Below are 115,343 nucleotides of genomic sequence, written 5' to 3' on the forward strand. Positions count from 1 at the left end.
GAGGAGATACAGCGCGTCATCGCTTACTTACTGCCCATACAGATACATTAGGTGCGATGGTGAAAGAGATTAAGAGCGACGGTCGTTTGAAATTAACGATGGTAGGTGGCTTTAACTGGAATGCGGTAGAAGGGGAATATTGCCTCATTCATACGGCAACAGGAAAAGAGGTGCGTGGCACAATTTTAATGCACCAAACAACTGTCCATGTGTACAAAAATGCGGGAACCGCGGAACGTAACGCTGATAATATTGAAATTCGCATTGATGAGAGAGTGACAAATGCTGCTGGTACTCGCGCACTCGGTATTGAGGTGGGGGATTTCGTATCCTTTGACCCTCGTTTTGAAGTGACGGGAAGTGGGTTTATTAAATCTCGTCATTTGGATGATAAAGCGAGTACAGCACTGCTGCTAGAGCTTGTGCGTTCACTACAAGAGCAAGGCACTGTACTGCCACATACAACGCATTTCTATATTTCCAACAATGAAGAGATTGGTTATGGAGGCAACTCCAATATTCCAAAGGAAACGGTCGAGTATATCGCAGTTGATATGGGTGCGATTGGTGATGGACAAGCGTCGGATGAATATACGGTGTCGATTTGTGCCAAGGATTCGAGTGGACCGTATCATTATGCGCTGACGCAGCATTTGACGGGGCTTTGTAAAGTGGGCAATATTCCTTTTAAATTAGATATATATCCATACTACGGCTCGGATGCATCTGCCGCGATTCGGGCAGGCTTTGACGTGAAACATGCATTATTTGGACCTGGTATTGAATCGTCACATGCATTGGAGCGGACACATATTGATTCACTGACAGCGACTGCGCAATTGCTTCACGCATATGTTACTTCAGCGATGATGGACTGAACGGAGGTTTTTGGATGGATACAGCAACATTATTGTCAGTATTGACAGTTAAACAAGTGATGGGAGCAGTTCCATCGACGGTGACAGATATCGCGGTTGATTCGCGTGCAGTAAGTGCCGGAGGGGTTTTCGTTTGCATCGAAGGATTTACAGTCGACGGTCATGATTACGTTGGAAAAGCGATTGACAATGGTGCAAGGGTTATTGTGGCTTCTAAGCCAATCGCTGTCGATTTGGACAAAATCGCGGTTGTCACTGTCGACAATACATCACGAGCGATTGGTTTGTTAGCGGCTCGTTTTTACGGGTATCCCTCCAAGCGGATGACGATGATTGGTGTGACGGGGACAAATGGTAAGACGAGTGTTAGTGGAATTATTCAAGCTATTTTGCAGCTAGCGGATGAGAAGTCAGCTGCATCGGGAACCATCGGCTTTAATGTGGCAGGGATGTTGTATGATACGGAAAACACAACGCCAGATACACTGACGACACAGGGAATGATTGCACAGGCGGTAGCTGAGGGATGTACGACGATGACGATGGAAGTGTCCTCGCATGGGCTTGTGGAAGGGCGTTTAGCTGGCGTTGAATTTGATATTGCCATTTTCACCAACTTGACCCATGACCATCTTGATTTCCATGGAACGATGGAGGAATATGGACATGCCAAAGGATTGTTATTTTCTCAGCTCGGACAGGATTTGGACAAGCGTAAGTTTGCGATTGTTAACGCAGACGATGCGTGGAGTGCGAAGTTAAAGGAAATGACGTCGTATCCTATTTTGTCCTATGGGCTCCACAATGATGCAGTGTTCCGTGGGACAGATATAGTGTTGGCTTCTGATGAAACGTCGTTTACCCTGAATGCACCTGACGGAGAATTTAAAGTCGTCATGCAATTAATTGGTGAATTTAGTGTTTATAACGCATTGGCGGTCATCGCAGCACTATATGCAAAAGGTATGGCAACGGCGGATATCATCGGCTATCTTGCGCAAGTACCTGCTGTGAAAGGTCGTATGGAGCGGGTACAGACTGAGCTGCCGTTAACGATCTATGTCGATTATGCCCATTCACCTGATGCCATTGAAAAAGCCATTGCGGCTGTTCTTCCTTATAAGAAGGCTAGTAGTAAATTAATTTTTGTCATTGGCACGGGCGGCAACCGGGACCGCTTGAAGCGTCCGATCATGGCGGAGAAAGCATCTGTTGCAGATTACGTTATCCTGACAACTGATGACCCGCGTGACGAGCCGTACGAGTCGATTGTCGGAGAATTGGCGGCGGGGATGCAACATGACGCATATGCTTGCATCGGCGATCGTGCAGAGGCGGTACGCCATGCCGTTGCCGTTGCAGAACGCGGTGATATGATTATTTTCGCTGGTAAAGGGCATGAGGATTATCAAATCATCGGTTCAACGAAATACCCGCACTCTGATGCGGAAATTGCGTTGGCAGAGGCAGAGAAGAAATTTGGTACGGGTGTAGTGGAGAAGTAAATGAGGAGGAGTCAGATTAGTGGAGCGTTTTATTTTAAATTTAGCATTTTACTCCATGCCAAAGTCTTTGATATCCGACTCGGGTGAGGATTATATAATTTTCACCAATGAAGAAATCGACAAAACGTTAAGGACGCATAGTGCTTTCCATTTTAATCGTGATGATCTTAACTTTTTTAGTCAACACGGCAATGCAGCGTATTCGTACTGGTGTCAGTCCGTTTCTCTAACGAAAGAAGAAGTAGCATGGTGCAATGATAGTCATGATTTAGCGGTGGGCATTTTGTTCAATAAATTGAGATTAAATTTGCAAGAGGATGGCGTGACGGCAGGTAGAATAAAAAATATTGATCAGCAATTCGATTGTCGGTGTCAAATTGAGCTTTTTTTCCCTGATGATAATCGCGCTATTTTTAAGGTACAAAGGATTGATTTAAATTGGATGGCAGATATGCATCTTGATTTTGAGTTTAGAATGTTAAGTGATTCTTTACTGGAAGAATTGAAAAAACATAGTTTGTCTTGAACTAGAACGCTTATAAATAGGTATTCAACAGAAGGAACCCTCCATCAACCAAGAGTAGGTTGATGGGGTTCCTTTTTGTATGTTGAAAATTCTAATGAAAAATTGTTGAAATCCCCACGCAATGCGTCTATGCTAAGAAAAGCGAAACAGAAGGAGACAATATAAAATGGATAAACCTATACAGGAAGAAATTGCATCACGGCGCACATTTGCGATTATTTCTCACCCGGATGCTGGGAAAACAACGATTACGGAAAAACTGCTTTATTTCGGCGGTGCAATTCGTGATGCAGGTACAGTTAAAGGAAAGAAGACAGGGAAATTTGCTACATCTGACTGGATGGAAATCGAGAAACAACGTGGGATTTCGGTGACATCATCTGTTATGCAATTCGATTATGACGGCAAGCGTGTTAATATTCTCGACACACCTGGACACGAAGATTTCAGTGAAGACACGTACCGTACGTTAATGGCTGTCGATGCGGCCGTCATGATGGTCGACTCAGCCAAAGGGATTGAGCCACAAACGATTAAATTATTCAAAGTTTGTCGAATGCGTGGAATTCCTATCTTTACATTCATTAACAAAATGGACCGTCAAGGGAAAGAGCCACTTGAGCTGATGGAAGAATTAGAAGAAGTATTAGGCATTGAATCATATGCTATGAACTGGCCAATTGGGATGGGGAAAGAATTCCTCGGTATTTACGATCGTTTTAATAATCGGATTGAACAAGTGCGCGTGGAAGATGAAAAACGTTTTCTTACGTTGAATGAAGACGGTGGACTTGCTGAAGACCATCCGATGGCAGAAACATCTTATTATAAACAAGCACTCGAAGACGTTCTTTTACTAAACGAAGCAGGCAATGATTTTGATGAAGAGCGTGTGGCAAAAGGTGAACTAACACCAGTATTTTTCGGTAGTGCGTTGACAAATTTTGGTGTGCAAACATTTTTAGAAACATTTTTACAATTTGCACCAGCACCACAATCGCGTATGACAAAAGATGAAGCAGAAGTAAACCCGTACTCAGAAGAGTTCTCAGGTTTCATCTTCAAAATCCAGGCGAATATGAATCCAATGCACAGAGACCGTATCGCATTTGTGCGTATCGTTTCGGGCGCATTTGAACGTGGGATGACGGTGACAGTGCCGCGTATTTCGAAAACATTCAAACTGACACAGACGACTCAATTCTTGGCGGATGACCGCGAAACAGTGGATGAGGCTGTAGCTGGCGATATAATTGGTTTGCATGATACGGGGAACTATCAAATTGGGGATACAGTCATCGGTGGTAAATCGTCCTTCCAATTCGATGCATTGCCGCAGTTTACACCGGAGCTTTTCGTACGCGTAACGGCGAAAAACGTTATGAAATCGAAGCATTTCCATAAGGGGATTTTACAGCTTGTACAGGAGGGGGCTATTCAGTATTACCGAACGCTTCATACAGAAGAAGTATTGCTCGGAGCTGTTGGTCAACTACAATTTGAAGTGTTCGAGCACCGCATGAAAAACGAGTACAATGTTGAGGTACGTATGGAACACGTCGGCTCGAAAGTAGCGCGCTGGATTGAAAATGAAAGCGACGTTAAGGATTCCATGACGGGGCAGCGTGCAATGCTTGTGAAAGACCGCTACGATAATTTAGTGTTCTTGTTTGAAAATGACTTCGCAATGCGTTGGTTCCACGATAAATACCCGGATATCCGGCTGTATAGTTTGTTATGATGAAAAAAACCTAGTAAGGCGGTCTTATCCGTTTTGCTAGGTTTTTTCACGGGAGCATTTTCGGTCCGCTTTCGGCGAATTATTCATGGTAGTATTACTGGGGTAGTGGGTGTGGCTAGAAATGACTTCGTCATTCCTAGCCACATCCTTTTCGGTCATCTTATTGCGAATAATTGCCTGTCGCGTACCTACAATGTTCAAGTGAAAAATGCGGTTGCTTGGGAAGAAGGGAATAGATGACTTTTTATAGAGCATGTAAGTTCCCGAAGATACAATTTCGGGAACTCTTGCATTTTGTACAATATGTTCCTTTTTTACTTATAACAAAGAAAAAGAACCTAGTGCAGGTCCTTTTGCAGTATTTGTATTGAACTAAAGCACCCGTTGAACAAGAACATATTTACTCTTTAAATGTATCAGCAACTAAATTGCTGAATTCTCTTAAATAATGAAGGTAATTGTTACCCCCGTAGTTATATTGTTTATTGTACATTTTTGAGACAACAAGATTATATTTAGGAATAACTAATAAAGTCGGACCCGTTACACCTAATATTTGATAGGAATCTTTAGGCACTCTTTCTCCAATTTCGCTTCTTAACGATGGTGTATCATTCACATACCAAAACAATCCGTTCTGTGGTAAATCTTTATCTTTATAAGTTGGATTTTGTACTCGGGTAGCTAATTGAATTACTTCTTTTGGAACAACTTGTTTTCCATTTACTACTCCATTATTCAAATGAAGATTTCCCCATAAAGCAAATTCCCGAGCTGAGGTATGGAGGTTTGAGTCAAAGCCATCATTTGAACTACCTAATTTATATGTAGCAATATCGTTTGGATTATCAATTACTTGAACCAATTTTTCATTTGGTCTTGAATGCCAAGCAGTTTCTTTAAAACCTAATGGCAGGAATACCCTCTCTTTGAGTATTTCTGGGAAACTTTTACCGTAAAGTTTATTTATAAGTTCTGTCATCATTAAAATGTTAATTCCTCTGTAAGCCCATCCCTCACCTGGAGCAAATTCCCTAAAAATAATTCCGTCCTTTCTCTGGTTTAATCCGTGAGAGTGAGTAACTAAATGCCTTAAAGTTGTTCCTGCAAGGAGTTCCTTATTGAAACTGTCAAAGTAATCGAGTGCATAGTCATCCAGACTTTTAATTTTACCTTCATATAAAGCATAGGCTATCGCTAAACCTAAGTAACTTTTTCTTGCAGAAGCAACATTAAACTCTGAGGTTTCAGAAATGGGTATAGTATTTGAATTAGAATGAAATCCACTATAATGTTCTAATACAATACTACCGTCCTTTATTATAACTAATGAAGATGCACTGCTATTATTGCGTTCCTTTATATCATCTACATACGAAACTAATTTTTGATGAGCATTTACCATTCACTACATCCCCTTTAAATGCCTGATTAAGTCTATCTATACCGTAAATTCTTCAATCAGACAACGTAATCCTTCTTGAACTAACCTGCTCCTTTAGTTGAAGAAGAAAAAGCGATTTTTATTTATCGGTAATTACTATTTTTTTCGTCTTAAATTTAGAAGAGAAATGAAACATTAATAATATTATAAAGGCGATAATACAAGGATAGCCTATTAGAACAAATGGATTCATATGTTCGACTATGCTAAACTCCCCCCATTCAAGCCATAAACGCCATCCCATTCCTAAAGCACTAAATATCAAGCAGAGTATAAAAACCAATGATAGTCGTTCTTTAAATAACCCTTCAAATATATTCGCAACTACAAAATAGATCAAAAGTGTAGTAAATAAGATGTGCCATTTGAATCCTTTTAACCCAGGGATTACAAAAGTAAATGTGATACCAGTAAAAAATACAATTGCTATAATACTAAAAATCAAAAAGAATAATGGTTTCTTTTGTACCTGTTCATAAAAATTTTCACCTAACATTTACTTTAAGCCTCCTTTGACTTCCATACTCATAATTTTACCATTAATTTTATTCAACTAACCTGTTTCGTTAGTTGAATAAGAAATCACATTTTGGTAGATAAACCTATTCATTATAATCACTTAGGCATTCTTTCATTCTTTTTGCATCAAATGGTAAGTTTCTTTCTAAGAATGTCCATCCAACGAATTGGATTTGCATTGGTAGTTCAACAAGTCCTGTAATTGCATCCCTTGCATATTTCACTAACTAGCTGCCAAAACGCGTTGCTTTCTTTATTTTTCGGTCCAAGCCTATTACAATTTTCATATTGAGGCTTTGAATTCCTTTATTTTTTGTATCAAACCTAATAAATTTTTCAGAGGTAACTAATTATTATGTCGTTTGTTAACTTCAATCGTAATGAACTCCGGCAAATAGCTGGGAGTACATCCTTTTGCGACTATTTCATCTTTGTAAAGGCCCGTTTTCTCACCAATTTTAATACAACGTGCACGATTCTTTTCATCATAAACGCCTATCCAGCCTGCTGTGAAATTCATAGCCCATTGAACTTCCGGTTCTTCCTGCGTAATAGTAGCTTCTATTGCAGATAGCAAGTCTGCGGTGTTATCAGGCGGTGTTTGTCCAGTCCATCTCAATCGTCCTTGATAATACCAGAAAGCTCGCCTTTGAAGAGCAGAAGGACTATTTCCCCATGACTCCATCAATGCAATTTTCTTCTTGTCCTTGGTGAGCTGATTAGCCATTAACCAATCCATTAAGTTATTTCGCTCATCAAAAGTGTGAGTCTGCATATCCTTATCAAGCTTATTTAGCACATCTTCTGAAAGAAGTTTTTTGTCCATAATTAAGATTGCTAATAGTCTGGGCAAAAATTCTTCGGTTGACCAAAGTTCCATAGCAAGTTCGTGATCTTTTTTAATGTCCTTCGCGATTTTTCGTAAGTCGCCTAGCTTTGTTTTACTATTGATCTGAGAAAGAATGTTTTCAGCTGTTGAAGATTGTTTTATTTCCGTATCTTTCTTTTCATCCATTTTAAACAACTCCTTTTATTTATCTCACGGGATTAACTATCGTCCATTAATCTGCAACTAAGTCCTTCTGAAATGGAGGTGGAAATATCCTGTAACGCTTGTTGTTAAAGTCTTTAAACTCCCTAGCTCCGCGGATTCTGTTGCGGGTTTTGTTGCCACAAGCAAGGCAACAATCATCTTTTCTTTTCTACAACATCACCCTTATGACAATGGTATTGTTCGGAACACGAGGTTACTTCTTATCAGATAATAGCTGGATTTTGAAGATATTTGTAATGCCTGTGCGGTCGGTTAAAAGTGTGATTGAAACCAAATCACCTTCTGACAAATCAGAAAGCCCGATAACGGCATCCTCCCGATATATACTCACTTCTCCCCATACATCATATTGAAACTCACCTCGATAATTCTCATCATTGAGGGAAATACCTTCAACCAATATAGAATTCTCGCCAACTTCTTTTACTTCTGCATAGAATGTCTGAATATCAGAATGCGACATCACCCATGCATCTTCTTCGTAATCTTTATAGGCATTAACATATCCCGCAAAATAGCTGATTAATATGCCAATGAGTAAAACTATTATGGTCATAACAATAGCGACTCTATATGGAGAAACCATTGAAGTACGCTTGCCCTCGGTTGCTCCTATAGTCTTATTGATATGCCGTTTATAGACTATAATGGTAGCGACAAATATAATTATAATTGCAAACAGTGCAAGAAAATAAATAGGAAACCCCATGTAATTGCCTCCTTGTCGATTAAACGAATGATGGATTATTGATTTCTAAAATCAAATTTCTCTTTTGTTACATCCAATAAATGCCCATTAATCACTACTGTATCATTATCAGTCCAAGTGATATTGGCAGACTCCTCTCTGTAATTCCAATAAATATTTTTCGTTTTATTATTTCTTTGATTAAAGACCAACTCACCTCGAATAGCATATGACACTGTAGCTCCACCGTTGGTGACATATGCTTTTAGGGTGTACTTTCCATCAGGAGATATCTCCTCCGTGAGATATTCCCCTGTCGGTAACCTATTCATATCATAGAACGCCCAATAAACTCCGTAACCAATCAATGCAAAAAACACCTAACCGACTACTGCCAACATTTTTAAGATATTTTTATAAATTTTCTTTTTTTCGTCTTTAATATTCACTTCTTCTTTAGTTTCCAAAGAAATACTCCCCCTTCTAACATGTAAGTTAGTTGAACAGCAATCCTACTATTTGAAACGTTCTCAATGAGTTATAAGTTCCATTAATTATATTCCTAATAATTTTGTGAAATATCCATTCGTTGTAATCAAATAGAAACAGAGTTATTTAACATAGCCAAAATAAAAATAGAAAAGCCCATATTGAAAGCTTCAGCCCCCAAAATTGTATCTTTGGGGGTTCTTATCCATGTAGGAAGTCTTCTATTCATTCGTCAAAAAAAGCGTTAGTACTACGTGTACCTTTGCCTTTGGAGAGCGACGGATGAAAGACCACCATATTATTACCGAAAAAATGTATAGGGATGCGGCGAAGTCGCATCCCTATACATAAAAAACATCTCGGTAATAATATAGAAGTCGTTCAATCCAAAGCGATCCAAATATAACTGTACACGAAATGTATAGTATTTGATTTAAAAAAGAGGTTGTCGTTTGAAGTTGATCTGTTCTTTCAATATGATTAACGAAATGGATAATTGAAGAAAGGGTCGTGCGTATGAAAATTAGTGATTTCTCTATAAAAAGACCTGTATTTACGATCGTGACCATGTTTCTCGTTATTATTCTTGGAGCTGTGTCATTTTTTCGCATTCCAGTTACGCTCATTCCAGAGCTGAATCCACCAATTGCGGTCGTTGTGTCAAGCTATCCGGGAGCATCACCGGCAGAAGTTAGTGAGAAATTAACGAAGCCGCTTGAAAATAGTTTGTCGACTGCTCCCGGATTGAAGTCGATGCAATCCTCATCGCAGGAAGGCTCGAACTTCATTTTGCTGATGTTCGATTGGTCGACGAATATTGACGATGTGCAGCTTGATATTATGCAGCGCGTGGATCAAGTGCCTGTTCCAGAAGGAGCCAATAAACCACGGTTTATGAAATTTGATCCGTCTCAGTTTCCGGTCATTCAGTTGTCGTTACGGGCTACAACAGATGAAGCTGATATTCGGAAAATTGCTGAGCAGCTGGAAACCGAATTGCGACGAACAGAAGGTGTTGCAAGTGTTACTGTGTCGGGAAAATTAGTAGAAGAAGTACAAATTATTTTAGATCAACAAAAGCTGGAGTCTAATGGGCTAATACAATCGGATATTGTCCAAATGATTCAAGCGAATCATGTGTCAATGCCGGGTGAGCCGATTGAGACGCAAGATGGCAAACAGCTGACGACTCGTATATTGAGTACTTTAACGACACTATCCGATATTGAAAATGTCATTGTGAGTACGAATCCGTTAACGGGGGACAAAATAACGATTGGGGACGTCGCGGATATCGCTCTTGTGGAAGCGGATTCGGCTACCACAACGCGTGCCAATGATCAGCGAGCCGTTCTGATGTCTGTCCTACAAGAATCAGGCTCAAACACAGCGGATGTTTCAACAGCCTTCAAAGAGGCGCTAGACACGCTACTTAAAAAGGATGAGTTTCAAGATGTTGAATCAGATATTTTGTTTGACCAAGGTGATTACGTCAAGCTAGCCATCAACAATATCGGTCAGTCTCTCGTTTTGGGCGGTATTTTCGCCATGCTTATTTTGTTCTTGTTCCTACGGGGCATAAAAAGTCCAATTATTATCGGGATTGCCATTCCTTATTCCGTCATTGTGACATTTGTGTTGATGTATTTTGCAAATTTCTCCCTCAATATTATGACGCTTGGTGCGCTAGCACTTGGTATTGGGATGTTAGTCGATAATGCCATTGTGGTCATTGAAAATATTGAAAGGCATTTAGCGATGGGCAAGGAGCCGAAACAGGCTGCATTTGATGGGACGAAAGAGGTTGGCGGAGCAATCACGGCTTCGACCTTGACGACATTAGCTGTTTTTGTACCGGTCATTTTCATCAGCGGCTTGATTGGTCAAATTTTTACGGAGTTTGCCTTAACGATTTCGTTTAGCTTGTTTGCGTCGCTCGTCGTCGCTTTGACAGTTGTGCCGATGATGGCCGGTCATTTATTGAAGAAGCCAAGAGGCAACATTGAAGCGCGAAGACGTCGCTCGAAAACGTTAGGCACCTTTGAAAGGTCAGTAAGGTGGGCATTGAAATACCGATTCTCAGTGTTGTTTGTGACAGTGGTTCTGCTTGTACTAAGTGGCTTTGGTTTATTCAAAGTAGGAACTGAATTTTTACCGGCAACGGACGAAGGGTTTGTGAGTATATCGGTGAAATTGCCGAATGGTTCCTCGCCAACAGCGACAGATGATGTAGTGAAACGCATTGAAGCGCAACTGAAGGACGAACCGGATGTGGAAGTGTATGTGAGCCTTGTCGGTGGTACGCAGGAAGGTTTGGCACAAGGCTCTTCGAAGGCGAATGTAGCGGAGATCTATGTTAAGCTTGTGCCGTTAGCAAATCGAGAGCGTTCCATTTTTGAATTCGTCGATGCTGTGCAGCCAAAAGTGCAGAAGGTAGTGGGTGAGGACGCGGAAATTGGCTTTGCTATGCAAACAGCGGCAGGATCCAGTCCAAATACCTTGACATTTGCATTGAATGATACGGATGAAGCGCGGTTGAATGAAGCTGTAATAGAGTTAAATGATGCGCTTGTGACACTGGATGCTGTCATGGAAGTAAAAAATAACTTACAAAATACGGTGGATGAAATTCAAATTGAAGTGGACCGTGAAAAGGCTTCTACTAAAGGCTTAACAGCCTATCAAATTGCACAAACAGTGAATAGTGTGACACGGGGGTCATTTGCTACACAGATTATTGGCGAAAATGATGCGGTATTTGGGGTTTATGTGCAATATGATGAGAAATACCGGAATAGCGTGGAGCAGTTGAGAAAATTGAAGCTGCGTACTTCGATGGGGACATTTGTATCGCTTGGGGAAGTGGCGAAAATCCATATTGCAGAAGGACCGGTGTCCATTCAACGCGTCGATCAAGCGCATTCAGTAACCTTTAATGTGAAATATGAGTCGTCGCAGACGCTTGGGGATATGACGAAGAAAGTGAATGAAGTGATTGCAGGGCTTGAGATGCCGGAGGAAATTGAACTGACGTATAGTGGCGACAGAGAATTATTTGATAGTGCCATTGATGACATGCTGATGGCATTAGCGCTTGCGGTAGTGCTCGTTTATATTGTGATGGCGGCACAGTTTGAATCATTCAAGTATCCGTTTGTCATTATGTTTTCTGTTCCTTTAATGGTCATAGGAGTAGCTGCGGGCTTGTATATGACAAGTACGCCCATTAGTGTGACGGCGATTATCGGGATTCTTGTTCTTGTTGGAATTGTCGTTAACAACGGGATTGTTCTTGTGGATTATATTAATCAGCGCAAGGAGGCAGGGCTTAGCTCATATGATGCGATCATTGCTTCAGTAAGGGATCGGGTGCGTCCTATTTTGATGACGGCTTTGACGACGATTCTAGGCTTGCTACCGCTAGCGCTTGGACTAGGGGAAGGAACAGAAATGAATCAGCCGATGGGCATTGCCGTCATAGGTGGCTTATTAAGTTCAACATTGCTGACACTGTATGTAGTGCCGATTATGTATAGCTTGTTTGATCGTGAAACAAGAAGGCGTGCAGTCACGAATAAATGATGAAGGAGCTTCCTGCAATGGGAGGCTCTTTTTGAATCTGAATATTCTTCCAATTACGAAGCGCTATTGTTAAACTAATAAAACAAGGGGGCGATTATGTGCAAACTCATTTTTTTACAGGGTTTCCTGGTTTCATCGCAACGGAATTGATTAAAGAATTGGTGCGTGTTGGTCAAGTTGAGAAGTTATACGCGGTGGTGCAAGCAAGTCAAGAGCAACTAGCGAAGGATAAGGCAGCTTCGATGATGATGGAGATGAATGTTGAGATTCCTTTTGACATCATTGTTGGAGACATTACGCAAGTGAATCTGGGGTTGACCAAACAGACCGTCAAACAGTTGTACGAAGAAACGTTGACGGTGTGGCATTTGGCAGCGATTTACGATTTAGCTGTCAAAGCGGAAATTGCTTGGGACGTCAATGTAGAGGGAACAAGACAAGTCAATGAGTTTATACGTAATCATCCGTCTATCACACGTTATATGTACTTCAGCACAGCTTATGTGGCAGGAAAACGAGAAGGATTGTTGCTTGAAACGGAATTGATTCGTCCGGCTGCTTTTAAAAATCATTACGAGGAAACGAAGTTTGAGGCAGAATTACTTGTGGAGGAATTGAAATCCGATGTAGCTGTAACGATTATCCGGCCGGGAATTGTACGTGGGCATTCGAAAACAGGTAAGACCATTAAGTTTGATGGACCCTATTTTTTTATGAACATGATTGATCGTCTAAAATGGATGCCTGTCATCCCGTATGTAGGAAAGACAACTGCGTGTATAAATGTTGTGCCGATTGACTATATTATTCATGCAACAGTCTTTCTCGCGAGTAAAATAGAGGCAGCAGGACAAACCATCCATTTAACAGATCCATCACCCCACCCAATTGAGGAAATTTATAGGGCAATGGTTGTGGAGCTGACGGGGAAAAAGCCAAAGGGAAGAATGCCGCAAGTGCTAGCTAGAACGGGGCTGTCTTCGATTTGGCTACAGCGCAAACTAGGTGTTGAAGCAGAAACGATTGACTATTTAATGTGGAATGCCACATTTGATACAATGATTGCCCAAAAGCTACTTGAAGGAAGTGGCATCAGTTGTGCTGACTTTCTCCAATCCATTCCATCTATGACAGCATTCTATAAGGAAAATAAAGATAATCCTGATTTTCATATTAAAATCGGATAAGCTATTGTTTTACTTTTAGGATTGAGGTGGTATAATAAAACAAAAGTACCCAACAACTTAATAACTTTTGACATCATGTCAAGGGGGAGTAGCTTTAGGGAAACCTATTTCATAGTCGTCAATACATGGCTGACGCCATCGGTTATGATAGCTAGATTTTTGAAAATCAAAATTCTGACTTAGCGAGACCTTTGCCTTTTATTAGGTGAGGGTCTTTTTTGTTTGAAAAAAGTGTAGGAGGAATGGATTTGGAAGCAATATTATTGGAATACGCATGGGTACTCGTTGTACTGATTGTACTCGAGGGATTATTGGCAGCAGATAATGCGGTAGTTATGGCGGTTATGGTGAAGCATTTACCGCGTGAACAACAAAAGAAAGCCCTATTTTACGGATTATTAGGTGCATTTGTGTTCCGGTTTGCTGCGTTATTTATGATTACATTACTTGTAGATATTTGGCAAATACAGGCATTAGGAGCTGCATATCTGTTATTCATATCCATTAAAAGTCTTCTAGACCAGAGAAAGAATACAGATGAAGATCCTGAAAAAGATGAAAAATCTCGTAAAGGTTCTGGTTTCTGGATGACTGTATTGAAGGTAGAACTTGCAGATATCGCATTTGCATTAGACTCGATGCTAGCTGCGGTTGCGCTGGCAATCACACTTCCAGCGCTAGGTGATTTCGATATAGGTGGCATTAATGGCGGTCAATTTACCGTTATGCTATTGGGTGGTATTATCGGATTGATCATTATGCGTTTCGCAGCTCGTCAGTTCGTTGTCTTGTTAGAGAAATTCCCATCATTAGAAACAGCAGCCTTTTTGATTGTTGGTTGGGTAGGTATCAAATTGGTCGTTCTTACGTTAGCGCATCCAAAATTACAAATCATTGACGTAGGTTTTCCACATTCGACTGGATGGAAATTGACATTTTGGATTGTCCTTGTAGGAATTGTTATTGGTGGTTATTTGTTTGGTGTGAGGAATAGTCGTAAGGAAAATAAAAAATAATATACATGAAGAGGATGCCGTGAATCGTATACGGCATCTTTTTTTCTTTTTTTTTAGTTTCTACTATCATTTTTGCATCGACTTCTCTAAAATGGGTACAACAGCTTTGAATGGTTGAAAGGATAGGCGATACAGTTGAAATTCACACGTGAAAATTTTCGTAGATTCACACCAGCACAAATTATTGTTTTTTATTATTTTCTAGCTATTGCCTTTTCGGTTCTTTTGTTGAATTTACCAGGCGTTTATAAGCCGGGAGTCAAGGTTAGTTTCATTGATAGTCTTTTTACAGCCGTTAGTGCGGTTAGTGTTACGGGGCTAACGACGATTAACATTTGGGATACGTATACGGTTTTCGGGCTCTGTATGATTATAGTTGTACTTCAATTTGGTGGTATTGGCATTATGTCGATTGGCACATTTTTTTGGTTAATTGTTAAAAAGCGAATCGGTCTACGCGAACGTCAGTTGATTATGGTTGACCATAACCAATATAGCTTGGCGGGGGTTGTGCATCTTATAAGGGAAATCGTTAAGATTATCTTTTTGATTGAAATTATAGGTAGCTTAATTTTAACTGCTTATATGCTGCAGTTTTACGATACGTTTGGTGAAGCACTTCTGAATGGTACTTTTTTGGCGGTATCGGCAACTACTAATGCTGGATTTGATATTACGGGTGCATCACTTGTTCCTTATTTTAATGACTATTTTGTTCAATCGGTGACGATGATTTTGATTATGTTAGGTGCTATTGGCTTTCCTGTCTTAATCGAGGTGAAAAGTTATTTTTCGAAAAAGGTACCGAATTTCCGTTTTTCCTTATTTACTAAAATAACGACCGTGACATTTGGCCTCCTGCTAGTTTGGGGGACACTGATGATTTTTATATTGGAATCTTTTCATTCCTTCAAAGGGATGACGTGGCATGAAAAATTCTTTACGTCGTTATTTCACTCGGTGTCATCTAGGTCTGCTGGGTTGACAACGCATGATATCACGCACTTTAGTGAAGCAACGGACATTTTCATTAGTTCATTGATGTTTATCGGTGCATCGCCAAGCTCGGTCGGGGGTGGTATTCGGACGACAACTTTTGCGATAGCTATTCTATTTCTCGTTAACTTTGCACGGGGGCATGAAGTGATTAACGTGTTCAACAGGGAAATTAAGCTAATAGATGTGTTTCGTTCGTATGCGGTTATTATCGTTGCAGTTGTTATGGTCATGACTGCATTGCTAATTTTACTCATTACAGAACCGGGCGTCCCGGCGGTGGCATTATTATTTGAAATCACATCTGCCTTCGGTACATGCGGTATGTCACTCGGCATCACGTCGGATCTTTCGAGTACCGGGAAATTAATAATTATGGCATTAATGTTCATCGGGCGAGTGGGGCTCATCTCATTCCTCTATACACTAGGAGGGAAAACGAAAAAACCACATTATCGCTTCCCGAAAGAGCGTGTGATTATTGGCTGAAAAACAAGGCTGTCCCTTGGATTGGGAACAGCCTTGTTTTGTATTTTATTTATTTGACGAAACAGCTACGACATGATCAAAAAACAGAAACACAGGCTGCTCTCCATGCCTAAACACAGTCACAAGATAGCCAGACGTTTTTTCTACAATCCCGATTTCCGCATCCTTCGGGTTGACAGCGATCGGAGTGATAAATGTCTGTTTACGGATATTGCGGGCGGTTAAGTTGTAGGAAGCAAACGTTTCACCTAGGATATTTGGATTATTGAGCAATGATTGTTCGATTGCTACAAGCTCATCTGCCGGCATATCATCCTGCCACCACACTTTACGTGGTTGGAATTTATGATGCGCCAAGTAATCAAGTTTCATAAGACTCTGTGTGATGGTCATATCAGCTTGGCCATCTTCTTCTAAAAAATCGTTTAAACGGGTAAACAAATCTTCTAGCTGATGTCCGATTCTTGACCAGCCCTGCGTTTCCCAGTACGTCCCGAACTGTTGGAAGAAATCGAATGGTGTTTCAAAGACCTCGGATACGAGATATTCGACAGTGCGCGGTAAGCGATTGTCGTTCCAATACTTTTCGAGGACATCTTCTGTATGCTTGATGCGTATAATATCATCGAATGACAGCACATTGTTGGAGAATATCTCGTAAGGTGCTTCGTCGACAAATGTATAGCCATATTGCTCGGCTTGGATACGCAATCCAGTTCCACGTAGCAATTTTAAGAAGCCGAGCTGTAATTCCTCTGGTCGCATGGCGAAAACCTCATTGAATGTATTACGGAACGAAGCATAATCCTCTTCAGGCAATCCTGCGATTAAGTCTAAATGCTGGTCAATTTTCCCGCCTTCTTTGACCATTGTTACTGTACGGGACAATTTTTCAAAGTTTTGGCGTCGCTGAACAAGCTCATTCGTTAAATCGTTCGTAGACTGCACACCAATCTCAAAGCGGAATAATCCAGCAGGCGCATTTTCATTCAAAAAATGGATGACCTCCGGGCGCATAATATCTCCCGTAATTTCAAACTGGAAAACCGTACCTGGCACATGTTCATCAATTAAAAATTGAAACATTTCCATGGCGTAGCTTCTGCTAATATTGAATGTTCGATCGACAAACTTGATGGTTTTGGCACCATTCGCCATTAAATAGCGGATATCGTCTTTAATGGCATCCCGATTGAAGTAGCGAACGCCGACTTCGATGGAAGACAGACAAAACTGGCAAGAAAATGGACAGCCACGGCTTGTTTCGATATACGTTACGCGTTTGTTGAGTTCTGGTATATCTTCTGCAAAACGAAAAGGGCTAGGTAGCTCACGCAAATCCAGTTTAGGCCCAGGGGCTGTAATTTTTAATTGGTTATCCTTATGATAGGCAATCCCCTGAACAGTCGAAATATCTTCCTTTCCCGCATAGACATCCAACAACTGTTTGAAGGTTCTTTCTCCCTCTCCGATGACAATCACATCGATTTCTGGTACACGCTCTAACCAATAATCGTAGTCATACATGACTTCAGGACCACCTGCAATAATTTTGACATCTGGTTTTACTTTTTTGAGCATACGTATTACTTTAATCGTTTCTTCAATGTTCCAGATATATAGACTGAATCCGACAACGTCAGGTGTTTTTTGATATAAATCTGATACGATATTTATCGTAGGATCCTTAATTGTGTATTCAGCAAGCGTCGAATTATACTCCGGTAATGCATATGATTTCAAATAGCGGATAGCGATATTAGTATGAATGTATTTCGCATTTAACGTCGAAAGTATGATGTTCATTGTTTAAGTCCTCTTTTCTATTATAATCACTACTCTTTGTTCATTTTCTAAGTTGGGTAGAAAGGTCTATATCCAACGCATTAACAATATGGAATAATCAGAATTAGTGGCGTTTTGCATAATTTTGACCTTTCTGCATGAATCATTGCTATTTTTCATACTGTCTTGAAACAGGATCAGGAGGAATACACTTGAAATGTAAAAAGGAAAAAGTAATGAAGCATATACCTTTTTTATTGAATGATATAGAGAGACCCGGTGTAGTTTTTAATCTCGACGGTACATTGTTATTTGTGAATAATAAATTCGGTCAAGAATTTGGTGTTCAAGAATCGGAAAGTATTGAGCAGTTCATTGATAAACAATCTATAAAACAGTGGGATGAAGTTATCGGCTCCTTACATGAATGTGAAGAAAAAATAGTGGATATTAAAATCCAAACTGCATCTGGTAGTATACATGCTACAAAAGCACATCTAATGTATGTGGATGATGCTCATCAGATTGTTGCATTTTTTGACGTTCAGCACTATAACGATAATCTTGCTGGAAAAGCATATGTACATGCCTTTCATAATTCGGACAACTTCATGGTCGTTGTAGATCAGCAGGATATCATCCGTGAAGTCAACGATATGCACACTGCATTTTTTAATATGCCTAAAGATTATTTTGTGGGTAAGCATGCATCTGTACTTACAACATTATTTCAGAGTGACACCGAACTATTTCTTAAATATAAAAAAGACGTACACATATTTGGATATGTAGAAGAAACAAAAAGGTATGAGCAATCCGTTGACGATATAAGATACTATCATATATCTACCTTTTTCGATAGTAAAACAAAAATGTATTTGATACGCATGAATGATCGAACAGAGAAAGTGATTTTAGAGGAGCGCTTAGCACATTCCGGTTCACTGTCAACAGTAGGTGAATTGGCGGCTAGCATAGCCCATGAAATTAGAAACCCGATGACGACACTAAAAGGCTTCGTCCAATTACTAAAGCTATCTGCCGATGGCGATGCGATAAAATACCTTGCAGTTATTGAAGGTGAAGTCACAAGAATGGAATCGATATTGAGTGAGATGCTCATTCTTTCTAAGCCTGGCTTGAATAAAAAGACGTTACTTTCCCTTGAAGTGTTAGTAGCTGATATGGTTCAGATCATGCAGCCAAAAGCGATATTGGAAGGGATTTCCATCGAGCAAAAAGTGACATGCGTTCAAAATACATTGATGAATGCTGATGCTGACAAAATGAAGCAAGTACTACTTAACCTCTTTAAAAATGCTTTTGAAGCAATGTCCCCTGGCGGAATTTTAACGACTACCATCGAGTCGGATAATTCGCAGCAACTCATCCTAAGTATCTCGGACACCGGAAAAGGAATGAATAATAATCAAATCAATCAGGTATTCATGCCTTTCTTTACAAGTAAGCCGGAAGGGACAGGGCTAGGTTTGCCATTTGTTCTTAAAGTAATCGAAGAACATGGTGGGACCATTTCAGTTGAAAGTGAGCTAGGTCAGGGGACGACCTTTATCGTAACATTTCCGCTCGTCATTGCCCATATGAAGAGTCCGGTTCAGGATGATAAAAAGTTATTGTCTTCCTGAGAGAATCGTTTCTAAACTTGTTTCTCTTTTGACAGAAGGGTGTCCTTACCGTTATAATGGTGGCGACTCTTGAGTGGGAAACAAAAGGTGGAACAGAAAAATGAAAACAGATACAGAACGTGCCTTAAAGTTGTTTATTGTCCTTTCGAGGGCAAGTAAAGTAATTTTGGAAGAGGCCAATATAACGAATAACAAACACGGACTGAATCCGACTGAATTTGCAGTCCTTGAACTCCTTTACCATAAGGGGAAACAGCCGATTCAGAAAATCGGTCAGAAAATTTTGCTGCGAAGCGGCTCAATGACGTATGTTGTTGATAAGCTGGAACAGCGTGGATTACTGGAACGCGTATTTTGCAAGGAAGATAAGCGCATCACATATATGTCGATTACCTCTAAAGGAATTGAATTAATGACTGCGATATTTCCCGAACATGCGGAGAATATTGAGTCAATTATGTCTGCGTTGACAGTAGAAGAACAAGAGCAGGCAATTGGTTTAATCCGAAAGTTAGGTTTATCGGTGAAAGATTTATCATGAAGAACGACATCTCACTTCAAAGAGTGTCGTTTTTTATTATGAAAAAGCCGTATGGAGAATTTCTCCATACGGCTTTTCAATTCATTTATTTCGATTCAATCGTTTCACCCATGTGCAGGAAGTTTTGGAAATGCTCTTTATTTGGAGAATCGAAAATAGTTAGTCTCACAATCATGCTTCCACGCTCAAAGACGATACCTGTAACAGATCCGTTAGCAAAAACTGTTGCATTCTCAATCCGGTCCCCAGTAGGAATAGCAGCGCTATCAGTCAATTCAGTTGGCGTGCCTTCTTCATTTGCCGCTTCAAGGATAGCTTTCATGTTTTCAACGAGGTGGTCATATGTGCCTTGCTCATTTACCATCGTTTCGATGCGCATGAATTGCGAACCGTCTGCGTCAAAGAATAGGGAATCCTTGCCAGGTTCTTCGCTTGTCAATGTATAGTCGGGAAGGACAGAAATTGTGTAGTTTTGTTCATCACTAGCAGTTACAATTGCCTCCTCCATTTCGTTATTCGATGCATCAGGTGTTTCGGATGCATCAGGTTCTGCTGGTTCTTGTTCATCCTCAGTAACTTTATCTGTTTCTTCTACTGGATTTGCAGATCCATTTGTTTTGCCATCAGTATTCTCCTTGCCAGTATCTGTACCGCATGCCGTAAGTAGTAAAGCGGTCGCGATTGCTGCGTATAAAAATTTCCATTTGCTCTTCATCGAAAACCCCTCCTATACTAAGTTGGACGTATGTAATCGTCTAATGTTTCATTCCTTAATTTGGCCTTCACCATGAATGATAGTATAACGCTTATGGTTGATGACAGTTTTTTCTTCCAGCTCAAGCTCTTCAAAGTTTTCCATATATGTGAGGTCTACAATGACTGAGTTTTCATTTACTTTTTCTACAATCCCTTGTAGGCCGTCTTTGAATTCAATAATATTGCCAACCGCTGCGATTAACATTATATAACAACTCCTTTGTGACTAGTCTAGTTTTGGCGTCAAAATGGCTGATTATCACTTTGGATTAATCGTTTATAGTGTGCCTTAAAAATAGTGTAACGTAAAGTGTTTTCAATATCTATCGTTTTTGACTGATTGTAAATTTTTTTTTGGAGAGTTGTCAATAAGTTTCGTCGCTTTTTAGATGTGGATTCCTGTATAATAGGGTTGTAGCTATATGTTATTCCATGGATGGAGGGGTTGTCTTGGAGCCTAGCTTGGAAGAAGAGATTGAAATGTTGCGTGAAGCTATGATGGGGGCAGCCGATAAAGAAGGTCTAACTGCTGATGAAACGCTTGAGTTTAGTAGAAAACTCGACAGCCTCATGAACCAGTTTGATAGGAACAAGGACTTTTTTTAACAGGGAAATGCTATCGTTTTTTGATCGTTTGAAAAATAAAAAATAATTATTTATAAAAGATGTTTAATGTGTCGAAAAGTGGGGGAAATTACTAATGAACACAGCAACATTCTCATTTCCCCCTTTTGAGGACGGTCCTTGTATATGGACTGTCCTCCTTTTTTATTTGTACGAGTCATCGTCTCGTATAGATATCATGATGGAAAATAAAATATTCTCTGATAAAATTGAAAGAAGCTAGAAATTTTATGTAGGGGGTATTTTGGTGGGAAATCGTAAAATTGCATTTATTGGTACGGGTGTTATGGGCGCGAGTATTGTCAGACACTTGCTACGTGAGAACTATGAGGTTGTTGTATTTACAAGGACGAAAGCAAAGGCAGAGCCACTGGTGGAGGCAGGTGCAGTTTGGGCGAACACAGTAGGCCAAGCAGTGATTGGGGCTAACGTGGTACTGACAATGGTTGGCTATCCAACAGATGTGGAAGAGGTTTATTTTGGCGAAGGTGGTATTTTCGCCAACGGGAAGGAAGATCAGATTGTCATCGACATGACGACATCTAGTCCAGCGCTTGCTAAACGTATTGCGGAGCAAGCTAACAAGCTGAAAATGGCTTCGATTGATGCGCCAGTATCCGGAGGAGATGTAGGTGCAAAAAATGGAACATTGTCAATCATGTGTGGTGGAGAGAAGCGAGTATTCGATGAGGTTTTGCCGATGCTTTCGATTTTTGGGAAGCAAATTGTCTACCAAGGTGTGGCGGGTGCTGGACAGCATACAAAAATGTGTAACCAAATTGCCATTGCAACGAATATGATTGGTGTTTGTGAGGCAATTGCCTATGGACAGCATGCAGGGCTTGATGCTGAAACCGTGTTAGCTTCTATTTCATCGGGTGCTGCAGGTTCTTGGTCTTTATCGAATTTAGCACCTCGCATGTTACAGGGAGATTTTGAGCCAGGATTTTACGTGAAACACTTTTTAAAGGATATGAATATCGCATTAGCAGAAGCAGAGGCAATGCAATTAAAGCTCCCAGGTCTTCAGCTTGCACGTGAGATGTATGAGCAACTCGTAGAACAGGGGTTTAGTGATAAAGGAACGCAGGCTCTTTACAAAAAATATCAATGATTTTAGATTTGTCGATTATCCTGTTGTGCATCATCTCCTGCCGCAAACCTCCAATGCTGAAGTGGAAAGTGCAGGTACTGAGAAAGAAAAGAAGTGATAACATTGTTAAAGTGTGTAAGTTCCCGCAGATACAATTTCGGGAACTATTGCACATTGAACAAAGCATTTACTTCTTAATTTTGCGTAACTTTTCTAAGAAATTGATAGGATTTAAAATAAGAAAGGGAACCACTCCGGAATTCGGTATGTGGTTCTCTTTTGTCATTTGCCGTCTAAGTAAGAAGAACGGAAGCTGCGACTATTTTGCATCGAATGTATCGATTTCTTTTGTTTTTGTACGACCTTTGGTTGTTTTTCGACCGTAGTTTTCGTCTGAGGGGAATCGACATAGAGGGAGAGAAGTTCGCGTGCTAGTTTTAGACTCATCCGTTCTTGTGGATTACGAGAAGTAGGGTCTTGTTGTCCGAGATGTGGAAGCGTGTTGAAGTCTTCTTTTTCTGGGATTGTATGGAAGAGGAAGTTGTCACAACGGACGAGAACAGTGGAATGCTGCTTACTGAATTTAGGGTTATCAACAAAATGTAATCCGACTTTTTCAGCTTTGCCTAAACGGATCAGTTTGTCGATGGCTTTCTTCTTTAAAGAGTATAATTGTTTATTATCAGGTGCCGTTTTTGCATGGCGATTCACTGTATAAATAGCAATGGCCAATTGTTGGGTAGAAAGATCGTTTGTCAAAAATAAACCTCCTTTGAAAACATAAATGATTACATATGTTCTGATAATAACAAGAATGTGAAGGAATGTACATCTTCCGACAAAATATTTTGTTGGAAATAGTCCATTTTGTTGTAAAAAACAGTATACTAGTATGAGTTGCATCAATATAGTATTAATATTGATACATACTTACCAGTCATAGGTGCAGACTATTAAGTAATGTAACGGGCAATGTATTTATGCATTGCTATCAAGAAATGTTGTTAACATTAGGATATTTGCGCAACAAATGGAGGTACTTATGGGAAATATTATCGTAAAAGATCATTTTGAAGAAATTATTGAGTCCTATATATTTGGGCATTCGTTTAATATGTTTGTACTCGTTGGTAAAACAAATCAGAATGATTTTGATGTAATTTACGCAAATGTATTGGCGATTGAGTACTTTGCGAAGGAAGTCAACCAATCGGCATCTGATTTTTTCGGGGAATTTTGGAAACCCGTTCTACGCACTTTAAAAAAACTCCCTATGGGCTCTGCATATAAAACTGAAATTGAAGTACTAAAAGATAAAGAAAGTATATTATTTGAAGTAGATTTACAGCATTATACAGATGAAAGTGGACAAGAATTTATTTGTATAGGGCTATGCGAACGATCGGACATTGTTGCGGAAAGAGAAAGTTCATTAATATTGGAACAAAAATATACATCTGTCATTGACCATAATCTCGATCCGATTATTACGATTGACAAAAATTTGAAAATCGTGAACGCTAATCGTGCAGTTCATCAATTATTTGGCTATCGCTTCAAAGAGCTTTCTGACCGTTCAATTTTGAATTTAATCGGTGAGGATGAATTGGAAGAATTTGAATTGAATTTCCTACGGGCATTACGTGGGGAGTCTTTTGAAATGGAAGGTTCAACACTATTTCACAAAAATGGTTACTTAATACCGACACATTTGAAAGCAATACCAGTCGTCGTTGAAATGGATGTTAAAGAAATACATCTGATTTTGCGTGATACAACTATTCATCGTGAAAATGATGAAAAACTTCTTTATTTATCGTATCACGATCAGTTAACAGGTTTATGGAATCGCCGGGCGATGAAAGAGCAATTTGTTGAAGAGGCGAATTTTGCATTGAAAAACAGTGAGCATTTGGCTGTAATTCATATCGGATTGGACCGTTTTAAACTGATTAACGAATCTCTTGGTCAAAACGGCGGAGACGAAATTTTGAAAATGGTGGCCGATCGGCTGAAAATGATTTCCCCTCCGTTAGCTAGGTTATATCGAAACAGTAGTGATGAGTTCATCGTTATTATGAAAAATCATTCAGTTGCTATTACAGAAAACTTTTCGCAAAAAATATTAAATGATTTTGGGAAGCCGTTTTATTATGATCATCAGGAATATTTTATCTCAGTATCGATTGGAATCTCAGTATATCCGGAAGATGGTCGAACGCTTGAGAAACTATTAAGAAAGTCGGAGCAGGCATTAAGCTATGTCAAGGAGCGTGGGCGTGCGCATTATCGCTTTTATCGCGTGGAGATGAATTCAGTGTTCCCTGATGAAGTATTAATGGAATCTCATTTGCGACGAGCGATTGAGTTGGATGAACTGACTGTTCATTACCAGCCGCAGGTCGATTTAAAAACAGGTCATATTGGCAGCTTTGAAGCACTTCTTCGATGGAACAACCGTAAATTTGGCTTTGTGTCTCCTGCGCATTTCATCCCAATTGCGGAGGAGTCTGGTCTGATTCATAGTATTGGTGATTGGGTATTGGATCAGGTTTGTAGTCAATTGAAGGAATGGCAGAACAAGCAGTTTAAACCGGTCCGAATTGCTGTCAATATTTCTCCAAAGCAATTTAGGATGGAAGATTTTGTAGGGAAAGTGAAAGAGAAAATCTCGACTTATGGCATTCGGTCTTCGTCACTTGAAGTAGAAATTACGGAAAGTGCATTGGTAAATATAAATGAGACGCTAACCATTTTGAATGAGTTGAAGGAGATTGGCATAGTTATCTCTGTAGATGATTTTGGAACGGGTTATTCTTCTCTTAGTTATTTGAAGCAATATCCGATTGATATTATCAAGATTGATCGGTCATTCATACAGGATATAGAAATTGATGTGAAAAATGAAGCCATTGCGAAAACAATTATCAATCTAGCCCATAATCTTGGGATGGAGGTTATTGCAGAGGGTGTCGAAAAGGATTTGCAGGCAAGCATTTTACTTGGAGCAAACTGTCAGAAAGCACAGGGCTTTTTATATAGTAAAGCGATTCCGGTAGATGAACTCGTGGAAAAATATTTTGCCTATAGCCGATAATTCCTCTTACGGACAGTGAGTACGATTCACTGTCCGTATTTTTGTTCTCGTCATGTGCAAAAGAACATGATACAATTATGAGTGAACACTCATTCATGTTAAGGGGGCATTGGTATGTTTACTGATAAGGTTATCATTGTAACGGGTGGATCGAATGGTATGGGGAAATATATGGCAAAAAGGTTTGCATCAGAAGGTGCAGAGGTCGTCATTACAGGTAGGGATTTGGATCGTCTCAAGGCTGCACAAGAGGAGATTGGCGACAACGCACATCCGTTCCAGATGGATGTACGAAATGTTGAATCGATCGAAGCGCTGATTGCTTTTACGGATGAGAAATTTGGTCGCATTGATGGACTTATTAACAATGCAGCAGGGAATTTTATTGTACGGGCAGAGGAGTTGTCAGCGAATGGCTGGAAATCTGTCATTGATATTGTGTTAAATGGTACGTTTTACTGTTCAAGTGCAGTCGGCAAGTACTGGATTGACAAAGGGCAAAAGGGAGCGATTTTGAATATGCTCGCGACATATGCTTGGGATGCAGGCCCTGGTGTCGTACATTCTGCGGCTGCAAAAGCTGGTGTAATGTCGTTAACCCGCACACTAGCTGTTGAATGGGGTCGAAGTTATGGCATCCGTGTTAACGGGATTGCACCAGGCCCGATTGATCGTACGGGCGGAGCAGAGAAGCTGTGGGAGTCCGAGCAAGCGGCAAAACGTACAATTGCATCGATTCCACTTGGCCGATTAGGTCAGCCGGAAGAAATCGCCGAACTTGCTGCGTTTATCATGTCTGATAAGGCATCGTATATGAATGGTGAAATTGTCACATTAGATGGTGGACAATGGCTGAATCAATATCCATTTTGAATGAATCAATTGAATAGCTTTACTAATTAAGCACATCCTTCTCTTAAAAGGAGTGATGGCTGAATGGACATCTGGGTTGTGCCGATGATAATTGTTGTTTTGATTATTTGTCTAATTGGTTTAATGTCAGCACGCAAAACGAGACAGCCAAATACGGTAGCGAATGGTCAAGATAGCGCTATTCCAGAAGTAATTGAAAATCATCCATTTACATTGAACCCGATTATTTGGGTCATTCTCGTCGCGGCTAGTTTTATATTCATTGTCATATTTTATTATGCAGCCTCTTCTAATTAGAAGGGGTTTTTTCAACCTGAGAACGTCGTGCCCTAAAAGTGCTTTGATTTCTGCTAAGTGCACAGAAATTAAGGCTAATTGAACCCTTTGCTGTTCGATTGTCAATGCAAAATCTAGACGCAATCATGCATTGGTGTAATTGATTATAGGGTCTGCGTAGCTTTTTTATGATATGATAGATATGTAGCTTCTATCATGAACAACAGGGCTACAGAGGGAGCTGATTTACGTGATTTCTGTAAATAACAGGGATTTTCTCTTTACACCGATTGCAGATTACATTATTTCATCTGAGAAGGTAGCACATGTACAACTTGGTAATAATGCAGAGCATGCATTGCTTGTCCTAACGAAAACAGGGTACTCGGCGATGCCGGTCCTTGATGCGAAATATCATCTAAAGGGACTGCTTGGAATAGGGATGATTACGGATTCTATTTTAGGTATGGAGCGTATTGAATATGAACGTTTAGCCGATTTAAAAGTCGATACAATTATGCAGACTGATATTCCTTATATAAAGACGACTGATCGCTTCCAGAAAGGGTTAGATCTTCTGATCAATCACACTTTCCTTTGTGTAGTAGAGGAAGATGGAACGTTTGCAGGGATATTAACACGACGTGTTATTTTAAAGCAGTTTAAAAAATATATCTATTCTGTTGAATAAGTGTACAGAAGGAAATGAAAGGCTCCGTGGATGGAGCCTTTTTCTGATTGAGAGGAGCATAAGGAGCTGTGAGTAAAAGTAAAATAACAAATCGCCCATTGGTACTACTATCCGTTATGTTGGCAATGTTTGTAGGTGCTGTTGAGGCTACAATCGTAACGACAGCCATGCCAGTAATTGCGGCTGATTTAGGTGGTTTTTCAAGATATAGTTGGATATTCTCTGCTTATTTATTAATGAGTACGGTTACAGTCCTAATCTATGGAAAATTGGCGGATTTATTTGGCAGGAAACCGATACTTTTTATTGGTTTAACGATTTTTTTAATAGGTTCCATTCTTTGCGGTTTTGCTGTGTCAATGGAGCAATTAATTGTATTTCGATTGATTCAAGGTTTTGGTGCAGGTGCCGTTATGCCGATTGCCACGACGATTGTTGGTGATATTTATACAACCGAAGAGCGTGCGAAAGTTCAAGGTTATTTATCGAGTGTGTGGGGCATTTCTGCAGTGTCAGGTCCAGTCATTGGCGGGCTGATTGTGCAATATATGAATTGGAAATTCGTTTTCTGGGTCAATGTACCACTTGGTATTTTAGCAATGCTTGGTATTTTACTATTCCTTCATGAGCCGAAACGACAGCAAAAGGTATTTATTGATTATAAGGGGGCTGCACTGCTTACCTTGTCCATATCCGCTATTTTATTTTGGCTGAGTGAAGGGGGGCAGTCGTTTAGCTGGCTCTCCTTAACAAGCACCATCCTCATCATTGGAGGGCTTGTCTTATTCATGGTATTCATTAAGGTGGAAAAGCAGGCAGAAGATCCAATGATTCCATTTGCTATTTGGAAAAATCCTATTATTCTTTATGCAAATTTGGTGTCATTGACATCAGGTGTTATTTTGATAGGGATATCCTCTTACTTGCCAACCTTTGTTACAGGGGTGATGGAGCAGCCGGCGATTATCGCTGGCTTTACATTGACTGCAATGTCCATCGGCTGGCCAATTGCATCTTCTGTTGCAGGCCATTTGTTAATCCGTCATGGGACGTTTACAGTGTCATTTTTTGGCGGACTATCGCTCATCTTAGGTGCGTTGCTGTTTGTATTAATGGATGCTGGATCGGGTCCATGGTGGGCTGCTGGCGCAAGCTTTTTTGTCGGTATTGGCATGGGGTTGACGAGCACTTCATTCATTGTCACGATACAAGGCGCTGTTCCTCATGAACGTCGAGGATCTGCAACTGCTGCTAATATGTTCATGCGCAATTTTGGCAATACGATTGGGGCAGCACTTTTTGGTGCTGTCTTAAATGGTTCGCTGATGATTCGTTTTATGAATGAAAAATCAACTATGGGATTGGAAGATGTCAATCTGTTACTGACAGATGAAAATAGAGCAATGTTGTCAAAAGATCAGCTATTTATATTACAGGATGCATTGGATAATTCTTTACAATGGGTGTATATCGCGGTTGCGGCTTTTGCAGTCGTCAGTTTTCTGCTTATATTACGGATTCCACGTGGGAAGGGGTTATTACATGACAACGACAGAACTTGAAATTATAAAAGCACTTGCCGAGGAAGGCAATATGCGGAAAGCGGCGGAGCGCTTATTTTTATCCCAGCCAGCATTATCCCAACGCTTGCAAACGATTGAAAAAGAGTGGGGAACATTATTATTTATCCGTTCGCAAAAAGGGCTTGAGCCGACGCCAGCAGGAGAGTTAGTCATTGCGCATGCGCGGGAAACAATTTTGAAAAAGGAAGAAACGTTTGCGATGATTGCTTCGATGGCGGATAAGGTGCATGGGACATTGAAAATTGCCTGTGCGTCTATCATCGGACAAACGTGGCTGCCTCAAGTGTTAAAAGAATATGTTGAGATGTATCCTGACGCGAAAATTTCGCTGATGACAGGCTGGAGCTCTGAAATCGTTAAGGCTTTGTACGAAGGGGAAGCCCATGTTGGTATTGTACGTGGGCAAGTGGATTGGAAAAGTCATAAAACTTATTTGTTCCGCGACCATCTTTATCTTGTAGATCGCGAAATTACGTCTATTGACGAGTTAAAGGATACGGATCGACCATTTATCCAATTTAAGAGTGATTCAAATTATTTCATGGAAATCCAGCGCTGGTGGCAGCGCCATTTTCCGAAAAATCCAGGACGTCAAATTACCGTTGACCAAATAGAAACATGTAAGCAATTAGCGCTGAATGGGATTGGTTATGCTATTTTACCGTCTATAACATTGAGAGGCGATGAAGACGTCAATAAGATGCCGTTGCTGAATAGTGAAGAGGAGTTTGAATTGACACGTGATACGTGGCTAATTGGTTATGAGTCTTCATTTGCGTTAAAGCAGGTGGATGCCTTTGCTCAAATAGTTCAAACACATGCGGAAAGATTACGAAAGGATTACAAATAATACGAAAATACGGAACTTTGCTAGGTTTAGTTCGTACTAATAGAGAAGGAAGTAGGAATTGATAAACGGCTTAGATAGGGGGATATGACTATGTGGAAAAAGCTCATGCTGTTTATGTTGTTACTGATGGCAACGTTTTTTTTCATACCAACTGCGACTGCACTTGCGGCACCAGAATTGAAGGTCAGTGTGGCGTTTGGCCTTGATGGCAAAGCGAAGTATGGCAAAGGTGCGCCGGTCACTGTAACCATTGAAAATACAGGAACGGCTTTTAGTGGAGATATGGTGATCGATATGGAATATACTTACTCGATGGGAGCTGGAGAAGCGTTTCCACTGGAAATCGGTGCAGGTGAAACGAAGACGGTATCGTTTGTCAATGGAAAAATGAATGATAACGGTAATCCGTTTAATAGTCAATCAAGCAAAACAATCTTTTTCTATGAAGGTGGCTGGCAAAAAGGAAAAGAAATTAAGCACAAAGGTTCACAGCATATCCCGGCTATATTGCAAAATGCGGATAATACGTTTGCCGTTTTGTTTACCGACAATGTAGATCGGTTAACGGCATTGAAAAAGGTTAGACATGGCGCTTCAACGACATTGGTTTCGGTGGATGCTGCTAAAATTTCGGAGAAAACGAAGTTTCCAGAAGAGGCAGTAGGATGGGAAGCCGCCAATTATATCATCATTGATGAATATCCATTGGCAGATTTATCGTCGAAGCAACAACAGGCGCTGCTTGGATGGGTGCGTACAGGTGGAATTTTAATTATGGGTGGGTCTGATAATAGCCGGGCTGAAGCAGGTTTATTTGCCGAATATTTACCATTAAAGTTCAACGGTCAGAAGGAAATGAATGCTGCAGTTTTAAATAATTGGGCAGCAACAGAAGGTATTGAAGGAATAGTTGCTTCTTATGAAACGGAACTAACTGAGCATGCAAACTCATTGTTGGAGGATGAGGGTAATGTGTTAATTGCCTATAAGAGGCTTGGTGACGGTGTTATTATACAAACCCCATTTTCTGTAGGGGATAGTCCGTTGGCAGAAATGGAAGGGATGACTGCATTTTGGAATACATTATTTGTAGCTGGAGAACGTGTGGCACCTAAAAGTACTTCTTCAACAAACTATTATTCCGACGAGCCAATGGAGGCAATCGTTTATTCAGTTGGTGATGTGAATGAGTTATTTCCATCTTTTAGAGTGTCGGCTCCAGTTATCTTAGGTATTATTATTTTGTATATGGTCCTGATTATTCCTGTTCTTTATTTTATCTTGAGAAGGAAGGATAAGCGAGAGTATACGTGGTGGATAATTCCTGCAATTGCAGTACTTACTTCGATAGCTATTTTTGCTTACGGAGCGAAAGATCGAATTGCTCGGGCACAAATTCAGCATACAGCGATGTTGAATGTGGCGTTGGATGGCAGTATGACAGGGTATTATGCGGAGTCTTTGCTGACGAATAGGTCAGGGAATTTTACATTTACAACCGCAGCAGAAACAACCTTGTTTGCATCGAACCGCGGAGATGACCTATTTGGTTCATCAACTTCAATACCTGTCCATAAACGTACAATGCTTGAAAAGGATACAGAGGGTTCAAGGGTACATCTTCGCAACGCAGGCTATTGGGATGTTGCGACGATTTATGGTCAAACGACAGTGGAGAATGTGGGTACCTTCGGTAATCAGTTGAAGGTTGTCGATAAACAATTGACAGGTACTGTGACGAATGATTTTCCGTTTGCTTTAACAGATGTCGTCATTTGGTCAGGTGTACAGCAAATTGCGCTCGGTGATTTAGGACCGGGAGAAACGGTTCAAGTGAATGAAACGTTGAAAACAAGTACGCTGTTACCTAGGCGTTCAATATTCAATTCGTATTCAACTCCATATATGAATCCTCAGCAAGGGCAGACGAATAATTTAACAAAGATGAGAAGAGATAGCATGTTAGCCTTTTCAGGGGAACATATGAATAAGGTGGGGAAACCAGCGATTATTGGTTATACGGATACGCAGATTGTTCCGATAGAGCTTGTGAACGGTAAGCCAACTGTCTCATCAATGACAATGGTCGCCCAGCCAATTGAAGTAGATGTATTGTTTTCTAGCGCTGTGACGGTCGAGCCAGAAATGATGGAGATGTCGGTTGTGTCTGAAACGACTTTGCATCGAGCGGAACAAGCGGGTTATGCTACCCCCGATTATTATTTCAATGAACCTGCTTACCTACAAACTTGGAAAATACCGGAAAAACTGCTAGCAATGAAGTTGAAATGGACATCACTTGAAGTGTGGAAAGTTCAACAACAATTGTATGAGGTCAGTATTTTAAATAGTAAAACGGGCGAATTTGAGCCACAGGATACGAGTAAATTTACGTTCACTGATAAGCTAGATGATTATATATCTTCCGACGGGACAATTGTTCTTCATTTAGCCGTGAAAAACATACAGCAAGGAAACATGGGACGCGTTCCGGAGCTCAAATTGAATGGCGAGGTGGCAAAATGATTGAAATTAAGGGCCTGACAAAGAAATATGGCAAGTTTTGTGCACTCGATGATTTGAATTTGACGCTATCAGAGGGAACTGTCTTCGGCTTTGTTGGGGCAAATGGAGCAGGAAAATCGACGACATTTCTTATTTTGGCAACTTTGCTACAGCCAACTGTAGGGGATGTATTCATCAATGGCGTCAGCGTGCGGGAAAAACCTGCCGAAGTGCGCAAGATGATTGGCTATATGCCGGACTTTTTCGGTGTGTACGATCAGCTAAAGGCAGATGAGTATCTAGACTTTTACGGAGCTAGTTATGGTATTCCAGAAGCAGAACGAAAGGTTCTTATTCCGCAATTGTTAGAGTTAGTCAATCTGTCACATAAGCGCTATGACTATGTCGATTTACTATCTCGGGGTATGAAGCAAAGGCTATGCCTGGCGCGAAGTCTTATCCATGATCCAAAAGTGCTTATTCTTGATGAACCGGCATCGGGTCTTGATCCACGTGCGCGTGTTGAAATGAGAGATATTTTGAAAACGTTGAAAAAGATGGGCAAAACGATTTTGATTTCTTCTCACATTTTACCTGAACTTGCGGAGATGTGTGATGAGATTGGTGTGATTGATAATGGACGGCTCATTGCACACGGCTCTGTTGCTGAAATTCAAGATAAGTTGCGTGGTGAGCGAGTGATTACGGTTCGTTTGGCGGGTGCGATGGAGCAGGCGATTGCCTTTTTCGAGGAAGACCCATTCATCTCTTCTATACAGACGTTGGATGGAGGGGCTGGTCTAACATTTGTTTATAAAGGAGCAGAACAAGATCAGGCGGGTCTGTTAAAAAGAGCGATTCTCCATGATATTCCACTCCTTTCTTTCATGGAGCATGTCACGAATTTAGAAGATGTGTTCATGGAAATTACGAAAGGAGATGAATAAGGATGAAAATGAGTTTTCATAATCCAGTACTGTTCAAAGAATTGAAGCTACGGTTTCGATCACCGAAAAGTTTTGTAGGCATTTTCTTCTATTTAGCGGCTATGTGTGTGTTTGTCTTCGGCTTTATCTTCACGACGATGAGTTTAACGGGTGTTTCCTATTTTAGACCGACTGAAAGTATGCTGTTGTTTGCTTTCTTGGCATTTATCCAACTCGGCTTGGTGTTATTCATCACGCCGGGCTTGACGGCTGGGGCGATTAGTAGTGAAAGGGAGAAACAGACATTACCCATTTTGTTAACAACTTCTCAAAGTTCGTTTCAAATTATATTGGGTAAACTTCTGTCATCTGTAGCTTTTTTAATGTTGCTAACAGTGGCTGCATTACCAGTTTATAGTTTAGTTTTTTTATTCGGTGGGATTTCGCCGATGGATTTTGTTCGCATATTCTTTTTTCTGTTTGTGACGCTTTTAGCCATTGGTAGTATAGGGATTCTGTTTTCGACACTCATTCGTAGAACGATTGTGTCGATGATTGCGACGTATGGCATGATGCTATTTTTATCAGTCGTCACTGGTTTTTTACTTATTATCGTGTTACAGGTGACAAGGTTAAATTTCACTGGGGTTGGTCCGTTACCAACATCTATTGTCGGGCATGTTCTGGCGTCCATCAATCCAGCGGTGCTTTTTGCTACTATACTATCACCAGCGATGGGAGAAAGTATAGCGGAAATGACACAGGTGAAATTTCCCGTTTGGATTGGTTATCTCATTTTTTACTTATCCATTACCGTTATATCACTTTGGTTAGCAGTGAAAAAATTAAGGGTTAATATGAAGCGCTTCAAATGATAATAAGGGGGTAGGCGAATGGCTGGGAAATCACTACTAACAAAGTATGTCCGTAAAGCGTTGACACGACTTCGTTTTGAAAGGGCTGTCCATACGTTACAAACAGGTTTGTTTATGGCTGTATTGTTCGCCTTACTTGTTGTTGCGGCTTCTAGATTGTTCGTGCTACCTCATTATGGACGATTCGCTTGGATTGTCGCAGTGATTACTGTCGCGGCAACAATTATTTTTATCATTTACAAACGTCTACGAAAAAGTGATGCCGTTCACAGGCTTGATAGTTATATGCCGGACAATCTACTAATTACTGCATTGGATGATAAAATCGGTGAAACGCATCTAGCTTCGGCGCTTATTGTCGCAGCGGAGTCGAAAATCTACCCGGCATTCGAAGGCTTTAAAAAGAGAAATAAGCAGTATTTCAATGTGAAGATGCTTGCGGGTATCGCGGTCGCATCAGGTTGCCTGGCAGTTCTACTTATTTTCCCTTCTGAAGCACAACTAGAGGCGAAAGCCGTTGTTAAAGAAAAAGAAGTGATTGAGGAAGTAAAGAAGGAAATAAAGGAATTGGTCAAAAAAGAGCCACTTCCTGAGGTGAAAAAAGAATTGCAGGACCTTGCGGAAAAATTACTAACTGCAGAACTTACTGAAGATGTATTGAAAGAGCTTGTCAAAAAACAGAAGGAGTTGCGTCTGAAAGAACAACGCCTTGCTGAGAAAAAAGAAGCCGCCGACAAGTCTGATAATCCTGCTGATGCTTTAACCGAGGTGGAAGAGCAAGAACTTAAGGAGCTTGGCAAGTTAGTGGATCAACTAGCCCAAAATCTAGGAAAAGCTCATAGCGCATTGAATCAGGTAGGAAAAGCACCAACATTACCAGCACTAGCAGGTGCAAATGCATCACCGTCAGCGACAGATGGTAAAGCAGGTACTGCAAGTGGTGAAGGTACAGGCGAGGCAACTGGCGGAGGCGAGGGACAAAGTCAAGGTGAAGGACAAGGACAGAGCCAAGGTCAAGGTCAAGGTCAGGGACAAGGTCAAGGACAGGGACAAGGACAGGGACAGGGGCAAGGGCAAGGACAAGGACAAGGACAAGGACAAGGACAAGGACAAGGACAAGGACAAGGACAAGGACAGGGTCAAGGGCAAGGACAAGGCCAAGGGTCAGGAGGGCGCAATTTGTTATCGGTTCCTTACAATCGTATTGGCGAAAAAGGTGACCCTTCGGTTGTAGGTGGCAATCTAGGTGAAGGTGATTTCATCGAAGAGCGTGAAGCGCAAGGACCAGTAGAGAAAGGGACCATTCGTCCTTATCAAGAGGTAGTTGGTGACTATAAAGATTCTTACTTAAAAAGTTCTGAGAAGATGAAGCTACCGCCAGATTTACAGCATATTCTTTCAGATTATTTTTCTTCGATTGAATGAACGTGGGAAAGAATAATATAGAATGGGAGTGCACATATGCCATTTACACCTGAGCAGTTTGAAGAGATGAGCGGGAAACTTGAAACGGTGAAAGAGGAAATTGGAAAGTTTATTGTCGGGCAGAAAGAAGCGGTTGAGTTTTCTCTTTATTCGATACTAGCAGATGGGCATGCATTGTTGGAAGGGCTACCGGGGCTTGGGAAGACGATGCTTATTCGAACAATTTCAGAAGTACTCGACCTATCATTTTCGCGGATCCAATTCACGCCGGATTTAATGCCAGCGGATATTACAGGAACAAGTATTTTGGAGCGGAATGAGCAAGGAATGCAGCGCTTTGCTTTTAAAGAGGGACCGATATTTAGCCAGATGGTTCTAGCGGATGAAATTAACCGTGCGACACCAAAAACGCAAAGTGCTTTACTGGAGGCGATGGGTGAGCAAACGGTGACAGTGCTTGGTGAAACACGAAAAATGGCGAAACCATTTTTTGTTCTTGCTACCCAAAACCCGATTGAAATGGAAGGGACATATCCACTGCCAGAAGCACAAATGGACCGATTTTTGTGTAAGATTTTATTACCCTATCCAGAAAAATCAGAGCTGAAGGAAATCGTTTTACGCACAACAGGACCGACAATGACCGCTATTCAAAAAGTGATGGATGCGGAAACGATTGTGCTGGCGCAGCAGATGGTAAAAGAAATTGTCATTGCAGATGAAATGATTGATTATGCAGTGGATTTGGTTGCAGCGACTCATAAAAATGCTGCTAACTCCATTGAGGCGGCATCTAGCACAACTGGTTCTGCAGATGATTGGTCGAAATACGTTCAATATGGCAGTGGACCGCGGGGGCTGCAGTCGATTATAAGGCTAGCCAAAGCGCGGGCGTTAATGGCTGGGCGTTTTCATGTATCCATCGCAGATATTAAAACAGTTGCTAAACCAGCATTGCGTCACCGTATTCTCATTAATTATGAAGGAGAAGCAGAGGGTGTCGATGTTGATGGACTGATTACGAAATTGCTTGAAGAAGTACGACAAGGGGCTTCTGTGTAATGAGTGGCGAATTGTTTCCTGACAGACTAGCGAAAAGGCTCGGTGCATTATCTATCGTTTCTAGATCTGGACGACTCGGACATCATAAAGGTACACACCGATCACGCAAGACAGGTTCATCACTCGACTTTTCTGATTTCAGAGAATACCACCCGGGCGATGATTTGCGTCATATCGATTGGAATGTTTATGCACGAACGGACAAGCCGTTCATCAAGCAATTTCTTGACGAGCAGGAGATGCGTATCCATGTACTCCTCGATTCCACCAAGTCGATGGGCGTAGATGGCAAATGGGATTATGCCCGTCAACTAGCCATTGCACTCGGACATATTGCGTTGAAAAGTGGCGATACGATGTCATTTTCGACGTGGTCAGATGAACAGGATTATTTTTATAGAAGAAAAGGTTCTATGCATCGGTCTTCGTTGACTAAATTTATAGCTTCAATTGGTAGCCCCAGCTCGACCGACCATTTCACTGATCGTGCATTACGGCATATTCCAAAGGCAGTGACGGTGCTGTTTATTATTACGGATGGGCTGGAAGAAACGACTAAGTGGGAACATTTATTCCGCCGTTTACCGGGGATTTGTGGAGATATCCGTATTTTGACGGTTCATTCACAACCTGAAGAAGCTCCTTCTTATGAAGGTGATGTCCGGTTGATTGACAGTGAGAGTGGTACAGGCGTCGAGGTAACGATGACGAGACGTGCCGTACAGGATTATTTGGCTATTAAGTTAGCACATGAAGCACAGCTAACTGCTCTAGCGGGTAAATTTGGAATACACTTAGTTCGTGCCGAGGTAGCCGATGGGGTTATGGAGACGGTGACGAAAAAAATACGCCATGCAGGTTGGCTGCGATAGGGAGACGACCACATGGGATTGAATCATATTATTAATAGTTGGACGATTATTTTTCCGTTGGTCGTCTTACTGTACTATTTCTTTCGAAAAAAATATGAAGTGACAACAATTTCTTCGACATTATTTTGGCGGCAATCCATGCGGGAAACGAAAGTATCACCGTATTTAAAAAACTTACAGCGTAATGCATTATTTTATCTCCAAATGGCTGCGTTGTTGCTGTTGGTTTTCATTTTACTTGGCCCTTTTTTGCCGAAAGAACAGGAAGTTGGAGGGCATACTATCCTGATCGTGGATACGTCTGCGAGTATGCTGGCAGGTAAGGGGCAAACACCGTTATTTGCACTGCAGCAGGAGGCTATGAAGGAGCTTGTCGCCAGTCGTTCGGGTGAGCCAATAACGATTGTGACGACGGGCAAGGAGCCGGCAATTGTTGTGCGGGAGCAAACGGACGAGGAAGTGCTACTCGTAGCTATCGACAAATTAGCAGTGTCCTATGAGCATGAACATATGGAGCGAGCGTTGGAATTTGCGCGGTCGATTGCTTCGGCGGGTGGAGCGGATATTCATATTTTCACAGATTCGTTGGATCGGGCGGCTTTTGCCGAGGGCGATAGTGACATTGCTTGGACCATTCACGGTTCAGAGGAAGAGCTCGTCAATGTTTCCATCAATAAATTTGGTGCAGTGAAAACGCCGCAAGGAACGGAAGCGATTGTGAAGATAATCAATGCATCTGGGGTCGAGCAAACCGGAGATATACAACTCACGAATCCTCTAACAGGTGAAGTGTTACTCGAAGAGAAATTTACTGTCGAAGCCGAAAAAGAGGCGTTGTTATCGTTTAAAGAACTGCCAGATAGCCAAGCGTTGCAAGCTGAAATTAGTGTGGCTGATGAATATAAGGAGGATAATACAGCGGCAATTTTACTAGGTACTGAAGTATCAGAGGCAGTTGTCGATGCGCAACTACATGAGTTGGTAAAACGAGCCTTTGAAGCAGTCGGTTTAATGGTTTCAACTGGTTCTGCTAAAGAATTAGTAGATGCGCAGGATAGCGCTATAAGTGTAACGAATGATGTTTCTTTACTAAAAAAAGGATCGAAGCCTGTCATTATTATTGGGCGTAACGATAAATCGACTACGCCGGTAGCAGGGGCTGTACAGAGCACTGCTGATCCACTGTTTACGATTGCAAATATCGATGATGTTTATGTGAGTGCACTCTATCCACCTTTTACATCGTATACGACGATTGCATCGGTGGGGGATCAGCCTTTTATCCAACGATCGAAGCGCGGAGATATTGTTGTACTAGCCGATATTGAATTGACGGATTGGCCTCTACATCCCTCGTTCCCGCTATTCATCTGGAGTGCAGCTGAACAGCTGCGTTCTGACACAGATACGTTAGGACTATTCGTGCCAAATGAACGAAAAGCAGTGTTGTCAGGTGGCAAGGCAGAAGGACTAGAAATCTATACCCCGCGGGATGAGTATGTCACGACATTTATTGATGGCTCGAATTTCATCGCTCCAGCACAACCAGGGATTTACAAATCAAGAGATGGCGAAACAGAAAAGTTGTTAGCTGTTCAGCTCGAACAATCTGAGAAGGAGCTTGTCGCCGGTGCATCGTACCGGATCGGACAAACGGCAGATGTTGAAGAGGCAGAAGAAGGTAAGCAGATGATTGGCTGGCTATTCATCATACCGCTGCTCCTATTATTGCTGATTGAATGGGAGGTGCAACGACGACGTGGATATCCGAATTGAAGAGCCGTTATGGCTATTATTACTTATACCGATTGCCTTCTATATGGCTTATACGTGGAAATCATCTGCTATGCGTTTTTTTAGCAAAGGCACTATCCTATTTGCTTTACGTTGTATGGCGATTACGGCACTAGTCCTTGCACTGACTGCACCTTATCTTACATTGCGTGCTAATGAAGAACAGATTTTATTTGTTGTAGACCGTTCTGTTTCAATTGCAGGGGCGAAGGATTTAGCGAATGAGTGGCTAGCAACCAGTTTAAAAGAGCGTAAAGAAAATCAGTCTGTCGGTCTGTATTCATTTGCCGAAACATTTCGGACAGATGTGCAATTGACAGCTAATCCACTAACCGTTCCAGTCATCGAGGAAATGGAGACGAAGGATGAGACGGATATAGCTAAGGCGCTAGATTTAGCGGCTGCGATTGCTCAAGAGCAACTAGCTACTCGAATTGTGCTGTTATCAGACGGATTGGAGACGCTCGGCTCAGTTGAGGAGCTATTGCCAAAGTATAGCGGTGGGGGACGTGTCACGATTGATACGTTGCTACTCGAACGACCAGGAGCCGCGGATGCATCTATTTCGATTTTTGATACGCCACGTACTGCTTATGAAGGGGAGAAGCAACTATTGCAAGTGGAAGTGGAATCTTCCACAAGGTCGGCAGGCGAGCTGTTTATTTATCAGAACGATAAGGAAATTATTCGCGAAACGGTGCTACTTGAACCAGGGAAGAATGCGCTGTCATTCCGCGCTTCGGCAACGGGTAGCGGATTATTGAAATATGAGGCGAAGCTCATTGTGCCAGATGATAGTTTCCTTGAGAATAATCGGATGCTGTCAATTACGATGATGGAGCAATCTCCGCGTGTGCTCGTTGTTCGGACAGAGCGCAGTCCATCTGTTATACCAAATATTCTTGACCAAAGTGTCATGGCTGTAGATGTTGTCGATGCAGAGCAATTGCCAGAAACGTTATCAGGTTATCTAGGCTACGGTGCTATTATTTTTGATAATGTGCCGGGGCATATGGTTGGAGAACATAAAATGACACTCATTGAGCAGGCAGTGAAAAACTTTGGGACAGGCTTCATGATGGTTGGTGGCGATGAAAGCTTTGGACTCGGTGGTTATTTCAAGTCGCCCATTGAGCGTTTGTTGCCTGTGGAGATGGAAGTGACAGGTAAAGAACAGCTTCCTTCACTCGGTTTAGTTATTGTATTGGATCGATCTGGTAGTATGGGGGGCACGAAAATTGTTTTAGCAAGAGAAGCCGCAGCTCGCTCTGTTGAGCTACTCCGCGATGATGATACTTTCGGGTTTACTGCTTTTGATGATCAAATATGGGAAGTCATTCCTGTCGATAAGCTAGGAGATAAAAAAGAAGCTATTGAACAGATTCTCTCAGTTCCAGCGGCAGGCGGGACGAATATTTTTCCCGGTGTACAAAAAGCGTATGAGGATTTAGCAGACTTAAAATTGCAGCGCAAACATATTATTTTATTAACGGATGGTCAATCAGCAATGCCTCCCGGCTATGAGGATGTGCTGGAGGAAGGCAAAAAGAATAATATTACGTTAACGACGGTTGCAATTGGTACAGATGCGGATTGGTCGTTGTTAGAAGAGCTTGCGGAAACGGGTGGCGGTCGTTTTTACGACGTAGTTGATGAATCGACGGTACCTGCTATTTTATCGCGAGAAACGTCTATGCTAACACGGACTTATATTGAAGATAATCCGTTTTATATGACGTTAGGGAATGTGCCGGAATGGACTAGCTTGTTCCAAGACGGCGTACCGCAAATCAATGCTTATATTGCGACGACTGCTAAAAGTACTGCGACCATTGTCGGGGAAAGTCATAAGGATGATCCTGTCATTGCAGAATGGATGTATGGATTAGGAAGAACGGTTGCGTTTACCTCTGATTCGACGGGCAAGTGGACGGGTGATTTGGCAAGGTGGGAAGGGTATGCAAACTTCTGGAATACGGCAGCGGCAAGACTATTACCGGCCTATGAAGAAGTCCCTTATATCATTACGCATGAACGTGGTGGCACGTATACGGTGACGGATAGCTCACGTCAGGCGGCATTTCTCGATATTGCCATTGTCGACGAGGATGGACAAGAAGTACCCTTCATCTCAGAACCACTCGCTCCGGGCAAAGTACGTGTCACTGTCGATGCTAAACCGGGATTAGTATTTTTCGGTGTCTCGGATGATAAAGGCGGTTTATTTGAAGCTGGGGTATCAGTGCCTTATAGCGATGAATATAAACCTCTAGCACCGGATGCAGCATTGATGACGAAAATTGCAGAACGGACAGGTGGAAAAGTGCTTGAACAACCTGGGGAAGCCTTCCGTCCTCAGTTATTTCAAAGTGGTGAGAAGAAGCCAATTGCGGAATGGTTAATTTTATCGGCAATGATTCTATTTTTCATTGACATCACTTTACGACGTTTTGGTATGTTTAAAGGATTTGGTACGAAACGGATTCGGGAAGTGGTTGTGGAAGAAAGTCCGACAGCGCAGGATAGTATTTCTGAATTGCTGAGGGCGAAAAAGAAGAGATAAGTAAAATGCCCATCTACCGTTATTTTCGGTGATGGGCATTTTGCTATTTTGTTCGCGTTTCTGCTAGTAAACTTTGATTGCGTTTTGCCCATGCAGCCGCGATGACAAAGGAGACGAGGAGGATCACCATACCGAGAATATAAGGGTAGATAATATTCTCATCGAAGATAACACCTGCAATCGCAGGTCCAACCATATTGCCTAAGCTCATATAGGCATTCATCATCCCGGCGGCAAAGCCTTGTTCTTGACCGGCTAGCTTTGAAATGAGCGTGTTGACGGCTGGTCGAAGCAGCGAGGTCGCGGTCGAGAAAATAGTGGAAACGAGTAAAATCGACCAGAACATATCGACAAAAATAATGCCTATGAGTGAAAAGGCAGCAATCACTAGATTGACAAGAATGACGCGCATTTCACCATAGCGTTTAAACAACGGATTGATAACAAATGTTTGGACAATGACGCCAACAAAGCCCCCTACTGTAATAAGTATGGCAATATCTGTCGGGGTATAACCATATTTTTGATCGACATACAATGCGATTGTTGACTGGAAATTGGCTAGTCCAAATGAAAAGACAAACATAACGATGAGCACGACAAAATAGGATGTCTTAGTAGAACGAACCAATTGTTGAAATAGATTTTCGCGTTTTCTTTTTACCGATGGATCGCCTTCTAGTACAGGTTTAGGATTCGGTAAGATTAATATGGAAAGTAGCGCCGCAAAGAGTGCTGCTCCTGTCGCGAAATAAAAAGGAAACTCTAAACTAATCTTAGAAAGAAATCCGCCGATTGCTGGGCCGATCATGAAGCCGAGTGACATAGAAGCCCCAAGTAGTCCCATACCTTTACCTCTGTTTTCCACAGTCGTAATATCGGCAACAAAAGCCATCATCGGAGGCACGATGAATGCCGCACCAAAGCCAGAAAAGAAGCGTGCCAGATAAAGCATCCATAATTCATTAGACAGTCCAAAGGCCAATTGGGAAAGCCCGAATATAATGAGTCCAATAATAATGATTTTTTTACGCCCGTGCTTATCGGACAAATCACCAGCGAAGGGTGAGAATATAAATTGTGCAAAAGAGAAAATGGCAATCATGAAGCCGAGTGCCTGCCCCGCAACACCGAATGTCGCTAAATACTCGGGCATAATGGGAATGATCAGTCCAATTCCTGCCATGGCAATAAACATATTAAACATTAAAATATATAGAGCAAAATTATTTGATTTTACTGCCATTCCTATCCCAACTTTCCGAAATGTTTCGTGTTACTAAAGTATCGTACCATAAACTGTATATGAACACACCATTAATAGATTTAGGATTGTGGGGGAGTAGAATAACAAAAAGCAGTGGACACACGAAGGCGCCAGCTGCTTTCCATTAATTCATCACTTCTGTAGATTAACCGCTGAATTATAATTACACCTAGCCAGCAAGAAATATAAAATGGCCTGTTTACTAGGCATTTCCGGTTTACTTTCGGCAATAGATGGACGACAGAATAACCGCAAGAATCGTGTTCCAGCAATGACTCCGTCATTACTGGAGCACCGTTCTCGATTATCCTATTGTACATCAATGCCTATCACAAACCTCCAATGCTCAAGTGAAAAGTGCAGGTACTTAGGAAGAAAAGAATAGATGACATTGTTAAAGTGTGTAAGTTCCCGAAGATACAATTTCGGGAACTATTGCACATTGAACAAAGCAGTTACTTCTTAATTTTGCGTAACATTTCTAAGAAAGCTATCGAATTTAAAATAAGAATGGGAAACAGGATGGAGATAGCGGTAGCCGCCAAAATTGCATCTTTGGCGGCTTTTATAAAGTTAGAATTCCTCTATTCTTTTATGCCCGAAAGCATTGGTGTTTTATGAAGTATTTCCTTTGGAGAGCGACGGATGAACGGCTGTCATACGATTGCCGAAAAGTTGATTGGGGATGTGACGCAGTCACATCCCCAATCATAAAAATAGGTCGGTTATTGTATAGTGGCCGTTCATTCCAAAGCGTTCCAAAGGAATAAAATACAATAAGTCACAACTATTTTAAGTTATTTTTGGTTAATCAACAGACGTGTTATTTCATATCCATTTTGAATTCCAAAAATAATTCATTATACACACCGAGCATTTCAAGGCCTAAATTTCTGTAAACCTCTAAATGTCCCCTTGTTTCCTCATTAGGATAGAAGCGTTCATCCCCCGTAACTTCAGGATCCATCAAATCGAGTGCCGCCAAATTCGGGGTAGAATAGCCAACATAATCTGCATTTTGTGCAGCTACTTCTGCATCCAACATGAAATTAATGAAGGCGTGTGCACCGTCAATATTTTTGGATGTGCGCGGAATGACCATATTATCGAACCAAAGATTAGAACCTTCTTCCGGAACAACATAATCGATGTCTTCATTTTCATACATCATATCTGCCGCCTGACCAGACCATGTGAGGGAAACAGCCGCTTCACCATTAATCATTAATGGTGTTACTTCATCCCCAATAACGGCCTTAACATTTGGGCTAAGTGTCTTTAATTTATCCGTTGCTTGACGCAATTGTCCTAAATCAGTGGAGTTCAATGAAAAGCCAAGTGAATTTAACCCCATCCCAATCGTTTCCCTTGCGCTATCAACGAGAATGACATCCTGCTTGAGCGAAGGGTCCCACAAATCATCCCAGCTCTCAAATGTTTGTCCTTCCAGTAACGTTGGGTTATAGGCAATGCCAACTGTTCCCCAGAAGTAGGGAAGGGAGTATTCATTGTTAGGATCGAACGGTAAATCAAGGAAGTATGGGTCGATATTATGAACGTTCGGCACTTTACTATAATCAATCGGAAGAAGTAAATCTTTCTCCTTCATCATTTCAATCATGTACTCGGAAGGCATTGAAATATCATACGCCGTCCCGCCTTGTTCAACTTTGCCCATCATCCCTTCGTTCGAGTCAAACGTTTCATAGATGACTTTGATGCCGGTTTCCTGCGTAAATTGTTTTAGCAAATCGGGGTCAATGTATTCCCCCCAATTATAAACGGTAATAGAATCTTTCCCGCCACTACCTCCACCCTCACTCAATTTAGCATTGATAATGAGCAAAATAGCAGAAACAATTAGGATGACGGCTGTCCCACGTAGTATATCTTTCATTTTCGCACCCCCGCAAGTGGTGATTTGGTTTTGCGACTAATCATATAGTAGCCAATGACAAGTACGACGGTGACGAGGAAAATAAGTCCCGACAATGCATTAATCGTTAAAGTGATTCCAGCGCGGGCCATTGAATAAATTTCGACGGACAACGTCGAGAAGCCGTTACCTGTCACGAAAAATGTCACTGCAAAATCATCCAACGAATATGTTAATGCTAAAAAGAATCCAGCCAAAATACCTGGTTTGATGAAAGGAATAATGACGCGTGTTAATACGTCCCGTTTCGTCGCACCAAGATCCAGTGCCGCATCAATAAGCGTTGGACTCATTTCCTGTAACTTAGGCAACACCATAATAACAACAATTGGAATGCTGAAAGCAATATGTGAAATGAGCACAGACGCAAACCCAAGCTTAACCCCAATCAGTGTAAATAAAATAAGGAATGATGCCCCGATAATAACGTCCGGGCTGACGATTAAGATGTTGTTCAGTGACAAAACAGCATTGCGCATCGCTTTATTACGCATGAACAGGATAGCAACGGCACCGAGTACGCCTATGGCCGTTGATAAGAGTGCAGACAATAAGGCGACAACAATTGTATTGATTAAAATAACGAGCAGGCGAGTATCTTCAAAAACGGCTGCATAATGCTCCAGCGAGAACGACTCAAAATCCGACATTCCTCCGCCTGAGTTGAAGGAGTAGAAGATTAAATAGAAAATGGGTGCGTACAAAATAATGAAAACAACCGCCAAATAGATTTTAGGAAGCTTACTTAGTTTTTCCATTGTTGGACGCCCCCTTTTCTTTACCATTCGTAATTAACATAATGATGAACATGAATAAGATAAGGAATACGGCGATTGTCGAACCCATTCCCCAGTTTTGAGTTACTAAAAATTGCTGTTCGATCGCAGTTCCAAGTGTAATGACTTTATTTCCTGCAATAAGTCGCGTAATCATGAATAGCGACAAAGCTGGAATGAAGACGACCTGGATTCCTGACTTCACACCGTTCAATGTCAATGGCCAAATGACGCGGCTAAATGTCGTCCAAGCATTGGCTCCGAGATCACGTGACGCATCAATCAACGTAGGGTTTAATTTGTCGAGTGCGTTGAAAATCGGCAAAATCATAAACGGAATGAAAATATAAACAGACACGAATACAAAGCTAAAATCCGTGAATAAAATTTGTTGTTCACCAATACCCATTACTTCTAACAAGGCATTAATAGGACCGTAAAGCCCAAAAAGTCCGATGAATGCATATGTCTTGAGCAGTAGATTGATCCAAGATGGAATAATGATGAGCAATAACCAAAGGTGCTTATGCTTCGTTTTCGTTAAAAAATAAGCAGTCGGATACGCAAATAATAATGAGAAAAACGTAATTAAAAATGCATACCAAAACGAGCTAATTGTCAGTTTTAAATAGACGGACGAGAAAAAGTTTTTATAGTTGTCTATTGTGAAATTACCTGACAGGTCGAAAAATGAGTAATAAACAATAAGGGCGATAGGTGCGATGACGAATAAGAGTATCCAAGCTGCGTAAGGAATATTGTATAACGGACGTAATGGTTTATTGTTCATGATCCGGTACCCCGTAAGCCTCAAGTCTAGCGTCGAATTCCTCTTCCGTTTCATTCAACCGCATAACGTGGATTGCTTCTGGATCGAAGTCAAGACCTACAGTTACGCCAACTTCTGCTTTTTTCGTGGAATGTACAAGCCATTCATTACCATCCGCATCATACGTGGATAACTCATAGTGAACACCACGGAATAATTGCGTATCTACTGTTACATTCAGTTTGCCTTTATCGACAGACGTTAGTTCAAGGTCCTCAGGACGAATAACGATATCAACCTTTTCATTTGGATTAAGCCCCTGGTCGACACATTCGAATGTTCGTCCAGTAAATTGGACAACATAGTCTTCAATCATAACACCTGGTACAATATTGGATTCTCCAATGAAATCGGCAACGAAGCGATTAATCGGCTCATCATAAATGTCAAGTGGTGTACCAGATTGTTGAATTTGACCACCATCCATAACGAAAATTTCATCGGACATGGCGAGTGCTTCTTCTTGGTCATGTGTAACGAAAACAAATGTTTTACCGAGACGCTGTTGCAATTCGCGAAGCTCGTATTGCATTTCAGAGCGTAATTTTAAATCGAGTGCAGACAATGGCTCATCCAATAAAATAACTTCTGGATCATTAATAATGGCACGTGCAATGGCCACACGTTGACGTTGACCACCAGACATTTCGGAAATTTCTCGAGCTTCATAGCCTTCGAGATTGACGAATTTCAATGCTTCATGAACACGGCGCTCCACTTCGGCTTGTTTTACTTTTTTAATGCGTAGACCGAATGCAATATTTTCAAAAACATTCAAATGAGGGAACAATGCGTAATCTTGAAAGACCGTATTTACCTGGCGCTCATTCGCTGGGACGTCATTGATTTTTTTTCCATTGAAAAAGATAGTTCCCTCTGAAGCCTCAGTAAAACCGGCGATTAGGCGAAGGATGGTTGTTTTACCACAGCCAGATGGACCAAGTAGTGTGTAAAACTTACCACGTTCCATTTCAAAGGAAACACCGTTTAGGACAGTTGTATTTTCATCATATTTTTTTGTGACATTTTCAAAGCGAATAATTGGTTGAGTCATTAGGATAATCCCCCTTATAAATAAGATTCAGTAGCTACGAGTAATAATTCACTCGTTCCGGAATGTGCATTTGATAAACGATGATGCTCGGATGCATCATAGTAGACCGCATCACCTTTTGCTGCATTGTATTGCGTGTCGCCGATTTCAATCGTGACCTTTCCTCTCAGTACATAAATAAACGTTTCAGCGAGAGACGGTTCAAACCTTTTGAATTCCCCTTGCTGTTGGAAAGTAATATGAACGGGCTCCATTTCATTTTCGTTGGAGCGCGGTACGAGCCAGCGAATGCTATATTTGAGCTCATCATCAGAGTAAATCGTTTGGTCATCTGTAGAGTAGACAACGGTGACATTTTTTTTCGGTTCATCAAAAAATTCTTTTGGTGTTGTACCGAGAACCTCTAACAAGGCGAAAAGTGTTTCAATAGAAGGTGAGTTGAGATCACGTTCTAATTGTGAAATATGTCCTTTCGTCAAATCGGTCCGTTCACCAAGTTCTTCTTGGGTCAGTCCTTTTTTTAAACGCAGGCTTTTAATTTTACTACCTATCTCCACGGATTCCCCTCCTTATTAAATCTAAACCAATTAGGACTTTGCATAATTGTGCCGGTAAGAAGCCACCCTTTTTAAAATTGTGTTTTCGATCGGGAGCAACTTAATTAATCGTTTTGTTGAATTAAGCCCGAGTTTAGTATAAGTATACTTTAAGTTTACTAAAACCATTCTCAATTATACAAAATCCTAACTGAAAATCAAGCCTTTTTTAAGATTAAATAAATTGTATAAAGTGAAAAGCTTTGCGAGGTCAATCATATAGAAGGAAAGCGTGTAGCCCAGCGTTGAATTTCGCATAGATTATGGTATAATACAGCAAGTAAGGAGGGGCTACGATTGGGGAAAAAGAAAGTGTTTTATTTAGATCCAGACGAACGTCAATGGACAATGAAAGACCTGGGTTTTTCTTTTGATGAATTAGAAGACCAAAGGACAGAGAAGAAAGCAATTGAAGGAGTATTTCTCATGAAGAACGGTAAAATCCGGGATTTATTTGAGTTACCCAATCATTGTAAAGTTTGCCTCGATCGACTAGCCTATAATGATGAACACGATTCCGTTTACTGTCCAGCTTGTGATGAATGGCGAGAAACGTCTTGTGGTGATCCTGATTGTGAATATTGTCTCGCAAGACCGGCTAAACCTTCGCATTGTGAATAGTATTTAAATCTAATTGATATGTCTAAATATAGGCCTAGTGTTCCGTTAATTTGGATCACATGGATTGAACGACTAGCTAAGCATGAATGCGACTTCGCCGCATCCATGCTTATTTTGTTGGCTGAGGCTTTTACTATAGCCTTTTCATCCCTATAAAAAGTCATCATTTACTTTCTTCCCAAGTAACTGCATTTGCTCCAACGGTATGATGTCGTGAATAGTTAGCCAAAAGCGAACCGGACATAATTGAGTGAAAAGAGTAAATTAATAGATATATGTGAATAGTAATAACATTTGTCGTTATTTCGACAAATGTTAGTCAATGTATAGTATTTCCGAGGGACTCTGTTTGAAATTTCATCGCCTATTTGATATCCTAAAAAAGGATTAGTGTAGGACTGATGTTCTTGCACAAAGAAATTTTGGAGGGATCTCTAATGGTTGAACGTATGGTAGGAAAACAGGCTCCAGATTTTACAATGGAGGCAGTACTAGCAGATAAATCTTTCGGCAAAGTAAGCCTTGCTGAAAACATGAAAAATGATAAATGGACAGTATTGTTCTTTTACCCAATGGACTTCACTTTTGTTTGTCCAACGGAAATTACAGCAATGTCTGACCGTTACGATGAATTCGAAGACCTAGATGCAGAAATTATCGGTGTTTCTACGGACACAATTCATACGCATCTTGCATGGATCAATACAGACCGTAAAGATAATGGTCTTGAGCAATTGAAATACCCACTTGCTGCAGACACAAATCACCAAGTTTCACGAGACTACGGTGTGTTGATTGAAGAAGAAGGGATTGCATTGCGCGGCCTATACATCATCAACCCTGAAGGTGAACTGCAATACCAAACAGTATTCCACAACAATATTGGCCGTGATGTAGATGAAACATTACGTGTACTTCAAGCACTTCAAACAGGCGGACTATGTCCAGCTAACTGGAGACCAGGTCAGAAGACACTATAAGATGTATTTTAGTTTTACCAATCTAAATCCCCACGCATAATATAAGCCGTGGGGGTTTTTTATGAAAATGAAGGAGGACACTACGATGAAATTACGTGAACAAATGCCTGAACTTGATGGTGCAACGGCGTGGTTGAATGGGGAACAAACAAAAGCTCAATTGGTCGGAGAAAAACCGACGCTCATTCACTTCTGGTCAGTGAGCTGTCATCTTTGCAAGGAAGCAATGCCAGAGGTGAATGAATTCAGAGACAGGTTTAAAGAAGATTTAAACGTTGTTGCAGTCCATATGCCGCGTTCAGAAGACGACTTAGATATGGAACAGATTAAGGCAGTAGCAGCAGAGCATGATATCACACAACCGATTTTTGTAGACAGTGAAGTCACATTAACGGATAAATTCGATAACCAATATGTGCCCGCTTATTATGTATTCGACAAAGACGGTCAGCTACGTCACTTCCAAGCAGGTGGCGGAGGCATGAAAATGCTTGAAAAGCGTGTTAACCGTGTATTAGATGAAATGAAAAGAGACTAAATGTCTACCCGATTGCGCATTGCTTTGCGCAATCGGGTTTTCTGTTAGGCATTGGTGATGGAATTGTGCATTGAGAGGATTCACGCAGTGTGATACACTAATCGCATTCAGTAACCGGATAGGGGAGTTGTTTTGTGAAAAAAGAATTTGTAGTCATTGGACTGGGGCGTTTTGGCGGGAGTATCGTTAGAGAGTTGATAGAGCTTGATGCAGATGTGATGGCGATTGATATTTCACCTGAAAAGGTGGATGAGTTTGCACAGATTGCGACACAAGCAGTAGTAGCTGACACGACGGATGAATCGGTTCTGAAATCGTTAGGGATTCGGAATTTTGAGCATGTCGTGGTCGCAATTGGTGACAATATCCAAGCAAGTATTTTATCAACGCTTATGTTGAAAGAAATTGGAGTAAAGAAAATTACGGTCAAAGCACAAAATGATTATCATGAAAAGGTTTTGCGTAAAATTGGTGCTGACCAGGTCGTTCATCCAGAGCGTGATATGGGGATTCGGATAGCGAATAATATGGTGTCGAATAATATACTTGATTATCTTGAATTGTCGGATGAGCATTCGATTGCGGAAATAAAGGCTAATGATAAACTTGCTGGAGCCACGCTTATTGAGCTTAATATTCGTGCGAGATATGGTGTTAATATCGTCGCGATTAAACGCGGTAAGCATATTTTGGTATCACCTCAGGCGATTGAAAAAATTCAACATGAAGATATTTTAATTGTGATAGGATCTGACACGGATATCCACAAGTTTGAGAAGAAGGCGCTACATTAAAAAATCCCGCAATACACACCAAGATGTGTATTTGCGGGATTTTTGCTTATCTGCTAGGAATATAGTTCAACTTGATTCAGCAAATACATTTGCTGCTTCAAGTTAAGTCTCTGGACGCAATCATGCTTTAGCGTGATTGATTACACTTCCATAATAACTGGAAGTACCATCGGTTTGCGCTTTGTTTTGTCATATAAATAAGGACCAAGGACATCAGTGATTTCACTTTTTAGAGCAGCGATATCAGCCGGTGAGCTTGTAAGCTTGCGTTGCATTTGCTTCGATAGCATTTGCTGGGCTTCGTGTATCATTGTGCCGGATTCACGCATATAGACAAATCCTCTTGAAATGATATCAGGGCCAGAGACAATACGATTGCGTTTTGTATCGACTGTCGCTACAACGATGACTAGACCATCCTCAGATAGGATCCTACGATCGCGTAAAACGACGTTACCAATATCGCCGATTCCACTACCGTCAATATATACGTCACCAGAAGGAATGCGCCCTGCGAGACGTGCCGAGTCCTGCGTTAAGGCTAAAACATCTCCATTGCCCATAATGAAAGTGTTTTCCTGTGGAACATCACAATCAACTGCAAGATTTGTATGCATTTTCAACATCCGGTACTCACCATGGATAGGCATGAAGTACTTAGGTTTAATGAGTCTAAGCATAAGCTTTTGCTCTTCCTGCGAGCCGTGCCCGGATGTATGGATATTATTTAAAGAACCATGTACCACTTCAGCACCAGCGCGGAATAAGGCGTTAATAGCTTTATTGACACTCAATGTATTACCCGGAATTGGAGAAGAAGAGAAAATAACTGTATCTCCAGGGTGAATTTGAACTTGACGATGCGTGCCGTTGGCGATGCGTGATAATGCTGCCATCGGTTCGCCTTGGCTTCCTGTACAAAGTATCATTACTTCATTTGCGGGTAGCCTATTCAAAGATTGCGTATCAACAAATAATTCTTTCGGTGCAATGATATAGCCAAGCTCACGCCCGATTGTAATAGCATTATCCATACTACGACCGAAAACAGCGATTTTACGACCAAATTGCTGTGCAGCTTCAATAACCTGTTGTAGTCTGTGTATATTTGAAGCGAACGTAGCGAAAATGATACGGCCGTCAACTTTTCTGAAAATTTCATTCAGACTGTCGCCGACTTTGCGTTCAGACATCGTGAAATTAGGTACTTCAGCGTTCGTGCTGTCTGATAGTAGGCAAAGCACGCCTTCGCTACCGATTTTAGCCATTTTAGTCAGGTTTGCTGGTTCGCCAACAGGTGTGAAGTCGAATTTGAAGTCACCTGTATGGACGATGTTACCAGAAGGGGTCTTGACGACAACGCCGAATGCGTCTGGAATACTATGTGTCGTCCTGAAAAATGACACAGAAGTTTTGCGGAACTTAATGACATCATCTTCGTCGATGGCAATCATTTTTGTCGTCCGTAATAGACCGTGTTCTTCTAGCTTATTGCGTAATAGACCAAGTGCTAGTTTTCCGCCATAAACCGGAACATTGATCTTCCGTAGTAAATAAGGGATTCCTCCAATATGGTCTTCATGACCATGTGTGATGAATAGTCCTTTAATCTTGTCCACATTGCGTTCAAGATAGGTATAGTCGGGAATGACGTAGTCGATTCCGAGTAACTCATCATCTGGGAATTTAATCCCAGCGTCAATTAAAATAATTTCATCTTGGAATTGCACGCCATACGTGTTTTTACCGATTTCCCCTAGTCCGCCTAGAGCGAAAACAGCTGTTTCATTATTTTTGATAGCCTTCATTGTTAAACCTGCTCTAGCTCGAAATAGGGTGCAGCCTGTTCGTGTTCAAGATGTGCACCTTCAAGAAGTTGGACAAATTCAATGCTGTAATTACGGCTTTTCAATTTCTCACGGACAGACCTTTCCGAGTCCGCTTCGATGTACATGCTTTGTGTATTTTCGCGGACGGGTACTTGTAGCATGTTTTCTTGATAATAAACTTTATAAATCATCGTTTGCTCTCCTTTTTACGTTCGATTGAACTGATTCTCTTTATAGTAGCATGACACTTCCTTAAAATAAAGAAAAGCTCACCAATTTACATTGGCGAGCTCAGATATTAGGCGATTGTTTTTTTCCCGAGAATGCCATTCAGCCGCTTCAACAGTTTACGTTTCAGACGTTTGTACATGGCCATATCACTTCCTCAGTCTCATTATACAGTTGTCTGAACGTTCTGTCAAGAATGAGGAAGGATTTGTTTATTCGCGTTCAAAAGGAATAGCGTTTGGAATTTCTTTAAAAGGAGTGTCCTTATCAATATGATCGTAGAACATGATTCCGTTCAAATGATCGAGCTCATGTTGAAAAGCAATAGCAGCTAAACCTTTCAAACGTTTTTTGAATTCATTACCTTTTAAATCGAATGCTTTAATCGTAATTCGTGCATAGCGAGGAACGTAGCCTTCGACTTCACGATCGACAGAAAGGCAACCTTCTCCTGCAGTTAAATAAGTCTTTTCGACAGAATGGCTTACAATTTTAGGATTAATGGCGATGAGACTAAGCGGCTCGCGATCCTCTTCTGTAATATGGAGTGCAAAAATTCTTTTCGAAGCATCTACTTGTGGAGCGGCTAATCCAATCCCAGGACGCAATCCGTATTGCTCGCAAATATCATCATTTTGGCTATTTATGACGTAGTTTAATAAATCCACACTAAGTTGGTGATCCGCTTCTGATAGTGGGAAAGGTACTTCTTCCGCACGTTTGCGCAGAGTGGGGTGTCCCTCTCTAACGATATGTTCCATTAAAATCATCGTACAAACTTCCTTTCGGTTATACTATACGTACTAGTATAATCGAATAGGAAATTGGGGGAAAGGATTTCAACACGCTCTTGAATATAGAAATGAAAAAAGTTATAGTCTAGGGGAATCGGAGGGTTTAATTTGAAAAAAATAATTATGGTATTTCTGTTAGCGACTGTACTTGGTGGCTGTACGATTGGTCCATCTGTTGAACAGCAATTGGCAGACACGATGGCGGCGATGAACGATGCGGAACAAGATTATCGTGAGGCACAAGCTGAACTGACAAGTCTTGAGCAATCTGAACAACAACTATTCAATGAAACGATGAAATTGACACAACAGCAGCAAGAGGAACTAACGAACCAAGTGGCTGAACTTGAAGAGTCACTACAGGCACGTTTGAAGAAGTTGGAGCAAGAGGAAGCTTCAATAAATAAGGCAAAGGCTTCGGTAAATGATATGGATGAAATTGTTGAAAAAGTAGACGAGCAAGTAAAGGGTGATCTCGAAAAACTGCAAACAGCGATTAGCGACCGCTACGGGTCACATGCTGAATTTATCATTTCTTACAAAAAACTTGCGGAATTACAACAACAATTATATGAAATGCTACGTACTGAAGGAACTCAATTGACAGAGCTAACAAAGCAGGTCGATGAAGTGAATGCGCAAAATGAGACAGTTCAATCGACAGTCATTATATTTAATGATTTAACGGAACAAGTGAATCGGTTGAAAGATGATGTGTTTGCGAGCTTGCAGCAAGGGGAATGACAGGAAAGTAGGGCAAAAAGGCTCCGATTTATCATCTTTCACTTTATTTTGAAAGATGAATTAATTATTATTCTATTATAACACAGGTGTGATATTGTGCTAATACAGATTGGTGGATATTATCAATTCTGACATTGTAACTAGACTATGAGACATGCGATTCCTATGTTTGACCATTGCGTTTTGATTCAGTATACTGAGTAGGGAAGAGGTTGTACCAATCGATACACCATTGATTCATAATACAGTTATAAAGGAGAGTTGCCGAAATGGCTGCAAAAAAAGACAAGCAGTTCGATCCGGTGGAGACACTTCACGCGATTGAAGACAAGTTTGAAATGTTCCAGATTTTGAATGAAGAAGGCACGATCGTTAATGAGGATGCAAATCCAAATCTATCAGACGATGAACTCGTCGAATTAATGACACGCATGGTATATACACGGATTTTGGACCAACGTTCAATTTCATTGAATCGTCAAGGACGTTTAGGTTTTTATGCACCAACAGCAGGACAGGAAGCTTCCCAGCTTGCTTCTCACTTTGCGCTTGAAACAGAGGACTTTATCCTTCCAGGATATCGCGACGTGCCTCAAATGTTATTCCATGGTTTACCACTAGCTAAAGCATTCCTATGGTCACGTGGACATTACCAAGGGGGAGCAATTCCGGAAGGTGTCAATGTATTCCCGCCACAAATTATTATCGGTGCGCAATATATTCAGGCAGCAGGAATTGCACTTGGCTTCCAAAAACGCGGTACAAAAGCAGTTGCGATGACGTATATAGGCGATGGTGGAACATCACAAGGTGACTTCTATGAAGGCATCAACTTTGCCGGAGCGTACCGTTCACCTGCAATCTTCATTATTCAAAACAACCAATTTGCGATTTCGACACCACGTGAATTGCAAACAGCGGCGAAAACACTAGCTCAAAAAGGGATTGCGGCAGGTATTCCAAGCATTCTAGTTGATGGTATGGATCCTCTAGCGGTGTATGCGGTTACACGCGATGCACGTGAGCGCGCAGTAAATGGTGAAGGACCGACCCTTATTGAAACAATGTGTTACCGTTACGGACCACATACAATGGCGGGCGATGACCCAACACGTTACCGTACATCTGATACGGACAATGAGTGGGAAAAACGTGATCCACTTATCCGCTTCCGCATATATCTTGAAGCAAAAGGTATTTGGAGCGAAGAGAAAGAAAACGAAGTGATTGAACGTGCGAAAGAAGAAATTAAAGAGGCTATTAAAGAAGCAGATGCAGCACCTAAGCAAAAAGTAAGTGATTTCATTAATATTATGTACAAAGGTGAGCTACCATTTAACTTACAAGAGCAGCTTGCGATCTACACGGAAAAGGAGTCGAAGTAACCGATGGCACAAATGACGATGATTCAAGCGATAACCGACGCGATGCGCGTAGAGCTGAAAAATGATGAAAACGTTCTCGTCTTCGGTGAAGACGTTGGAAATAACGGCGGAGTATTCCGTGCAACAGAAGGGTTACAAAAAGAATTCGGTGAAGACCGTGTATTCGATACGCCACTTGCAGAATCTGGAATTGGTGGATTGGCGATTGGTCTTGCGTTTACAGGTTTCCGTCCAGTAATGGAAATTCAATTCTTTGGTTTTAACTTTGAAGTAATCGACTCTGTGAGTGGTCAATTGGCACGTATGCAATTCCGTAGTGCGGGTCGCTTCAATGCACCTGTTACGATTCGTTCACCGTTTGGTGGAGGTGTTGCAACACCTGAAATGCATGCTGATAGTCTTGAAGGACTTGTCGCTGCTCAGCCAGGGATTAAAGTGGTTATTCCATCTACACCATACGATGCAAAAGGGTTGTTAATCTCTGCAATTCGTGATGAAAACCCGGTTGTCTTCCTTGAGCATATGAAACTTTATCGTTCATTCAGACAGGAAGTTCCTGAAGAGGAATATACAATTCCTTTAGGGAAAGCAGATGTGAAGCGTGAAGGAACAGATTTAACGGTTGTCACATATGGGGCAATGGTTCACGAAAGCTTGAAAGCAGCTGAAGAGCTTGAAAAAGAAGGGATTTCACTTGAAGTAATCGACTTACGTACGATTCAACCACTTGATATTGAAACAATCATTGCATCTGTTGAAAAAACAAACCGTGCAATCGTTGTCCAAGAAGCACAAAAACAAGCTGGAATTGCTGCGAATGTTGTTGCTGAAATTACTGAACGCGCAATACTTAGCCTCGAAGCACCTGTACTACGCGTTACAGCGCCGGATACAATCTATCCATTTGCACAAGGTGAGAACGCATGGCTTCCAGGAGTGAAAGATATTGTCGAAACAGCTAAAAAAGTACTGACATTCTAATTAAGGAAGAATGGAGTTCAATTCTTCCTTAATTAGATCCTCCGGAGGATGTCACAGACTTTTTAGGGAAGCTTTTCGAGCGCGCTCGAAAAAAGTCTGGACGCAATACGCCGAGGCGTATTGATGAACAATAATTGTAAGTTTAGAAAGAAAAGAAAGGGTGAATCTTGTGGCATTTGAATTCCGTTTACCAGATATCGGAGAAGGAATCCATGAAGGTGAAATTGTTAAGTGGTTTGTTGCTAAAGGCGATAAAATCAATGAAGACGATACACTTCTTGAAATCCAGAACGATAAATCAGTCGTAGAAATACCTTCACCAGTGACAGGTACTGTTACAGAAATTTACGTTACAGAAGGTACAGTTTCAGTCGTAGGAGATTTATTGATTACTTTTGATGCACCGGGCTATGAAAATACAAGTAGTGGGCACGATGCTGAACCTGAGGCAGCTGTACAAGAAGCGGCACCAGCTCCAGCAGCTCCAGCAGCTCAACCAGCTGTAAAAGAAGAGGCGGTAGCTCCTTCGGCAAATGCTCAAGTACAGACAGATGTTGACCCGAATCGTCGAATTATTGCATTGCCATCTGTGCGTAAATTTGCACGGGAACAAGGTGCGGATATTCGTCTGATTGCGGGCACGGGTAAAAACGGCCGTGTCTTGAAAGAAGATATTGCAGCATTCCTAAACGGTGGACAAGCTGCAGCGCCAGCTGTCACTGAAGACGTTGAACAGACAGACAACGCAACACAAGCAACGGCAACATCAGCTCCAGTTAGTCTTGAAGGTGAATTCCCAGAAACACGCGAGAAGATGTCGGGGATGAGAAAAGCAATTGCTAAAGCAATGGTTAATTCGAAACACACGGCACCGCATGTTACGTTAATCGATGAAGTGGATGTAACGGAACTTGTTGCACACCGTAAAAAGTTCAAAGACATTGCAGCTGAAAGAGATATCAAGCTGACGTATTTACCATACGTTGTCAAAGCGCTTGTTTCTACATTGCGTGAATTCCCAGCATTGAACACATCACTTGATGATGCGACACAAGAAATTATTCAAAAACACTATTACAATATCGGAATTGCAGCTGATACAGAGCGCGGACTTCTTGTTCCAGTTGTGAAGCACGCAGACCGCAAATCAATCTTTGCGATTTCCGATGAAATTAATAGCCTTGCAGTGAAAGCGCGTGACGGTAAATTGTCAGCGGCAGAAATGAAAGGCGCATCATGCTCTATCACGAATATTGGTTCAGCAGGAGGTCAGTGGTTCACACCAATTATCAACCATCCTGAGGTGGCCATTTTGGGTATCGGTCGCATTGCAGAAAAACCAATTGTAAAAAATGGTGAAATTGTAGCGGCACCTATGTTAGCATTATCAATGGTGTTTGATCACCGAGTGATTGATGGTGCAACAGGTCAGCAAGCATTGAATCATCTGAAGAAATTGCTCGGCAATCCAGAATTATTATTAATGGAGGCGTGAACTAATGGTAGTAGGAGATTTTCCAATCGAAGTTGACACACTTGTCGTAGGATCAGGCCCTGGAGGTTATGTCGCTGCAATTCGCGCGGCGCAATTAGGTCAAAAAGTTACAATCGTTGAAAGAGAAACAATTGGTGGCGTGTGCTTAAATGTTGGATGTATTCCTTCTAAAGCATTGATTTCTGTTGGCCATCGTTATGTAAGTGCAAAAGGTTCTGATTCAATGGGAATCACGGTATCTGATGTGAAACTTGACTTTTCAAAAGCTCAAGCCTTCAAAGATAGCGTTGTTAAAAAATTGACTGGCGGAGTCGAAGGACTTCTAAAAGGTAACAAAGTTGATACAGTTTATGGTGAAGCATATTTCGTAGATAGTAATACAGTTCGTGTTATTACTGAAGATGCTGCACAAACATATAAATTTAAAAATGCGATTATCGCAACGGGCGCACGCCCAGTTGAAATCCCAACTTTTAAATATACAAAACGTGTGATCAATTCTACGGGTGCTTTGAATTTACAAGAAGTACCTGGTAAACTCGTCGTTATCGGCGGAGGTTATATCGGAACTGAGCTTGGATCTTCATATGCTAACCTTGGTTCTGAGGTAACAATTATCGAAGGCGGCAATGATATTCTTGCGGGCTTTGAGAAACAAATGACGCAAATTGTTAAAAAAGGCTTGAAAAACAAAGGTGTAGACATCGTTGTTAAAGCTTCTGCAAAAGGCGTTGAAGAAACAGACACTGGTGTTACGGTAACATACGAAGTTGGCGGAGAAGAGAAGAAAGTCGAAGCTGATTACGTACTTGTAACAGTAGGTCGTCGTCCAAATACGGATGAAATCGGTCTTGAAGAAATGGGTATTAAATTCCATGATCGCGGTATTATCGAAGTGGATAAACAATGCCGTACAAATATTCCGAACATCTATGCAATCGGTGATATCGTACCAGGACCACAGCTTGCGCATAAAGCTTCTTATGAAGCAAAAGTTGCTGCTGAGGCAATTTCAGGTGAGAAATCTGAAGTTGATTATTTAGCAATTCCGGCTGTATGCTTCACGGATCCAGAACTTGCGACTGTTGGCTTGAATGAGCAACAGGCAAAAGACGAAGGATACGAAGTTGTAGCAGGGAAATTCCCGTTTGCAGCGAACGGTCGCGCACTTGCACTAGATGCAACAGAAGGTTTCGTTAAACTTGTATCACGTAAAGAAGATGGACTTCTTCTAGGCGCACAAATTGTTGGGGAAAATGCTTCAGATATGATTTCTGAGCTTGGCCTTGCAATTGAAGCGGGCATGACGCTTGAAGATGTGGCGATGACAATTCACGCACATCCAACATTGGGAGAAATCTCAATGGAAGCGGCAGAAGTTGCATTAGGCAGACCTGTTCATATGCTTGTAAAATAAGTTAGCTATAAAACCGTTTACGGATTGCGAAAGCACTCTGTAGACGGTTTTTTATGTAGATAAAAGGTAGCTGGTGATACTTTTTATGGGGAGTTTGCGTGAGGTAGATCAGTTTAGGCCTCGTGTATTCCAGTTAGGCAAATAGGTAGGCGAGTTTCCTGTTTACGTAGTTCAGTTCAGTAAATAAGTATCGAATTTCAAGTTGTCGATACATTGTTATTTAAAATCATGCTACTATGTCAGTAGTGAAAGGATAGTGGTCTTGTGAAAAAAAGATTTTTGTACATACTAGTAATGCTGGTTTTATTCATAGTAGCGTGTTCGAATGAACAGAAGGCAGTAACCCCGAATGATGACAACGATGCAAAATTGCCGGATAGTGAAGTCGTGCCAGAGCCGGAAGAGGAAGAAATTATTGAAGAACAACCTATTGAAGAGGTTATCGAACCACTTTATGCACTGAACGCTGTATGGGCGTTTGAGCCGATTAGTGATGCTAATCCTAAAGCGGTACTCTTGACGATTGACGATGCACCCGATAAATATGCGTTGGAAATGGCTAAAACATTGAAGGAACTCGATGCACCCGCTATTTTCTTTGTAAACGGTCATTTTATTGATACTGAAGAAGAACAGGCTAGATTGAAGGAGATTTATGAGATGGGCTTTCCGATTGGCAATCATACGAAAACACATGCTAATCTTAAACAAATTTCTGAGCAGCAGCAAAAGGAAGAAATCCAGATGGTTAGCGATACAGTTGAGCAAATAACGGGAGAGCGTCCGAAGTTTTTCCGTGCACCTTATGGCGTCAATAGTGACTTTAGTAAAGCGTTTGTCGAAAATGACGGCATGCTACTGATGAACTGGACGTATGGCTATGATTGGGAAAAGCAGTATATGGATGCAACTGCATTAGCGGATATTATGGTTAATACAGAGCTGCTCCGTAGCGGCGCAAACCTGCTCATGCATGACCGTGAATGGACTGCAGATGCATTAAAAGATATCGTCGAAGGGTTACGTACAAAGGGGTATGAATTGATTGACCCGGCGACAATTCAAGGTGTAGAAGACTAATGATGATGGGGGGGGTTGAAGAATGGAATGGCAAACGAGAGTAACAAAGCTACTTGGTATTCAGTATCCCATCATTCAAGGGGGATTGGCTTACCTTGCATACGCTGAACTAGCGACTGCGGTATCAGAGGCAGGTGGACTTGGTCAAATTACGGCGATGAGTTTAGAGTCTCCAGATGCATTACGGGCAGAAATTCGTAAGGTAAAGGCTAAGACAAATAAACCCTTTGGTGTGAATTTTGCAATTGGGCAGCATGGACGCCCTTACAATCATATGGTGGAAGTCGCGCTGGAAGAAGGTGTTAAAGTGATGTCGGTGACAGGTGGGAACCCCGCGCCATTTTTCGAACAACTTGCACATACAGACGTTGTAAAGCTTGTACTTGTTGCGGCAAAACGGCAAGCGCAGAAGGCAGAGGAATTAGGTGCAGACGCTGTTATGGTCGTTGGGCAGGAAGGTGGCGGGCATCTTGGGCGTGATGATATCGGTACAATGGTGCTTGTTCCACAGGTGGTCGATGCCGTTTCGATTCCGGTCATTGCTTCTGGTGGGATTGGAGATGGCCGTGGCTGGATGGCTGCACATGCGCTCGGTGCAGAAGGTGTAGAGATGGGAACCCGATTCATCGCGACGAAGGAGTGCGTACACGCCTCCCAGGCATACAAGGATGCACTGTTAACTAGTGGCGAAATGGATACAACGGTCATTAAACGAACGCTAGGTGCTCCTGCACGTGCATTAACCGGTGTGTGGACGGAAAAAGTTATCGGGTTGGAAGCGAAGCAAGCGGATTACGAAGCATTAAAGGACTTTATTAGCGGAGCGGCGAATCGGCGCTTTATACATGATGGTGATATCGACAATGGTTTTGGCTGGGCAGGACAAGTGACGGGGCTTATCCAGGATGTTCCGACTGTAGAAGAACTTTTTGATCGAATGGTTAAGGAAGCTGAGGCGATTCGGTCTGGGTGGAATTTTGGGTAATGAAGGGAGTATTGACGAATGGATTATAATTATCCAATAAGGCACGATTGGTCAACTGCGGAAATGATTACAGTTGTGGCGTTTTTTGAGGCAGTAGAAAAAGCTTATGAAACAGGCATTGTGAAGGAACAGCTAATGGATGCTTATCGCGGATTTAAAAAAGTGGTCCCTTCTATGGCGGAAGAAAAGACGTTGGATAAGGAGTTTGAAGAAGCGAGCGGATATGTTAGCTTCCGTGTCGTGAAGGCAGCTAAAGGGGCCTTGGACGGTGAAATGATAAGAGGAGCGCGGCGCTAAGCCACACTCCTCTTATCATTTTTTCTTTTAACTTGATTCAGCAAATTCTTTTGTATTGAAAGCAAAGCGTCAGCTACAGAAGTCCCCCACTTCTATAGGGGAGAAATTAGCTCCATTTCTGCTTAGTGGTGGGATGAATGCCAGAAAAGCAATTCAATCAGAGGGAGTTCAAACTGCCTGCTGATTCAAGTTAAGCCTCCGGCGGATGTTAGGGATTTTGAGGGGAGTTAATTGTGCTGTGCACAATTCAAAATCCCAACGCAATTACGCCGAGGCGTAATTGATAAAATTATTTTCTTCCGATAACAATATCATAGATAGGAAGAAGATAATCGAACGTTTCCTCGGCAAAAGCCATAAACTGATCTGACGACATATCCGCCGCTTCTTCGCGTGATAGATGTCTTCCGACGAGGAATTCTGCTTTTTTGACGGTTTGTAGTCGCTCTAGTAGCCCTTGTAGGCCCGCTGATCCCGTTGCATCAATACTGACCACATCAGGCTTCATATGATCACCAGAGACGATATAACCCGCTGGCAACGAGGTCAAACTAGTAAGTTGGCCACTAAGACGTTCTGCAATTCCTTTTTTATCAGGATTTTCATAAATGACCGCTAAAATAATAAAAAGATGTGTTCCCCATAAGCCAATTTGAAAATGAGGTAAAGCCTTATAACCGCGTTTAGCGGGTGCAAATGCTACCCAGCTATCCTTCGGCGGATTGACGGTCCTTCTAGCGTGTCTGGCGACATGTGGAAAAAACTCGTCTGTTCCATGGGCAGAAAGGCGATCTGCAAAATGCCTGCCAAGTGTATTAAATTTAGGTTGGATTCTATTTTGTAGAGCATCCATTCTTTTTTCCAATCCCTCAATTAAAAATACATCAAAATCATCTTTTAGCCAAAAATGGTTGCCCAATCTGATTCCCTCCCAATCAATTGCACCTCGGTGTGACTGCGTCGGGATTTTGAAATGTGCCGGAGACTTACACGTGATAGGTCATGCAACCGTTTTAGGTTGTCGCACTTTTAGACTGCCGATCCTGTATCCTTTCAAAATCTCTAACATCCGCCGGAGGCGTAACTTGAAGCAGCAGGGAATTTGAATACCTTGCTGGTTCAAGTTACATATTCACGTTTATCTTAACAGAAAACGGGGAACAATCTATATAACAAGGCTTATAACTAAAGCAAAGCCGAAATGTAGCATATTGTAAGTGTAACTAATTGAAAATTTGGACTACATTCAAAAAAGGGGTGTTCATTATGAAACAGGTTGTCCACGTCATTCGAAAAGCAGATGTAGAGAGAGAGTATGTTAAGTTACTTAATCTTGAATTGGATTATGAATTGGCAACATTATTTGATGCTTTAGAAGAAAATGATGCTAAGCAGAAAATGAAAAGTAAGCATAGGCTCATGGAAATTCATCATGAGTTGGAGATACTAAATGGTTTCGTTTAATTATCATTTGTTAAACCAAGAAGATACCCCGTCACCTCTTCGAAAACGAAGAATGTGTAATGGGGTGTCTTTTTCGTTATACTAGATATCAATTACGCCTCGGCGTAATTGCGTCCGGATTTTTTTCGAGCGGGCTCGAAAAGCTTCCTTAAAAAATCCGTGACATCCGCCGGAGGCTTTATCTTCCTTCATCGCCCTAACTGTAGGGACGCTGAAGGAAGATAAAATAGAGATGAGAGTAGGGGAGATTACGCCATGAACTGGGACAATATTGATCGATATGCTAAATCATTAATAAAAGAGGCAGGTCATAAAATACGAAATTCTTTTTTTACACAGATTAACATTGACTCAAAAGCAGATGCCAATGACCTGGTGACGAATATCGATCGGGAAATTGAACAGTTTTTCATTAGTAGGATTAAGCGTGACTTTCCAGACCATAAAATAGTGGGGGAGGAAGGGTTCGGAGACAAAGTTGAAGTGTTAGATGGCGTCATCTGGATGCTAGATCCAATTGATGGGACGATGAATTTTGTCCATCAAAAACGCAATTTTGCTGTTTCGCTCGGTATATATATAGATGGTATCGGTATGCTCGGTTACATTTATGATGTGATGCGCGATGATTTTTATAGTGCTGCAAAAGGTAAGGGGGCCTATTTAAATGACGAACGGCTGCCACAGCTAGAAATAACGCCTTTGGAGCAGGCAGTTATCGGCATTAGTGCAAGCTGGATAGCTCCAAATCGCTATGCTGACCATGAAAAAATGATAGAACTCGTCCGACACTGTAGAGGAACAAGGTCCTATGGCTCCGCAGCAATTGAAATGGCATATGTAGCCTCCGGTAGAATCGATGCCTATATTTCAATGCGGTTATCGCCTTGGGATATTGCAGGGGGTATGGTCATCGCGCAGGAAGTCGGCGCAGTGACGACTAATATGAAAGGCGAAGCACCTCATTTACTTGGGCAAGAGACATTCGTTGTCGCGAGGCCAGGATTACATGAGGAGATGCTGACCAATTATATTCATTTGAAAGATTAAAAAAGAACTTTTCCAAGTTGTAAAACTGGAAAGTCCTTATTTGCAAGAAATTTAAAGAGTCCCTTGCTCGCGCATTCTTTTTTTTGTTTTGAAACCATTACCCATAATAAGGATAAGTGCGAGGATGGCAAGTAGTGCAATAGGTGTACTGCGCATAGCAACTGCGATACCAATTGCGGACATAGAAGCAACGGCAGCAATGGAATAAAATACGAAAATCCATTTGATGTTTTTCAAAAAAATCCCTCTATCCGTTTAAAATGTTTTTGTTATTGTGTCATCATGTGTTATGATAACACAGTTAATCACCTGAAAAAAGAATAATGGAGTGAAATCATGACTAAAACACGCAATGATTTACGTAACATAGCAATTATCGCCCACGTCGATCACGGAAAAACGACGCTTGTCGATCAACTATTGAAACAATCGGGTATCTTCCGTTCAAACGAACAAGTAGAAGACCGTGCCATGGACTCGAATGAAATTGAACGTGAACGCGGGATTACGATCCTTGCAAAGAATACAGCGATTGAATATAAAGATACAAAAATCAACATTTTGGATACACCAGGTCACGCTGACTTCGGTGGTGAAGTAGAACGTATTCTAAAAATGGTTGACGGCGTTATTCTTGTTGTCGATTCGTACGAAGGCTGTATGCCACAAACGCGTTTTGTTCTTAAAAAAGCGCTTGAAGAAAATATTAAACCAATCGTCGTCGTCAATAAAATCGACCGTGAATTTGCACGTCCAGAAGAAGTAGTCGATGAAGTTCTAGAGTTGTTCATCGAGCTTGATGCCAATGACGACCAATTGGACTTCCCTGTTGTCTATGCATCTGGATTTAACGGAACAGCGAGCTTATCTCCGGATCCAGCTTCACAAGAAGACACACTACGTGACCTTTATGATGCAATCATTGAGCATGTTCCAGCGCCAGTGGATAACAGTGAAGAGCCATTACAATTCCAAGTATCACTTTTAGACTACAGTGACTATGTTGGACGTATTGGTATTGGACGCGTTTTCCGCGGTACGATGAGGGTTGGCCAGCAGGTTTCTGTGTTGAAGCGTGATGGTTCTGTGAAGAACTTCCGTGTAACAAAAATGTCAGGGTTCCTTGGTTTAAAAAGAGTGGACATCGAAGAAGCTAAAGCGGGCGATTTGATCGCGGTATCTGGTATGGAAAATATCGACGTTGGTGAAACGATTTGCCCTGTAGATCATCCAGAGGCACTTCCTGAGCTATTCATCGATGAACCTACACTTCAAATGACATTCCTAGTAAATAACAGTCCGTTTGCTGGAAAAGAAGGTAAATGGGTCACTTCTAGAAAAATTGAAGAACGTCTTGAGTCGCAATTACAAACTGACGTATCACTTCGTGTAGATCCAACAGATTCGCCAGATGCGTGGACAGTTTCAGGTCGCGGTGAGCTTCACTTGTCAATTTTGATTGAAAACATGCGTCGTGAAGGATTCGAGCTACAAGTTTCGAAACCATCTGTTATCGTAAAAGAAATCGACGGTATTCGTTCAGAGCCAGTTGAGCGTGTGCAAATCGATATTCCAGAAGAGCATACAGGTTCAATCATCGAATCAATGGGTGAGCGTAAAGGTGAAATGATCGATATGGTTAACAATGGTAACGGTCAGGTCCGTCTTACTTTCAATGTGCCAGCTCGTGGATTGATTGGTTATTCAACTGAATTCCTAACATTGACAAGAGGGTACGGTATTTTGAATCACACATTCGATTCTTACCAACCGATGGCAAAAGGAAAAGTTGGAGGTCGTAGAAATGGTGTTCTCGTATCTATGGAGAATGGAACGGCTACGCCTTACAGTATTATGCAGCTAGAAGACCGTGGTACGATGTTTGTTGCTGCTGGAACTGATATCTATGCAGGAATGATTGTCGGCGAAAACACACGTGAAAGCGATTTGACAATCAACCTAACAAAAGCTAAACAAGCGACAAACGTTCGTTCAGCAACGAAAGATCAAACAGTGACGACGAAAAAACCACGTCTTATGTCACTTGAAGAAGCGTTACAATACTTGGATGATGATGAGTATTGCGAAATAACGCCGGTTTCAATTCGACTACGCAAAAAAATTCTTGATAAAAACGAGCGCGAGCGCATTCAGAAAAAGAAATAATAGGAATAACAAAACGAAGCTTGGTGCCTCTTGCAGGCACTGAGCTCGATTAGTATAGTTGAGAGAATGCATTTTTGAAGGGACTGTGGTGAATGAGTGATGCAGATGTACTGGACGCTATGTCAGGTATTGCAAGATTAGTTTATGAAGTGGTGCCTACCTACAAAGTTGCTGGCTACGTGCTTTTAGCCCTTGTCTTTCTTATGTCAGCAATTGTTTATAAACTCGGATTCGCTAAGAAACTACCACTTAGACAAAATATAATTATTTATATATTTTTGTTCTTAGGTTGTATTGTCTTAACGTTTCTAGCATTTTTCCTCCCAATTATGGAAGGGCTTATCGTGGCGGCTTTGATCTTAATCATCTATCGAGTGCGCAGAATGAATGAGCATAAAAAAGAAGACCCAGTTGCTTAATCGCAGCGGGGTCTTCTTTCTATCCATTTAACCCCATTCAAAATTCATGACATCTGCCTGAATCTAGTTAGAAGTTTTTTTCGATTGAGTGCGAGCTGCGATGGAAAACAAAATTACCTGTCGCGATACGGGCACTTGTTTTATCGGCAATTCGATCATTGCAAGTTGGACACATATACGTATGAATGGGACGATTTCTCAGCGTTTTAGCAAGTGGTGCATCGTCTGGGAGTTGTCCAATTTCATCGCAAATTACACATTTAACGCGCATTGGAAGGCCTCCTCTTTAATCGATTCTAATCGAGCTGATATCACGAATAGGTGAGTCGCTGTTCGAACCATCTTTGAACAGAACATGTACGAGACCATTATTAATGAGTGGTTTGCCATCTTCGCTAAATTTGAAAATGAAGTCATCGGCCTGTTCAATTGGGAAAGAATGGACCGTGCCATCCGTAATTTCAAGGGAAATAGTTGTAGCATCAGCAGTGGGTTCGGCAATTTTTAAAAAATGACTGAACAAAATGCCATAAGTGCCTGTTAACACTTTTGTCTTTTCAAATTTCTTTTCAGTTTTTAAAGTTGGTGGAAATGTTGCACCTTCCATAATTTCACGTGACCAGTGCTTACCCATTTCCTTTTTATATTCTTCCATTTCGTCTTTTTCAACATGACTTTCTGTAAAGAAAGTTTTTAAGTCAATCCGGCGATCATCGAAAATCCAAACACCTGGATCAAGTGTTATAGCGTACCGTACTTTACCTTTAATCGGAATGATTGCTTCCAAGTTTATATCCCCCTACTAATCAATTACGCCCGGTGTAAGTATATCCCGAGACTTTATCTGAATTCAGATAAATACCTATTACCCTTTAGTATAACGCTTTACTACCCTTTCGAAAAGTATTTCTCACTAGATGGGAGACATTAGAGGGGAAACACTTGCATTTTCTCCTTTCAAAAGATACAATTTACTCAGAATAACCATTAAGAAATAAAAGGTTGATGGGGGCGTCCTCATGGAGATAGACTTACAAGAAACCTATCAGGAAAAGGCGTTGAAGCAACTTCAGGCCGATGCTGATAAAATTGCACAACTTATCAAAGTCCAAATGGACCATTTGACGATGCCGCAGTGCCCACTATACGAGGAAGTACTGGATACACAAATGTATGGTTTGGCCCGTGAAATCGATTTTGCCGTAAAGTTAGGTTTGATTGATCGTCAGGGCGGGAATGAAATTCTTTCTCTGCTTGAGAAGGAAATGACAATTTTGCACGAATTATATACGAAAAAATAAGCTGAAAACTCAAACTGACATAAAGGTTTGAGTTTTTTGTTTGAAAATGAGGTTGTCTGAATGAATACGTATGCTAAACGTTTTTTAAAAAACTTTGACTTTCCGCTATTTTTTACCTACTTAGTGCTATGTTTATTTGGACTTGTGATGATTTATAGTGCGAGTATGGGAGCTGCTGTTGAAAGATATAAAGCAGAACCGGATAACTTCTTCCAAAATCAGGTTTTAAATCTTGCGATTGCCTTTCCTGTCTTTTTCGTAGCATCTTTTTTCCCTTATAAAAACTTTAAACGAAAAAAAATAATGATTCTATCTGTATTAGGGATGTTTTTATTGTTGTTTCTTGTACATTTTATAGGCTGGGGAAAGGAAGAAGTGGGTGCGAGAAGTTGGCTTATAACACCATTTGGTAAGCTTCAACCATCGGAGGTTGCGAAGATTGTCATCATCATTTATTTCTCTAGTGTTTTTGCAAAAAAATACGAGTCTGGAACGATTGATAATATTAACCAATCCATCGCACCTCCTATTGCAATACTAATTGTAGCAGTTGGTTCGATTTTACTAGAAACAGATCTAGGTGGATCACTTATTATTGTCGTGGTCGCATTATCCGTTCTATTGGCAAGTGGGATTAAAAAACGAACCTTTCTTAAACTGAGTGGCATCATTTCGATTGGGGTGCTGTTCGCAGGCCTTATTTTATTTGTAAAGTGGAAAGATATTATGAACGACGGTAGACTAGGGCGTTTACTGTCCTTTACGAACCCGTTCGATTATGCACAAGGGTCTGGTTACCAAATATCGAATGGCTATATTGCAATCGGTACAGGTGGACTCAAAGGTCTTGGGCTGGGTAACTCCGTTCAAAAAATGGGTTATTTGCCTGAACCGCATACAGACGTTATTATGGCGGTCATTTCCGAAGAATTAGGATTAGTTGGAACGTTCATTGTCATCGGTGGACTTGGCTTCATCGTTATGCGCGCTCTATCGATTGCACTTCGAGCACAAGATCCGCAAGCAAGGATGCTAGCAGCAGGAATAGGAAGTCTTATCGGAATTCAAACATTCATCAATTTGGGCGGTCTAACGGGATTGATACCGCTTACAGGGGTAACCTTACCGTTTATTAGCTATGGCGGAACTTCAATTATTCTGTTATCTTTAGCTTTAGGAATATTAATGAACGTTTCCATGTTCGTTAAATATGAAAAAACAAATAGAAAAGGAAGTGCCTTGTGATGGAGAAAATTAAGAAAATCTTGGTTGCCAACCGCGGGGAAATTGCGATCCGTATTTTCCGTGCTTGTACCGAGTTGAATATCCCTACAGTGGGAATATATTCGACAGAAGACAGTGGGTCATTCCATCGCTACAAGGCAGATGAGTCTTATCTTGTGGGCAAAGGGAAAAAGCCAATAGATGCATACCTTGATATTGAAGGAATTATTGCACTGGCGAAAGACTCTGGTGCAAATGCTGTACACCCAGGTTATGGATTTCTTGCAGAAAACGTAGATTTTGCACGACGACTCGAGGAAGAAGGGATTATTTTCATCGGTCCTACTTCAAAGCACCTCGATATGTTTGGAGATAAAGTAAAAGCAAGAGATCAAGCTATCAAAGCAGGAATCCCTGTTATCCCAGGTACGGACGGTCCAGTAACATCTGTCGAAGAGGTTGCGACTTTTGGAGATACGAATGGCTATCCGATTATTATTAAAGCATCCCTAGGTGGTGGCGGACGTGGTATGCGAATTGTCAACGCTGCGGATGAAGTAGTGGAAGCCTACGAACGTGCTAGATCAGAGGCCAAGTCAGCATTTGGGTCCGACGAAGTATATGTTGAGAAGTATGTATTCCAACCGAAACATATAGAAGTACAAATACTTGGTGATATGCACGGCAATGTCGTCCATCTGTACGAACGAGACTGTTCGATTCAACGCCGTCATCAGAAAGTTGTAGAAATTGCACCTTCTATTTCACTCGAAGATGGCTTGCGGGAGCAGATTTGCGATGCCGCTGTAAAATTAGCCGAAAATGTTGGGTATATTAATGCGGGAACTATGGAATTCCTCGTAGCTGACGGCCGCTTTTATTTCATTGAAGTAAATCCTCGTATTCAGGTGGAGCATACCATCACTGAAATGGTAACAGGTATTGATATCGTTCATTCTCAAATTCATATTGCGGACGGAAAAAGTTTACATGAAGGTGAAGCAAGTATCCCGACGCAGGATAAGATTCCGTTATTTGGCTACGCGATTCAATCACGTGTTACGACGGAGGATCCGCTAAATGACTTTATGCCTGATACAGGTAAGCTGATGGTTTACCGGTCGGGTGGAGGATTTGGAGTCCGTCTAGACGCCGGTAATGGCTTCCAAGGCGCTGTTATTACGCCATACTATGATTCATTGCTAGTAAAAGTGTCTACATGGGGCATGACATTCCGCGAAGCTGCATCTAAAATGGACAGAAATTTACAAGAATTTAGAATTAGGGGAATTAAAACCAATATTCCATTTCTTGAAAATGTAGTGAAGCATAATAACTTCTTAACAGGGAATTATAATACGAGTTTTATTGATTCAACACCGGAATTATTCTTATTCCCGAATCGTAAAGACCGTGGAACAAAAATGCTGAATTATATTGGAAATGTCACGATTAATGGATTCCCAGGACTTGAGAAACAATCGAAGCCTGTATTCCATCCAGTTCGAAAGCCGGTAGTGGACTTACTGACAGCGCCTACGCCAGGAACAAAGCAAATCTTGGACGAGCGGGGAGCAGAAGGGCTTGTCAAGTGGATCAAAGAACAAGATGATGTGCTACTGACGGATACAACATTCCGGGATGCGCACCAATCGTTGTTGGCGACGCGCGTGAGAACTTCTGATATCACGGCCATTGCTTCTGAATCAGCAAGACTAATGCCAGACTTGTTTTCGTATGAAATGTGGGGCGGCGCAACATTCGACGTGTCCTATAGATTCTTGAAGGAAAGCCCATGGGATCGGTTATTGAAATTACGTGAACAAATTCCAAATGTGCTATTCCAAATGCTGTTCCGTGGTGCTAATGCGGTTGGCTACACGAATTATCCTGATAATGTTATCCGTGAATTTGTTAAAAAGTCAGCTGAAGCCGGAATTGACGTATTCCGAATTTTCGACAGCTTAAACTGGATCAAAGGTATGGAAGTTGCCATTGATGCGACGCGTGACGCAGGGAAAGTTGCGGAAGCGGCTATCTGTTACGCAGGGGATATTTTAGATGATTCTCGTGCGAAATACACGGTTAATTATTATAAAGAGATGGCGAAAGAGTTAGAGGCAGCAGGTGCCCATATTTTAGCGATTAAAGATATGGCTGGACTATTGAAGCCGGAAGCTGCTTACCGACTTATTTCAGAACTGAAAGCTACAGTAGATTTGCCAATTCATTTGCATTCACATGACACGAGTGGCAATGGTATTTACATGTATGCTAAAGCAATTGAGGCAGGCGTGGATATCGTGGACACGGCACTGGGAGCGATGGCGGGTCTTACTTCACAACCTTCAGCAGGCTCTCTTCATTATGCACTGCAAGGTGGGAAGCGCAATGTCCGAGCCAATGTGAAGTCGCTTGAAGACTTGTCCTACTATTGGGAAGATGTTCGAAAATACTACCAACACTTTGAAAGTGGCATGATGAGTCCGCATTCGGAGATTTATGTTCATGAAATGCCTGGCGGTCAATATTCAAACTTGCAACAACAGGCAAAGGCAGTAGGACTTGGCGAGCGTTGGGAAGAAGTTAAGGACATGTATTCTCGTGTCAACCTACTCTTTGGAGATGTTGTGAAAGTAACGCCTTCATCCAAAGTAGTCGGCGATATGGCCTTGTTTATGGTACAGAATGATCTTGATGAACAATCTGTCCTTGTTCGAGGGAAAACAATCGATTTCCCAGAATCAGTTATCGAATTTTTCGAAGGGTATATTGGTCAGCCTTATGGCGGATTCCCAGAAGAGCTTCAAAAAGTCATCTTGAAAGAGCGTGAAGCGATTACTGTACGCCCTGGTGAATTATTAGAAGATGTCGATTTTGAGAAATTAAGAAATGAATTGAACGAGAAGTTGGGTCGTCCAGTGACAAGCCATGAAATCCTTTCTTATGCGCTATACCCGAAGGTGTTCGATGAATATACGCAGACGAATAATCTATTTGGTGATGTATCTGTCATTGATACGCCTGAATTCTTGTATGGAATGCGCCTTGGTGAAGAAATTGAAGTAGAGATTGAAAAAGGTAAAACATTGATGGTTAAGCTCGTGTCTATTGGTGAGCCACAATCCGATGCAACAAGAGTCTTGTATTTTGAGATGAACGGTCAGCCACGTGAAGTGATTATTGAAGATATGAGCGTGGAATCTGTTACGATTCGCAAACAGAAGGCAGATCCTACAAACGAAGCGCATATTGCTGCGACAATGCCTGGCACAGTTCTAAAAGTGGCAGTTTCCAAAGGAGCAAAAGTGAAGAAGGGTGAACATCTCCTTATTACAGAGGCTATGAAAATGGAAACAACGATTCAAGCACCATTTGATGGTATCGTAAAAGATATTTACGTTTCAGCAGGAGAATCTATAGCTACTGGTGATTTGCTCATTGAATTGGAGCATTGATAGTAACACAACGACAGCACTCGGATAATAATTCCGAGTGCTTTTGTTATGTTGTAGGATAAATAGGGTATGGTGTTATGTATCAAGTAAAGGTGTGCACAATTCAAAATCCCAACGATCAATTATGCAGAGACGTAATTGATCGTTAAGGGAATAAAAAAGACTGTCTCTAAAAAAAGCAGACAGTCTTTAGCTAGTTATTTTTTTAGTCTACTTCTTGAAACAAGTAGTATCATATACGTTAATAAGCCAAATAATAACGTTATGAATAAAGAATGTAGTAAAGCGATATAAAGATTTAGTTTCGTCAGTACGACTAGCATCCCAGTTGTGGCTTGAAGAGCTACAATGATGAAGGCGATGATCCAACCCCAATAGATGACGCGCTGGTCTTTGTAATTGCGAATCGCGTGTACCATAATGATAGCTAACCAAATGATGATAATTGCTGCTGCAACTCGATGACTCATTTGTACCCACTCAAAAAGATTTCTGGGAAGTTCAAAGACATCATTACGGCAAAGTGGCCATTCTCCACACGCTAATCCAGATTCCGTATGGCGGACAAGTGCACCTGTATAAACAACAATATAGGAATACACGGATACGCCAATCGTATGCCATTTCATTTTCAGACCGATGTGCAACGTATCTGCATCGAATTTCTTGTCAACTTCAAAGATAAGAAGTGTTAGTAAAAGAACTGAGGCAAAGGAAATGAGTGAAATACCAAAATGCAGTGCCAGTATGAAATCGCCTTGTCCCCATAATACTTGAGCAGCTCCAATTAACGCTTGTAGAACAAGGAAAAACACGGCCATGGAAGCTAAAAATTTTGTTTCACGAATATGTCCCATTGCTTTCCAAGACCAAACCGCTAAAATTACAATAAATATACCGACGGCTCCCGTAACGAGTCGATGTGAAAATTCGATGAGTACTTCGGGAGTAATTTCATCAGGAATAAGTTGTCCGTTACAACCGGGCCAATGTCTACCGCAACCCATACCACTGTCGGTTTTTGTAACAAGTGCTCCACCTAATAGAATGAGTAGCATACCGACTGTTGAAGCAACTGCAAACCATTTTAAATACTTATTGTATCGCAAAAGAAAAACACCTTCTTTATAATTGTGACCATTGTACAAAAGGTCCCTGCTTTTCTGATGATAACGAAAATAGTGGGGAAAAACAATGACAAGCGATTAAAAATAGGTCAGTAGTCGCTCTTTTCACAAATTGTTCATAAAAAAGACGTTTTTACTTCACAAAAGGTATGTAGAAATGATTTACTATAGATAGAGTAAAGGAATACGTATGTAGTTATTCTGTAGGAGTAGAGCAAGAGTTTGTTTTTGCTATAGAAAAAGCACCTTCGTTTCGATATAGTTAGTTATAGTACTATTCACTAACACCTTTGAAAGGAGGGGAAATATGTCGAACAATAGAACTGTCTCTGCTGCTACTGAGTCGAATATTGCCACAACATCAGTATTAAAAGACTTTTTGGCGCTCATTAAAATTGGGATTGTCAATTCCAATATGATTACAACATTTACCGGTCTATTTTTAGCATTTCAATTCACAGGTAGAAACTTTCTTCACCATATAGATTTACTTGTATTTGCCCTCGGTGGATCGGGCTTAATTATTGCCGGTTCTGCTGCGCTCAATAACTTGATTGATCGGGATATCGATCCAATCATGACAAGAACTAAGTCTAGACCAACAGTTACTGGTCGATTCAAGGCATCTACCGTGTGGACACTTGCATTCACCTTTATCGTTTTAGGTGAAATTATGTTGTTTGCTGCGTCTCCAGCTGCCGCACTTTGGGGGCTTGCAGGGATATTTAGTTATGTTGTACTCTATTCGATGTGGTCGAAGCGTAGACACGTTAGTAATACCATTGTTGGTAGTATTTCAGGGGCCATTCCACCATTAATCGGCTGGGCGGCTGTAGAACCGTCACTTGGTGCAGGCGCATGGGCATTATTTTTAATTATGTTCATTTGGCAACCTCCACATTTTTATGCACTTGCGATGCGGAGGACGGAAGAATACCGTTCGGTGAATATCCCGATGCTACCTGTTGTGAAAGGCTTTACAAGAACAAAAAAATCCATGTTAGCATGGGTAGTATTTTTATTGCCATTACCGTTTCTACTCACGGAGCTCGGAATTGGTTTTCTCGTGCTTGCAACTGCGTTAAATCTCGGATGGCTTTATTTATCAGTTAGAGGATTCAAAGCGAAGGACGATTTGAAGTGGGCTTCTGCAATGTTTATTTATTCGCTGAATTACATGACAATCCTATTTGTCGCAATGATCATTTTTTCAATTTTCATCTAACATTTGGAATTCTTTCTTTTGACAGGAATTCATATAGAGAGGTCAACAGTCCTCAGTAATAGAAAAACATTTTTTAGAAAGAGAGGTATCATTAAGCTATGATGAAAGGACTCAAAAAGTGGCGTCTCTTTTCTCTATTGGCAGCTCTTACCGTGTTCTTGGCAGGGTGTGGTCAAGAAGAGCTATCTACGCTTCTGCCGGCTGGCGAAGTCGGACAGGATCAATTTAATTTACTGATGTTAACGGTAATAATCATGTCTGTGGTAATTCTTGTAGTAGTACTCATCTATGTAATTGCAATTGTCCGTTTTAGACGTTCAAAGCTAGGTGAAAAACATATTCCTGAACAAGTAGAAGGAAGTCATACATTGGAATTAGTTTGGACAATTATTCCGGTTATTCTAGTAATAATTCTCGCAGTTCCAACTGTTTATTACGCATATAAACTAGGGGATGTATCGGCAATGGATGCTGTTGACGAGGAAGGTGTTGCAGAGAACCTCGTCGTTGATGTAACAGCGAAGCTTTACTGGTGGGAGTTTGAATACCCAAGTCTAGGAATCGTAACTGCACAAGAATTAGTTGTACCAACAGATGAGAAAGTATACTTTAACCTGCTTGCTGCAGATGTAAAACACTCATTCTGGATTCCGGCAGTTGGTGGAAAGATGGATAATAACGTCGAAAACGTTAATAAGTTTTACCTCGTATTTGAAAAAGAGTCGAAAGATCTAAAAGATGGCGTGTTCTATGGTAAATGTGCTGAGCTTTGTGGCCCATCGCATGCACTTATGGACTTTAAAGTGAAGTCTTTACCACGTGCTGAATTTGATCAGTGGGTAACGGCTATGCAGGCGACAGATGATCGTGTTGCAGATGTAGCTACTAGCGAAGGTGAAGAGCTATTCAAAAACAACAGCTGTATTGGATGTCATGCAACTTCTGCTGTCGGTGAAACGGGAGCACAGGGGCCTAACTTAGCAACATTTGGCGACCGTAATCGAGTAGCTGGATTTATGGATCATACGACAGAAAGCTTGAAAAAGTGGATTGTCGATCCACAGCAATACAAACCGGGTAATCTTATGCCGGCAACGACTCACTTTTCTGATCAAGAACTCGACGCTCTTGCGGAGTATTTGATGGGACTTACTGTTGAAAAATAATTATTAAATGTTGTTAATGTGATTTTGAAGGGGAGGTAAACAAATTGAGTTCAGTTGCTCAAAAGAAAGGCTTTGGCGCAACGCTATGGGAATGGATGACGACGGTTGACCATAAGAAGATTGGTATCCTTTATCTCCTTGGTGGAGGATTCTTCTTCGTAGTCGGCGGTATTGAAGCCATGATCATACGTATCCAGCTTCTAAAGCCTAACAATGATTTCATCAGTGCAGGACTTTTTAATGAAGTAATTACGATGCACGGAACAACGATGATATTCCTGGCAGCCATGCCAATATTAATCGGTTTTATGAACGTTGTCATGCCGCTTCAAATTGGAGCACGTGACGTAGCATTCCCATTCCTTAACTCATTAGGTTTTTGGATGTTCTTCTTCGGTGGATTATTCTTGAACATTTCTTGGTTCTTCGGAGCTCCTGATGCAGGTTGGACATCTTACGCTTCACTGTCTCTCGCATCTGAAGGACATGGCGTTGACTTTTACGCCATTGGTTTACAAATAGCCGGTGGTGGTACGTTAATGGGGGGGATTAACTTCCTCGTAACCATCATTAATATGCGTGCACCAGGGATGACATACATGCGTATGCCACTCTTTACATGGACTACGTTTGTTGCATCAGCAATGATTTTATTTGCATTTCCACCACTTACGGTTGGACTGTTCTTCCTAACATTCGATAGAATGTTTGGTGGTAACTTCTTTGACCATACGATGGGTGGTAACACAATTATTTGGGAGCATATCTTCTGGATATTTGGTCACCCTGAAGTATATATCTTAATTTTACCGGCCTTCGGTATTTTCTCAGAGATCTTCTCTATTTTCTCTAGAAAACGTCTATTTGGTTATTCGGCAATGGTATTTGCCACTGTTTTAATTGGTTTCCTTGGATTCATGGTTTGGGCTCACCATATGTTTACAGTAGGTCTTGGGCCAACAGCAAACGCAATCTTCTCGGTAGCTACAATGACCATAGCGATTCCAACAGGTGTGAAAATCTTTAACTGGCTGCTTACCATTTGGGGCGGGAGTATCAAGGTTACAACGCCTATGCTGTATGCACTAGGCTTCATCCCATCGTTTGTAATGGGTGGAGTAACAGGTGTTCAAGCTGGAACAGCACCACTTGATTATCAGTTACACGATACGTACTTTATCGTCGCTCACTTCCACTATGTAATTGTTGGTGGGGTTGTCCTTGGTATTTTAGCTGGTGTTCATCTATGGTGGCCAAAAATGTTTGGAACAAAGTTGAATGACCTGTTAGGTAAAATTGAATTCTGGTTTTTCTTCATTGGTTTCCATATGACATTCCTTATTCAGCACTGGTTAGGACTTTGGGGGATGCCGCGACGCGTTTGGACATATATGGACGGTCAAGGTTATCAATTATCTAACGTAATCAGTTCGCTTGGAGCGTTATTCATGGCAATTGGTGTCACTACACTTGTTATAAATATCATTATTACAACGAAGAAAAATGTGCGTGTTGGTAATGACCCGTGGGGAGATGGACGTACACTGGAGTGGGCGATTTCATCACCACCACCGTTTTATAACTTTGCACAAACGCCATTGGTACGTGGACTAGATACGTATTGGATTGAAAAAATGGAAGGTAATAAATCAGGTATAACACCGGCTGAGCCTGTCTCTGACATTCACATGCCACATGGTTCGATTATTCCATTCTTCATGAGTTTAGGATTATTCATTGCTGGATTTGGTGCAATGTTCCGTACGGAATATGCATGGGGTCTACCAGTTCTTATTTTTGGTTTACTTTGGACATTCATCGCAATGTCACTCCGTTCTGTGAAGGACGACTTGGGTTACCATGTTAAAAAAGAAGATATTTTAAAGGACTTAAAACGTAAAGGGGGTCAAAACTAATGGATTTAAACAAAAAATTCACCCCTGAGACGTGGCCGGATCATCCGGAAAGAGCAACTTTGGAAGCAAAGAATAAGTTTGTTGGTTTCTGGCTTTTCCTTGGTGGAGAGACAATTCTATTCGCTACATTGTTTGCAACATACTTGGCATTGAAAAATAAAGGACCAAGTGGTTTTGATTTTTCAACCGAAAAACTTTTTGAATTACCACTTGTATTAGTGATGACAATGCTTCTTTTAACATCTTCTTTGACAAGTGTTTATGCGATGTATCATATGAAGAACTATGATTTCAAGAAAATGCAGCTTTGGCTTGCTATCACTGCATTACTTGGATTAGGGTTCTTAATGCTTGAAGTGTATGAGTTCGTTCATTATGTTGGACTGGGCTTCACTTTCGACAATAGTGCATTCAGTTCTGCATTCTATACGCTTGTTGGGACTCACGGTTTCCACGTAGCTATCGGGCTTGTCTGGATTACACTTCTCATTTTCCGTAATTCGAAGCGCGGATTGAACTTGTATAATGCGACGAAGTATTATACATTCTCACTATACTGGCACTTCATTGACGTTGTTTGGGTATTCATCTTCACTGTAGTCTATTTGATGGGAGTGATAGGTTAATATGGCGGACATTCAAGTTTACAAAAAGTCACCAGCTGAATTTGAGTTGGGGCGAAAACGTGCTAAGAGCGCAATGCGTAATCAGATTATGATGTTTTCTCTTATGATTTTCCTAACGCTTGTCTCATTTACAATGGTTACAGCATTTGAATTTGAAGTTGCAGGATTCTCGAAGTTCTTCATTATTCCAACGCTTCTACTGTTTGCAGCAGTTCAAGTCGCGTTACAATTGTATTACTTCATGCATATGAACGAAAAAGGGCATGGAGTTCCTCAAATGTTTATGTTTACGGGTGCGTTGCTAGCGTTCACATTTGTATTGACATTTGTTACAATCGTTTGGTGGTAATCAACAGTCACAAAAGCCTGTGGAGATTTTATCTTCTACAGGCTTTTCCTGTTTTAACTTGATTCAGACGGAGTTCAAGTCGAGCCTCTGGCGCAATTACGCGGCGGCGTAATTGATGTAGTAACAATTGTCATAGTTCGTACATTGAGTTACGGTGTTATTCGTTTTATAATGGAGAGAGACTAAACGAAGGGAGTCAACTACAATGATGCCTTTAAGCATATTTGGATTTCGTGCATTATGGAGCCCATGGTTTTTACTCATCGTTATACTGGGCATCGCATTGTATCTTTTTCTTGCTACAAAAATGCGTCATCGATTCGAAGGAACAGAATCACTAACACGCAAGCAGCTTGTGTCTTTTATTTTATCAATGATCTTACTCTATATCGTTAAAGGATCACCAGTCGATTTATTAGGGCATATTTTATTTACGATGCATATGGTGCAAATGGCACTACTTTTACTATTAGTTGCCCCGTTACTGATTATCGGAATTCCTAATTGGATGTGGAAAAAAGTATTTGACGTAAAAATGCTTAACAGGGTCATTAGTATTTTCACAAAACCGATTATTAGCGTTATTGTATTCGTTGGTATGTTTTCGATTTATCATATTCCAATTATTTTGGACAATGTAAAACTAAGTGCCCCATTACACACCGGTTTTACGGTTACATTATTTTTGGCAGCAATGCTGTTTTGGTGGCCGGTTTTGAATACATTAAAAGGACAACCACAGCTTCATGGGCTAAAAAAAATTGGTTATATTATTTTAAGTGCGATTTTAATCACGCCGGCCTGTTCACTGATTATCTTTGTAGACGTGCCTGTCTATGAAACCTATCAAAGTGGGGAATCATGGCTTAAAGCGATGGCGTTATGTGTGCCAGCGGGTACGCTTGCTGGGCTTTCAGGGTTAGGTATGTCAGGTCCAGAGATGTTTACGAATATGGCGACATTGACTGACCAGCAACTAGGTGGCATTCTTATGAAGGTTATTCAAGAGATTATTTATGTTGTTGTTCTAGGTAGCATTTTTATAAAATGGTATAAGGAAGAACAAGATAATGCAGAGGAAATTACGAAAAAAGCTTTGTCAGACCTTGAAGAACAACGATTAGCGATGCAACAACATTGAGCTAAATAGAGAATACGTGTAAGAAAAGGGGAACAGAACAAATGACTGTACCATTACTGCCAACAATTAGTACATTTTTGATTGTCCTTTCTGCGGTTTTGGTAGCAGTTGGATGGAGCCTTATTCGAAAAAAAAGAATAGAAGCGCATAAAAAAATGATGTTAGCAGCGGCAGCCTCAGCGATTCTTTTTTTAATTATTTACTTGTCTCGTAGTATTATTATTGGAAATACATCATTTGCAGGTCCAGATCATTTGAAAATCTACTATACGATTTTCCTCGTCTTCCATATTATTTTAGCGACCACAGGTGCTGTATTAGGGGCAATGATGATTTCTTGGGGCTTGAAAAATAATTTGGCAAAACATCGAAAAATGGGACCAATAGCAAGTATTATCTGGTTCTTTACTGCGATTACGGGCGTCGCTGTCTATTTACTCCTTTATGTTATTTATAAAGGTGGAGAGACGACATCAGTTTTTAGAGCAATTTTTGGTATATAAAAAACGCAGTCACAATATAAATGTGGCTGCGTCTTTTAATCAATTACGCCTCAGCGTAATTGCGTTGGGATTTTGAATTGTGCACAGCACAATTGACTCCCCTTAAAATCCCTAACATCCGCAGGAGGCTTAACTTGAATCAGCAAAAGAATTTGCCGATTCAAGTTAAATTCTAAAGTTCATTTTAATTATCCCTGCTTCACGAGCAGTCATTAGCAGTATCATGATAAAGGGACCGATGAATAAGCCGAAAATGCCAAATAGCTTTAGTCCCACGAACATCGTAACAAGTGTTGGTAGTGGAGATAGTCCAATTTGAGAACCCATTACTTTTGGTTCGACGGTTCGACGAATGATGAGTAAAATGACTGCAAGAATCGTTAACTTCGTTGCTGTACCAATATCTCCACTCATGTATAAATAAATTGCCCAAGGTGCCAAGATGATGATAGAGCCGAGAATTGGAATAATGTCGATAAACCAAATAACAAGCGTCATAATAATGGCGTATTTCGGGACAATGAGCAAGAGTCCAATGAATGTGACAATAAGGATAATGAAGCTAACAAGTAGCTGTGCTTTCAAGAAACCCAAAATGACGGAGTTAAGTTTGCTAATCATATAGCGAACTTTTTCAGCAGTCGAGGTAGTTAAATGCCTAAATAGCATTTTTTTTAACTCGGGTAGTTCGAGCATAAGAAGGAACAAGGCAACTAAAAAAACGATAAAGCTAACTAAGAAATTTGGGATTTCGGTCAGGAGCATTAGCATTTTGTCGTAATTGAATAAATTTAATATGGACTCCCTCATGGACTCAAAGATGTCCTTGAATTCTTTGCGAATGGGCTTGACAACCTCGTCGGGGAATATAGATGTAAATTGAAATAATTTACTTTGACTATCTATCCATAGCCCAGCTAATGAATTTAAATAATCAGGTACCATCTTTGTCACCTTAATCATTTTGCCGATGAGTTGTGTAACCGTGTAATAAAGGAGGAGACTAAAAGCGGTTACTATAAAAATAAAGACAGAAGTAACTGAGATTTTCCGTTTCCATTTCCATTTCTTTTGTACAAATTGAACAAGTGGTTCAATGAGTATTGCCATAAGGAGTGCGGAAATAAGGGGAAGAGAAACTGGAATAATAAAAATGACAATAAGAATTGCAATGATTATACCTATCATTAAGATGAAATTACGTTTTGTAAGCCATTTTGCCAACAGTCATTCCCCCAAAGTATCCGACATATCTCGTACAATCATGCCCAATTTGTAAGAATTTCATTAGCTCAGCTTATAAATAAAAAACCGAAGACAATAAAGTCTCCGGCATGTCGTTTATCAATTATTTCTTTAGATTATGAGGTAGTAACTCAGCGTGTACAGCTTTCAAAGTTGCAACGCAATCTTTGACAAGACTTTCAGGGAAATATTCGTCTTCGCCGTATTCTACACCATGCGGGTAGTAATGCTTGCCAATGACTGGTTTTTTAAGAATCATATCAGCGTGACGTGAATCAACATTACCATCAATTGTGTAACTGAAAACACGCAAATAATAAGTTCCTTCTTTAATTACATATTTTTTATCAAATGTTGCTCTTTCGTAGTCCCACTGACCTCCACGGATCAGATTGTGTTTTAGCATAATGTCATCAACGATTGCTAGGTCGGCAACAATATTTTCGATGCCTGTATCTTCAATATACATAGTTCGTATCCTCCTTATATATCGTTCAGCCACTTCCCTATACCTATTAATAATAGAACAAATCGCCAGTAGTTGCAATGACAACATTGTGTCATCATTTTAATTTACTTCAACGAAGTTCTCGATTTCTATATTTGGATGGATGAATGTCGGAAATGTATTTCATTCAGTGAGATTCAAAGCTCGGCCGAATCAAATTACGCCGGAGTGTAATTGTTTTGTTAAGAATAAGTCAAAGCTCAACATTTTTATTGCTTTGACGAAGTATAATAAAAGAAGGAATCATTTTGAGGATGAACTAGTGGTGAATGAATTAAACTACCTATTGTTGAAAGTGGTGCGGAAAAATGAAAGTACTTTGGAAAATAGCGCTGCTACTCATTGTTGTGTTAGCGCTTTTTTATAGCATGGATAATCGGATGAAGGAAAATAAACCATTGGAGTCACCAGTGAAGCATGGAGTAGCCATACCAGTACCAGGTACGAATAATGGCCAATTACCAGTGCAAGAAGCGAGACCGGATGCTGGCTTATCCTTATTTATTGGACTATCAACAGAGGAGCTTATTAGTGAAAAGGGGAAACCAGACAGGATTGAGCCATCTGAATATGGCTATGACTGGTGGATTTATAACAGAGACCTACGCTTCATGGTTGGGGTAGTTGATGGACATGTGAACCAAGTGTACACGGCAGATATCGATTCCGATGTCGTTCCTTTTAAAATTGGGCAGGAAGCGCAAGATATTTATCGCGTGACAATTGTAGAAACGGAAGTAGTTACAGCGATAGATGACAATGTGTATACATTCACATTGAATGGAGATGACGTAAAAACTCGGTTGCTCATCGAGTATGAGGGAGTCTATGCGCAATTGTATATTGATAGCGTCGATGAAACACTTGAGGCAGTGCGTTTTATCGATCCGATAACACTTGTTCTCCACCAGCCCTATGATATGTCGTATATGGGTGAAATTGTAACACCCTCCCGTCCTTCAGCGAATATGCAAATAGAGGTAGATCGTTCTATGGAGCGTCAAATTTTTGAGCTAACGAATGTGTATCGTAAAAAACATAATGCGAATGAAGTGTTTAGCGATTACTATTTAGGAGAGGTAGCTCGGAAGCATAGTGAAGATATGGCCCTACAAAATTATTTGTCGCATGAATCACCTGAAGCAGGTAATTTAGCAAATCGTTTAAAGGAGGCAAAAATTGAGCAGCGCAAAGCAGGAGAGAATATTGCTGCTAACTATGTAGATGCAATAGAAGCTGTCCATGGTTGGCTAAATTCCGCTGCGCATCGTGATGTTTTGCTCGATAAGGATTTTACGCATCTTGGGACGGGGGTATATAGCAAATACTACACACAAAATTTCGTTCGGATGGCAAATGAAGAAAAAAGGCAGCGGTAAACGTCGCTGCCTAAGGCATAACCCACGTGCCTGACTCTAAACTAGCGATACCTCGTATGTAAAGAGGTGTCGCTGTTTTTATTGCATGAAGTGCTGCACGTCTTTGAATAATTGGTCTGTCGCAGTCAAGCAGTACGAGAAATTCGTCCATAGTTAATTGATCTAGCTTGTGGTAATTTTCGACTTCACGGGGATCATGTGTCATGACGCCTGGTACATCTTTGAAGAACTCGACATGTGAGGCTTGGAGTGCGCCAGCTAGTGCAATAGCAGTCAAGTCACTGCCACCTCTGCCAAGTGTCATGACATGACCTTCTTTGTCCATGCCTTGAAACCCTGGGATGATGATGCAGTGCGTCTGTTCAAGACTTTCAATGATTGCAGAAGTGTCGATATGACTAATGGTGCCGTCCCCGAAATTCCCAGCTGTCCATATTCCGGCCTTAACGCCATGCAGGATGGTATTTGCGACACCCGCCTGAGCTAATTCTGCGGATAATACTGCAGCCGCAATTAGTTCGCCACAGGAGGCAACAAGGTCGCTTGCAGCTGTAGAGGCTGAGAATGCTTCCGTAAGTTGTAACAGGCTGTCTGTTGAATAAGGATCGCCGTAGCGACCAATTGCAGAAACAACAATGACAACTTCTCCAAACTTCTGAAGTCCTTCTTTTATATGGTCTATGCAATTCGATCTCATCATTTCATCTTTCATCGCAACTCCACCAAATTTCTGGATAATCATAAAGGCTCCCAACTTTCTTCGTGACGTTCATTGCGTTTAATTCATACGATAAAGTATGTTCGCTCTCAATATATTCGCAGTCGTAGAAAATGTTCGGGAAGGGGAGAGTGGTGCTGCTTTTAACGGAGCTTTTAAAAGACTGGCCTTGCACGATAAATGGAGGCAATATTAGAACACGAGTCACGGGGATTACCGAAAATTCGCAACGTATAAAAAAAGGGTTTGTTTTTGTAGCTAGGAAAGGGGGGCATGATGACGGAGCACTTCATATTCAACAAGCAATTGAGCAAGGAGCTGCTGTGATTGTTATTGATCGGACAGATTTGACAAAATTACCGATTGACGTCCCAGTTGTCATCGTGCCAGATTGTAAGTTGTTCATAGCGCATGCGAGCGCCCGTCTTGCTGGTTATCCGGCTAGACGTATGAAAGTGATTGCGGTTACTGGAACGAACGGTAAAACGACAGTGACTCATTTTATCGGTCAATTATTGAAATGCTTTGGCAATCGTCCAGCGGTTATTGGAACGACTGGTGTTTTTATGGATGGCATTAAACTAGAAATCGACAGTCCGCAAATGACGACGTTACCCGCTGAATACCTTCATCCTTTATTGGAAAAATGTGAGGAAGCAGGGGTTACACATATTGTACTAGAAGCCTCGTCGATTGGATTGGTCACTAATCGCCTGGCATATTGCGAAATTGATGTCGGTATTTTGTTGAATATCGGTACGGATCATTATGAAGAGCATGGTGGTAAGCTTGCTTATATACAAGCGAAAAAGCGACTTAGCGAGATGGTAGCAACTATGATTGTCAATCGGGAGGATGAGCAATGTCTGCAGATGGTGCAGGATGCGATAGTTCCAGTCGTTTCCTTTGGGATGACGCCGTTTGCAGATATTTATGTACCGGATTTATATAAATATTTTGTGATCAGGGGGCATTATAATTATTTGAATGCACTTGCGGCAATTAGTGCACTTACCGTCTTTGGCTACAAATTGGAGGATATTGTCCAGCATTGTCAGCAGCTCCAGCTTCCAGAAGGAAGATTACAGCAGTTGGAACGAGATGGTGTGAAGGTTTATATCGACTACGCGCATACGCCAGATGCACTCCAAGCGGTGTTATGTACACTTTCAACTTCTTGCTACGGTAAATTGATAACGGTCTTTGGCTGTGGCGGTGAGCGCGATAAAGGGAAGAGGGCGGAAATGGGGGAGCTTGCCGTCCTCTATTCGGCAAATGTAATTGTAACATCCGATAATCCGAGAAATGAAGACCCGCTCGCCATTATTACAGATATATTGGAAGGGTTCGGGGGAGATTGTTCAGCTGTTGAGGTGATGCTCGATCGAAAACATGCTATTCGCAAGGCGATTTTTAGTGCGGCACCGGGGGATACTGTGCTTATTGCTGGTAAGGGACATGAAAAAACGCAGCACACAGCAGATGGACTGCTGCCGTTTTCCGATTTTGAAGAAGCGAGGCTCGCCCTTTTTGAGAAAACTTTTTTAGATTTTAACTGAATTCAATCATCCGTAGGTGCATATTGGCTTGCCCATCTGTTATGATAATCTGTGATGGGAGGGATCATTATATGATGATGACCGGCGAGTGGATGACCATCATTGAGCAGGCTGAAGGGCTAGCTGAGATGTTGCTTTCTTCAGATGTGGTAGCAGAGTACCGCAAGGCTTATGATGATGTTTATTCAGATGCTGCACTAGCCGCAGAAATACAGGCATTTACAGAAATGAAGGAACGATATGAGGAAGTTCAGCGATTCGGAAGATATCATCCGGATTATAATATAGTAATGAAAAGTATTCGTGTTCAAAAACGTGATCTCGATATGAACGAACAGGTTGCTGCACTCCGATTGGCAGAAAATGATGTCCAATATCTATTCGATCAAGTCGGTTCAATTGTTGCGAAATCAGTGTCGGATACGGTGAAAGTGCCAGTGGAAAGTGCATTCTATTCAGGGTCATCTTGTGGGGATGGTTGTGGTACGGGGGGCAGCTGTTCGTGTTCTGCTTAACAATAAACAACTTTGTTTGATTTTGTGTTCTATTACTTTGGAACGCATTGGATTGAATGACTGCTGTACAATGACCGTTTTTTTAAGTAGGGAGGAATGTGACTACGTCGCATTCCTCCCTACTTTTCGGTAATCGTTTGGCTGACATTCATACACTGCTCTCCAAAGGAAATGCGACACAAAGTGCTAATGCTTTTTAGGAATAAGAGAACAGAGTAATTCTAACTACGTAAAAGCGGCCAAAAATACAATTTTGGCCGCTGTCGTTTTTATTAATGGCTTTTTCCATTGTTATTTAAGGAAATATTTATTACAGCCAATGAAATATACAATTTTTTACATGTTTTTCACAGCAGAATGATAAACTGTTTACTTTTTCAAACCTTCTAGATGACCAAAGATAAGAAATTATATTTTTTGAATATAAAAGCGTTATACTCGTTGTACAATTTTGATTAGTTTCAGGAAACAATTTACTGCAATTGGGTCAATTTGTTGCAATTATGGAACTATTCACTATCTCATTCCGTCTTAATTAATAAGAATTTTTAGTGTGAATGGAGGTATAATTGTGTGGTTAATATTAGGACTTATTGCAATAATAGCAACTTGTATAAATCTTTATATGTATGGAACAGGCAAAGATTATAAATTGGCAATGGCAATGGGATTATCATTTACAGCACTAACACTTGTTGCGGAATACAGTATGGTGTCCGATTGGGTAAATGTGGAAGACTGGTCTGCTTTATTAGATGTAGTGCCCGCGATGGAAACAGCGTTATGGGTTTTAACGATTATATCGATTTTATTAAATATTACTCCTATACTTTTAGAGCTGAAAAATAAAAAATAATTACTTATTGTCGCATCATTTATATAATGTGCAATTATTGTGTAAATCTTTACGTATAGCTAACGGGCGCGTTTGTTTTATAACTTTGTGCTGCAATCGGGCTATTATATGTAGTATACCAGTGAGGAGAAATCATATGAGTCCAAGTGAACTGATCTACTTTTTTGTGATTGGAGTTGCAGTAGTAATTGCAATAATAATTTTGTGGTTTATTTTTAGAAGGAAAAGAAGAGTAGGAATTGTGTTAACTAGCATCCTAGTCTTAGGATTTATCGGATACGTTCTCTATTTTCCTACGTTGAAAACGAATAAGCATTCTGAGGCGTATGAAATCGTAAGTGATTATCTAGATAAAAACTATCCCAATAGGGTATTCACGGTTGTACCGGAACATTATGAAGCTGGATATACGGTTGGTAATTTCGATGTAAATGATATAGAGACGCCAACAATCGGTGTGATCTTGCGAGTCGATAAAGATGAAGTAACAGAAATAGGAACTTGGTCAAATCTCGAATATCCGACACAGCAAGAGCTTTGGCGAGAAATCCAATCGTATTATGAAAGTCCTTATTCGTTAAATAAAGACCTTGCGGAAATAACTAAAATAGATGAATGGATTGATGGTGAGCTGACAGCCTTTGCATTAACTATTGATGATATGCCTGCCATTGCCCTATTTAATTACTCAAAAGCAGGCTATGGCTTATTGGAATTACAGGAAGGAGAGCGTGAAGGTTACGTTATTATTGAAAAAGAGGGTTATGTATTTATCTATGCAGATGAACGCTATCAAGGAAAAACAGTTTCAGCAAATTTGGTAAATAGTAAGGAATTCACATTGAACGTGGACCAGAAAAAAGTCGATTAATTGTTGAGAAACAGAAGTAATCATTATCTTGATCCTCCGCAATCGGGCGCGATTGTTGTAGATCATAAGCATAATTCCTCTCTGGAAATACGGATTCATTAGGCTTTTTCACCTTTTAAAATCTTAACATTAACGATGTAATTCCCCTTTTTGGCGTTACCACATTGTTAAATGTGTTGGTGGCAAGGGGGAATTTCATGATAATCGCTGGAAAACAACATGGCAGAAGTGGTATATCTCTAATCAAGTGTAACTTTTCATTAACTTTACGAGAATTTAAGAATCGAATACTTTTTTCAACGTGCTATAGTTCCCGAAATTTCATCTTCGGGAACTTACTCACTATACACAAATAAATCTGTTCCCTTCTTCCCAAGAAACAGTATTTTTCACTTGGTTATTGTAGGTATGCGACAGGCAATGATGTACAACAAGATGACCGAAAAAGATGTGTCTAGAAATGACGAAGTCATTTCTAGACACATCTTTTTCACGTTTATTCTGTCGTCCATCAATTGCCGAAAGCGAACTGGAAATGATCCAGTGAAAAAGGTTGCCTGTATATCGGACAGTCGATATGCAGGCAACCTTTTTGTTTTATTCACCGATATGCTCCTGAATAATTTCCATGACCATAGTTGGTCGATCTGTGATGAAACCGCTTGCGCCTATAGATAATAACTTAATGAATGAATCTCTATCAGTAACATCCTCGAAATAAACGCGGACGTTTAATTGTTTCAGGAAATGGATAAAACCTTCTGTGCCGAGTGGAAAAATACCTAATTTTTCAGAAACCCTAAACAAATCGGCACGTGGACTATATAAATGACCTAATTTACTTGTAAAAGCTGCATAGGCTTTTTTTACTTCTCCATCTCCCGCCCCCGTAGCCACTCGGTTTTGAGCGTATAAATTGAATCGGTCTATTTGCTCGTCATAAGATCCCGTTACAGTCACACGATCCTCAACACCAAGCTCATTGAGAAGCCTCCACAGTTTAGATGGCATTAAACTTCCTTCATATGTGTCGGGCGAATCTTTTAGATTAATGGCGATTAACATGTGCGGGAATTGTTCTAATAGCTCGCGTAAGGTGACAATACTTTCACCTAGCCCGCGATAAGGATAATGACCAGCATCATCTTCAAAACGATAGCCTGCATCTGCTTTTTTTAATTCGCTTAGTGTGTAATCGGTAATTCTTCCAGAGAAATCTGTAGTCCGATCGGCAAATTCATCATGAAAGACAATAATTTCTTCATCTTTTGTTAAACGAATATCAACGGCAAATCCATGCACGCCAAGTTCAGCTGCTTTGGAAAAAGCAGCTAGTGTATTTTCTGGTGCTTCTGAACGTCCACCCTGATGAGCGAGAACGACTGGTTTGTCGAAGTCGAGTGCTTCTTTTCCTTCACGTGGAATAGGTTTTGCGACCACTTTAGAAGCGGCCCAAGCAGCGACGCTTGCCGCACCTACCGTGAGAGCTACTTTTGTTTTTCTACCCATTAAGGATCCCCCTCGTTTACATATACTTTTTTATTATAAGGCATAAGAATGATGCTGTCAGCAATGTAATATGAGGATACAGTGAACTTATTGCCTAGTTTCGTATTCCTATGGTATTGTATGGGATAAGGAAAGAGGGGAAATCTATGGTCGAACGACAAGGAATTATTGTCTATCTTCAACATTTAAAACAGGCAAAATCATTTCGGAAATATGGGCATGTCCATTATATATCTCGTAAGATGAAGTACGTTGTCCTTTATTGCAATATGGAGGATGTCGATACTGTCATGAGCAAAATAGAACGTCTTCCTTCAGTGAAAAAAGTGCTACCATCCTATCGACCTTTCGTGAAAACAGAATATGAAAATGCCAAGCCGGATAAGGCGAAGGAATACGACTATAAAGCTGGATTGTAAAATTTAACGTAAAGGCGGAAGAAGGTTGTTAAGCCGCAAAATACCTGTTACATATTGAAAGAACAGCGTACGTTCTTCGAATGCTGATGAATGCTTCAATTCAATGTAAACGGGTGTACTGCCTGCTTTTTCAGCAGCTTCTTCAAACAGCAATCTACGTTTCGATTTTTGACTATCCTGTTGGATGATTCCCTCTCTGCAAATATAGACAGGCATAAAAAATCCTTCATTTGCAGGCGCGAAGGCAACCGCCAATGATAGTGCATGGCCGGATGGCGTGGGGGAAGCTAGGATGAAAGTCTTATGTAAACGACTGCTGTTTGTATGGATAAGCTCACATAATTCGTAAACGTCTCCAAAACCTTCTCCAAGCTCTATAAATTGTTGATTTAATATCATACATAACACTACCTTTCTAAATTACGCCAATTATAACATGCATAGGAGTGTAGAACTTGAAATTTATCGGACGGACAGTTGCCCTTCTTCTCATTGTCAATACACTGCTTGTCTATATGCATTATAAACAAGCGGGAGATGTCATTGCAAAGGACTCAAGCGCGCTAACATATCAGCAGGAAATTGAAGTGATGAATCGTTCAGACGCTTTATATATTCGCCACCATTTTAATGGCTTATCGGAGGGGCGCCATGAAATTATTTGGCCGGAAGTAAGTACGGAGCGTTCGTGCTACGCCTTTGATGCCATTTCTTGTGGACGTTTAGATGCTAGCTTAACAGCATTTGTGGATGGCGATAATAAAAAACAATCTATTTCATATAAAATACTTAAAGAAGGTTCCAAACAACAAGCATTGCTATATCATGAACCGTTTGTAACACTTCAAGGTGCGACAGTTTCTTCAACATTATTTCATATTACTGATGAAACAAGAAGTGGTGGTATGTGGGTAAACGGTTTGGAGCAAGTTGGTTCAAAACAAATGGATCTGATTGATTATACATTTTTCCAGGGCTCGGGAGGAGTCCAGGATTTGTATTGGCAGCAAAATAGCTTGCCGCTTGTCTTTGAAGGACAAAAGTTAGCTGTCTATGGAACTACAAGCAATACTGAGCAGTTCCAAGCGGTTGATGCGGCACTAGAAACGATTGGAGCCGATCACTCGGCTTTCATCATTGACCAAACGAGTGTAGCTGTTCAATCACAGCGATTTATTGTTTCAGGCAATGCGGATATTAATAAAGCATCAGATTTATTTTTAACAGCTGCTATGGATGCACGTTTTTCAATTCCACAGCAGGAACGGTTGCTGGTAGAGGTACTAGCTTCTATTTTGGGAGATACAGCAATAGGCACGGAGCAATCCCGACGAGCCTATGACAAGCTAATTGTTGCACTTACTCCTGAAGAGCTTGCACATTTAAAAGAAGCTGTGAATAGCAAGGCAGGACAAGTGATGAATGCATCTGTAATGGATGATTTAATTAAAGAAGTGACGGGCTTTAAGACATCTTACTTTAAGACAGCGATTCAAAAAGACACGGCAGATCATCTATTCCTTTTTGAAGATACGCGAGAAGTACGAGTGGATGGTACAAGCTATGCAGATATCGGTATTGTTTTGAAGGATGGTAAATCGCTGTATCCTGCAAAGTCTATTTTAAATCATCTAGGCTATACCGTTACGGCAAACGAACAATCCCTGTACATTGAAAAAGAAGGTAGAAAGTTTAGATTTCCAAGAAAAGAGCCGTTTTATGTATATAATGAACGGAAATTTGATGTTAGAACGTCTCCGTTTGAGGTGCTATCAGGTGAAGTTTACTTTGAAGAAAGTTGGTTTAGGCGCTTATTCCTTCTAACGATTGATAAAACGGCAGAGACAATTGATATCGTTAATTTATCAACGGTACTAGAGGAGGTCATTGAGTGAGGGTTGTTGCAGGAACACGAAAAGGTATTCCTCTGAAATCATTAGCGGGGACAGAAACACGCCCAACATCCGATAAAGTGAAGGAATCCATTTTCAATAGAATAGGTCCATACTTTGACGGGGGAGTAGCTGTGGAGTTGTTTGGTGGTAGTGGCTCATTGTCTCTTGAGGCGTTATCAAGAGGTGTGGATGAGGCGTTTGTATTCGAAAAAAATGCAAAGGCGTGCGCCATCATTACGGCGAATGCGGAAAAATGTCGTTTTACAGAGCAAATACATATCCAACGAGCAGATGCGCGGAGCTCAGTTGCAGTTTTACAAGCAACGACTAAGAAGGCAAAGTTATTGTTTATTGACCCGCCTTATGCAGAAGTAGCATTTTATGATTTAGCAAGGGACTTTGTTGAAGCAGACTTACTGACGGATAATGCCGCTATTATTTGTGAGCATGATAAGCAATTGGTATTACCAGAATCATACGGTTCTTATCACAAAATAAAAAGTTCAGTGTATGGAAATAGCGCTGTATCTATTTATGAGAAATGAGGTTTCACTATTGTCTAAAATAGCGGTTGTGCCGGGAAGTTTCGATCCATTGACAAATGGGCATCTTGATATTATCAAGCGTGCGGCACGGGTTTTTGGCCAAGTTAATGTCGTCGTTATGAACAATTCAGCAAAGAATTCGCTTTTCACTGCTGAAGAGCGAGTGGAACTGATTCGCGTTGTAACAGCTACAATTCCGAATGTGAAAGTAGAGGCATCTGCAGGGTTGATGATTGATTATGCAAAAAATGTTGGCGCGACGGCGGTTGTCCGTGGTCTACGGGCAGTTACAGATTTTGAATACGAAATGCAAATTACCTCGATGAACCGAGTGCTTGACGAAACGATTGAAACGTTTTTCATCATGACGAACAATCAGTACTCCTTCCTTAGCTCAAGCATTGTGAAAGAAGTGGCTAAGTATGGCGGTGCTATTTCTGAGCTCGTACCGAAGCAAGTCGAAGAGGCTTTGAAAAAGAAATTTGAAGCGTAAAGAATGGTTATGGTGAAAGTAGCTTTTCGCCATAACCGTTTTTTATTTAAAAAATTAAAAAAAAGATGAGTGGAACAAGGATGACACTCCATATTCTTCCGACAACATAAGGAAGCATGGAGATGTTACAGGTTTTAGCTATAACGTACACCTGCATATGAATGCTAAGTCCGTTGAGTGAAATGATTGCGGCGATGAGAAATGGAAAGAAGGGCTGACCATAGAAGTGGTCGGTTGCAGATTTAACGCCAGACGTCATTTCCAAAAAGGATAGGGTGACTGTTTTTGCGATACCTGTATCGACTGAAAATGTAGAGGTCCCAATTGTTGATAGCACCATTCCGAGAGATGAAAAGAAAATAACAGTCGTTGCGACAAGAATAATGACTGTTGAACTTTCCTTAATAGCATCAAGTAATGGTATGTTATTATTGTTTTTTATAGGCTGAATTGGGCGAGAGTCTAAGTCATTTGTACGAAGCAGAAGCAATAGGGATATTAAAAAAAATAAAATATTGGCGATGTGGATGGCCATAAGTAATTTCCAGCCCGCGCTAATGTTACCGAAAAGCTCTGTGCCAACGAAGCCGATGATAAACATCGGTCCGGGCGCATGGCAGGCAGCAAGCAGTAAACTGCTTTGTCGCTGTGATAATTCACCGTTTTTCATCATTTCGGTTACCGTGACTGCCCCGACTGGGAATCCCCCAAATGATCCAAGTAAGTAGGCTTTAACATAGCGGTGCCATTTAGCTCTTTGTGGTGCGTGACTTGGTATTTTTAATAGCCATTGTGTCAAAATGATATAAGGAAGTAAATAAGGGAGTAATGCATGGACGAAAAGTTGTGTACCGGACACAGCTCCATCGTGTGCGATGCTAGGTTGCCAAATGAAAAGGATAATGAATCCCCAGACGACGGCAATATTTATCGTATTTGTTAGGCGAGCGGGTACTCTGTTTTCCAAGCATTCAACTCCTCTCGAGTGTAAATTCTACATGATATAATTGATGAAATTATATTCTTTTTTCACTGTTACACTTATATATATGATAAGAAAGTACAGGCTATTAACGGAGGTGCATATAAATTGGCAAAGAAAAAACTTGGCGTAATGGGCGTAGTGCTTGTCATTTTAGCAATTTTACTTGTTTACCCGTTGGATACTTATATATCCCAACCGGGTGGCGCATATAGTTTGGAGCCGTTTGTTGAAGTAAGTGACGGGGATCGCGATGACGAAGGGACATTTAGTCTCATGACAATATCCGTCGCTAAAGCAACTCCTTTTTCCTATACGTTAGCAAAGTTTTCGGATGAGAAAAAAATTCTACCGGCTAATAAAGTGAGAAAAGACGGAGAAGATGATAGGGAATACAATATACGGCAGAAAAGAATGATGTCAGGCTCACAGTTTAGCGCTATTACTGTTGCCTATGACAAGGCGAAATTACCTGTCGAAATCCAATTTAACGGAATTTTTGTCATGCTGGTGCTTAAGGATGGTGCGGCAGCCGGTTTGTTAGAGGCAGGAGATCGAATCCATGCAGTGGACGGATTTCTCCTTGAAAAATCGGGTCAGTTTTTTGAACAAATGTCCGACAAGAAAATGGGTGACAAGGTTTTACTTTCTGTAGAAAGAGACGATAAGCTGCGGGATGTACCCATTACTTTAAAAGAAATTCCGGGCAGTGAAGGGCGTCCAGGACTTGGTGTCCAATTTGAAGAGGATCGAGTGCCCATCACAGACCCTAAGGTGGAATTCCAAACATCCAATATCGGTGGTCCTTCTGCCGGACTGATGTTCACACTTGAAATTATGAACCAACTACTCGATGAAGACTTGACAAAAGGCTATAATATCGCCGGAACGGGAGAAATGCTGGAGGATGGTACTGTCGGACGAATTGGTGGGGCTGATTTCAAGGTTATCGCTGCAGCCCGTAAAAACATTGACATTTTCTTTGCACCTGACGATGATTTGCCAGATGAAGTGAGGGAGCGAAATCCAGGTATTCAGACGAATTATGAAGAAGCGGTAGAAATGGCTGAAAAGATAGGTACGAAGATGAAAATCGTACCCGTGAAAACAATCGATGATGCACTGGATTATTTGGCTGGATTAGAAGAAAAATAAAAATAATGACGCATTATAGGGAAATGCCTACAATGCGTCATTATCGTTTAAACGATAATGGGATGTCTATTGTAATCGACACCGATGCGGGAATCGTCAGTCCCGTTACCGATGCCGAGTGCATACATATTAGCAGTATGGATATCTACCGCTAAGGACGGATTTGAAAAGGCGGCTGCTCTGCTTACAATAGGCAGCTTAAGCTTTTTTTTATGTTCATTCAAATATAGTCTTCCTGTCTGTGTCATGCCGAGCAGTCGTAAATAGGATGGATCAGATATGTCGCGACGCATGGCATAAGTAAAGCCGGTAAAAATATGAGTCAACATGCGCTGAATCCGCGTCCACGTATATCTTTTGGATTTTACTTCGCGCATGAACCCGTCGAATGTTCCATGGTTGGTAGCTGCTCGATACAACAGGTTCTCAATACCTTCTGTAATGTCAGCAATCGCTCTAAGACGCTCGGGTCCTTCCCGCAAAATGGTGAAACGAAGTTGTGGATAAAAGGACTGCCAATTGCCGAATGTCTGCTGTGTAGCCTGCCAATCAAGGAGACCTTGCCGTGTCGTTTGTGGAATGTAATCTGTCACCGTAGACAAATTATCTGATTCGAAAAACGATTTTCGGATTCCGGTAGCACTTGCGATTCGATTGCCCATAATTACATCATCATGGTATTGCGCAACGATGCGTGGGATTGTTGTAGCTGTCATCGTTGATTGGATATCTAAAGCCGATTGCATATAATGAAAGCCCAATATATTATTGGGTTTTGATAAGTCAGCTAGTGTGCCTTGTGTATTGGAGGAGTGGGCAGCTGCTTTATAGGCTTCATTTAAAGCTTTTGGATAACTAAGTCCTCGTTTTGTCGCTTCTTTTACGGCTTGATCGTAGAGTGTTCCTGCTTGTTGGATAAGGTGAAGACTTCTTTCAAGCGGTTCAATTTCACCGTCCTCACTGCCGAAGCAAAAAGAACTGCACTGTGAGGCGTCTAGCAGCTGAATAGCGCCCTTCGCGAAGATTGGAGCATTAGCGGTAGCAAATGCGTAAGGAAGCTCAAAAACAATGTCGACGCCATTAGACAGTGCCATTTTAGTACGCGTCCATTTATCGACGAATGCAGGCTCTCCTCGTTGCAGGAAATTACCACTCATGACAGCAATGACAATATCTGCTCCAGTTATCTCTTTACTTTGCAATGCATGATAGGCATGTCCATTATGAAATGGATTATATTCAACAACAATCCCCGTTGCTTTCAAATTGGTTCCCCCTTTGTTACAATGTATTGTAATTATACCTATGCGGCTGATGAAGTGACAAGAAAATATCTTGACATCCCTTTTCTCCCATTATATAATCAACATTGTTGTCTTGAGGTGATAGACATGAAATGGTCAATCCATCAATTACAGAAATACAGGCAAGGTGCGATGCCGCTTGACGAAGCTGTCGACCTTGAATCCGTCAAGAAACGGAATCCGGAAATCCGGAATATTACGCCTGTCCGAGTGACCGGAAGTTGTACAATCGGTTCTAAGAAATTGACCTGCCGATTCCGGCTTGAAGGTACAATGATATTGCCTTGTTCCCGTACATGGGAAGATGTAGAGTTACCGTTTATAATCGATGCTGATGAACAATTCAGCTGGGATGAAACGATTCTTGCAGCAGACGATGAGATTCACCCCGTTGTGGGCGAAACCGTCGATCTAACCCCTGTCTTTGAGGAGCTCGTCCTCCTGGAAGTGCCGCTTCAAATATTTAGCCCTAATGCTGATAATATGAAGCAAGCAAAAGGACAAGGCTGGTCATATACAACCGACGAGGAGTACACCGCCAAGCTCCGTGAGGAAAAGGCGAAGAAAGTGGATCCTAGACTTGCTGATTTGGCAAAGTTCTTTGAATCCAAGGACGAATAAGGCGAACGTAAGGAGGTGCCCCAGATGGCTGTACCAAAAAGAAGAACATCCAAAACAGTTAAAAACAAGCGCCGTACGCATTATAAATTGCAAGTACCGGGAATGACTACTTGTGATAACTGTGGCGAAATCAAATTGGCTCACCGCATTTGTAAATCATGCGGACATTACAAAGGAAAAGAAGTAGTAGGCGAATAATAAGATTGGCCTATGAAGGTCACCGTGAGACCATGGCTCACGGTGACCTTTTTCTGTACATAGAAATGCGGAGACGACCGTTTAGATACGGCAGGCATAAGACAGACTGGCGATGCGGCGCTCTTTGTGGCAACGACTGTGTAACCCACATCTTGTGGACCTCCAAACATCTGAAGACGAAGCTAGACATAAAAAATGAAATGTGAGGGAATGGACATGTCTTATAACATTCATATTGAAAACAATATCGCTACGTTTACGATTGACCGACCCGAAATGCGCAATGCGGTGAATGGGGCCGTTATGGAAGGGCTCGAACAATTTCTAAATCAAATTGAGGACAATCCAGCTGTTGCTTTTGCGGTCATAACGGGTGCGGGGAATCGGGCTTTTTGTTCGGGTGGCGACCTAGCTGAATTTCATGGTTTGCAGACTGCGGATGATGCATTTCCGATGTTGAGTAAAATGGCGGTTTTATTGTATCGAGTCGCAACACTACCAATGCCTGTAATTGCAGTCGTTAACGGTGCGGCTGTCGGTGGTGGCTGTGAGATTGCGACCGCCTGTGATTACAGATTGGTTTCATCACACACGAAGGCTGGATTTATCCAGGGGACGTTGGCGATTACGACGGGTTGGGGTGGCGCAACATTACTATTCGAAAAGGACGGAAAGCATGACCGGGTATTCCGTTTGCTGTCAGAGGCAGAAATTCATACAGCAGATCAGCTGTTGGATGCTGGATGGGCGACGGAGTTATATAAGGGGAGTGCTGAGGAGGGGCTCACAAGTTTCTTAACTAAAATGTCCAACATCCATCCGTCTGTCCATCGCGCATATAAGACAATTGCTATACGTAAGTGGACAGCTGATTTCATGCGTGATCGTATGCTTGAGGAAGCACGTCAATGCTCATTGCTATGGGAAAGTAAAGCGCACCATGAGGCGGTAGAACGATTTTTATTAAAAAGATAATTGACTCGCTCGAGACTATAAAAAAATGTTTTTTTACGACAAGGGTTGAAAACGGTTTCATTTATCGTTTACACTAAAGAAGGAATGGAAGTTCATGTTCAAAAGTTAGGGGGATGATTATGCAAAAGGTGTTGATTGCGAATCGTGGGGAAATCGCTCTTAGAATCATCAAAACTTGTCAGCGTCTTGGCATTAAAACGGTTGCTGTTTATTCGGAAGCAGATGCGGAAATGCCATTCGTTAAAGAAGCAGATGAGTCGTTTTTGCTCGGACCTGCACAAGTTCAACAATCCTATTTAAAAGCGGACGATATAATCGATATTGCAATTCGCGCAGGGGCGGAAGCCATCCATCCAGGTTATGGATTACTATCGGAAAATGCTGAATTTGTACGTAAAATTCAACAGGCAGGTATGCTATTCATCGGACCTGACGCGGATACGATTGATAAAATGGGTGACAAAATTGGTTCGCGTGGGACGATGCAAGCGGCTGGGGTGCCGGTTGTGCCGGGAACTGATGAAGGAGTTGCCTCGCTAGAGGAAGCGGTGCAAGCAGCAGCAGACATCGGATATCCAGTCATGCTGAAAGCGAGCGCAGGAGGCGGAGGAATCGGTATGATTCGGTGTGAAAATGAGCAAGCGCTCAGTCAACATTTTCAATCGATCAAAACCCGCGCTAAAGCTTATTTTGGTGATGATGTTGTATTTCTAGAAAAGTTTGTCACTAATGCCCGTCATATTGAAGTGCAAATTTTTGGGGACCATCAAGGGAATATCGTTCATCTGTTTGAGCGAAATTGTTCTGTGCAGCGTCGCAATCAAAAAGTGATTGAGGAATCACCTTCTCCTCATCTACCAGAAGAAGCAAGACGGCGATTGTTACAAGCTGCGGTCGATGCGGCGAAAGCGGTAGGTTATAAAAATGCGGGGACTGTCGAATTTATTGTCGATGATAACAACCAATTTTATTTTCTCGAAATGAATACAAGGCTACAAGTTGAACACCCCGTCACAGAATTAGTAACGGGCTATGATCTTGTTAACTGGCAACTTGAAGTTGCTAAAGGTAATGAGCTACCAGTGAAAGATCAAGAGGCTATTCAGTTAACAGGTCATGCCATTGAGTTTCGTGTCTATGCAGAAGATCCTGTTTCATTTATGCCCTCTCCAGGAACGATTACAAAACTCAACTGGGGAAATGTAGCGGGCGTCCGCATTGATGCTGGTTACGTTGAAGGGGACAAAGTGACGCCGTTTTATGATCCATTAATTGCAAAAGTCGTCGTGCATGCAGCAACTCGCAATGAAGCAATTCAGCAATCGCAAACATTTCTTACACAAGTAGACATTGCCGGTTTAAAAACGAATCTCTCTTTATTTAACGAATTCCTGAAATCAGAGGAATTCCTAACCGGTGATTATTCAACAGCAGTACTACCAGCTTGGCTGGAACGACAAAAGGAGGAACAATGATGACACAAGTAATAGCGACAATGGCAGGAACAGTATTTACAGTAAATGTAGCAGTTGGGGAAGAAGTGGCGGCGGGACAGGTGGTACTTGTACTAGAATCTATGAAAATGGAAATTCCGATTGAAGCAGAATCGGCAGGTAAAGTGACAGCTATCAACGTGCAAGTTGGCGATTTCGTGAATGAAGAAGATGTCCTACTGACAATCGAAGCCTAAAGGGAATAGGGAGGGTGTTTGGAATGACTGGGTACAATGAAAGGCTTGAAGCAAAGCTCCAGGGGATTTTTGCGGGAGGCCATCCGAAATATCATGACAAATTGAAGGAGCAGCACAAGCTTTTTGTCCGAGATCGATTAGCATTACTGTTTGATGATGGCCATTATACGGAAGATGGACGTTTTGCTAACTGTGAAGCAGGGGATTTACCTGCTGATGGCGTCGTCACTGCAATGGGGAAAGTAGACGGTCAGACCGTTTGTGTTATGGCAAATGATTCGACAGTAAAAGCAGGTTCTTGGGGAGCGCGTACTGTTGAAAAAATTATTCGTATCCAGGAGATCGCAGAGAAAAATCGTGTGCCAATGCTCTATCTTGTTGATTCTGCTGGGGCACGTATTACAGATCAGTTAGATATGTTCCCGAATCGACGTGGCGCAGGAAAAATCTTTCATAATCAGGTGAGATTATCTGGATTTATACCGCAGATTTGTATTTTATTCGGACCTTCAGCTGCAGGTGGTGCGTATATTCCGGCTTTTTGCGATGTTGTCATTATGGTGGACGGTAATGCATCGATGTACTTAGGCTCACCACGTATGGCTGAGAAAGTGATTGGGGAAAAAGTGACACTTGAGGAAATGGGCGGTGCACGGATGCATTGTTCGGTAAGTGGCTGCGGAGATGTGTTGGCGGCAAATGAAGAAGAGGCTATTGCTGAAGCTCGTCGTTATTTAACGTACTTCCCGTCGAACTTTACAGAGAAGCCTGCACTTCGAGATATTGTGGAGGCGAAAGCCGGTAGGACACTAGAAGCAATCATTCCAGAAAATCAAAATGCACCATTCGATATGTATGAAGCGATTGACGCATTGATTGACGAGGGCAGTTTTTTTGATATTAAAAAGCTGTTCGCGCCTGAATTGATTACTGGTTTTGCACGTATCGAAGGGCAGCCTGTCGGCATTGTAGCAAACCAACCTAAAGTTAAAGGTGGCGTGTTATTCGTTGATTCTGCAGACAAGGCAACAAAATTTATTACGCTTTGTGATGCGTTTTCGATTCCACTATTGTTCCTTGCTGATGTACCAGGCTTTATGATTGGTACGAAAGTGGAGCGTGCAGGGATTATCCGTCATGGTGCCAAACTAATTATGGCGATGAGCTCTGCAACGGTACCAAAAATATCTGTTATTGTTCGAAAAGCCTACGGTGCAGGTCTTTATGCGATGGCTGGACCAGCATTTGAGCCAGATGTTTGTATTGCGCTTCCAACTGCTCAAATTGCTGTCATGGGACCAGAGGCGGCCGTCAATGCCGTTTACTCAAATAAAATCGAAGCGATTGAAGATCCAAAAGAGCGGCTGGCATTTGTACAAGAAAAACATCAGGAATACAAAGTGGAAATTGATATTTATAAATTAGCCTCTGAATTGATTATTGATGAAATCGTTGCGCCCTCTAGTTTGAGAAATGTGTTGGCAGAGCGATTCCGTTTCTATAGTTCAAAAGATATTGCACAGCCACCGAGAAAACACCCGGTATATCCTGTATAATTGAATCAAAGTAAAAAGGTCCGCCGTCTTAGGTGGACCTTTTTAACTTCATTCAGCCTCCGGCTGAATAAAGTTAAAGCCTCCGGCGGATGCCACAGATTTTGAAGGGAGATAATGAAGGCAGTCTAAGTTCGCGACGTCCTGTCGCAACAAAGAGGGATGTAGTTCAATCCCTCTCGACTGCATAACCTACGTCCTGTAGGCCTCAAGCTCAATTCAAAATCTGGGCGCAATTACGCAGAGGCGTAATTGATAAGGGGGGCTGTCGAATGAACATAGTCATTGCAGGTGCAGGCTCAATTGGTCTGCTACTAGGATCGTTTTTGGCTGAAGCGGGAATGGCAGTAACATTTTATGTAAGAAGGGAAGAGCAAGCGCAACTTATTCGAGACGAGGGGATTCAACGCATCAACCAGGATGGAACAGCGAGTGTTTTCGATGTAAGGGCAACGACGGACATCCGCCTGCTGGTGTCGCCTGCATTGTGGATTGTAGCTGTCAAATATGCAGGTATTCCTGATCTCCTTGCTGAACTGCAGCAAGTGGAAGTAAAAAACCCTATATTATTTGTTCAAAATGGCATCGGTCATATGACGTTAGTAGAGAAAACCAATTTACCGCATATCGCTTTCGCCACGGTGGAGCATGGAGCGCGCAGGGTGGATAATCGAACGGTTAATCATAATGGGGTGGGAATGCTAACAATTGCTCCTTTTAGAGGGGGGAGGCAGTTATTTGATAGCGTTGGACAAGCGCATTCCGCAACGTTTCCCATTCGTTATGAAATAAATGCCGAACAAATAATGATGCGCAAAGTACTTATCAACTGTATGATTAATCCATTGACAGCTATTTTAAAAGTGAAAAATGGTGAATTGCTCACAAATGACTACTGTCGGCAGTTGTTCGATACTTTGTTTGATGAACTAATCAATGCGTTTCCAGAAATAGCAGAGGTTCTATCATACGAAGACGTGGTAGAGGTGTGCAGAAAGACATCGCGTAATCAGTCGTCAATGCTAGCAGATTGTTTGGCAGCCCGTCCGATGGAAATTGAAACAATTGTCACAGCTGTCCTTCGAAAAGCACAAGAACGTCATCAATCATTACCTTTATTGACAATGCTTGAAACGATGCTTTATGCCTTAAATCAGCGAGGGGAGGGAATGTGAATGGGGATTATTTCAACGATATTTGGAGGATTATTGTTATTCCCGTATGTCGTTACGCTCATCTTCCTTATTATTATGAGAAAGAGAGGGAGGGCGCCTTCATCGGTTATCGGACTTGCCGCTGACATAACAACTCCTTTTCTATTCATAACCGTGTATATCATTTTTCGGACGATTATCGGAGAAGGGGCAGGTGTCTATATAATAGGAGTTGCTTTGCTTCTTGCAATCGTTAGTGTCATTCTGGAACGAATAAAAGTAAAAGAGTTTCAAATCACTCGTTTACTACGAAAAACATGGCGCTTATATTTTCTCGTTTTAACAGTAAGCTATGTCCTTTTGCTATTTGTTGGTATTATCATGAAGGTCATCGAGTATTTGACTTGAATATGCGTGGTCTAAGCGTTTATTTTTCAATCCTGTAGCTTAGAATGCTATACTCTTTTCATACTTAAAGTCACAAAGGGGCATGAATGATGAAACTGGAAGTTTTGGCATTACAAGGAAATAACAAAATAATGCAGGCATATAATAATGATGAGGAATTTTTACATACTTTTTTTGATTATAATCACATGGAAGAAAGCTCGTATGTTGACAGACTGGCGGAGCTTGCCGATCGTCCTTTTGAAAGACGACAATTAGCAGAGACAGTACGTGCATTCATGGAGCCTTTTGGTATATCTGCCAATGCAGACAAACATTTAAAAGAGCTTGCGGAAAATGCAGTGACCGTTATTGGTGGTCAACAGGCTGGCCTTTTGACGGGTCCACTTTACTCTGTTCACAAGGCAATTACTGTCATTTTACTTGCGAAGAAGCAACGCGCTACACTAGGTATTCCTGTCGTTCCGGTCTTTTGGGTCGCAGGTGAAGACCATGATTTGAATGAAATTAACCATACGTATACGGAATTGAACGGGCGTGCAGTGAAGCAGCAATACGGTGAAAAGTTTGTCCTCAAGCTCATGGCATCGGATGCTACGTATGACAGTGTGCAAATGACCTCTTTTGTTAAGGGGATCTTTGGTAAATTCGGCGAAACCTCGTATACAAAAGACTTATTGGATGAAGTGCTGGAGGCAGTGCAGCAAGAAAAGACTTTCACGCAGTTTTTTGTACGACTTATGAATGGGTTGTTTCAAGAGGAAGGTTTATTATTCATCGATTCGGCATATAAACCGTTACGACAGCTGGAGACGAATTATTTTGTTCAATTGATTGAACAATCCGAGCAACTTGCGGAAAAAATCACGCAAAAGGAAGAAATATATACAGCACAAGGATTTGAAGCTCCAATTGGTGCAGAAAAAGATGCAGCAAATATATTTTATGTCCATGAGACAGGACGTGTTCTACTATCAAGAAAAGATGGTTATTTTGTCAATGACAGCACAGGTCTACGATTTACGACGACAGACATGCTTGAAATTGCGCAAGAACAACCTTGGCTACTGAGTAATAATGTCGCAACGAGGCCGATTATGCAGGATTTGGTGTTCCCGGTTCTTGCTTTTGTAGGTGGTCCAGGGGAAATCGCTTATTGGGCAGTGTTAAAAGAAGCATTTCATCATCTAGGTTTGAAAATGCCGATTATCGTTCCAAGGATGTCTATCACACTTGTAAGTTCACAAGTGAAGCAGGTGTTAGACAAAAAATCCTTCACAGTTGAAGATGCTATGTCCGGACAGGTGTTTACTGCAAGGGAGCAATTTATCGAGTCGTTGCGTGATGAAAATTTCAATTCGTCATTGGATGATACAGAGAAGATGCTGGAAAGTCAGTATGAACAAATTGCGCAGCTGTCAGCGGAGCAAGGGACAATGATGCATAAGCTCGTACAAAAAAATCTACAGTTCCATAAGAAACAATTGAAGTATTTGAAAGATAAAGCTGAAGATGCATTACTGTTAAAACATGCTATCGCTGTTCGGCAATTCGATATAGTGGAGGGCGAATTATTCCCAGAAGGATCATTGCAGGAGCGTCTCTACACACCCTATTCGTATTTGAATAGCTATGGACCAACACTGATCGAGGATCTTCTACAATTGCCTTTCGAAATGGATGGCAAGCATAAAATCGTCTATCTTTGAAAAAACTCTTACTCACATTTGTTTTGTGGGTAAGAGTTTTTTTAGGTTAAAAGTTTGCTTCGTGTATGTGTCATTCTATCTATAAAGCAGTTGTAATACACTTGATGTCTGAATAATCTCATTGAAACAAGTACTATTGACACATTTTTAGCGTTTAAGTGATGAATGTTAGAAAATAGGTGGAGGAATGTGGGGGGATGTGGTACATTAATTTCATATAGTGGGGTGAAGAGTATGTTCATGGGCGAATATCAGCATACTATTGATACAAAAGGACGTCTGATTGTTCCTTCAAAGTTTCGGGAACATCTTGGCGACGGTTTTGTGTTGACTCGTGGCTTGGATAATTGTCTCTTCGGTTACCCTATGGATGAATGGCATCGTCTTGAAGAGAAATTGAAGGCAATGCCTGTTACGAAAAAGGATGCACGTGCATTTACTCGTTTTTTCTTTTCTGGTGCGACGGAAGTTGAGTTGGACAAGCAAGGGCGCATTAATATCCCGTCATCGTTATTGAACTATGCGAAAGTTGAAAAGGACTGTGTCGTCCTAGGAGTTTCAGGAAGAATTGAAATCTGGTCAAAACCGTTATGGGATGCCTATTACGATGAATCTGAACAATCCTTCAATGACATCGCAGAAAACATTATTGACTTTGATTTCTAAATAAAACAGGTTATGAAACAACAATCTAAGAAAGTGGGCGGTTTCTATGTTTAACCACACTACAGTATTACTTCACGAAGCCGTCGAAGGTTTGGATATAAAAAGCGATGGAATTTACGTGGATTGTACGCTCGGAGGAGCAGGTCATAGTAAGGAAATCGCGAAAAAATTATCAGCACAAGGTAGACTGATTTGTTTCGATCAGGATACGACAGCAATTGAAGTAGCAAAAGAGCGTTTGAAAGATTATCTTCCACAGGTGACGTTTGTCCACTCAAATTTCAGAAACTTGAAATCGGAATTGGCTAAAATTGGCGTCACATCTGTCGATGGAATACTGTATGATTTAGGCGTATCATCACCACAGCTCGATACACCAGAACGTGGATTTAGTTATAATCATGATGCTCCACTTGATATGCGCATGAATATGGAGGCATCATTAACAGCGTATGACGTTGTTAATGACTGGGCATTTGAAGATCTTGTGCGCATCTTCTTCCGTTATGGCGAAGAGAAGTTTTCGAAAAGTATCGTGCGGAAAATAGAGGCGGCGCGTGAGCAATCTCCAATTCGTACAACTGCTGAGCTTGCTGAACTAATTAAAGCAGGCATTCCGGCAGCTAAGAGGCGGACAGGTGGTCACCCAGCAAAAAGGGTATTCCAAGCAATCCGTATTGCCGTCAATGATGAACTTGGTGCGGCTGAGGAGTCATTAGTCGATGCCATTACATTATTAAATCCAGGTGGACGCATAAGTGTCATTACGTTTCATTCACTGGAGGATCGTTTATGTAAAACGATTTTTAAAGAGGCATCCTCATACCCGGATTTACCGCCGAACTTGCCGGTTATTCCAGAGGGAATGGAACCGATGTTGAAACTGGTGACAAGGAAGCCGATTGTGCCAAATGATCAAGAGATAGAAGCTAATAAACGGGCTAGATCTGCTAAGTTAAGGATTGCTGAAAAAAAGTAAAGGGGGAAGTTAGTAAATGGCATTAGAGCAAAGAAGATTTCAAACGTCATATGTACGTGAGCTTGACGTACCAGAAGTACCGAAAAAGCAACCGCAAATACGTCCTGCGCGAAAAGTCTTTTCTGTAGGAGAAAAATTCTTATTCGTGCTGTTTGCAACATCTCTCGTCCTTTTTTCGACGATGATTTTACATACGCAAGCCCAAATCAATGAGACAAACAAGGAAGTACAGGTAATTGGCAAAGATATTGCGGAAATATCCAAGCAAAACACGGAACTGGCCATTCTAATAAAGGAAAGATCTACATATGACCGAATATGGAAGAAAGCGAAGGAGCTCGGTTTGAATCCAAACGACAATAACGTAAAGGTCGTGTCAGGACAATGAAAAAGAAAAAAAAGTTTCGATTTCAATGGGGAGCCTTTCTGATGTTTTTTCTTTACGGAGGGCTCTTTTTCCTTTTGTTTGGAAGAATGGTCTTTATTCAAGCGACGGGACAGGCTGAAGGAAGAGTTATGGCGACGCTTGCGGAAGCGAAATATGCAAGGGAATCTATATTGAAAGCAGATCGAGGAACGATTGTTGATCGCAATGGAGCCTTGATTGCTGCAGATACGCTGAGCTATAAAATGCTTATCATATTGGATGAAAAGGCCAGTAAGGGGACTAAAAAACCGCGACATGTTTTGAAAGAAAACTTTGGAGCTACTGCTGAAGTATTGGCTAATTATATCCCGCTTGAGAAAGAGGAAATTTTGGCTAAGCTAAATGAGTACTCTGACTGGGAAAGATACCAATTGGAATTAGGAAAAGCAGGGCGTGACATTAGTCACGAAACGGTTCTTGCAATTCGAGAGGAGCTCGAGGAAAAGGAACTATCGGGTATTCTTTTCCTAGAGGATCAAAAAAGATTTTATCCGAACGGTGTTTTTGCCTCTTACCTCATAGGCTTTGCCATGCGCGAAGAAGATGCTGATGGGAATTTATCGACAGTCGGGAAAATGGGGCTTGAGTCAACGTATGATAAAGAGTTGACAGGTACAGACGGGAAATTGAACTTTCAGTCAGATGGTTGGGGCAATAAATTACCGAAGGCGGAAGAAATCATAACACCGGCTCAGGATGGCTATGATATTCAGCTCACAATTGATAAGACGATACAAAGTTTTGTAGAAGATGCAATGACCCGAGTTGAAAGTGAATATTCACCGGAAAAGATGCTTGTCGTCGTGGCGGACCCAAAAACGGGTGAAATACTCGCAATGAGTCAACGTCCTTCATTCCACCCTGCTACACGGGAGGGATTAAAGGAAAACTGGTTGAATGACGCACTTGAAACAACAATTGAACCAGGTTCAACATTGAAAATGTTTACATTGGCCGCTGCTATTGAAGAGGGGAAATGGGATCCGAATGCCTCGTTCCAATCGGGGCAATATACGATTTATGATAAAACCATCCGTGATGTTAATCGTAAGGGATGGGGAACGATTAGTTATTTAGAAGGTTTCCAAAGATCATCTAACGTTTCTATGGCTTATTTATTGGAGCGGTTAGGTGATAGAACATTCATAGAATATATTCGGAAATTTGGTTTTGGAGAAAAAACTGGAATTGATTTGCCGAATGAAGCGTCAGGTGTGGTTTTGGATAGGTATCCGGCTGAAAGACTGACAACCTCCTATGGACAAGGTTCTACTGTGACGGCGATGCAAATGATTCAAGCAGCGACGTCCATTGCAAATAATGGTGTTATGATGAAGCCATATGTCATTGATAAAATAACTAACCCGAATACGGGTGAAATTGTCAAAGAACAAGATCCAGAAGTGCATGATAGTCCGATATCAGCATCTACGGCTAAGCAAGTGAGAGAAGTGCTTGCTTCAACGGTTACTGGAGAAAAAGGGACAGCTAAAAAATTTGCACTCAATGGTTATACAACTGGAGGCAAAACAGGTACTGCTGAAATACCAAATCCAAACGGGAGAGGCTATTTAAGTGGGGATGGCAATTACCTTTATTCATTCCTCGGAATGGCACCTATTGAAGATCCGAAGCTCATTACGTATGTTATTGTACAGCAACCGATATTGCCAAAAGGGAAGACGGGTTCAGATCCAGTAGCGGAACTATTTACCTCAGTGATGGAGAGCAGTTTAAGATATATGAATATCGTGCCAAATGGCGATGATATTATCGAGGCAACAGTTGTAGGGAAAACGGTTGGTATGGATTCAGCCGAAATGATGGCGCAGCTTAAGCAAGATGGCTTTAATCCTGTAGTCGTTGGTGAGGGAGGACGGATTGAGCACCAATACCCTCAAGCGGGCACTAAACTTACAGAAGGGGCTGTCATTCTATTAAAGACAGCAGGCGCAACTTCACTACCTGATTTTACAGGTTGGTCGAAAAAAATGGTGCTCAGTTTTAAAATGTTGTCCGGGCTAGATATTCGTATGAACGGAGACGGATACGTAATGGAACAAAGCCTGTCCAAAGGGACGGTTATTGGCCAGCATGAACCGGTAGTCCTCCAGCTGAAGCTGCCTGTTGATATTTATAAACCAGTAGAAGAGACGACCGAAGAAGAGAGTATAGTTGGCGGTTAACGAATAGCCATCCGTACTGCATCATACGTTGATAGAAAAACGTGAGGTGTAGATGCTGCGGAATTTTATAAGTTTACAATCTAAAAAGAGATTGCGAGCAACTTTTGTGATATTTGTGATTTTGCTCGCACTAGTCATTGGTAAGTTGTTTCATGTACAAATTATTAGGCATGAATTATTGAAAGATCGTGCTGAAGAGAACTGGGATCGCGAAATTCCATTTGGCGGTATGCGTGGAGACATTGTGGATCGCAATGGAAGTTTGATTGTCGGGAGTAGGCTAGCTCCCACTTTATATTTTATGCCTTCTCAAAATCACGAAATAGCGAGTGCAGCAACAACACTTGCAGCTATTCTCAAAGTAGATGCAGGTAAACTAACGGAAAAAATGTCAGAAAAAGCGTATATGGTTAAATTGGCAAAAAACATTACAAATGAGCAGGCGGATGAAATCGCACGGTTGCAGATTGACGGATTGTATACCGGGGTCGATTTTGTTAGGGATTATCCGAATGGCGAGTTGTTATCGAGATTGCTTGGCTTTACAGGCTATGATCATGATGGATTGGCCGGTATAGAGTATGCCTATGATCAAATTTTGCAAGGAACGGGCGATAAAATCCGTTTGTATACAGACGCGAAAGGAATACCCTTACCGCATGTTGACGATGGCTTCAAGATAGGTAACAAAGGCGCTAATATTGGACTAACGATTAATATCGATATGCAGAAGGTTGTTGAACGCGAGCTGTTGCAGGCGATGGAGAAATTCGATGCAACGCAAGCATTGGCGATCGTGATGAATCCTAAAACGGGTGAGTTATTGTCATTGGCCTCTGCGCCGACTTTCGATCCATCAAAATACCAGGACGTAGATCCGAGTATTTATAATCGGAATTTACCTGTTTGGATGACATTCGAGCCAGGATCTACCTTTAAAATTATAACTTTGGCTGCAGGACTTGAGGAAAAAGTGATTGATCTTGAACATGACCAATTTTACGATCCCGGTTATGTGATGGTCGCTAATGCCAGATTACGCTGTTGGAAACGAGCAGGACATAAAGATCAAACCTTTTTAGAAGTTGTTGAAAACTCTTGTAACCCTGGATTTGTAGAAATCGGCCAACGTTTAGGGCCAGAAAAATTAAATAAATATATACGTGACTTTGGCTTTGGGCAAACAACAGGATCAGGTATTGCAGGAGAAGCGAAGGGAATTCTTTTTTCAGAAAAAAATTTCGGTCCCGTTGAACAAGCGACAACTGCATTTGGTCAAGGAATTTCAGTAACGCCTATTCAACAAGTGCAAGCTGTCGCAGCTGCGATAAATGGTGGTTATCTATATCGTCCGTATATTGTCAAGGAAATAACAGATGATAAAGGCAAGTTATTGCAATCATTTTCTCCAGACATGCAAAGGCGTGTTTTAAGTAAAGACACCTCTGAGCAAGTGAGAAAAGCTTTGGAGTCAGTTGTTGCCAATGGCTCTGGTGGAAAAGCATTTGTTGATGGACTTCGAGTAGGGGGAAAAACGGGGACTGCACAAAAAGTCGTTGATGGTCATTATAAAGATGGTGATTATATCGTGTCATTCATTGGCTTTGCGCCGGCAGATGATCCTGAACTACTCGTATATGTTGCAATAGACAGCCCGAAAAACTCTGTCCAATTTGGCGGTGTAATTGCGGCACCGATTGTTGGTCGAATTATGGAAGAAATTGCTCCACTTGCAGGTATTGAGAAGCGACAAGACCAAATTGATAAGAAATACAAATGGGGCGATGAAATGACACATCGGGTCCCGGATTTGATTGGTATGACAAAAAAGGAAATTACGGGGTCATTGTATACGTACCGTCTTGAATGGCATGGTGGTGGTGAGCAAGTGAAATCTCAATTACCGGTCGCTGACACATTAATAGCAGTCGACGATGTCATCCATTTATATACGGAATAACATATTTGAAACAGCAGATGTGAATGAAGAGTCTGGAGTTGTTCATAAGAAGTGGCTGCTTCAGAGGATAGAAGGAGAAAAAGATCATGACACTCGTCACAATATTAACGGCCATTGCCGTTGCATTCATAATTTCAGCACTATTGGGGTACTTTATCATCCCAGCCCTCAGAAGATTGAAGTTTGGGCAAAGCATTCGAGAGGAAGGACCTAAAACCCATTTTAAAAAGGCAGGTACGCCAACAATGGGTGGACTGATATTTATCGGCTCGATCATATTGTCGACGTTAATACTTTCATACATAAACGATGTTTTGACGACACAAACGATAGTTCTGTTACTCGTGTTCGTTGGCTTTGGTATCATTGGCTTTCTAGATGATTTCATTATCGTTGTGTTGAAAAGGAATCTTGGATTGACCTCTATTCAAAAGTTAATCGGTCAAATCATTGTTGCAGTCATTGCATTCTTCCTTCTGAAGCTTGGTCCTTTTGAAACGATAGTTCAAATTCCATTTACAAATTATGAAATGGAGCTTGGCATATTTTATGTAGCATTTCTAATCTTCTGGCTTGTTGGGTTTTCCAATGCCGTGAATTTATCGGATGGATTAGATGGACTTGTTGCGGGCTCATCTTCCATTGCCTTTGGAGCATTTGGTGTTTTAGCGCTGATTTTTGGACAGCAGGATATCGCATTGTTTGCTTTTGTTGTAACGGGCGCAATGCTTGGCTTCCTCATTTTTAACGTTAAACCGGCTAAAATATTTATGGGTGATACGGGGTCATTGGCACTTGGTGGAGCACTTGCTATGTTGTCGGTATTGATCAAGCAAGAGTTCTTGCTGCTTGTCATTGGAGTTGTCTACGTCATTGAAACGTTGTCAGTCATTATTCAAGTCATTAGCTTTAAAACGACAGGGAAGCGAGTTTTCAAAATGAGTCCGATTCATCATCATTTTGAATTATCAGGCTGGTCTGAGTGGAAGATTGTTCTTGTGTTTTGGGGAATTTCTTTATTAGCCGCTATCATTCCTGTCTTGTTGGAGGTGATGTAAGTGAAAAATGTAGAACAATTTCATGGCCTGAGAGTACTTGTGCTTGGCCTTGCTAAAAGTGGTTCGGCCGCTGCCCAACTACTGCATTCGCTCGGGGCGATTGTTACGGTGAATGATGCTTCGCCAGATGAAGGCAATGAAGAGGTAGCTATACTACGCTCGAAGGGCATTCAAGTAATATGCGGCGGTCATCCAATAGGGATTCTTGACAAAGGCTTTGATGTCGTCGTAAAAAATCCAGGCATTCCTTATAGTAATCGGGTTGTAGTAGAAGCATTAGCGAAAGAAATTTCTGTTTGGACAGAAATCGAGCTGACATCGAGAATTAGTGAAGCACCAATTATTGCTATTACGGGCTCTAATGGCAAAACGACGACAACTACTTTACTCTACCATATGCTGAATATTGGGGAACAGCAGCCACTCATCGCTGGTAATATTGGAACAGTGTCGTGCTCGGTTGCTGAAAAGGCCAAAGAAGAACAAGTCATTGTTTTAGAAGCCTCGTCATTTCAATTAATGGGGACAGAAACATTCCGTCCACATATTGCCGTTTGGACGAATTTGTATGATGCGCATCTCGATTATCACGGGTCGTCCGAAGCTTATGCTTTTGCAAAGTCGGCAATCACGACGAACCAAACACAAGAGGATTACGTCATTTATAATGCTGATCAGCCAGGGCTTCTCCCTTATGTAATGGATTCATTAGCTGTGAAGATTCCATTTTCCCTTCTTGGTAGGAGGGAGCAGGGAATATCAGCGGATGATGAACAAATTTATTGGAACGGGGAACCTTATGTAAAGCGTTCTATCATTAAATTGCCAGGTCAGCATAATCTTGAAAATATACTGGCGGCTACCGCTGCTGCGATTCTTTCTGGATGTGATAAAACAGCTATTGAAAATGTACTTAGCTCCTTTACAGGTGTCCGGCATCGAATGCAGTTTGTCAAAGAATTGCATGGTCGTAAATTTTACAATGATTCGAAAGCAACGAATACACTGGCGACGAAAAGCGCATTAGCAGCATTTCATGCGCCGATGATTTTATTAGCAGGTGGATTGGATCGCGGACAGTCATTTGAAGATTTACGTCCTTACATGGAGACAGTTAAAGCTGTTGTCGCTTTAGGAGAAACTGCCGGGCGTTTCGCTGTTTTTGCCGCCTCCTGTGGCATTAAAGAAATTATTCATGCTGAAAATGTCAAGGATGCCGTGCAAAAGTCCTATCCATTGACTGAAGTAGGGGATATTATTTTGTTATCGCCGGCGTGTGCAAGTTGGGATCAGTACGAAAGCTTTGAAGTACGTGGTGATGAATTTATAGAGGCGGTCATGCAGCTACAATGATTGAGTAATTTTGCGGAAGGATGCGTTCACTGGAAGGTAAGTTGAAAACGTTATTTATCGTTTCGGCCGTGGCGCTGTCATTCATAGGGCTGGTTTTCGTTCACTCGGCGGGCTCGTATTGGGGAGCTGTTCATTATGGAGATTCTTCGCCATTCATTGTAAAACAAGCTATTTATATGGCGGTATCCATTGGAATTGCGATTGTCATAATGAAAAGTCCATTAACTTCCAGCCCGAAAATATGGACGGCATTTTATGTTGTTATGATTATACTACTTGTTGCTGTCCTTATCCCTGGTATTGGGGCAGTAAGAAATGGCTCTCAAAGCTGGATTGCCTTTGGACCATTTAGTATACAACCTGCGGAATTCATTAAAGTTGCACTTATCGGCAAGCTAGCTTGTAGTCTGAATGATACGAAGGGGAAAGGTATTTTCCGTTTAAGTCATTTCGGGTTAATTCTTCTACCAGCAGGTCTTATTATGCTTCAACCGGATCTTGGTTCGGCGGTCATTATGATTGTTTCAGCTTTTGTCATTTTATTCATCGCTGGCTACCCACTAAAGTTTTTTGCGTTTCTTGGCGCAGGAGGAATTGCTGCCTTTGTCGCTTTAATTGCGGCAGCACCGTATCGTTTAGACCGTATCAAGTCATATATCGATCCTTGGAGTGATCCGCGTGGAACGGGCTTTCAAGGGATTCAGTCGTTATTTGCTATCGCTCCCGGCGGATTGGTTGGGC

Annotated in this window: 110 protein-coding genes (2 of these 110 running past the window's edge); 80 read left to right on the plus strand and 30 right to left on the minus strand. The window is 41.3% G+C overall.

All coding sequences use genetic code 11. The features are described from left to right. The 5 genes from R2B77_RS02925 to R2B77_RS02945 form a co-directional block, all read left to right on the plus strand. A protein-coding gene (locus R2B77_RS02925) for a M42 family metallopeptidase (RefSeq protein ID WP_203246571.1) crosses the window boundary here: on the plus strand, nt 1-878 show its 3' portion. 175 nt of this gene lie to the left of the window's left edge; only the last 878 of its 1,053 coding nucleotides appear in the window; its start codon lies beyond the left edge, outside the window; the stop codon is at nt 876-878. 14 nt (nt 879-892) lie between these two features. Next, nucleotides 893-2,383, plus strand: a complete 1,491-nt coding sequence (locus R2B77_RS02930) for a UDP-N-acetylmuramoyl-L-alanyl-D-glutamate--2,6-diaminopimelate ligase (protein ID WP_203246042.1) — start codon at nt 893-895, stop codon at nt 2,381-2,383. 19 nt (nt 2,384-2,402) lie between these two features. Beyond that, nucleotides 2,403-2,909 carry a hypothetical protein gene (locus tag R2B77_RS02935; RefSeq protein WP_203246043.1) on the plus strand — a complete coding sequence of 169 codons (507 nt, stop codon included), beginning with the start codon at nt 2,403-2,405 and terminating at the stop codon, nt 2,907-2,909. Between the two features lie 166 nt (nt 2,910-3,075). Continuing rightward, the gene (locus tag R2B77_RS02940; RefSeq protein WP_203246044.1) at nt 3,076-4,650 is read left to right on the plus strand and encodes a peptide chain release factor 3; all 1,575 of its coding nucleotides are present in this window, start codon (nt 3,076-3,078) and stop codon (nt 4,648-4,650) included. Nucleotides 4,651-4,761: 111 nt separating this feature from the next. After that, nucleotides 4,762-4,890 carry a hypothetical protein gene (locus R2B77_RS02945; RefSeq protein ID WP_322555639.1) on the plus strand — a complete coding sequence of 43 codons (129 nt, stop codon included), beginning with the start codon at nt 4,762-4,764 and terminating at the stop codon, nt 4,888-4,890. 160 nt (nt 4,891-5,050) lie between these two features. Here the strand turns inward: R2B77_RS02945 and R2B77_RS02950 are convergent, their stop codons facing one another. From R2B77_RS02950 to R2B77_RS02970, 5 genes are all read right to left on the minus strand, one after another. After that, nucleotides 5,051-6,055: a serine hydrolase domain-containing protein gene (locus R2B77_RS02950; protein WP_203246045.1), complete on the minus strand. Its 1,005-nt coding sequence runs from the start codon at nt 6,053-6,055 to the stop codon at nt 5,051-5,053. A 118-nt stretch (nt 6,056-6,173) separates the two neighbouring features. Then, nucleotides 6,174-6,590 carry a hypothetical protein gene (locus R2B77_RS02955; RefSeq protein WP_203246046.1) on the minus strand — a complete coding sequence of 139 codons (417 nt, stop codon included), beginning with the start codon at nt 6,588-6,590 and terminating at the stop codon, nt 6,174-6,176. 369 nt (nt 6,591-6,959) lie between these two features. Further along, nucleotides 6,960-7,628, minus strand: a complete 669-nt coding sequence (locus R2B77_RS02960) for a DNA alkylation repair protein (RefSeq protein ID WP_203246047.1) — start codon at nt 7,626-7,628, stop codon at nt 6,960-6,962. Between the two features lie 232 nt (nt 7,629-7,860). Further along, entirely contained in the window at nt 7,861-8,376 is a 516-nt protein-coding gene (locus tag R2B77_RS02965; RefSeq protein WP_203246048.1) for a hypothetical protein, read from the minus strand. Between the two features lie 35 nt (nt 8,377-8,411). Beyond that, nucleotides 8,412-8,735, minus strand: coding sequence for a DUF5412 domain-containing protein (locus R2B77_RS02970; protein ID WP_322555640.1), 324 nt, complete (start codon nt 8,733-8,735; stop codon nt 8,412-8,414). Between the two features lie 625 nt (nt 8,736-9,360). Between R2B77_RS02970 and R2B77_RS02975 the strand changes: the two genes are divergently transcribed. The 4 genes from R2B77_RS02975 (at nt 9,361) to R2B77_RS02990 (ending at nt 16,114) form a co-directional block, all read left to right on the plus strand. Next, on the plus strand, nt 9,361-12,426 hold the full coding sequence (locus R2B77_RS02975; protein WP_203246050.1) for an efflux RND transporter permease subunit: 3,066 nt from the start codon (nt 9,361-9,363) through the stop codon (nt 12,424-12,426). A gap of 98 nt (nt 12,427-12,524) precedes the next feature. Next, nucleotides 12,525-13,613 (plus strand): SDR family oxidoreductase, encoded by a 1,089-nt coding sequence (locus R2B77_RS02980; protein WP_203246051.1) that lies wholly within the window; start codon nt 12,525-12,527, stop codon nt 13,611-13,613. Nucleotides 13,614-13,861: 248 nt separating this feature from the next. Then, on the plus strand, nt 13,862-14,629 hold the full coding sequence (locus tag R2B77_RS02985) for a TerC family protein (protein WP_212391064.1): 768 nt from the start codon (nt 13,862-13,864) through the stop codon (nt 14,627-14,629). Between the two features lie 135 nt (nt 14,630-14,764). Further along, nucleotides 14,765-16,114, plus strand: a complete 1,350-nt coding sequence (locus R2B77_RS02990) for a TrkH family potassium uptake protein (protein ID WP_212391066.1) — start codon at nt 14,765-14,767, stop codon at nt 16,112-16,114. A gap of 45 nt (nt 16,115-16,159) precedes the next feature. On the opposite strand, the gene R2B77_RS02995 is transcribed toward R2B77_RS02990, so the two are convergent. Beyond that, nucleotides 16,160-17,920 carry a B12-binding domain-containing radical SAM protein gene (locus R2B77_RS02995; protein ID WP_203246052.1) on the minus strand — a complete coding sequence of 587 codons (1,761 nt, stop codon included), beginning with the start codon at nt 17,918-17,920 and terminating at the stop codon, nt 16,160-16,162. Between the two features lie 191 nt (nt 17,921-18,111). Here R2B77_RS02995 and R2B77_RS03000 point away from each other — a divergent pair, with 191 nt between their 5' ends. Next, the gene (locus tag R2B77_RS03000) at nt 18,112-19,545 is read left to right on the plus strand and encodes an ATP-binding protein (RefSeq protein ID WP_203246053.1); all 1,434 of its coding nucleotides are present in this window, start codon (nt 18,112-18,114) and stop codon (nt 19,543-19,545) included. Nucleotides 19,546-19,645: 100 nt separating this feature from the next. Then, nucleotides 19,646-20,086: a MarR family winged helix-turn-helix transcriptional regulator gene (locus tag R2B77_RS03005; protein WP_203246054.1), complete on the plus strand. Its 441-nt coding sequence runs from the start codon at nt 19,646-19,648 to the stop codon at nt 20,084-20,086. Between the two features lie 85 nt (nt 20,087-20,171). Here R2B77_RS03005 and R2B77_RS03010 read toward each other — a convergent pair whose 3' ends face one another. Next, a complete protein-coding gene (locus tag R2B77_RS03010; protein ID WP_203246055.1) occupies nt 20,172-20,801 on the minus strand; it encodes a hypothetical protein in 630 nt (209 codons plus the stop codon). A gap of 48 nt (nt 20,802-20,849) precedes the next feature. Beyond that, nucleotides 20,850-21,047: a YkvS family protein gene (locus tag R2B77_RS03015; RefSeq protein WP_203246056.1), complete on the minus strand. Its 198-nt coding sequence runs from the start codon at nt 21,045-21,047 to the stop codon at nt 20,850-20,852. 245 nt (nt 21,048-21,292) lie between these two features. On the opposite strand from R2B77_RS03015, the gene R2B77_RS03020 reads away from it, so the two are divergent. Next, on the plus strand, nt 21,293-21,448 hold the full coding sequence (locus R2B77_RS03020) for a Spo0E family sporulation regulatory protein-aspartic acid phosphatase (protein ID WP_203246057.1): 156 nt from the start codon (nt 21,293-21,295) through the stop codon (nt 21,446-21,448). A gap of 265 nt (nt 21,449-21,713) precedes the next feature. Then, the gene (locus R2B77_RS03025; RefSeq protein WP_322555642.1) at nt 21,714-22,580 is read left to right on the plus strand and encodes an NAD(P)-dependent oxidoreductase; all 867 of its coding nucleotides are present in this window, start codon (nt 21,714-21,716) and stop codon (nt 22,578-22,580) included. 261 nt (nt 22,581-22,841) lie between these two features. Here the strand turns inward: R2B77_RS03025 and R2B77_RS03030 are convergent, their stop codons facing one another. Continuing rightward, entirely contained in the window at nt 22,842-23,318 is a 477-nt protein-coding gene (locus R2B77_RS03030; RefSeq protein ID WP_203246058.1) for a YkyB family protein, read from the minus strand. Nucleotides 23,319-23,601: 283 nt separating this feature from the next. On the opposite strand from R2B77_RS03030, the gene R2B77_RS03035 reads away from it, so the two are divergent. The 14 genes from R2B77_RS03035 (at nt 23,602) to R2B77_RS03100 (ending at nt 41,951) form a co-directional block, all read left to right on the plus strand. Beyond that, nucleotides 23,602-25,656 (plus strand): putative bifunctional diguanylate cyclase/phosphodiesterase, encoded by a 2,055-nt coding sequence (locus R2B77_RS03035; RefSeq protein ID WP_203246059.1) that lies wholly within the window; start codon nt 23,602-23,604, stop codon nt 25,654-25,656. Between the two features lie 114 nt (nt 25,657-25,770). Continuing rightward, nucleotides 25,771-26,529 (plus strand): 2,4-dienoyl-CoA reductase, encoded by a 759-nt coding sequence (gene fadH, locus R2B77_RS03040; protein WP_203246060.1) that lies wholly within the window; start codon nt 25,771-25,773, stop codon nt 26,527-26,529. Nucleotides 26,530-26,592: 63 nt separating this feature from the next. Next, complete coding sequence (locus R2B77_RS03045; RefSeq protein ID WP_203246061.1) at nt 26,593-26,826, plus strand: hypothetical protein; 234 nt, start codon at nt 26,593-26,595, stop codon at nt 26,824-26,826. A 229-nt stretch (nt 26,827-27,055) separates the two neighbouring features. Further along, nucleotides 27,056-27,496: a cyclic-di-AMP-binding protein CbpB gene (cbpB, locus tag R2B77_RS03050; RefSeq protein WP_322555644.1), complete on the plus strand. Its 441-nt coding sequence runs from the start codon at nt 27,056-27,058 to the stop codon at nt 27,494-27,496. Nucleotides 27,497-27,612: 116 nt separating this feature from the next. Next, nucleotides 27,613-29,058: an MDR family MFS transporter gene (locus R2B77_RS03055; RefSeq protein WP_212391143.1), complete on the plus strand. Its 1,446-nt coding sequence runs from the start codon at nt 27,613-27,615 to the stop codon at nt 29,056-29,058. Then, the gene (locus R2B77_RS03060) at nt 29,039-29,929 is read left to right on the plus strand and encodes a LysR family transcriptional regulator (RefSeq protein ID WP_203246063.1); all 891 of its coding nucleotides are present in this window, start codon (nt 29,039-29,041) and stop codon (nt 29,927-29,929) included. The genes R2B77_RS03055 and R2B77_RS03060 overlap by 20 nt, the downstream gene beginning before the upstream one ends. 90 nt (nt 29,930-30,019) lie before the next feature. After that, the gene (locus tag R2B77_RS03065) at nt 30,020-32,455 is read left to right on the plus strand and encodes a hypothetical protein (RefSeq protein ID WP_203246064.1); all 2,436 of its coding nucleotides are present in this window, start codon (nt 30,020-30,022) and stop codon (nt 32,453-32,455) included. Then, complete coding sequence (locus R2B77_RS03070; protein ID WP_203246065.1) at nt 32,452-33,381, plus strand: ABC transporter ATP-binding protein; 930 nt, start codon at nt 32,452-32,454, stop codon at nt 33,379-33,381. The genes R2B77_RS03065 and R2B77_RS03070 overlap by 4 nt, the downstream gene beginning before the upstream one ends. Nucleotides 33,382-33,383: 2 nt before the next feature. Beyond that, nucleotides 33,384-34,235, plus strand: coding sequence for an ABC transporter permease (locus tag R2B77_RS03075; protein ID WP_203246066.1), 852 nt, complete (start codon nt 33,384-33,386; stop codon nt 34,233-34,235). Nucleotides 34,236-34,253: 18 nt separating this feature from the next. Next, nucleotides 34,254-35,660 carry a hypothetical protein gene (locus R2B77_RS03080; protein ID WP_203246067.1) on the plus strand — a complete coding sequence of 469 codons (1,407 nt, stop codon included), beginning with the start codon at nt 34,254-34,256 and terminating at the stop codon, nt 35,658-35,660. A gap of 36 nt (nt 35,661-35,696) precedes the next feature. Continuing rightward, nucleotides 35,697-36,722 carry an AAA family ATPase gene (locus R2B77_RS03085; RefSeq protein ID WP_203246068.1) on the plus strand — a complete coding sequence of 342 codons (1,026 nt, stop codon included), beginning with the start codon at nt 35,697-35,699 and terminating at the stop codon, nt 36,720-36,722. Further along, nucleotides 36,722-37,594, plus strand: a complete 873-nt coding sequence (locus R2B77_RS03090; protein WP_203246069.1) for a DUF58 domain-containing protein — start codon at nt 36,722-36,724, stop codon at nt 37,592-37,594. Before R2B77_RS03085 ends, R2B77_RS03090 begins: the two co-directional genes overlap by 1 nt. Nucleotides 37,595-37,606: 12 nt before the next feature. Then, a complete protein-coding gene (locus R2B77_RS03095) occupies nt 37,607-39,370 on the plus strand; it encodes a vWA domain-containing protein (protein ID WP_203246070.1) in 1,764 nt (587 codons plus the stop codon). Then, complete coding sequence (locus tag R2B77_RS03100; protein ID WP_203246071.1) at nt 39,354-41,951, plus strand: VWA domain-containing protein; 2,598 nt, start codon at nt 39,354-39,356, stop codon at nt 41,949-41,951. Before R2B77_RS03095 ends, R2B77_RS03100 begins: the two co-directional genes overlap by 17 nt. Before the next feature lie 43 nt (nt 41,952-41,994). Here the strand turns inward: R2B77_RS03100 and R2B77_RS03105 are convergent, their stop codons facing one another. From R2B77_RS03105 to R2B77_RS03130, 6 genes are all read right to left on the minus strand, one after another. Continuing rightward, complete coding sequence (locus R2B77_RS03105) at nt 41,995-43,197, minus strand: MFS transporter (protein ID WP_203246072.1); 1,203 nt, start codon at nt 43,195-43,197, stop codon at nt 41,995-41,997. A gap of 844 nt (nt 43,198-44,041) precedes the next feature. Beyond that, a complete protein-coding gene (locus R2B77_RS03110; RefSeq protein WP_203246073.1) occupies nt 44,042-45,115 on the minus strand; it encodes an ABC transporter substrate-binding protein in 1,074 nt (357 codons plus the stop codon). Beyond that, nucleotides 45,112-45,912, minus strand: a complete 801-nt coding sequence (locus tag R2B77_RS03115; protein ID WP_203246074.1) for an ABC transporter permease — start codon at nt 45,910-45,912, stop codon at nt 45,112-45,114. The genes R2B77_RS03110 and R2B77_RS03115 overlap by 4 nt, the downstream gene beginning before the upstream one ends. Beyond that, nucleotides 45,896-46,720, minus strand: a complete 825-nt coding sequence (locus R2B77_RS03120) for an ABC transporter permease (RefSeq protein WP_203246075.1) — start codon at nt 46,718-46,720, stop codon at nt 45,896-45,898. Before R2B77_RS03120 ends, R2B77_RS03115 begins: the two co-directional genes overlap by 17 nt. Beyond that, the gene (locus R2B77_RS03125; RefSeq protein ID WP_203246076.1) at nt 46,710-47,813 is read right to left on the minus strand and encodes an ABC transporter ATP-binding protein; all 1,104 of its coding nucleotides are present in this window, start codon (nt 47,811-47,813) and stop codon (nt 46,710-46,712) included. The genes R2B77_RS03120 and R2B77_RS03125 overlap by 11 nt, the downstream gene beginning before the upstream one ends. Before the next feature lie 14 nt (nt 47,814-47,827). Continuing rightward, a complete protein-coding gene (locus R2B77_RS03130) occupies nt 47,828-48,370 on the minus strand; it encodes a helix-turn-helix domain-containing protein (RefSeq protein WP_203246077.1) in 543 nt (180 codons plus the stop codon). A gap of 336 nt (nt 48,371-48,706) precedes the next feature. Between R2B77_RS03130 and R2B77_RS03135 the strand changes: the two genes are divergently transcribed. From R2B77_RS03135 to R2B77_RS03150, 4 genes are all read left to right on the plus strand, one after another. Beyond that, a complete protein-coding gene (locus R2B77_RS03135; protein WP_203246078.1) occupies nt 48,707-49,030 on the plus strand; it encodes a hypothetical protein in 324 nt (107 codons plus the stop codon). 437 nt (nt 49,031-49,467) lie between these two features. After that, entirely contained in the window at nt 49,468-50,010 is a 543-nt protein-coding gene (locus R2B77_RS03140; RefSeq protein ID WP_203246079.1) for a peroxiredoxin, read from the plus strand. A gap of 85 nt (nt 50,011-50,095) precedes the next feature. Then, nucleotides 50,096-50,548, plus strand: a complete 453-nt coding sequence (locus R2B77_RS03145) for a TlpA family protein disulfide reductase (RefSeq protein WP_203246080.1) — start codon at nt 50,096-50,098, stop codon at nt 50,546-50,548. Nucleotides 50,549-50,682: 134 nt separating this feature from the next. Then, complete coding sequence (locus tag R2B77_RS03150) at nt 50,683-51,342, plus strand: potassium channel family protein (protein WP_203246081.1); 660 nt, start codon at nt 50,683-50,685, stop codon at nt 51,340-51,342. A gap of 140 nt (nt 51,343-51,482) precedes the next feature. On the opposite strand, the gene rnjA is transcribed toward R2B77_RS03150, so the two are convergent. From rnjA to def, 3 genes are all read right to left on the minus strand, one after another. Next, complete coding sequence (gene rnjA / locus R2B77_RS03155; RefSeq protein WP_203246082.1) at nt 51,483-53,150, minus strand: ribonuclease J1; 1,668 nt, start codon at nt 53,148-53,150, stop codon at nt 51,483-51,485. 2 nt (nt 53,151-53,152) lie between these two features. Then, the gene (locus tag R2B77_RS03160) at nt 53,153-53,362 is read right to left on the minus strand and encodes an RNA polymerase epsilon subunit (protein WP_203246083.1); all 210 of its coding nucleotides are present in this window, start codon (nt 53,360-53,362) and stop codon (nt 53,153-53,155) included. Between the two features lie 249 nt (nt 53,363-53,611). Continuing rightward, a complete protein-coding gene (gene def / locus R2B77_RS03165) occupies nt 53,612-54,169 on the minus strand; it encodes a peptide deformylase (protein ID WP_203246084.1) in 558 nt (185 codons plus the stop codon). A 132-nt stretch (nt 54,170-54,301) separates the two neighbouring features. On the opposite strand from def, the gene R2B77_RS03170 reads away from it, so the two are divergent. From R2B77_RS03170 to R2B77_RS03205, 8 genes are all read left to right on the plus strand, one after another. Next, nucleotides 54,302-54,937, plus strand: coding sequence for a YkyA family protein (locus R2B77_RS03170; protein WP_203246085.1), 636 nt, complete (start codon nt 54,302-54,304; stop codon nt 54,935-54,937). A 269-nt stretch (nt 54,938-55,206) separates the two neighbouring features. Beyond that, nucleotides 55,207-56,322: a pyruvate dehydrogenase (acetyl-transferring) E1 component subunit alpha gene (pdhA, locus tag R2B77_RS03175; protein WP_322555645.1), complete on the plus strand. Its 1,116-nt coding sequence runs from the start codon at nt 55,207-55,209 to the stop codon at nt 56,320-56,322. Between the two features lie 3 nt (nt 56,323-56,325). Then, complete coding sequence (locus tag R2B77_RS03180; protein ID WP_322555646.1) at nt 56,326-57,303, plus strand: alpha-ketoacid dehydrogenase subunit beta; 978 nt, start codon at nt 56,326-56,328, stop codon at nt 57,301-57,303. A 169-nt stretch (nt 57,304-57,472) separates the two neighbouring features. Further along, complete coding sequence (locus R2B77_RS03185) at nt 57,473-58,798, plus strand: dihydrolipoamide acetyltransferase family protein (protein WP_203246088.1); 1,326 nt, start codon at nt 57,473-57,475, stop codon at nt 58,796-58,798. Nucleotides 58,799-58,802: 4 nt separating this feature from the next. Beyond that, the gene (lpdA, locus tag R2B77_RS03190) at nt 58,803-60,215 is read left to right on the plus strand and encodes a dihydrolipoyl dehydrogenase (RefSeq protein ID WP_203246089.1); all 1,413 of its coding nucleotides are present in this window, start codon (nt 58,803-58,805) and stop codon (nt 60,213-60,215) included. 264 nt (nt 60,216-60,479) lie between these two features. Further along, on the plus strand, nt 60,480-61,295 hold the full coding sequence (locus R2B77_RS03195) for a polysaccharide deacetylase family protein (RefSeq protein WP_203246090.1): 816 nt from the start codon (nt 60,480-60,482) through the stop codon (nt 61,293-61,295). A gap of 22 nt (nt 61,296-61,317) precedes the next feature. After that, nucleotides 61,318-62,280: an NAD(P)H-dependent flavin oxidoreductase gene (locus tag R2B77_RS03200; protein WP_203246091.1), complete on the plus strand. Its 963-nt coding sequence runs from the start codon at nt 61,318-61,320 to the stop codon at nt 62,278-62,280. Nucleotides 62,281-62,298: 18 nt separating this feature from the next. Continuing rightward, nucleotides 62,299-62,577, plus strand: a complete 279-nt coding sequence (locus R2B77_RS03205) for a UPF0223 family protein (protein ID WP_203246092.1) — start codon at nt 62,299-62,301, stop codon at nt 62,575-62,577. A gap of 289 nt (nt 62,578-62,866) precedes the next feature. Here the strand turns inward: R2B77_RS03205 and R2B77_RS03210 are convergent, their stop codons facing one another. Continuing rightward, complete coding sequence (locus tag R2B77_RS03210; protein WP_203246093.1) at nt 62,867-63,496, minus strand: YktB family protein; 630 nt, start codon at nt 63,494-63,496, stop codon at nt 62,867-62,869. A 347-nt stretch (nt 63,497-63,843) separates the two neighbouring features. Between R2B77_RS03210 and R2B77_RS03215 the strand changes: the two genes are divergently transcribed. Then, entirely contained in the window at nt 63,844-64,041 is a 198-nt protein-coding gene (locus R2B77_RS03215; protein ID WP_203246094.1) for a hypothetical protein, read from the plus strand. A 255-nt stretch (nt 64,042-64,296) separates the two neighbouring features. After that, on the plus strand, nt 64,297-65,091 hold the full coding sequence (locus tag R2B77_RS03220) for an inositol monophosphatase family protein (protein WP_203246095.1): 795 nt from the start codon (nt 64,297-64,299) through the stop codon (nt 65,089-65,091). A 51-nt stretch (nt 65,092-65,142) separates the two neighbouring features. Here R2B77_RS03220 and R2B77_RS03225 read toward each other — a convergent pair whose 3' ends face one another. Then, nucleotides 65,143-65,328 (minus strand): YlaF family protein, encoded by a 186-nt coding sequence (locus R2B77_RS03225; RefSeq protein ID WP_203246096.1) that lies wholly within the window; start codon nt 65,326-65,328, stop codon nt 65,143-65,145. Nucleotides 65,329-65,427: 99 nt separating this feature from the next. On the opposite strand from R2B77_RS03225, the gene typA reads away from it, so the two are divergent. Together typA and R2B77_RS03235 are read left to right on the plus strand one after the other, a co-directional pair. Then, complete coding sequence (gene typA, locus R2B77_RS03230) at nt 65,428-67,257, plus strand: translational GTPase TypA (protein ID WP_203246097.1); 1,830 nt, start codon at nt 65,428-65,430, stop codon at nt 67,255-67,257. A gap of 92 nt (nt 67,258-67,349) precedes the next feature. Beyond that, entirely contained in the window at nt 67,350-67,676 is a 327-nt protein-coding gene (locus tag R2B77_RS03235) for a YlaH-like family protein (RefSeq protein ID WP_203246098.1), read from the plus strand. A gap of 67 nt (nt 67,677-67,743) precedes the next feature. Here R2B77_RS03235 and R2B77_RS03240 read toward each other — a convergent pair whose 3' ends face one another. Together R2B77_RS03240 and R2B77_RS03245 are read right to left on the minus strand one after the other, a co-directional pair. Then, nucleotides 67,744-67,947 (minus strand): YlaI family protein, encoded by a 204-nt coding sequence (locus tag R2B77_RS03240; protein ID WP_203246099.1) that lies wholly within the window; start codon nt 67,945-67,947, stop codon nt 67,744-67,746. Nucleotides 67,948-67,962: 15 nt separating this feature from the next. After that, nucleotides 67,963-68,463 carry a hypothetical protein gene (locus R2B77_RS03245; protein ID WP_203246100.1) on the minus strand — a complete coding sequence of 167 codons (501 nt, stop codon included), beginning with the start codon at nt 68,461-68,463 and terminating at the stop codon, nt 67,963-67,965. A gap of 232 nt (nt 68,464-68,695) precedes the next feature. Between R2B77_RS03245 and R2B77_RS03250 the strand changes: the two genes are divergently transcribed. Genes R2B77_RS03250 through pyc form a run of 3 tightly spaced genes read left to right on the plus strand, consistent with a single transcriptional unit; the run spans nt 68,696 to nt 73,659 of the window. Next, the gene (locus R2B77_RS03250; RefSeq protein ID WP_203246101.1) at nt 68,696-68,977 is read left to right on the plus strand and encodes a DUF1507 family protein; all 282 of its coding nucleotides are present in this window, start codon (nt 68,696-68,698) and stop codon (nt 68,975-68,977) included. A 60-nt stretch (nt 68,978-69,037) separates the two neighbouring features. Next, nucleotides 69,038-70,222 (plus strand): FtsW/RodA/SpoVE family cell cycle protein, encoded by a 1,185-nt coding sequence (locus R2B77_RS03255; RefSeq protein WP_203246102.1) that lies wholly within the window; start codon nt 69,038-69,040, stop codon nt 70,220-70,222. Then, a complete protein-coding gene (pyc, locus tag R2B77_RS03260; protein ID WP_203246103.1) occupies nt 70,222-73,659 on the plus strand; it encodes a pyruvate carboxylase in 3,438 nt (1,145 codons plus the stop codon). Before R2B77_RS03255 ends, pyc begins: the two co-directional genes overlap by 1 nt. 197 nt (nt 73,660-73,856) lie before the next feature. Here the strand turns inward: pyc and R2B77_RS03265 are convergent, their stop codons facing one another. After that, the gene (locus tag R2B77_RS03265; protein ID WP_212391070.1) at nt 73,857-74,768 is read right to left on the minus strand and encodes a COX15/CtaA family protein; all 912 of its coding nucleotides are present in this window, start codon (nt 74,766-74,768) and stop codon (nt 73,857-73,859) included. A gap of 325 nt (nt 74,769-75,093) precedes the next feature. Between R2B77_RS03265 and cyoE the strand changes: the two genes are divergently transcribed. The 7 genes from cyoE (at nt 75,094) to R2B77_RS03300 (ending at nt 81,712) form a co-directional block, all read left to right on the plus strand. After that, nucleotides 75,094-76,011, plus strand: coding sequence for a heme o synthase (gene cyoE, locus R2B77_RS03270; RefSeq protein ID WP_203246104.1), 918 nt, complete (start codon nt 75,094-75,096; stop codon nt 76,009-76,011). A 98-nt stretch (nt 76,012-76,109) separates the two neighbouring features. Further along, nucleotides 76,110-77,177, plus strand: coding sequence for a cytochrome c oxidase subunit II (coxB, locus tag R2B77_RS03275; protein ID WP_203246105.1), 1,068 nt, complete (start codon nt 76,110-76,112; stop codon nt 77,175-77,177). Nucleotides 77,178-77,221: 44 nt separating this feature from the next. Further along, nucleotides 77,222-79,093 (plus strand): cytochrome c oxidase subunit I, encoded by a 1,872-nt coding sequence (locus R2B77_RS03280; RefSeq protein WP_203246106.1) that lies wholly within the window; start codon nt 77,222-77,224, stop codon nt 79,091-79,093. After that, nucleotides 79,093-79,719, plus strand: coding sequence for a cytochrome c oxidase subunit 3 (locus R2B77_RS03285; protein WP_203246107.1), 627 nt, complete (start codon nt 79,093-79,095; stop codon nt 79,717-79,719). Before R2B77_RS03280 ends, R2B77_RS03285 begins: the two co-directional genes overlap by 1 nt. A gap of 1 nt (nt 79,720) precedes the next feature. Continuing rightward, on the plus strand, nt 79,721-80,068 hold the full coding sequence (locus R2B77_RS03290) for a cytochrome C oxidase subunit IV family protein (RefSeq protein WP_203246108.1): 348 nt from the start codon (nt 79,721-79,723) through the stop codon (nt 80,066-80,068). 208 nt (nt 80,069-80,276) lie between these two features. Further along, a complete protein-coding gene (gene ctaG, locus R2B77_RS03295; protein WP_212391153.1) occupies nt 80,277-81,209 on the plus strand; it encodes a cytochrome c oxidase assembly factor CtaG in 933 nt (310 codons plus the stop codon). Nucleotides 81,210-81,250: 41 nt separating this feature from the next. Further along, entirely contained in the window at nt 81,251-81,712 is a 462-nt protein-coding gene (locus R2B77_RS03300; protein WP_203246110.1) for a DUF420 domain-containing protein, read from the plus strand. A 165-nt stretch (nt 81,713-81,877) separates the two neighbouring features. Here the strand turns inward: R2B77_RS03300 and ytvI are convergent, their stop codons facing one another. Further along, entirely contained in the window at nt 81,878-82,936 is a 1,059-nt protein-coding gene (gene ytvI, locus R2B77_RS03305) for a sporulation integral membrane protein YtvI (protein ID WP_203246111.1), read from the minus strand. A 124-nt stretch (nt 82,937-83,060) separates the two neighbouring features. Next, nucleotides 83,061-83,426, minus strand: coding sequence for a YugN family protein (locus tag R2B77_RS03310; protein WP_203246112.1), 366 nt, complete (start codon nt 83,424-83,426; stop codon nt 83,061-83,063). A gap of 347 nt (nt 83,427-83,773) precedes the next feature. Between R2B77_RS03310 and R2B77_RS03315 the strand changes: the two genes are divergently transcribed. Next, entirely contained in the window at nt 83,774-84,844 is a 1,071-nt protein-coding gene (locus R2B77_RS03315; RefSeq protein WP_203246113.1) for a CAP domain-containing protein, read from the plus strand. Between the two features lie 10 nt (nt 84,845-84,854). Here the strand turns inward: R2B77_RS03315 and R2B77_RS03320 are convergent, their stop codons facing one another. After that, nucleotides 84,855-85,586 (minus strand): amino acid kinase family protein, encoded by a 732-nt coding sequence (locus tag R2B77_RS03320; protein WP_203246114.1) that lies wholly within the window; start codon nt 85,584-85,586, stop codon nt 84,855-84,857. 110 nt (nt 85,587-85,696) lie between these two features. Between R2B77_RS03320 and R2B77_RS03325 the strand changes: the two genes are divergently transcribed. The 4 genes from R2B77_RS03325 to R2B77_RS03340 all read left to right on the plus strand — a co-directional run bounded on the left by R2B77_RS03325 (nt 85,697) and on the right by R2B77_RS03340 (nt 89,363). Then, nucleotides 85,697-87,121, plus strand: a complete 1,425-nt coding sequence (locus R2B77_RS03325) for a UDP-N-acetylmuramoyl-L-alanyl-D-glutamate--2,6-diaminopimelate ligase (protein WP_203246115.1) — start codon at nt 85,697-85,699, stop codon at nt 87,119-87,121. Between the two features lie 71 nt (nt 87,122-87,192). After that, on the plus strand, nt 87,193-87,636 hold the full coding sequence (locus R2B77_RS03330) for a YlbF family regulator (RefSeq protein WP_203246116.1): 444 nt from the start codon (nt 87,193-87,195) through the stop codon (nt 87,634-87,636). Nucleotides 87,637-88,207: 571 nt separating this feature from the next. Next, entirely contained in the window at nt 88,208-88,492 is a 285-nt protein-coding gene (locus tag R2B77_RS03335) for a hypothetical protein (protein ID WP_203246117.1), read from the plus strand. A 136-nt stretch (nt 88,493-88,628) separates the two neighbouring features. Continuing rightward, entirely contained in the window at nt 88,629-89,363 is a 735-nt protein-coding gene (locus R2B77_RS03340) for a hypothetical protein (RefSeq protein WP_203246118.1), read from the plus strand. A 597-nt stretch (nt 89,364-89,960) separates the two neighbouring features. Here R2B77_RS03340 and R2B77_RS03345 read toward each other — a convergent pair. After that, nucleotides 89,961-90,872: a glycerophosphodiester phosphodiesterase family protein gene (locus R2B77_RS03345; protein WP_203246119.1), complete on the minus strand. Its 912-nt coding sequence runs from the start codon at nt 90,870-90,872 to the stop codon at nt 89,961-89,963. 146 nt (nt 90,873-91,018) lie between these two features. Here R2B77_RS03345 and R2B77_RS03350 point away from each other — a divergent pair, with 146 nt between their 5' ends. Continuing rightward, on the plus strand, nt 91,019-91,291 hold the full coding sequence (locus tag R2B77_RS03350; RefSeq protein ID WP_203246120.1) for a YlbG family protein: 273 nt from the start codon (nt 91,019-91,021) through the stop codon (nt 91,289-91,291). Nucleotides 91,292-91,294: 3 nt separating this feature from the next. Here the strand turns inward: R2B77_RS03350 and R2B77_RS03355 are convergent, their stop codons facing one another. Further along, nucleotides 91,295-91,690 carry a DUF7147 family protein gene (locus R2B77_RS03355; protein ID WP_203246121.1) on the minus strand — a complete coding sequence of 132 codons (396 nt, stop codon included), beginning with the start codon at nt 91,688-91,690 and terminating at the stop codon, nt 91,295-91,297. A gap of 56 nt (nt 91,691-91,746) precedes the next feature. Between R2B77_RS03355 and R2B77_RS03360 the strand changes: the two genes are divergently transcribed. Genes R2B77_RS03360 through coaD form a run of 3 tightly spaced genes read left to right on the plus strand, consistent with a single transcriptional unit; the run spans nt 91,747 to nt 94,224 of the window. Beyond that, the gene (locus tag R2B77_RS03360; protein ID WP_203246122.1) at nt 91,747-93,186 is read left to right on the plus strand and encodes a hypothetical protein; all 1,440 of its coding nucleotides are present in this window, start codon (nt 91,747-91,749) and stop codon (nt 93,184-93,186) included. Then, a complete protein-coding gene (rsmD, locus tag R2B77_RS03365; RefSeq protein ID WP_203246123.1) occupies nt 93,183-93,731 on the plus strand; it encodes a 16S rRNA (guanine(966)-N(2))-methyltransferase RsmD in 549 nt (182 codons plus the stop codon). The genes R2B77_RS03360 and rsmD overlap by 4 nt, the downstream gene beginning before the upstream one ends. 10 nt (nt 93,732-93,741) lie before the next feature. After that, the gene (gene coaD, locus R2B77_RS03370; protein WP_203246124.1) at nt 93,742-94,224 is read left to right on the plus strand and encodes a pantetheine-phosphate adenylyltransferase; all 483 of its coding nucleotides are present in this window, start codon (nt 93,742-93,744) and stop codon (nt 94,222-94,224) included. Between the two features lie 46 nt (nt 94,225-94,270). Here the strand turns inward: coaD and R2B77_RS03375 are convergent, their stop codons facing one another. Then, nucleotides 94,271-95,191: a hypothetical protein gene (locus R2B77_RS03375; RefSeq protein WP_203246125.1), complete on the minus strand. Its 921-nt coding sequence runs from the start codon at nt 95,189-95,191 to the stop codon at nt 94,271-94,273. Nucleotides 95,192-95,314: 123 nt separating this feature from the next. Between R2B77_RS03375 and R2B77_RS03380 the strand changes: the two genes are divergently transcribed. After that, nucleotides 95,315-96,361: a SepM family pheromone-processing serine protease gene (locus tag R2B77_RS03380; RefSeq protein ID WP_203246126.1), complete on the plus strand. Its 1,047-nt coding sequence runs from the start codon at nt 95,315-95,317 to the stop codon at nt 96,359-96,361. A gap of 47 nt (nt 96,362-96,408) precedes the next feature. Here R2B77_RS03380 and R2B77_RS03385 read toward each other — a convergent pair whose 3' ends face one another. Continuing rightward, the gene (locus tag R2B77_RS03385) at nt 96,409-97,626 is read right to left on the minus strand and encodes a nucleotidyltransferase (RefSeq protein ID WP_203246127.1); all 1,218 of its coding nucleotides are present in this window, start codon (nt 97,624-97,626) and stop codon (nt 96,409-96,411) included. 126 nt (nt 97,627-97,752) lie between these two features. On the opposite strand from R2B77_RS03385, the gene R2B77_RS03390 reads away from it, so the two are divergent. From R2B77_RS03390 to ftsW, 17 genes are all read left to right on the plus strand, one after another. Then, nucleotides 97,753-98,286 (plus strand): YceD family protein, encoded by a 534-nt coding sequence (locus R2B77_RS03390; RefSeq protein ID WP_203246128.1) that lies wholly within the window; start codon nt 97,753-97,755, stop codon nt 98,284-98,286. Nucleotides 98,287-98,310: 24 nt separating this feature from the next. Beyond that, nucleotides 98,311-98,484: a 50S ribosomal protein L32 gene (gene rpmF, locus R2B77_RS03395; RefSeq protein WP_203246129.1), complete on the plus strand. Its 174-nt coding sequence runs from the start codon at nt 98,311-98,313 to the stop codon at nt 98,482-98,484. 216 nt (nt 98,485-98,700) lie between these two features. Next, a complete protein-coding gene (locus tag R2B77_RS03400; RefSeq protein ID WP_203246130.1) occupies nt 98,701-99,459 on the plus strand; it encodes an enoyl-CoA hydratase/isomerase family protein in 759 nt (252 codons plus the stop codon). A 119-nt stretch (nt 99,460-99,578) separates the two neighbouring features. After that, nucleotides 99,579-100,934 carry an acetyl-CoA carboxylase biotin carboxylase subunit gene (locus tag R2B77_RS03405; protein WP_203246131.1) on the plus strand — a complete coding sequence of 452 codons (1,356 nt, stop codon included), beginning with the start codon at nt 99,579-99,581 and terminating at the stop codon, nt 100,932-100,934. Continuing rightward, on the plus strand, nt 100,934-101,149 hold the full coding sequence (locus R2B77_RS03410) for an acetyl-CoA carboxylase biotin carboxyl carrier protein subunit (RefSeq protein ID WP_203246132.1): 216 nt from the start codon (nt 100,934-100,936) through the stop codon (nt 101,147-101,149). The genes R2B77_RS03405 and R2B77_RS03410 overlap by 1 nt, the downstream gene beginning before the upstream one ends. Nucleotides 101,150-101,172: 23 nt before the next feature. Continuing rightward, on the plus strand, nt 101,173-102,705 hold the full coding sequence (locus R2B77_RS03415; RefSeq protein WP_203246133.1) for an acyl-CoA carboxylase subunit beta: 1,533 nt from the start codon (nt 101,173-101,175) through the stop codon (nt 102,703-102,705). A gap of 269 nt (nt 102,706-102,974) precedes the next feature. Continuing rightward, nucleotides 102,975-103,877 (plus strand): ketopantoate reductase family protein, encoded by a 903-nt coding sequence (locus R2B77_RS03420; protein WP_203246134.1) that lies wholly within the window; start codon nt 102,975-102,977, stop codon nt 103,875-103,877. Next, nucleotides 103,878-104,264 carry a DUF3397 domain-containing protein gene (locus tag R2B77_RS03425; protein ID WP_203246135.1) on the plus strand — a complete coding sequence of 129 codons (387 nt, stop codon included), beginning with the start codon at nt 103,878-103,880 and terminating at the stop codon, nt 104,262-104,264. Nucleotides 104,265-104,353: 89 nt separating this feature from the next. After that, entirely contained in the window at nt 104,354-105,973 is a 1,620-nt protein-coding gene (gene bshC, locus R2B77_RS03430; protein ID WP_203246136.1) for a bacillithiol biosynthesis cysteine-adding enzyme BshC, read from the plus strand. A gap of 234 nt (nt 105,974-106,207) precedes the next feature. Continuing rightward, entirely contained in the window at nt 106,208-106,639 is a 432-nt protein-coding gene (gene mraZ, locus R2B77_RS03435) for a division/cell wall cluster transcriptional repressor MraZ (RefSeq protein WP_203246137.1), read from the plus strand. A gap of 46 nt (nt 106,640-106,685) precedes the next feature. Beyond that, nucleotides 106,686-107,618, plus strand: a complete 933-nt coding sequence (gene rsmH, locus R2B77_RS03440; protein WP_203246138.1) for a 16S rRNA (cytosine(1402)-N(4))-methyltransferase RsmH — start codon at nt 106,686-106,688, stop codon at nt 107,616-107,618. 16 nt (nt 107,619-107,634) lie between these two features. Further along, nucleotides 107,635-108,006, plus strand: coding sequence for a cell division protein FtsL (gene ftsL / locus R2B77_RS03445; protein WP_203246139.1), 372 nt, complete (start codon nt 107,635-107,637; stop codon nt 108,004-108,006). Nucleotides 108,007-108,047: 41 nt separating this feature from the next. Then, nucleotides 108,048-110,231, plus strand: coding sequence for a penicillin-binding protein (locus R2B77_RS03450; protein ID WP_203246140.1), 2,184 nt, complete (start codon nt 108,048-108,050; stop codon nt 110,229-110,231). 52 nt (nt 110,232-110,283) lie between these two features. Further along, entirely contained in the window at nt 110,284-112,191 is a 1,908-nt protein-coding gene (locus tag R2B77_RS03455) for a penicillin-binding transpeptidase domain-containing protein (protein WP_212391072.1), read from the plus strand. An 86-nt stretch (nt 112,192-112,277) separates the two neighbouring features. Next, nucleotides 112,278-113,249: a phospho-N-acetylmuramoyl-pentapeptide-transferase gene (gene mraY, locus R2B77_RS03460; RefSeq protein WP_203246142.1), complete on the plus strand. Its 972-nt coding sequence runs from the start codon at nt 112,278-112,280 to the stop codon at nt 113,247-113,249. After that, nucleotides 113,250-114,602, plus strand: a complete 1,353-nt coding sequence (gene murD / locus R2B77_RS03465; RefSeq protein WP_203246143.1) for a UDP-N-acetylmuramoyl-L-alanine--D-glutamate ligase — start codon at nt 113,250-113,252, stop codon at nt 114,600-114,602. 41 nt (nt 114,603-114,643) lie between these two features. After that, nucleotides 114,644-115,343, plus strand: the 5' portion of a protein-coding gene (ftsW, locus tag R2B77_RS03470) for a putative lipid II flippase FtsW (protein ID WP_203246144.1). The gene runs 371 nt beyond the window's last position; 700 of the gene's 1,071 nt are visible here — the first part of the coding sequence; its start codon is at nt 114,644-114,646; its stop codon lies beyond the right edge, outside the window.

This window comes from Sporosarcina beigongshangi (assembly GCF_033485195.1).
GTDB lineage: Bacteria > Bacillota > Bacilli > Bacillales_A > Planococcaceae > Sporosarcina > Sporosarcina beigongshangi.

Bases quoted from the DNA above. Each gene is read 5' to 3' on its own strand.
- mraZ (WP_203246137.1), top strand. From the start codon at position 106,208: ATGTTCATGGGCGAATATCAGCATACTATTGATACAAAAGGACGTCTG.
- R2B77_RS03320 (WP_203246114.1), bottom strand. From the start codon at position 85,586: ATGATTATCCAGAAATTTGGTGGAGTTGCGATGAAAGATGAAATGATG.
- pyc (WP_203246103.1), top strand. From the start codon at position 70,222: ATGGAGAAAATTAAGAAAATCTTGGTTGCCAACCGCGGGGAAATTGCG.
- R2B77_RS03145 (WP_203246080.1), top strand. From the start codon at position 50,096: ATGAAATTACGTGAACAAATGCCTGAACTTGATGGTGCAACGGCGTGG.
- rpmF (WP_203246129.1), top strand. From the start codon at position 98,311: ATGGCTGTACCAAAAAGAAGAACATCCAAAACAGTTAAAAACAAGCGC.
- R2B77_RS02950 (WP_203246045.1), bottom strand. From the start codon at position 6,055: ATGGTAAATGCTCATCAAAAATTAGTTTCGTATGTAGATGATATAAAG.
- R2B77_RS03075 (WP_203246066.1), top strand. From the start codon at position 33,384: ATGAAAATGAGTTTTCATAATCCAGTACTGTTCAAAGAATTGAAGCTA.
- R2B77_RS03255 (WP_203246102.1), top strand. From the start codon at position 69,038: ATGAATACGTATGCTAAACGTTTTTTAAAAAACTTTGACTTTCCGCTA.
- R2B77_RS02965 (WP_203246048.1), bottom strand. From the start codon at position 8,376: ATGGGGTTTCCTATTTATTTTCTTGCACTGTTTGCAATTATAATTATA.
- R2B77_RS03240 (WP_203246099.1), bottom strand. From the start codon at position 67,947: ATGCGCGTTAAATGTGTAATTTGCGATGAAATTGGACAACTCCCAGAC.
- coxB (WP_203246105.1), top strand. From the start codon at position 76,110: ATGATGAAAGGACTCAAAAAGTGGCGTCTCTTTTCTCTATTGGCAGCT.
- R2B77_RS03410 (WP_203246132.1), top strand. From the start codon at position 100,934: ATGACACAAGTAATAGCGACAATGGCAGGAACAGTATTTACAGTAAAT.
- R2B77_RS03015 (WP_203246056.1), bottom strand. From the start codon at position 21,047: ATGTTAATCGCAGCGGTTGGCAATATTATTGAATTCAAAGACGGCCTA.
- R2B77_RS02955 (WP_203246046.1), bottom strand. From the start codon at position 6,590: ATGTTAGGTGAAAATTTTTATGAACAGGTACAAAAGAAACCATTATTC.
- def (WP_203246084.1), bottom strand. From the start codon at position 54,169: ATGATTTTAATGGAACATATCGTTAGAGAGGGACACCCCACTCTGCGC.
- R2B77_RS03205 (WP_203246092.1), top strand. From the start codon at position 62,299: ATGGATTATAATTATCCAATAAGGCACGATTGGTCAACTGCGGAAATG.
- R2B77_RS03055 (WP_212391143.1), top strand. From the start codon at position 27,613: ATGTTGGCAATGTTTGTAGGTGCTGTTGAGGCTACAATCGTAACGACA.
- R2B77_RS03215 (WP_203246094.1), top strand. From the start codon at position 63,844: ATGAAACAGGTTGTCCACGTCATTCGAAAAGCAGATGTAGAGAGAGAG.
- R2B77_RS03125 (WP_203246076.1), bottom strand. From the start codon at position 47,813: ATGACTCAACCAATTATTCGCTTTGAAAATGTCACAAAAAAATATGAT.
- rnjA (WP_203246082.1), bottom strand. From the start codon at position 53,150: ATGAAGGCTATCAAAAATAATGAAACAGCTGTTTTCGCTCTAGGCGGA.
- cyoE (WP_203246104.1), top strand. From the start codon at position 75,094: ATGTCGAACAATAGAACTGTCTCTGCTGCTACTGAGTCGAATATTGCC.
- ctaG (WP_212391153.1), top strand. From the start codon at position 80,277: ATGCCTTTAAGCATATTTGGATTTCGTGCATTATGGAGCCCATGGTTT.
- R2B77_RS03045 (WP_203246061.1), top strand. From the start codon at position 26,593: ATGGACATCTGGGTTGTGCCGATGATAATTGTTGTTTTGATTATTTGT.
- R2B77_RS03105 (WP_203246072.1), bottom strand. From the start codon at position 43,197: ATGGCAGTAAAATCAAATAATTTTGCTCTATATATTTTAATGTTTAAT.
- R2B77_RS03200 (WP_203246091.1), top strand. From the start codon at position 61,318: ATGGAATGGCAAACGAGAGTAACAAAGCTACTTGGTATTCAGTATCCC.
- R2B77_RS03400 (WP_203246130.1), top strand. From the start codon at position 98,701: ATGTCTTATAACATTCATATTGAAAACAATATCGCTACGTTTACGATT.
- R2B77_RS03060 (WP_203246063.1), top strand. From the start codon at position 29,039: ATGACAACGACAGAACTTGAAATTATAAAAGCACTTGCCGAGGAAGGC.
- R2B77_RS03405 (WP_203246131.1), top strand. From the start codon at position 99,579: ATGCAAAAGGTGTTGATTGCGAATCGTGGGGAAATCGCTCTTAGAATC.
- R2B77_RS03315 (WP_203246113.1), top strand. From the start codon at position 83,774: ATGAAAGTACTTTGGAAAATAGCGCTGCTACTCATTGTTGTGTTAGCG.
- fadH (WP_203246060.1), top strand. From the start codon at position 25,771: ATGTTTACTGATAAGGTTATCATTGTAACGGGTGGATCGAATGGTATG.
- R2B77_RS03350 (WP_203246120.1), top strand. From the start codon at position 91,019: ATGGTCGAACGACAAGGAATTATTGTCTATCTTCAACATTTAAAACAG.
- R2B77_RS03080 (WP_203246067.1), top strand. From the start codon at position 34,254: ATGGCTGGGAAATCACTACTAACAAAGTATGTCCGTAAAGCGTTGACA.
- R2B77_RS02960 (WP_203246047.1), bottom strand. From the start codon at position 7,628: ATGGATGAAAAGAAAGATACGGAAATAAAACAATCTTCAACAGCTGAA.
- R2B77_RS03290 (WP_203246108.1), top strand. From the start codon at position 79,721: ATGGCGGACATTCAAGTTTACAAAAAGTCACCAGCTGAATTTGAGTTG.
- R2B77_RS03085 (WP_203246068.1), top strand. From the start codon at position 35,697: ATGCCATTTACACCTGAGCAGTTTGAAGAGATGAGCGGGAAACTTGAA.
- mraY (WP_203246142.1), top strand. From the start codon at position 112,278: ATGACACTCGTCACAATATTAACGGCCATTGCCGTTGCATTCATAATT.
- R2B77_RS02930 (WP_203246042.1), top strand. From the start codon at position 893: ATGGATACAGCAACATTATTGTCAGTATTGACAGTTAAACAAGTGATG.
- R2B77_RS02975 (WP_203246050.1), top strand. From the start codon at position 9,361: ATGAAAATTAGTGATTTCTCTATAAAAAGACCTGTATTTACGATCGTG.
- lpdA (WP_203246089.1), top strand. From the start codon at position 58,803: ATGGTAGTAGGAGATTTTCCAATCGAAGTTGACACACTTGTCGTAGGA.
- R2B77_RS03065 (WP_203246064.1), top strand. From the start codon at position 30,020: ATGTGGAAAAAGCTCATGCTGTTTATGTTGTTACTGATGGCAACGTTT.
- R2B77_RS03180 (WP_322555646.1), top strand. From the start codon at position 56,326: ATGGCACAAATGACGATGATTCAAGCGATAACCGACGCGATGCGCGTA.
- R2B77_RS03140 (WP_203246079.1), top strand. From the start codon at position 49,468: ATGGTTGAACGTATGGTAGGAAAACAGGCTCCAGATTTTACAATGGAG.
- R2B77_RS03120 (WP_203246075.1), bottom strand. From the start codon at position 46,720: ATGAACAATAAACCATTACGTCCGTTATACAATATTCCTTACGCAGCT.
- R2B77_RS03420 (WP_203246134.1), top strand. From the start codon at position 102,975: ATGAACATAGTCATTGCAGGTGCAGGCTCAATTGGTCTGCTACTAGGA.
- rsmH (WP_203246138.1), top strand. From the start codon at position 106,686: ATGTTTAACCACACTACAGTATTACTTCACGAAGCCGTCGAAGGTTTG.
- bshC (WP_203246136.1), top strand. From the start codon at position 104,354: ATGAAACTGGAAGTTTTGGCATTACAAGGAAATAACAAAATAATGCAG.
- typA (WP_203246097.1), top strand. From the start codon at position 65,428: ATGACTAAAACACGCAATGATTTACGTAACATAGCAATTATCGCCCAC.
- pdhA (WP_322555645.1), top strand. From the start codon at position 55,207: ATGGCTGCAAAAAAAGACAAGCAGTTCGATCCGGTGGAGACACTTCAC.
- R2B77_RS03005 (WP_203246054.1), top strand. From the start codon at position 19,646: ATGAAAACAGATACAGAACGTGCCTTAAAGTTGTTTATTGTCCTTTCG.
- R2B77_RS03330 (WP_203246116.1), top strand. From the start codon at position 87,193: ATGATGATGACCGGCGAGTGGATGACCATCATTGAGCAGGCTGAAGGG.
- R2B77_RS02940 (WP_203246044.1), top strand. From the start codon at position 3,076: ATGGATAAACCTATACAGGAAGAAATTGCATCACGGCGCACATTTGCG.
- R2B77_RS03090 (WP_203246069.1), top strand. From the start codon at position 36,722: ATGAGTGGCGAATTGTTTCCTGACAGACTAGCGAAAAGGCTCGGTGCA.
- R2B77_RS03110 (WP_203246073.1), bottom strand. From the start codon at position 45,115: ATGAAAGATATACTACGTGGGACAGCCGTCATCCTAATTGTTTCTGCT.
- R2B77_RS02995 (WP_203246052.1), bottom strand. From the start codon at position 17,920: ATGAACATCATACTTTCGACGTTAAATGCGAAATACATTCATACTAAT.
- R2B77_RS03010 (WP_203246055.1), bottom strand. From the start codon at position 20,801: ATGAAGAGCAAATGGAAATTTTTATACGCAGCAATCGCGACCGCTTTA.
- R2B77_RS03285 (WP_203246107.1), top strand. From the start codon at position 79,093: ATGGATTTAAACAAAAAATTCACCCCTGAGACGTGGCCGGATCATCCG.
- ftsL (WP_203246139.1), top strand. From the start codon at position 107,635: ATGGCATTAGAGCAAAGAAGATTTCAAACGTCATATGTACGTGAGCTT.
- R2B77_RS03160 (WP_203246083.1), bottom strand. From the start codon at position 53,362: ATGATTTATAAAGTTTATTATCAAGAAAACATGCTACAAGTACCCGTC.
- R2B77_RS03235 (WP_203246098.1), top strand. From the start codon at position 67,350: ATGAGTGATGCAGATGTACTGGACGCTATGTCAGGTATTGCAAGATTA.
- R2B77_RS03095 (WP_203246070.1), top strand. From the start codon at position 37,607: ATGGGATTGAATCATATTATTAATAGTTGGACGATTATTTTTCCGTTG.
- R2B77_RS03300 (WP_203246110.1), top strand. From the start codon at position 81,251: ATGACTGTACCATTACTGCCAACAATTAGTACATTTTTGATTGTCCTT.
- R2B77_RS03340 (WP_203246118.1), top strand. From the start codon at position 88,629: ATGAGTCCAAGTGAACTGATCTACTTTTTTGTGATTGGAGTTGCAGTA.
- R2B77_RS03345 (WP_203246119.1), bottom strand. From the start codon at position 90,872: ATGGGTAGAAAAACAAAAGTAGCTCTCACGGTAGGTGCGGCAAGCGTC.
- R2B77_RS03455 (WP_212391072.1), top strand. From the start codon at position 110,284: ATGCTGCGGAATTTTATAAGTTTACAATCTAAAAAGAGATTGCGAGCA.
- R2B77_RS03250 (WP_203246101.1), top strand. From the start codon at position 68,696: ATGGAGATAGACTTACAAGAAACCTATCAGGAAAAGGCGTTGAAGCAA.
- R2B77_RS03310 (WP_203246112.1), bottom strand. From the start codon at position 83,426: ATGTATATTGAAGATACAGGCATCGAAAATATTGTTGCCGACCTAGCA.
- R2B77_RS03355 (WP_203246121.1), bottom strand. From the start codon at position 91,690: ATGATATTAAATCAACAATTTATAGAGCTTGGAGAAGGTTTTGGAGAC.
- R2B77_RS03425 (WP_203246135.1), top strand. From the start codon at position 103,878: ATGGGGATTATTTCAACGATATTTGGAGGATTATTGTTATTCCCGTAT.
- R2B77_RS03220 (WP_203246095.1), top strand. From the start codon at position 64,297: ATGAACTGGGACAATATTGATCGATATGCTAAATCATTAATAAAAGAG.
- R2B77_RS03390 (WP_203246128.1), top strand. From the start codon at position 97,753: ATGAAATGGTCAATCCATCAATTACAGAAATACAGGCAAGGTGCGATG.
- R2B77_RS03415 (WP_203246133.1), top strand. From the start codon at position 101,173: ATGACTGGGTACAATGAAAGGCTTGAAGCAAAGCTCCAGGGGATTTTT.
- R2B77_RS03115 (WP_203246074.1), bottom strand. From the start codon at position 45,912: ATGGAAAAACTAAGTAAGCTTCCTAAAATCTATTTGGCGGTTGTTTTC.
- R2B77_RS03450 (WP_203246140.1), top strand. From the start codon at position 108,048: ATGTTTTTTCTTTACGGAGGGCTCTTTTTCCTTTTGTTTGGAAGAATG.
- R2B77_RS03035 (WP_203246059.1), top strand. From the start codon at position 23,602: ATGGGAAATATTATCGTAAAAGATCATTTTGAAGAAATTATTGAGTCC.
- R2B77_RS03070 (WP_203246065.1), top strand. From the start codon at position 32,452: ATGATTGAAATTAAGGGCCTGACAAAGAAATATGGCAAGTTTTGTGCA.